Source organism: Bordetella sp. BOR01, assembly GCF_019218885.1.
Classification (GTDB): domain Bacteria; phylum Pseudomonadota; class Gammaproteobacteria; order Burkholderiales; family Burkholderiaceae_B; genus Bordetella_A.
Genome location: NZ_JAHUWT010000003.1, coordinates 1,074,912 through 1,187,035, shown reverse-complemented (window position 1 = coordinate 1,187,035; position 112,124 = coordinate 1,074,912). Strand labels below are relative to the sequence as shown.

The window sequence follows — 112,124 nt, the reverse complement described above, 5'->3', positions numbered from 1 at the left end:
AAGCCGGGAAGGCTGATTGTGCCGAAAAACTATGCCATTCATCAGGGCAGATGACAAGCAATATGCGAGTAATTGTCGCGAACTTTGAATCGGTCCACAATGAGTGCGCCATCGATCATGCCGATGGATGGCCGGCCCGCGAATGAATAATCGCAAGGTGCTGATCTATCTTGCGCGGACCGCATATAGGGACACGTTCATGAAAGCGATCAACGATTGTTGCATGGCAAGTCACCCTCAGCATCAAAGCCGGCGAACCTGGTTGAAAGCAGGTGCAATAGCGGGTACGGCCGCCATGCTGGCGACCATGGCGGTCGTGCCGGGCGAGGCCGAAGCGGCGTCGCTCACGCAGGCCCAGCGAGACGCGATGACACCGGATCAAGTCATCGACATGATGAAACAGGGCAATGCGCGGTTCCGTGCCGGCAAACCCCAACAACACGATTACCTGGCCCAGAAGCGTTCCAGCGCGGCAGGGCAGTTTCCCGCCGCGGTTATCCTGAGCTGCATCGATTCCCGGGCGCCCGCCGAGATCATCCTGGATACCGGGATAGGTGAAACCTTCAATGGGCGTATCGCCGGCAATATCGCGAACAACGACCTACTGGGCAGCATGGAATTCGCCTGCGCGGCAGCCGGGGCCAAAGTCGTGCTCGTCATGGGGCACACCGCCTGCGGCGCGGTAGCGGGCGCAATCGACAATGTCGAACTGGGCAACCTGACCGGCCTGCTCAAGGTCATCAAGCCCGCGGTAGACGCCACGCAGTTCTCAGGAGAGCGCAGCGCGAAAAACCCGCAGTTCGTCGATGCGGTCGCCAAGACGAATGTGCAGCACACGATCGACGCCATACGCAAGAACAGCCCGATCCTGGCAGACCTGGAAAAGCAGGGAAAGATCAAGATCGTCGGATCCATGTACGACCTGAGCAACGGCATGCTCACCTTCCTGGGCTAGCCGCCGCCCGCTTGAACGCCAGGGAAACAGGCCCGGCAGGTCAGACACCTGCCGGGCCTTGTCGTCTGGATCGGCGATTGGTGCCCAACAGGCAACACCATGATCCCCTGCCCGCGTCTACCGCCGCATTTCCTCCAAGCCTACGATGGGTGTGTTGCATGAACGCACGCAGCTTACGCACCACATCAACCCACCGAGGAAATCATCATGAGTCAACGCGTCAACGCCTACTCGCAATCCCCCGAGCTGTTCAAGAAGTTCGTTGAGTTCGGCGCGCTCGTAAAGTCGGGCGCCATCGAATCGTCGATCCTGCATCTGGTCGAGATCCGGGCATCGCAGATGAATGGTTGCGCCTTCTGCCTGGACATGCATGTCAAGCAGGCCAAGATTCACGGCGAGCGCGAGCTGCGCCTGCATCACGTCGCCATCTGGCGCGAATCCACGCTGTTCTCGCCGCGCGAGCGCGCGGCCCTGGCCTGGACCGAAGCGCTGACCCAGCTGCCGGCGCACGGTGTGCCGGACGAAGTCTATGAGCGCGTGCGCACGCAACTGTCCGAGAAAGAAATCTCGGATCTCAGCTTCGCGATCATGTCGATCAATGCCTGGAACCGCATCAATGTGGGCTTCCAGACCGTACCGGGCTCGGCCGACAAGGCTTTCGGCCTGGACAAAGCCAAACTGGACTGAGGACATTGCCATGAAAATCCTGGTCATCGGCGGAACCGGCCTGATCGGCTCCAAGCTCGTCAACATTCTTGCCCAGCGCGGCCATGACGCCATAGCCGCATCCCCGGCAACGGGAGTGAACACCATCACTGGCGAGGGCCTGGCTGAAGCGCTGGCCGGTGTCCAGGTCGTGGTGGATGTCGCCAACTCGCCCTCGTTCGAGGACCAGGCCGTACTGGAATTCTTCGAGACTTCGGGCCGCAACCTGCTGGCGGCCGAGGCCGCCGCCGGCGTCAGCCACCACGTGGCGCTTTCGGTGGTGGGCACCCATCGCCTGGCGGAAAGCGGGTATTTCCGCGGCAAGATCGCCCAGGAAAAGCTGATCAAGGCCAGCCGCATCCCTTACACCATCGTCCACAGCACGCAGTTCTTCGAATTCCTGGGCGGCATCGTGCAGTCGGGCGCGGATGGCGACGTTGTGCGCCTGTCGCCGGCCTACGTGCAACCCATCGCCTCCGATGACGTGGCCCTGGCCATGGCGGACGCCACGCTGGCCTCGCCTGCCAATGGAACCGTCGAGATCGCGGGCCCCGAACGGGTACGGCTGGCGGCCCTGGTCCAACGCTACCTGAACGAAATCGGCGACGCACGCAAGGTCGTCGCCGATGAGCAGGCGCGGTATTTCGGTGCCCTGCTCAAGGACGACACGCTCGTGCCGGGTGCGGACCCACGCCTGGGTAAAATCGACTTCACCACCTGGTTCAGACATTCGAACGCCAGAAAATAAGCCGAGTTCATTGGCGACATATCCATGACCAAACTGCAACCACCTTCTCTGGCCCTGTTGGACAAATACCGGGGAGGAGACTTCCAGCCCCTGTACACCACCAGTGTCACGGTGCGGGGCGGCGAAGCCGCCCACGGCCGGGCGTCGGGCATCGCACAGTCCGACGACAATCAGCTGCAAGTCGCATTGCGGCTGCCGGCCGAGCTGGGTGGTCCCGGCGGAGGCACCAACCCCGAACAACTGTTCGCGGCTGGCTATGCCGCCTGCTTCCATGGCGCGCTCAGCCTGCTGGCCGCCAATGCCGGCCTGCCCATTCCCCAGGACACCGTGGTCAAGGCATCGGTTGCCTTTGGGCGCGATCCCGTCGACGGACTTTACGCCCTGACGGCGCACGTCGACATCCATTTACCCGGCATGGATGAGGCCGTGGCCCAGGAACTGGTGCGCAACGCCGAACGCTTGTGCCCGTATTCCAAGATGGCGCGACAGGGCATTCAAAGCGTGGTGGCGGTGACGCAATAGCGTTTGTTCAGGCTTGCTTCAATAAGAAGCTCTCCAGGCTTTGCAGGTCCAGCGCGCGGATGTGCTCGGTCATGTAGTCGATGAACACGCGTATGCGTCCCGGCAGGTGTTGGCGGCTAAGGTAGCAGATGTAATGGCCGCGATCGTCGGGCGCGTATTGCGGCAGGCATGCCACCAGCGTGCCGGCACGCAGGTGATCGCAGATCTGGTAGCCGGCCATTTGCGCGATCCCCTGGCCATCGAGCACGGCCTGCAAGACCAGGTCGGCGTCGTTGAAAGCCAGCATGGCCTCGGGCGCCTGCGGCACAAACTTGCGCATATGGCCGCCAATCTTGAATTCCCATTCGTACGTCCGTCCCGAGGCCAACAGAAAATTCACGCAGCGGTGGTTGGCCAGGTCGTCGATGTCGCGCGGCAATCGATGCGCGGCAATATAGCCTGGCGATGCACACAAGAACATCTGCATTGGAATCAACTGCTTGGCGATCACCTGGCTGTCTTCCATGCGGCCGTTGCGAAACGAAACGTCGATCCGGTCGGTCGTGAAGTCGGTCGGGCCGTCGTCCAGCAATAGTTCAACCAGGACATCCGGATAAGCGGCGCGAAAGCCCTTCAGCAGCGGCCCGACGACCTTGCGGCCGAAGCCCGCCGTGGCGCAAATGCGCAGCCGGCCCGAAGGCGGCCCCTCGCGTAGTTCGCGCATTTCGTCCATGGCCCGCACGATGCGCTCGACGCCGGGATGGCAGTTTTCGTAGAACCTCTCGCCCTCGCGGGTCAGCGTCGTGCTGCGCGTCGTGCGCACGAATAGCCGGGTGCCCAATTGGTCTTCCAGCTTCTGCACACTGCGGCTGACTGCCGAGCGGCCGATGCCCAGGCGGTCGCCAGCCTTGGCGAAATTGCCTTCAGACGCAACCGCGATAAAGGCGACGACCCCCGCGTAGCTGGCGGCGAAACTGTGCGCCAGCGAGTCCGGGCCGGCGCATGAAGGGGCCGGTCCGGAAAAGGTATTGGATGGCTGGACCGCGGTCGCGGCAGCGGGGGTATCGTCTTTGGTGTCCATTCCCCTAAGACGGGCGGGCCGGCGGTTTTGTGACGTCGCCCACGAAAAAAGCATGCGGCATTCCCATGATGCGAAATCCCATGGCGAAATGGCATGCTTTCCCCGGTTTCAGGCGGGCACTTACTTCACCGGCAGCACGACCGGAGCGCCCTTGTTCTTGATCAGCAGCACCAGGAACTTGGCCGGCCGGGTCTGGCTGGCATTGCGGCCAACCGTATGAATATCGTCCGGGCCTTCGTAGAAGGTCTGCCCCGGGGTCAGCGTCACTTCCTTGCCGCCCTGCAATTGCATCACGATGCTGCCTTCCAGCACATAGACGAAGGCGTGCGCGTCATGGCGGTGAATGGGGTCGGCCGCACCCGGCGGGTAGTCCACCGTGATCATCAGCACGTCCTTGCCGGCGATATCCGGCAGGTCCTTGGTCATCAGCTCGGTCACGATGGGGTCGGCCGGCTTGGCGGAATGGGCCGCGTGATGGGCGGGCGGCGCTGCCTGGGCCAGCTGGCCCACCAGCAAGCCGGCGGCAAGAAGGGGTAATCCGGTTTTGACGATCTTGAACATGGCCTTTTCCTGGGTGGTGGAGGGAACGGTTCTATCGTAGAAAGCCTGGCAACGCGGCGGTAGATCCGCGCAAGGGATCGCCATGTTGCCCAGGCGGCACCAATCCCGCGGCCCGGTTCAGCCTTGCTCGAACGCGGCCGCCACCCGTGCCAGCTTGTCCGGATTGCGCTGCACGAGCACGCGGACGATGCGCTGGCCGTCGGTTTCGTAAGACTGCACCGACTCGAGGGCGCCGTGGATGAAGCGCAGCAGTGCCCATTGCCCATTCACCTGCACCACTTCTACCCGCAGATCGTCGCCATAGCGGCGCTTGCCGGCATAGAACAACTGGGCCAGGCGCTTGCCACCCACCAGGCTGGAGAAGCTGGGCACCTTGCCGCCGCCATCGCCCACCAGTTCGGCCTCATCGTTGAGCAAGGCATGCAGGCCATGGAAGTCGCCACGCCGCATGGCGTCGGCAAAGCCTTCCATCAGGCGGTGGTGGGTTTCGCGCGACACGGCGCGGCGGGGGCTATCCTGGCGCAACTGCTGCTTGGCGCGCCGGACCAACTGGCGGCAGGCAGGCTCGGTCTTGCCCAGGATCTGCGCGATATCGTCGTAATCGGCGTCGAACACTTCGCGCATCAGGAATGCCGCGCGGGCTTCGGGCGACAGCCGCTCCAGCACGAACAGGAACGCTATCGAGACTTCGTCGGCAAACTCGCGGATTTCCTCGGGTGTGGCCGGCGATGGCATCAGCACGGGTTCGGGTAGCCAGACGCCCGTATAACTTTCCCGTTGCATCTTGGCCGCGCGCAGGCGATCGATGGACAGCCGCGTGGTGACGGTGACCAGCCAAGCTTCCGGGTTGTCCAGGCCAGCGTGGTCGGCTTCATGCCAACGCAGCCACGTGTCTTGCACCACGTCTTCGGCTTCGGCCACGGTACCCAGCATGCGATAGGCGATCGCGTGCAAACGAGGGCGGTGGCGCTTGAACAAGCTGGTGGAGTCGATCATGGAAGGCAGCCACCGCCAGGGGGTGCACTAGGCTGGAAAGTGCCATATTTTGCTGTCCCTTCCCGAAAACAGCAAGGCCGGCCTGCTTACCTGCCCCTCGGTCTCTCATTGAGCCGGCAGGCAGTTGTTCCTTATTGCATGAACCAGCCATGGCTGACCACGATGGATTGCCCGGTCAGCGCGTTCGACTCGAAGCCTGCCAGGAAGGCAACGGTATTGGCGACATCAGCCACCGATGTGAACTCGCCATCGACCGTCTCTTTCAACATCACGTCTTTCACGACCTGTTGTTCAGAGATACCCAGTGCCTTGGCCTGCTCGGGAATCTGCTTTTCGACCAGCGGCGTCCTGACGAAGCCCGGGCACACGACGTTCGCGCGCACGCCACGCGGGCCGCCTTCCTTGGCCACTACCCGGGCCAGGCCCAGCAACCCGTGCTTGGCGGTCACGTAAGCCGACTTGAGCTGCGAGGCCTCGTGCGAATGCACCGAGCCCATGTAGATGACCGCGCCGCCTTTGCCAGAGGCGTACATATGCTTGAGCGCCGCCTTGGTGGTCAGAAATGCGCCGTCCAGGTGTATGGCCAGCATCTTCTTCCAGTCGGAAAACGCGTAGTCCTCGATGCGGTTCACAATCTGGATGCCCGCGTTCGACACCAGGACGTCAAGACCGCCCAGCCGGTCGACCGCATCGGCAACGCCCGCGTTGACGGCTTCTTCGCTGGTCACGTCCATCGCGACAGCGATGGCCTTCCCGCCGCCCGCAACGATATCGTCGGCTACCGCCTGTGCTTTCTCGATATTCAAGTCCGCAATCACGACCGCTGCCCCATCTACCGCAAACTTGCGGGCACACTGCTCGCCTATGCCGCTTGCTGCGCCCGTAACGAGCGCGACTTTGTCTTTCAATGCCATACGTCCTCCGTGAGGCCTACTGGTTAACCGCGAGCTTCATCGGCTCGTCCGGTGCGAGATAGTCGTAGGCCACCTCGCCCACATCGAGCGTGAGATTTGCAATGACGTGACGGGCGCCGATCACTTTGCGCACCGGCAGGTCGGCAACCGACGCAAGCGCGTGCGGACGCAGTTCCAGCGCAGCGGGCCCTTCCCACGCCCCGATTACGTCGACATCGCGCAGGAAAAAGCGCACCAGCTCGCAAATGCGAGGCGAGCCGTCGACGTGCGGAATGACCTTGAGCAAGTAGTTGGGCGTATCGGCAAGCTTGCGGCATTCCGCAGCCGTATCGAGCGCGCGATACTTGTAGCCCATGGTGCCGGTGGCAACACGCTGCGTTCCGTAGTCAAGCGTGCCCAGCAGCGTGTCCTTGCCATCGACGCACAACCCGGGCGTCGCAAGCTTTTTCGGGAAGCCCCAGATTTCCCGGCCGCCCGCGATGGCGCTTTCATCGTCCAGGTACATGGCGTGCGTGAAGCCGGCGCTCTTGCCATCTTCATCGGTAACCGAGATCACCTGGCCACTTTCCGTATAAGCACCCAGGCCCGATGAATCGGGCATGCGTATGAATTCGTAATGGACAATGGGGCTGTCGACCCTTAAGGGTTCGGGAACGACGGCCCTGACCGCGTCCATGTCCGTCTCGTACGAGACGATGAAGTATTCGCGGTTGATGAAGCGAAAGGGCGGGCGCGGGTAAGCCGGGTTGTGTATCGGCATCGCAAAAGCGTTCTTGCGAATGTATTCTTTTTTCATGGTCGGTGCTCGGTTGGATGCGGCGTGTCGCGCATCGGTTCGTATCAGGCCGCTTGCGCGGCCGCCGCCAAGGCTGTGCTATGTAAAACTTGGTTTCCAGCATTAATAGAAGATGCACACCGGCCGGTCGGCGGATCCTGTCTTCGCAGGGAAACGCCGTCGGTCATGACAAACTCAAGACACCACCCATCGCGATTGACGGCGCACCCGTGCATGGCGGCCTATCGCTGTCAAGAAAGTGAACTTTTTCACGCCTAGGATTGCGCACCTGACAACCGCAGTCTGCCCCTATTTTTTGACCGTTTCGGGACCATCTCTGGATAAGCACACCGCGGCCCGGCTATTTCCGGACGGCAGGGGGTTTTCTTGCGTAAGTCGCTGGACCATTTTCCATGGTTTATCAACGTGCGCGCACGCTGCCCATCGGGCGCGGGCACGTGCATTTTCCAGGCGATATAAGACGATGATGCGAAGTAGCTTAGAGGGTTGGCCCGCCATGCGCAAGCTGGCATGGGCGCTGGGCCTGTCGTTGGCCGTGTTGGTGGCGGGCTGCGGCAGCGGCGATTCCGACGACGACGATCCGGGCACCCCGCCGCCCGGCGGCGGCACCGAATGCGCCGCCGATGCCCATTGCGCACCCGCGCCCTGATCCCGCCCGCCAACCCACGACTTCATCGAACCGACATGTCCTTTGATCCTTCCAAGCGCGGATTCCTGCGCGCCTCGCTGGGCACCACCGCCGCGCTGGCCGCGCTTTCCACGTTGCCGCTGTCGATCCGCCGCGCCCTTGCCATCGAAGCCAATAACGCCACCGGCACCCTGCAGGACGTCAAGCACGTGGTGCTGCTGATGCTGGAAAACCGCTCGTTCGACAGCTACCTCGGCACCTTGCCCGGCGTGCGCGGCTTTGGCGACCGCCACCCGATCCCGCTGGCCAACGGCAACAATGTGTTCTACCAAACCGATGCCAACGGCAATATTGAAACGCCCTATCACCTGGACAGCAGCAAGGGCAACGCCCAGCGCGCCGGCGGCACGCCCCACGTCTGGGCCGACGCGCAGGCCGCCTGGGACCATGGCCGCCTGAACCGCTGGCCCGTGGCCAAGCAGCCGCTGTCGATGGGCTACCTGGAAGAAGCGGAAGTGCCGTTCCATCGCGCGCTGGCCGAAGCCTTCACCGTGTGCGACGCCTACCACTGTTCCATGCACACTGGCACCATCCCGAACCGCCTGTTCTACTGGACCGGCACGAACGGCCCGTCGGGCGACAACTACGCGGCCATCGTGAATGAGTACAACGGCGGCAACGATGTGGGCCCCTCGACCGAAGGCTGGACCTGGACCACGTATGTCGATCGCCTGCAGCAGGCCGGCGTGAACTGGAAGGTTTACCAGAGCCTGGCGGACAACTTCGGCTGCAATGAGCTGATGTCGTTTCGCCACTGGCGCGCGGCCATGGAATCAATGCCGGCCGATCGCCGCCCGCTTGCGCTGCCGGCCGTGTCGCCTGCTTACGACCCGGCCATCGACGACCCGCTCAGCCCGCTGGCCAAGGGGTTCGGCAACACCATGCCCGACGGCTTTCTGCAAAGCCTGCGCGACGACGTGAAGAACGGCACGCTGCCGTCCGTGTCGTGGATCATCCCGCCTTCCACCTACAGCGAGCACCCCGGCCCATCCAGCCCGGCCCAGGGGGGCTGGTACGTGCAAGAAGTACTGGACGCCCTGACCTCGAACCCGGAAGTCTGGGCAAGCACGGTGCTGCTGATCAACTACGACGAGAACGACGGCTTCTTCGATCATGTGCCCCCGCCGTCGGCACCGTCGCGGCGCGACGACGGCACCCTGGCCGGCAAGACGACGCTGGGCGAGGCCGAGATGGCTTTCGAATACCACGACTATGCACCCGCCTCGCCGAAGCACACGCCGCCGGATGGCAAGCCATACGGCCCCGGCCCGCGCGTGCCGCTGTGGGTGGTGTCGCCGTGGAGCCGGGGCGGCTGGGTCAATTCGCAAGTGTTCGATCACACCTCGACCCTGCTGTTCCTGGAAAAGCGCTTCGGCGTGAAAGAGCCCAATATCAGCGCGTACCGCCGCGCCATTTGCGGCGACCTGACCACCGCCCTCAATTTCACCAACCCGAACGGCGAAGTGCTGCCCACGCTTGCGGGACGCACCACCAAGGACGCCGCCGATCAACTGGTTGTCCAGCAGGAAGCCGCGGCGCCCATCCCAGTGCCCACCGATCCCGCGCTGCCGCGCCAGGAAGCCGGTACGCGCCCTTCGCGCGCGCTGCCATACGAGCTGCACACGACCGCGCGGGCCGATGCCGCCGCCAGCACCGTCACACTGGCCTTTGCCAACAGCGGCCAGGCGGGCGCGGTCTTCCATGTGTACGACAAGCTGCACCTGGACCAGATTCCGCGCCGCTACATGGTCGAGGCGGGCAAGACGCTGGACGACACGATCGACGCAAGCATGGACCAAGGCCGCTACCATTTCTGGGTGATCGGCCCCAATGGCTACCATCGCGAGTTCGTCGGCGACTTGCGCGACGCCGCCACGACAGGGCTGGAAGTACAGGTGTGCTACCAGTCGTGCGAACCGCCGCAGGTCCAGGTCAAGCTGTACAACCGCAGCGCCAGCACGATTGCCTTCTCGGTGACCGCGCTGGCATACCGCGGCGACGGCCCCTGGACCCGGCAAGTCGAAGCAGGCCAGAGCGGCGAACTGACCTGGGAACTGGGCGACAGCGGCAACTGGTACGACTTCGCGGTAGCGGCGGGCGACGTGAAAACCTGGTCGCGCCGCTTTGCCGGCCGTGTCGAAAACGGCCAGGACTCGGTCTCCGATCCCGCAATGGGGCAAGGCTGACGCAGGGCGGGCGGGGCTCGACTGCGTTCAACGCCCGCGTGTCATCGACTGCAGTACGCCGTCGCGCCGTATCCAGCCATGGAACAGCGCGGCGGCAAGATGCAGCAGCACGGTGGCAAACAGCAGGAAGGCAAGATACCGGTGCGCGCCGCGCAGCCATGCGAACAGCGCGGCGTCGGCAGGCGCGATAGGCGGCAATAGCCAGTTTCCCACCACCACCGGATAGCCCCCGGCCGACACCATCGCCCACCCGATCAGCGGCATGGCGAACATCAGCGCATACAGCAGCACATGCGAGGCATGGGCCGCCTGGCGTTGCCACGCCGGCATGGCGGACGGCAAGGCCGGCGTTCCCTTGTACAGGCGCGTGGCCAGGCGTATACAGACCAGCGCCAGCAATGCCACGCCCAGGGGCTTGTGGATCTGCATCAACCACTGATGCCGCTCGGAAACCGACGCGACCATGCCCACGCCGATGAACAGCATGGCAAGAATGCCGGCCGCCATCAGCCAATGCAGCAGGCGCGCAAGCAGGCTGAATCCCGCCGGATACCGTTGGGGTGCTGGGCTCATTGTGCGTGCTCCTGGCGGGTCGGATGGGATGGCGCCGGGGCAGCCGGCGGCGGCCCTTCGCTGGTGCGGCGCTCGTAAGATGCGGCATAGGCGGCCGAACGGGCCGCCAGTATCGGGTCGTCAGAGATGGCGATGCCGCGGGGCAGCACGGTCGGGTCGTAATTCACGTCGCGGCAGGGGCCTTCATCTTGCGAGGCGCTGCGCGTGATGACGACGGTGCCCGCATCGACGGTGGGCCGGTCCGCCGGCCACTGCTGGGTCGCGTCGCTGGTGGAGTCGCCCGGCGCGCCCAGGGTGACCAGCAGGCGCCAGCGCAGAGGCCCTTGGGCAAGGCGTTGCTGCAGGTCGGCTTGCAAGTAATCGGCATCGTGCTGCGGCAGGGCAGCAGGTGCCGGTGTTGCGTCCAAGGGCGCCAAGTGCCAGCGTACAGGCTGCCGCTTGCCTTGCGCATCGATGAAATAAAAGGCATTCAGGCCGTGATAGCTCTCGGTGGCGTAGCTGGCCGATGGCTTGGCCGTCTTGGCCCATGCCCGGAAGGCCGCGGTTTCCGGATGCGCGGCAAAAAAGGCCTGCATGCGCTGCGGATCGGGCTTGCCTGTCTTGGGATCGGGATGCGCGGCCAGTTGCTGCTCGTAGAACGCCTGTGGCGTCGCCACGACGAATACCGGCATGCTGTTCATGCCGGTACGCCATTGTTCGCCGTTGGCAGAAGTAAAGCGCAATGCAAAGCTGCGGATGGGCGCGCTGGAGTCCGATGCGTACGGATTGCCGCCCGGCACGGCCAGCCGCCCCACGACCGGGGTGTTGCCCGGCGCAAAGACCGCTGCCGTGGACAGGGCTTGCGCCGCGCCGTTGCTTTCGAAATGGCCCGCGACACAGACGCCTTTTGCATGGTTGCGGCGGTAGCCTTCATGGCGGCCGCTATTTGCTTCCAGGGCATCGACCACCCGGTCGGGAGTCAGCCGCTGCGGGTCCAGCCAACCGCCCACGAACGCGAATGCGGTACCCGACACAAGCACGACGGCACCGATCGCGCCCAGGCGCAGGCAGATTTGCCGGGCATCGAGCGGCCGGGCTTCGCGTTGGGGTTCTTGCTGCATCAGGTAAAGCTCCTTGGCCCTGAGGGCGACGAATACCCTGTAAGACGCATCGTCCAAGGAAATTATTCCCCGATGGAATAAACCGATTCGAGCGGCGTCTTACTATATTGGCCTGTAAGTCTGTAGCGCCGCGGGCGCTGGTCTGAACAGGAACCCCCCACATGATCCGGCCGGCACGCTCTTCTTTACCCCACCCCGTATCTGACGATGCCATCCAGGGCGATGAGCTGTCCGATGCCGTGCTGCGCCTGCTCTTGCCGCGGCTGCGACGGTTTGCCTTGCGGCTGACGCACGACCCGGCGTCGGCCGACGACCTGGTCCAGTCAACCCTGGAAAGAGCCTTGACGCGATGGCCCGGCCGGCGCCCGGAAGGAAACATCCGGGCCTGGTTATTCATGATTCTGTACCGCCAGTTTCTCGATTCCCAACGCCGGGCGCGCCGTTATGGCCGGCTGCTCGATTGGTTCGCCGGTACCGATGCGACAGCACCGTCGGCCGAACGCCAGGCGCTGGCCCGATCTTCGCTGGACGCCTTCGAGCGCCTGCCCGAAGCCCAGCGCACATTGCTGTGGCTGATCAGTGTGGAAGGCCTGAGCTATAAGGTGGTGGCCGATCTGTTCGACATTCCGCTGGGCACCGTGATGTCGCGCCTGTCGCGCGCGCGGCGCGCATTGCGGGACTTGAGCGAGGGGCAGCCCCCCCATTTGAGGATACTGAAATGAACGAGCGCTCGATGGACGATCTCACGCGCAACGCGTTTGTGGATGGGAAGCTCGATGCCGCGCAGCGGCAAGACATCGAAGCCTATCTGCAGGCACATCCCGATCAGGCGAAAGAGCTCGGTGCCTGGTCGCGCGATGCGCAGCGGCTGCGCTTCATCGCAAGCCAGGATACCCTGCCGCCCAACCCCGCCCTGGATCCCGCCGCCGTGCGGGCGCGGTTGCGCGCCCGCACCCGGCGCCGGCTGGCAACGGCGGCCAGCCTGGTCGCGGCGCTGGCCATCGGCGGCATCACGGGTTGGGGTGTGCGCGATACGGCCATGGCACACCGCGTGCTGCCCATGCAAGACGCGGTTCAGGCCTATCGCCTGTTTGCCTCGGCGCAAGCGCCGCGGCCCGATGTGCGCGCCGACGCGGGCGACCTGCAGGGCTGGCTGGACGATTATTTCGCCGATGCGCAGCGCTTGCCCGACCTGAGCGCCAGCGGCTTCAAGCCGGTTGCCGCACGCTTGCTGGCCACTGACCAAGGGCCGGCCGCCATCGTGATCTACGAAAACGCCGGGCAGCGAGCCACCTTCTACATTCGTCCGCCCGGGCCCGGCAAGCTGATGCTGCCGCAAGGCAGCCGGCGCGATGGCGACCTGCTGGCTCGCTACTGGTCGGGGCAGGGGTACAACTATGCGCTGGTCAGTTCGGGCGACGGCATGGCCGATCAGCCCCTGCCCATGTCCACCCAGGTGCGCAGCTAGCCCTGGCTGGCAGTTTGCCGGATGGGAATAAAGCGCTTGGTGGCGAATGTCCGGATCTGTTAAGTTGATGGCACGTCCTGATTCGGGAGGTTTCCATGATTGCAAGCATCCGGGTCCGTCCATGGCATTGCGCCGTGGCTCTTCTCATATCCGCGGCCGCCGTGCCGGCGTGGGCGCAATTCACCGGCCAGGGCGCCCAGGTGGCCACGCCCACCGTGGCGGACATTCTTTCCAAGCCCGTCGATGGGCAGATGGTACGTGTGCAGGGCCATTTGCTGCGCAAGCTCAAATCGGAAACTTATATTTTTTCCGACGGCACGGGCGAGATCGTCATGGAAATCGATGACGACGACTTCCCCCAGCAGCCGGTCTCGGAGACGACCAAGATCGAAGTCGTAGGCGAGGTCGACACCGGCTTGCGCCGCCCGCCCGAGATCGAGGCCGAATCGGTGCGCGTGCTTCCTTGAAAGGTGCCGGCGGCGCACCTGCGCCGCCGGTTCTGCCGCATCTCAAGCCAAATCCAGCCGAAGTGAATATGCGGGGCCTAGCCGCGAATGGCACTGGCCGCCTGCAGTAATCCGGCCGCGCATTCGTGTTCGAAGCGGCGCCGCTCACGCAGGTCGGCGGACAACTGCACACCAACGATCACCACGCCGCTTCTGTCGAGCATGACGACCGGCGCGGCGACAAAGCCCATGCCGGGCCGCCATCCGCCAAACGAGGTGCACGTGCCGCCCTGGGCAATGTCGTGGAATGCCTGGTAGATGGCCGCTGCGCGCGCATTGTCGCTGGGGGTCGTCGATGCGCGCATCCGGGCCAGCCATTCGCCCTGCACCGCGGCGGGCTGAGTCCACAGCCAGGCATGGCCCGGTGCGGTGCAGGCAATCGGCAGCCGCGTGCCGGCACCCAGCGCGCAATTGGCGGCGCCAGCGCCGGCCTGATGGACAAGCACCAGCATATCCTCGCGGTCGCGCACGCACAGCAGGCAATGCATATCGTGCTGGTTCGCCAACAGCTGCAGCACCGGCGTCGATTTTCGCACCAGCGCCGAACCGGCCAGCACCGCCTGGCCCAGCACGAAGCAGGCAACGTGCAGGCGAAACGCATCGCGGTCCGGCACGCGAAACACGAAACCCTGCATGGCCAGCGTATCCAGAAGCCGTCGCGTGGTGGTGCGCGGCAGCGCCAGCCTGCGGGCGATTTCGGTCACGGTCAACGCGTTCTCGCCTGGCTGGAAGCAGCGAAGAATCTCCAGCCCCCGCTGCAGGGAATCGACGCCGTGGCCGTCGCTCGCGCCGATAGGGGTGTCCGTGGATTGGCTGCGCTTGCGCATCAGGAACGACCTTCTTCGCCGGCCGGCGCCAGGTCGGCCTCGATCCGGCTGCGCAACGCCAGCAGCAGCGGGCCGATCTCGGCTTCGCAGCGTTCGCGTGGATACCGGAACGCGGGCACGGAACAGCCGAGTATGTACTCGCCCGGCGACTGCGCGAAATCGACGGGTGTCGCAACGCTGTTGACGTCCGGCTCCAGCGAACTGACGGTGACACAGAACCGGGACCTGGCAATTTCCGCCGCCGCCTCGTCCAGCGCCGGACGCAGCGCGCTTGACGGAAATTCGACTTCCAGCTCGCGCAGCACGGCAGCGTGGCAGGCCGGCGACAGCGTAGCCATCCACGCGCGGCCCATGGCCGAATGCGGCAGCTTCAGCCGCGAGCCGGTGGCAACGCGAATCGTCAGCGCGCCCCGGCCGCGGCAGACTTCGTGGCAGACCATCGCCATGCCTTCGCGCACCGCCAGCACGACCACCAGATCGTTGTCATCCGCGAAACGCTGCATGTGCACCCGGGCCCGCACCCGGATGTCCAGGGTCGACAAGGCGCCAAAGCCCAGCGCCACGGCGGCGTGGCCCAGCCGGTATTGGGCCGTCTCGCTCAGGTAGTCGAGATAGCCCAGACGGGTCAGGGTGGCGGTAAGGCGCGACACCGTGGCCTTGGGCAGGCCGGTCTCTTGCGCCAGTTCGCCATTCGAGCGCGCGGTGTTGCGCGGGAAAAACGCTTTCATCAGCGCCAGCCCGCGAGCCAGGACACGGACCTCGCCGCCGGGTGCCGCTGCGGCCGCCGGATCGTCCGCGGCCCTAGGGAAAATCCCTAAAGGTTCGCTCATAAAATGGAATTTGAGGCTATAGAAAGGAATATTCTTACAGGATTCGCACGCAATATCAATGACTTCGTGAAATTCACGATCTCCCAAGAATGTGAAATTTGCCGGTTCGGCAGATATGCATCGGCAAGATCATCGCAATCAAAACGGAATTAGTACGCATAAAACGAAATCTCGAACCTAAAATCAAGTCCATGGAACCCACCCATCCCATCGACTTCGAGACCAATACCCCCGAACACGTGCTGCTGCGGCGCGAAGGCGCGATCGCAACGATCACGCTGAACCGCCCCGAGCGGCGCAACGCGCTGTCTTACGCGGCGAACCGACGCCTGCATGCGCTGTGGGAGGAAATCGACGCCGATCCCACCATCCGCGCCGTGATCCTGACCAGCGCCGACTGCGGCACTTTCTGCGCCGGCATGGACCTGAAAGAGGCTGCCGAGCTGCGTGCCCGCACGGGCCAGGACATCCTGCAATTGCTGCAAGACCCCTTCTACGAGCGCATGCGCACGGTACGCGTGCCGATCATCGCCGCGATGACAGGGCATTTCACTGCCGCGGGCATGGTGCTGGCCGCCAATGCCGACCTGCGCGTGGCGCTGGCCGGCACGTCGGGCGGCATCACCGAGGCCCGCGTCGGCCGCGGAACGCCCTGGGCCGCGCCCATGGTTGCGATGCTGCCGCTCGCCGTCCTGATGGAGCTGGCCACCACGGCACACCCCCTGCCAGTGGAACGACTGCACGCCCTGGGCTTCATCAATGTGCTAGCGGCAACACCCGCGGCCGTGCGCGAGAAAGCAGCCGACTATGCCCGGGCCATCGCCGCCAATGCCCCGCTTTCCGTCGCGGCGGCCAAGGCCGGCTTGCTGGCCAGCGTGGACCTGGGCGCGCATGCCGGCTACGCGCTGTCCAAGGCCCAGCACCGTGAGGTCTATGCCAGCGAAGACGCCGTCGAAGGCCCGCGCGCGTTCGCCGAGAAGCGGGCGCCCCGCTGGCAGGCGCGCTGATTCCCTTTTTTTCCAACCTTGTGGAGCCCTGGATTCGATGATCGACATGCCTTTTGATGAACTCTCGCTCGGCCAGCGCCGCCAGTCAGGCGGCCGCACCATGACCGAGACAGACGTCGTCAACTTCTGCGGCCTGACCGGAAACTGGCTGGCCATCCATTCGGACGCAGAATTCTCCAAGCGTTCGCTGTATGGCCAGCGAGTCGTACAGGGCGGCCTGGTATTCGTGGTCGTCAACGCGCTGCTCGGTTTCGATGCCAGCGTGGTCGAAGCCTTCTATGGCGTGGACAAGCTGCGCTTTCTCAAGCCCACGTTCATCGGCGACACCTTGCATGCCGAGAGCGAGATCATCGATCTGCGCGACAAGGGCGAACGGCACGGGGTGGCCACCACGCGGCTCATCGCCGTCAACCAGCGCGGCGACACCGTGCTGAGCTGCGAGTTCAGCCTGCTTATACGCCGCCGGCGCCTGCTGCCCCAATGACCACCAATCCCACACTGGAATCGTGAGCACGAAATGGACTTTCTGAACGAAGAGCAAATGCTGTGGCGCGACACCGTCGCGCGCGTGATGGAACAGGAGATCGGCCGCGAGTACGTGCGCCAGTGCGACATCGAGCGCGCCTATCCCTACGACGCCTACGACAAGGTGGCCAAGCTGGGCTGGCTGCGCCTGTTGATCCCGGAAGAACAGGGCGGCGACGGCGGCACGATCTTCGACTATGCGCTCATGTGCGAGGGCCTGGCGCGCTACGGCTTCGATTTCGCGACCGCGTTCATGGTGTCGACGTTCACCGGCATGAACATCGTCAAGTTCGGTACGCCGGAACAACAGCAGCGCTATCTGCCGGCCTTCATGCGGGGCGAGCTGCGCTTCTCGATTTCCATATCCGAGCCCCAGGCCGGTTCCGACGCCGCCTCGACGCGCACGCGGGCCGAACCCCGCGACAATGGCTGGGCAATCAGGGGGCAAAAACTGTGGTGCTCCGGCGCAGCGGCCCGGGACGTGGTGATCGCCATGCTGGTGCGCACCGACAAAGAAGCCAAGAAGCACGCGGGCCTGTCGGTGCTGTTGGTGCCCAACGACACGCCGGGGCTGGACATCCGGCGCCTGCCCACGATGGCACGCCGCGCCACCGGCACCACCGAGATCTTTGCCGACGATGCCTGGGTTTCTGACGCCAACCTGCTGGGCGAGGCCGGCAAGGGTTGGCGCATCATCACCGACCATCTGGAACTCGAACGGATCGCGGTGTCCGCCGCCTACGTCGGTAACGCCCAGCAGGCGGTCACCGACGCGTTGCGCTACGCGCACGAACGCATACAGTTCGACCAGGCCATCTACGACTTCCAGGTGATACGGCACATGCTGGCCGACATGCAGACCGCGGTGGACGCCTCGCGCCTGCTGGTCTACCGCGCCGCCGACCTGGCCTCGCGCGGGGTGCCTTGCTCGCGCGAAGTCAGCATGGCCAAGCTGATGGCGTCCGAAACCCTGCAAACCGTGTCGCGCCAGGGCATGCAGATACTGGGCGGGCACAGCATGCTGCCAGAGTCCGACATGGAACGCTATTTCCGCGAAGGCATGCAGTCGACCATAGGCGGGGGCACCTCGCAGATCCAGCGAACCATCATCTCGAAGGCGATGCGCGTGTGATGCAGAACAACCACGACAACGCCGCGCTGCCGCTGCAGGGTGTACGCGTGCTCGACATGACGCGCATTCTGGCCGGGCCCTGGGCCACGCAGAACCTGGCCGACCTGGGCGCCGAGGTAATCAAGATCGAGAACCCCGAAGGGGGCGACGACACGCGCAAGATGGGGCCGCCGTTCGTGCGAAATACCAGCACGGGCGAAGAAACCGATGCGGCGTACTTCCTGTGCTGCAACCGGGCCAAGCAGTCGGTGGCCGTCGACATCACCAGCCCGCGCGGCCGCGCACTGGTGCGCCAGCTGGCGGCCCAATGCGATGTGCTGGTCGAGAACTACAAGGTTGGAAGCCTGGTGAAGTACGGACTGGATTACGAAACACTGCATGCCGAACTTCCGGAACTCGTCTACTGCTCGATCACCGGCTTCGGGCAGACCGGGCCCTATGCCCAGCGCGCGGGCTACGACTACCTGATCCAGGGCATGGGCGGGCTGATGAGCGTGACCGGCGAACGAGACGGCACGCCTGGCGGCGGGCCGCAGCGCGCAGGCGTGGCCCTGGCCGATATCCTGTCCGGCATGTATGCGGCGCTTGCCATCGTTGCCGCGCTGCGGCACCGCGATGGCGGGGGCGGTGGGCAGCATATCGATATCGGCATGCTGGACGTGCAGGTCGCGGTGCTGGCAAACCAGGCGATGAACTACCTGACCACCGGTATCGCACCCGGCAGGCTGGGCAACGGGCATCCCAACATCGTGCCGTACCAGGCGTTTCGCGCTTCCGACGGGCACTTGATCCTGGCAGTCGGCAACGACGCGCAATTCCGCAAGATGGCACAGGCAATGGGGCGGCCCGACATCGGCGAGGACGCGCGCTTTCGCACCATCGCGCTGCGGGTCGCGCACCGGGATGAACTGGTTCCCATGCTGGCTGAAATCATTGCCTCGCGCACCATCGACGAATGGGTGGCGGCCATGGCGTCGGTGGACGTGCCCTGCGGGCCGATCAACACGGTAGACCGCGTATTCGCCGATCCGCAAGTAGCCTCGCGCGGCGCCAGGCTGACGCTGGCGCATGCGCATGCCGGCACCGTGCCGTCGGTAGCCAACCCGATACGGATGTCCGCCACGCCGATGCGGTACGAGGCGGGGCCGCCGGTACTGGGCCAGCACACGGCCGGCGTACTGCGGCGCCTGCTGGGCACATCGGAAGAAGAACTCGCGGCCCTGGCCGAAGAACGCGTGATCAAGGATACCTTCATATGAACCCCGAAGAAGACCGCGGCGCGGAAATGGCCTGGCCCGAGGCACCCGTGATGGGCATGGGGCTGTACTGGGACGACGTGCGGGTCGGCCAGCGTTTCCAGACGCTGGGCCGAACCGTGACCGAGGCCGATATATCGATGTTCGTCGCTGCCACCGGCATGGTCGAAGAGATGTTCACCAACCTCGAATACATCAAGAGCGCGTCCCGGATGGGTGCGCGCCCCGTTCCCGGCGCACTGGTCTACTGCATCGCCGAAGGCCTGCTCATGCAATCGACCATGCAGCGCACGGGAATCGCCTTCCTCGAATGCGACCTGAAGATCCTGAAACCCACGCTGGCGGGCGACACGCTGCACGTGCGCGCCGAAGTGGTGCAAGCCCGCGCCACCAGCAAGCCTGGGTGCGGACTCATGCGCACGATGAACCACGTGGTCAACCAGCGGGGCGAGGTGGTGGCCACGTACAACCCGTTGCGCATGGTCAAGGGCCGGCCCTCCTGACCCACCGCGCAAACCACCAAAGGAGACAGACATGAAAATAGCCCGAAGACTACAAACCCTGCTGCTGGCAGGATCGCTGGCGCTGATCGCGGCGCCCCAGGCCCAGGCCCAGGTGGGAAATTTTCCCAGCAAGCCCATCACCATCGTCGTGCCGTTCGGCGCCGGAACCACCACGGATCTGGCCGCCCGGTTCATCGGCAAGCATATTACCGACGCCACCAAGCAGCCCGTCATCGTCGACAACAAGCCCGGCGCCAATGGCACCATCGCCTTGCAACACGTACTGCGCCAGCCCGCAGACGGATACACCATCGTCGTGGGCACGAACACCACGCATGCCGCGAACCTCAGCCTCTTCAAGAAGCTTCCCTATGACCCCGTTGCCGACTTCGTACCGATCACGGCGATGATCGTCGGCGGCGTGGTGCTGACGGTCGCGCCTGGCGCCCCCTACAACAACGTGCAGGAACTCATCGCCGTTGCCAAGAAACATCCCGGCAAGCTGACGTTCGGCGCCGGCAACTCCTCGTCGCGGGCTGGCGGCGAAGTGCTCAAGGAATTGGCCGGCATCGACATCCTTCATGTCCCGTACAAGACGTTGACGCTGGCCGTTACCGACCTGATGGGCGGGCAGATCGACATGGTGTTCGGCGACGCGCCGGCGGTGATGCCGCATGTGCGCGCCGGCAAGCTCAAGGCGCTGGGCGTGTCCACCCCCACCCGCATGCCGGGCTACGAAGACATCCCCACGATAGCGGAACAAGGCGTGCCGGGCTACGAGGCAAGCGGCTGGCTGGCGGTGTTCGCGCCCAAAGGCATCCCGGACGATGTTGCCGACCAGCTCAACGCGCTCATCGTGCCCATCATGAAGTCGCCGGAAGCCGCCAAATATTTTGGCGACAACGCATGGAAGCCTATCGCGGGCACCCGCCAGGAACTTGCCCAGTTCCAGAAAAGCGAGATCGCCCGCTGGGCACAACTGACCAAGGCGGCCGGTATCGAGCCGCAATGAAGGAGCATTCATGAAGCCTTACAGCGATACGGGTGCGGTCCGCCTGGGCGCGGGCGGCGGGTTCTGGGGCGATGCACTGGACCCCGCGGTGGAAGTGCTGGAAAAAGGGCAGGTCGACTATCTCTGCTTCGATTTCCTGGCCGAACTGACGATGGCGCTGCTTCAACGCCAGCGGCAGAAGAACCCCGCACTGGGGTATATCCCCGACGCGGTGGCCGCGATGAAGGCGCTCATGCCCGGCGCACGCGAGCGCGGCACGCGCCTCGTGTCCAATGGCGGCGGCGTCAATCCCAAGAGCGGCGCGCAGCGCATCGTGGAAGAGGCGCGCGTGCTCGGCCTGAAGGGCACGCGCGTGGCGCTGGTCGAAGGCGACGACCTGCTTGCACGGCTGGACGAACTGATGGCCGCCGGCATCCCGCTCGTGAACATGGAAACCGGCGACAGCGATTTTGCACGGGTGCGCGATCGCGTGGTGGCCGCCAATGTCTACACCGATGCCAGCGGCATCGTGGAAAGCCTGTCCGCCGGCGCCGATGTGGTGCTGACCGGACGGGTGTCCGACAATGCCCTCTATGTAGGGCCCATCATGCACCACTTCGGCTGGCGGCACGATGCGGCGCATGCGGACCGTATCGCCGCCGCCATTACGCTGGGGCATATTGCGGAATGCGCATCGGCCTGCACCGGGGGCATGTCCTCGCGCTTTGCCGAGATGCCGCATATGGGCCGCGTGGGTTTCCCCATTGTCGATTTCCACGCGGACGGCACCGCCGATTTGTCCAAAGTGGCGGGCTCGGGCGGACGCCTGGACGCGCACACGGTCAAAGAGCACCTGGTCTACGAGATCGCCGATCCACGCCGCTACATCATGCCCGACGGCATTGCCGATTTCACTACCCTGGCGCTGACCGAGACAGGTCCCGATCGCGTGCGCGTATCGGGCGTGCGCGGCTTGCCGCAACCCGACACCTTGAAGCTGGTGATCGGCTACCAGGACGGCTGGATCGGCGAAAGCATGGCGTTCTTCCCATGGCCGCACGCCTACCAGCGCGCGCTGAAGGCGCAGCAGACCATGCTGGAACGCTTCGAACGCATGGGCCTGGCGGCCGACCAGATCCATTTCGATTTCGTCGGGCTGAACGTGCTGCACGGCCCGGCGGCCCCGCTACCCGATGACGAGCGGCTGGCCGAATGCAACGAGATCGGCCTGCGCTGCGCCGTCCGTACCCGCAGCGCGGAAGAGGCCGAAAAGGTGCGCCGTGCCGGCTCTCACCTCTGGATCATGGGCCCGGGCGGCACCTCGTTCGGCACTCCCATGAAACCCCGGCCGGTGGTATCGCTATGGCCCACCCTGATTCCGCGGGACCTGGTACGACAAACCATAGAGATTATGGAGGCATGAAGATGGCCAGGCTGCTCAGCGATATCTGCCATGTGCGTTCCGGCGACAAGGGTAATACCTGCACCGCTGGGCTGATCGCCAAGGCGCCGTCGGACTACCGCGCGCTGCTGGCGAGCGTTACGCCCGAGAAGGTCCGGGCGCTGTACGGGGACTGGGTACAGGGACAGGTATGTTGCTATCCCATGGACAACATCCACGCGCTGGTCGTCGTGATGCATGCGGCGCTGGACGGCGGCGCAACCAGCACGCTGCGACTGGACCAGACAGGGAAGTCGCTCGGGCACGCGCTCTTGCGGCTGCCTGTGGCGGATGATTGATACACGCCTGCCGCCAACTCCAGGGCGCCGTGCCTATCGAATGGCCGGCCGGCGCAGCAGTACACGGCGTACGCATTCGATGGTCCAGATCCAGAGAGCCGTACCCACGAGCTCTGAAATGACGCCGGCCGTGCCAATGTCCCAGGGACGCGGCGCGACTCCCAACAACGGAAGCACGATGCAATGGGCCCCCACCGAGGCGATAAGCCATCCGAATGGCACCCCCCACCAGGCGCCTGCCTTGGGGCACCGTTCGACCAACCAGACATAGACCACGGCGATGACCATGGAGAACAGGATATGGAACCCGTTGCCGCCCCAATTCACCGCAGTCTGGTTAAAGACATAGTTCATCGTTGCCCCGTCAAAACCCATCATGTCGAGCAGGCCAATCGGCGGGGGCACTGCGGTGGGCGGCCGGGGAGGAAGAATGGTTTCAACTCCGGACTTGACCATGGCAGAAATGAAGCCGGCTACGATGCCCACGCTGACCAGGGTGCCCAGCGCGCTCTTGTGGGGGTGAAACGTGTCAGATGCCTGCACGATAAATTCCTTTGAGAAAGAATCCGGCTACTGGCCAATAGTAGCCGTATCGCCCGCATCCGCCCCGTACGAATTTTTCTTCAGGCAACGCCAACAACCGGCTGGGCGTGGTCAGACTCTTTGAATCACGGTCGCGGTGGACATGCCGTGGCCCGCGCAGAACACGATAAGCCCTATCTCTCCATTCGTTGCCTGCAGGCCGGCAAGGGCTTTGGCGATCAGCCCCGCACCGGTTGCGCCCAGCGGGTGGCCGTGGGCAATCGCACCTCCCCACAGGTTGAAATCGTCCTGGCTGGTATTGAATTCACGCGACCAGGCCAGCGGTACGCTGGCGAAAGCCTCGTTGATTTCGATCCAGTCGATATCTTTCATTGTTAACCTCGCGCGGCGCAAGGCTTCCCGAGTGGATGCGTAAACGCCATCCAGTTGCATTTTCGGGTCTGAACCGATGGCGACTCTTGCCAGGAAACGCGCCTTGGGCTGCAATCCATCCGATCGTGCACGCTCGGCATTGCCTATCAATACAGCCGCCGCGCCATCTGTCATCTGGCTGGAATTGGCTGCAGTGATCACGCCTTTCTCGGGATCGAAAAGCGGGCTCAGCGCCGCGATCCGTTCAGGGTCCAGCTTATGGCGAATGCCCTCGTCGTGCATGACCTGGGACCCCGCTCCTTCTCCCGCTGGCAACAAGACAGGTACGATTTCCGTGTTCTTGCCGGCCGCCATGGCTACACTGGCGCGTTGGTGGCTTTGCATGGCGTACGCGTCCAGTTCCGACCTGTTGATATTCCAGTGCCGGGCCAAGAACTCTGCGCTAATGCCTTGATGGGGCATTTCATACTGCTCGAGCAGGTCGGGATTCAGGTTGCTCCAGTCTACGAACGCAGGCCCCAGCGTGACATCGATAAACATGGGGACGCGGCTCATATGCTCTACCCCTGCGCCAATGGCGTAACTCGCATCCCCCGCGGCAATGGATTGGGCCGCGAAATGCACGGCGGTCTGGCCCGAGCTGCACATGCGATTCAAGGTGACGCCAGGCGTACGAATCGGCAATCCGGCCAGCAATGAGGCCTGGCGTGCGACATTCCCGCCTTGTTCTGCCGCCTGGCTGACACAGCCCACGATGACATCGTCGACCGCCTCGGTAGTGACGCCGCTTCTGGCAACAAGTGCCGCCAATACTTGCGCCAGCAAGGCGTCCGGCCGAAGGCCGGCAAATACTCCGCCGCGCTTTCCAAACGGGCTTCGCACTGCATCGATAATGACGGGGGTGTTCATTTCCATGGCTCCACGTATCCAGGCAGGGGGCGTCAGGCCGGCTACTTTTGCAGGTTGAGTTCGCGCACCAGATCGCCCCATTTCTTGTCCTCTGCTGCGATGAATGCCGTGAATTCGGCCGTATCCATGGGCGAAACTTCAGATCCCGAACCCACGATCTTCTGCCGGGTTTCCGGCATGGACAGCACGGTGGCGGTGGCCTCAGCCAATGCCTTGATGATGGACGACGGGGTTCCCGCCGGTGCCAGCAGGCCGTACCACACCGTGGCTTCGTAATCGGGCTTTCCCAACAGCTCTGCAAGGGTGGGCACATTCGGCAGTACGCTGGACCGTTCCCGGGTTCCAACGGCCAGCGCATTGAGCCGTCCCTTTTGAACCTGCTGGGCCGCGGCCGGAAGAACGGGAAAATAGAACGATACCTCGCCGCTGATGACGTCGGTCAGCGCTTGGGAACCGGTGCGATAAGGCACGTCTCGAATCTGTATGCCCTTGAGTTTCGCCAGCATGGCTGCTTCAAGGTGGCTGGGCGAGCCTTTGCCTGACGTCGCATAGTTCAAAGCATCGGGGTGCTGCTCGGCTTCTTTCAATAGCCCTTCCCAGGTCGAGAACGGCGCCTTGGTACCGGACACCAGCAGCATCGGCAAGGTCGCAACCCGCATTATCGGAGCGAAATCCTTTGTTGCGTCGTATTTGGGTTTCACGTCCATATGGGGGCTGACCGTCAGGGTCGTCGGGGCAAACAGCAAGGTATAGCCATCCGGCGCGGCAGACGCTGCGGCCACGGTTCCAAGCTCGCCTCCGGCGCCAGGCATGTTGTCGATGACGATCGATTGCTTGAGTTTCACGGCAAGCTGGTCGCCCAGGATTCGAGCGACCGTATCGGCTCCACTACCGGCCCCATACGCCACGATGATTTTCACCGGGCGGTCCGGGTATGCGGCCGCTGCAGAGTGTGTTCCGGCCAGGATGGTCAGTCCTATCAAGGCACTATTCGCCAACCCTTTTGCGTATTTCATGGTTGTCTCCTTTTCTCCAGCGTCTGCATCAGCAGTGGTGTCGTGTTGTCCGCTAAGTTGCTCTAGGTTCGTTGCGTCGTTCAAGCTCCTGCACAGGTGATGACTCCCTTGTCATGCAGTCTCTGCATGGTCTGCTGCGATACGCCCCAGCCGGTGCAAAGCACCTGCTCTGTGTGCTCTCCCAATTGCGGCGCTGCATGGGGCTCGTGCAGCGGGTCTGCCGTTTTCAGAGGGTTGGCGATATTCGGCATTCCATCGCCCGAAGCTGCCGGCAGTGTGTGGATCAGCTTGTTATGAACAACTTGTGGGTCGTTGATCAGGTCCGGATAGCTGTTCACGGGTGCGCACAGGATATCCATGGCCCTGAGCCTTTCTATCCACTGCGCCGACGTCTTCGCTTTGAAGACCGGCGCCAGAATCGCATTCAATGCGTCGCGATGTTTCTGCCGCGCCTGCGACGAGACGTAATCAGGATCGTGTTTCAGTTCTGGCAAGCCCAACCCATCGCAGAACGTCTGCCATTGGTGGTCGAATACGGTGAAGGTGATACTGCCGTCCTGGGTGGCGATGGCTCCCGACGGGGCAATCAAAGGATGGTCGTTTCCCATTCTTTCCGGGGCAACGCCGGTCTTCAGGAACTCCATCAAAGGTGGCGCTTGAAAGGCGACCAGAGAATCGAGCAGGGATGTCTGCACATGCTGTCCGGCACCGCTGCTGGCCCTGGCCATCAGGGCCAGCAACACACCGGAAAAGGCATTCATGCCTGCCAACATGTCGGAAATGACGTTGCCCAGTCGCAATGGAACGCCACCACGCTCGCCGTTTATGCTCATCAGGCCGGCATAGGCCTGCATGATCGAGTCTCCGGCGGGCAGATGAGCGTTGGGGCCGGAAGCCCCGAACCCTGTCACCGAGCAGTACACGAGCTTGGGGTTGTGCTTGCGCAGGGTCGCGTAATCCAGCCCGAACTTGCGCATCACGCCCGGCCTGAAACTTTCGACGATCACATCCGCCTTCAGTGCCGCGGCGCGTACCAGGCCTTGAATTTCATCGTCCCGCAGATCCAGGCATACGCCGCGCTTGTTGCGGTTGACACTGAGAAAAACCCCTGCCCCCGTCCCCATGGTGCGCGACCAGTCGCCCCGGGGGGGTTCGATCTTGATGACATCCGCCCCATGATCGGCGAGAAACTGTCCGCAATAAGGCCCCGCTACCCCTTGCCCAAAATCCAGCACTCGAATTGCGGTCAGGACAGGCATGGTCAGAGATTTCCCTTGCGCATCATGAATGCACCGTGAAAAACGCACGGCACGGCGCCTTCCTGATTGACCACCTCGATCTTCACGTTGATGACGCCGCGATCCGCGGTAGAGGTGTCTTTCAGCCCTTCTACCGTGATGCGGGTATGCAAGGTATCGCCTGCCTTGACCGGAGCCGAGAACTTGAAACGATCCAGGCCCAGGGCAGCCAGCGTGTACTTGCCCAGAATGTCTTCCAGCATGCCCGCTGCGATGGAAGCGGTCATCAGCCCAGGGGCGACGCGCGTCTTGAATAGGCTGTGCTTTTGGGAAAACTCTTCATCGATGAACATCGGCAATTTCAGGCCGGCAAAGCATGTGTAATTGACGATGTCTGCCTCGGTGATCGTGCGCCCGTAGCTTTCAAACACTTCACCGACTGAATATTCGTCATAGGTTTTCTGGGCCATTGCTCCACTCCGTTGTCGTGACTGTTATACGAATATACGTACTAGATATGTATATAAGTACAAAGAGTAGGTGCACAACCCTCGGCTGTCAATAAGCCCTGGCGCGCTTGATGGCGTGTGGAAAAGGGAAAACCCGGGTTCGGGAACGGCTTTGCCCGCCAGGCGGCGGGCAACCAGAGGGCAGGAACTTCAGATGATGGAGCTGAGCATCTTCCGCGGCACATTGCCGGTCAGGCGCTTGATGGCTGTCGCCTCGTGCTTCAGGGCTTCAATATGGCTGGCACTCGCAGCAACCATGCGTTCCGTGGGGCCTGCCAGGCCAAGCCCGAAGAGCAGCGAGCCGTCTTTACCGGTCACCGCGACGGCAATGCCGCTCGAGCCGACGACGCGCTCGTCTATGGATTGGGAAATGCCGGTTTCCCGGATCATCTGCAGTTGGCGCAGCAGGTCGGCTTTATTCAATATCGTGCGGGGCGTGTAGGCATGCAAGGTCTTGCTTTTGAGGTAGAGCTTTTGCTTGCCAGGCTCCATATGGGCAAGCAGCAATTTCCCCATGGCCGTGCTGTATAGCTCTTCCCGCTTGCCGACGGGCGCCGTGTAGCGGACGGGATGCGTGCTTTCTTCTTTGGCGAAATAGATAAGGGTCTGGTCATCGCGCGCCACTTGGCCCGCAAGCGCCGTTTCGCCGGTGGCTTCCATCAGTCGGCGCAGCGATGGCGCAACCAGCGCTGGCAACTGCATATTCGCCACGATTTGCGTGGCAAGCACGAACATCTCTTGGCCGATATGGTAGGTGCCTTCCTCTCGATCTAGATGCCCTCTATCCACCAGGCCGTTCAACAGGCCGACCAGACTGGTTTTCGGGGCGCCCAGCTCTTGAGCGATAGCCGTTAGCGTCATCCCCTTGTCGCGCGTAGCCAAGGCGTGAAAGATATCGAGAATACGGTGTACTGATTGTGGGCCTGAGGTTGGCATTTTCTATTGCTGGCACATCAAGCAGGAAAACGGGCCGATTGTACTGTGTAGGGGGAACACAAAAAGCGGAGCCAAATCCATGGCTCCGCTTCGTTTGTGGACACCGCTATGAAACGTGCGCGTCAAAACGGTTAGAACGGAATATCGTCGTCCATATCCGCCAGATTGGCTGCGCCACCTGCGGCCGGCGCGGCCGCAGCCGGTGCCGGGCGCTGCGCCGGCGGACGCTGGGCCGGGGCGCGCTGCTGGCGCGGCGCGTCGTCGTAGCTGCCGCCGCCACCGCCGCCGTAGCTGCCTTCACCGCCGCCTTCGCGGCCACCCAGCATCTGCATCTGGTCAGCCACGATTTCGGTGCTGTAGCGGTCGGCGCCGGTGTCCTTGTCTTGCCACTTGCGCGTCTTCAGGCGGCCTTCGATGTAGATCGAACGGCCCTTTTTCAGGTATTCGCCCGCGATCTCGGCCAGGCGGTTGTACATGACGACCCGGTGCCATTCGGTTTCTTCGCGGCGTTCGCCGCTGGCCTTGTCCTTCCATTGCGAGGTAGTGGCGATGGAAACGTTGCAGATCGCCGCACCATCGGGGCTATAGCGCACTTCGGGGTCGCGCCCCAGGTTGCCGACGAGTATGACTTTATTGACCGATGCCATGGCGATTTTCCTCTGGTGGCGGGCCCGCCCGTCCGCGCAAAGACGGCCGCGCAGGCAAGCACCCTAAAAACGATGATTCAAGACCGGTTTGAACAAACACGCCGGTCAGCGTGGGCATGGACCGGCGGGCGGTAAAAACCGAGTGGATTGGGGTCTATTATCCGCGAAAATCGCCTGCCGCCCAAGCCGGCAGCGCGACAGAAACAGCTCGTCGCACGCGCGATGGCAGGCCGGCTCATGGCCGGGCCAGCTCGTCGCGCAACCGTTGCTCGATGTTGCGGGCTTCGGCCTGCATCAGGGCCAGCACCTCTTCGCGCCGGGGCGGTTGCATCCGGCTGCGTATGGCGGCGATCGAGAGTGCGCCACAGACCTGGCTACCCGGTTCCCGGATGACGACGGCCAATCCCGCCATTTCCGGCAGCATCAGCCCGTCATTGAGGGCGTATCCCTGATGCCGGGTTTGCAGTACCTGCTGCCACAGGGCGTCCGGGCAATAGTTGGGATTGGCCTCCAGGTCGCCCCGGTTGCGCGCGATGCTCGCCTTGCATTCCTCGTCGTCCAGGGCCGCCAGCAGCGCCAGGCTGCCCGCCCCCAGGCCCAACGGGCGGAAATCGCCCACCTTCAGCGTCAGGGTGCGGATGGGAAAGTCGCCAATGCGGCGCGCGACGCAAATACTGTGGTCGCCGTTGCGCGTCGAGAGATGCACCGTGTCGCTGGTTTCCTGCGCCAGCCTTTCCAGGCTGGGCAGCGCGATGCGCAGGATGTCGAAGCGAGCGCCCGCCGCCAGCCCCATCTGGTAGAAGCGGAAAGAAGGCGAGAACAGCCGGGCCTTGACGTCATAATCGATCACGCCGGCATTGCGCAGGCCGGTAAGCAACCGGTGGGCGGTGGGCCGTTTCAGGCCGGCATGCTGGGCGGCCTCGCCCAGGGCGATGCCCGCGCGCGCATGCTTGACCACGATGTCCAGCAAGACCAGGGCGCGATCCAGGCTCTGGGTGACCGACCCCCCGCCACGTGCATCGGCGCCGTCGGCAAACGCGGCAGCCAGGTTGTCTTGCGTGGGCGTGGTGTGGGTTGGCATGGGTTTCCTTTTCCGAAGAGCTTGCATCTCATTAGATGATATATCCGATCTCATTTCATGGGTATTTTCCCTGAAATTGGCATCTATTCCGTTTCTTTGTCTCGATAACAGAGATAGCATGCGGGTCGAGTGGCAAAGTGACGGCTTTGCGCCACCAGAAATCAGATACAGGATCCGCACCATGCATAGCAGCCAGACAACTTCTGACCATCCGCCCACCCTTTCCATGTCGGGAGGCGAAGCCATTGTGCGCATCATCCAGGCATTCAATGGCGGCCCGATGTTCGGCATGGGCGGATTCCAGTTGCTGCCGCTGTACGATGCGGCGCGCCGCCTGGGTATGCAGCATCACCTCATCCACGACGAACGAAACGCCGTGTTCCTTGCCGACGCCTACGCCAAGGCCACAGGCCGCGTCGGCCTGGCCGACGCCACTGTCGGGCCCGGCGCGACCAATATGGTGACGGCGCTGACCGAAGCCTTGAACGCCGGCAGCCCGGTGGTCTGCGTCGTGGGCGATACCCATCGCGACCATGCCTGGAAAAACATGACGCAGGAAAGCCGCCAGGTTGAAATCCTGCGACCGGCTTGCAAGGAAATCATCCGAGTGGAAATGGTGTCGCGCATCCCCGAGTTGATGCGCCGCGCATTCGCGGTCGCCACCACCGGCCGTCCCGGCCCCGTCGTGGTGGATGTCCCCGAAGACATCATGCACGATACGTACGAATACCTGGCGTCCGAATTCGTCGTCGATGCCCGGTATGAGGCCGCCCCGGCATTGCGCACGCGCCCCGCTGCGGAAGAACTCGCGCAGGCAGCGGCATTGCTGGCGCAGGCCCGGCGCCCGCTCGTGCTGGCAGGCGGTGGCGTGCACCTGTCGGGCGCCGCCGAGGCGCTGACCGCATTATCGAACGCGCTGAACCTGCCCGTGGCGCACACCCTGACCGGCAAGGGCGCCATTGCGTGCGACACCCCCCTTAACGCGGGGCTGTTCGGCCGCTACGACCGTATCGCCAACAAGCTGATCGAAGAAGCCGACGTGCTGCTGGTGGTCGGCTGCAAGCTGGGGGAAATCGCCACCAAGCGCTACACCGTGCCGGGCCCCGGCAAGCGCATCATCCATCTGGATATCGTGGCCGAGGAATTCGGCAGGACCCTGGCGCCGGAAATCCTGTTGTGGGGCGATGCCAGGCTGGGCATCCAGGACCTGCACGACGCCCTGCGCGGGCAGGCCGAGACCATCCACGCGCGGCAGCAGGCCTATGCCGATGATGTGTCGGTGCGCATGCATGCCTGGCGCGAATCAGTGGCCGACAGGCTGTTGTCCGGAGAAAAACCGATCAACGTGGCCCGCCTGCTGACGGAAATCCAGAAAGTGCTGCCCGCCGACGGCTACCTGGTGGCCGATGGCGGCTTTGCGGCCCACTGGGGCGGCCTGCTGTTCGACACCAAGGCGGCCGGCCGTCATTTCATTCCGGACCGCGGCTTTGCGTCCATCGGCTACGGCCTGCCGGGAGCCATGGGCGTGGCGCTTGGCCAGCCGGGCAAGCCGGTGCTCAGCCTGACCGGCGACAGCGGCTTCTGCATGGTGCTGGGCGACCTGGAAACGGCCAGGCGCCTGGCGCTGGACATCGTCATCGTGGTGGTCAACAACGCCGCGTCAGGCTACGTGAAGGCATTGCAGCACCTGATGTATGGGGCAGACAGCTACCTGTCGTCGGACCTGGAAGAAGTGGACTTCGCCCGCGTCGCCCAGGCGATGGGCTGCACCGGTATCCGCGTCGAAGATCCCGAACAGCTCGAGTCCTCGCTGCGCCAGGCGCTGGCAACCCGTGGGCCGGTGGTGGTGGATGTGGTGGTGACGCGCGATCCGTCCCGCATGCTGCCCGGCGTGGACAATCGCGCCGCCGTGATCCGCAAGGGGGATCGAATTGCGTAGTGCGGCAGTGAGCGGCGCGGCGCCAGCCGCCTGCGGCGACCGTGTGGCGTGCATCGGCCTGGGCATGATGGGCGGGCCGATGGCTGCCCGCATGGCGGCCAACGGCTATGCCGTGCATGGCGTGGACCTGCGGCCCGACGCCCTGGACCGACTCGTTGCAAGCGGCGGGCACGCGGCCGGCACGCCGGCACAGGCAGCGCGCGGCGCCCGTTTCGCGGTCATCGTCGTGCATAACGCCGAGCAGGCGGACGCGGTCCTGTCGGGGCCCGAGGGCTTGCTGGCCACCCTGCAGCCCGGCGCGGCGGTCTGGCTGGCGTGCACTGTCGGGCCGGATTATGCGCGTGCGCTGGCCCGGACCCTGGACCAGCGCGGCATATTGATGCTGGACGGCCCGGTCAGCGGCGGGGTCGCCGGCGCCCGCACCGGCACGCTGTCGGTGCTTGCCGGTGGCAGCAACGAGGCAGCGGCCGCGCTCGGCCCGCTGATGAGCACGTGCGCGATGCGCGTGCACCACGTCGGCGAGGCGGGCACCGGTTCCGCCGTGAAGATGATCAACCAGGTGCTGGTCGCCTCGCATATCGCGCTTGCCGCCGAAGCGCTGGCGCTGGGACAGCGCACAGGCGTGGACCTGCAACAACTGGTCCGGGCAGTGCGGGATAGCTCCGGCAATTCCGTCATGTTCGACAAGCGTGCATTGCGCATGGTGAACGGGGATCACGAGCCCCAGGCAACGGTAGGAATATTTCTCAAGGATCTCGACATCGCCTTGCACGAAGCCGGGGCAGTCGCGCAGGCAATGCCCATGGCCCGGGCCGCTCGCCACGTATTCGCGTCGGCGCAGGCACAGGGGCTGGCAGCGGCCAGCGATACGCGATTGTTCGATATTTATCGGCAGTTGAAGGCCGTGCAGCCTTCCGAAGGAGCATCGTCATGACGGACTTCAAGCAACGCTTGCGCAGCGGCCAGACCGTGGGCCTGGTCAATGCGGACCACGCGTGCGCCGGCTTGGCGGCTTTCGTCTGCCGGCTCGGCATCGACGCCATCATGCTCGACGCCGAGCAAGGCAACCCCAGTTTCGAAGACATCGAGGACATGGCCCGCGCGGCGCGCCTGCATGGCGTCAGCGCCCTGGTGCGCATCCCCTCGGTCGAGCCATGGACCATCGAGCGCTACCTGATGCGCGACATCGACGGCCTGGTCATTCCCCGATTGAACAGCGCGCAGCAGGTGAAAACCGCGCTGGCCGACATCCGCTATGTGGTGCCGCGCGAGATCGAGGCCAAGACCATCATCGTGCAGATCGAATCCGCCCAGGCAGTGGCCGAACTCGACGAGTTCCTGGCCCTGCCCGAAGTGGACTGCTTCTTCATCGGCGCGGTCGACCTGGCGAAAAGCATGGGGTTTGCCGGCGACTACCGCCAGCCGGCGGTCATGGACACCATGACGCAGGTGCTGCAGCGTATTCGCGCGCAGGGACGCGCCGCCGGGTTCCTGGTCAAGGACCACGACCTGCAGTACTGGCAGGCGCGCGGCGCCACCATGCTCTATACCCACGTCAATGACTTCATCCAGATGGGCCTGCGGCAATGGAATACGTTGGCGGGCCTGCCTGCGGAACTTCGCGCCCGTCCGCCAGGGAACCGTGCGCGGTAATAAATCCAGGCCTGTCCGATCAGGCCGTTGCATTCCGTTCTATCGAGAAAGAGGAGAGTCCGAGTGAATCGCTATGCCATTGCCACCCTGAAAGTCGCCTGCGCGGCGATCCTGGGCCTGGGCGCCTGCCAGGCCGGCGCGCAGACGCCGAAGCCCCAGAAACTGACCTACGCCACATTCTACGGATCCAACGACTTCTACGAGACGTCGGCGAAGTACTTCATGGACGAGGTAACTAAGCGCACCAACGGCCGCATCACGTTCGAGCCCTATTACGGCGGCAGCCTGCTGAAGACGGCCGAGATGAGTTCCGGCCTGGCTTCGGGCGCCGCCGATATCGCCTCGGCCGTTCCCGCCGCATTCAACCCGCGCGAGTTCCCGCTGACCGGCGTGGTGCTGCCTTTCATCTCGGAGAACCCGCCCGCCGTCACGCAGGCATTCTCCGACCTGTACCAGCGTACGCCGGCACTGCAGCAAGAGTACCTGGACAACAACCAGCGGCTGCTGTGGGCATTGGGCTCGGGCGAGAACACGCTATGGACCAACAAGCCCATCCACACCGCCGAAGATCTCAAGGGCGCGCGCGTGCGCGCCATCACCGGCGTGGCCGACGCCATCCGCGCGCTCGGCGGCACGCCCATCAGTATTCCCTGGGTCGAGGCGCTGGAGCTGGTGCAGCGTGGCGGGGCCGAAGGCGTCAGCGGCACGCCGTTCAACCAGGCGATCATCACCAAGGTTTATGACATGGCGCCCCATGCCTCGAATGCGGGCCGCATGGGGGTCTACACGCTGGTGACCTGGGCCATCAACCAGGACACGTGGAAGTCGCTGGACCCCGAGGCGCAGAAGGTGATCACGGAAGTGGCCGCCGAAACGCCCAAGGTGTACTTCGACGGATATCGCAAAGAAGTGGCCCGGGCGGTCGAGTTGGCGCGCGCGACGCCGCGCATGGACTACGTGCGCATGGACGAGGAAGAAGCCGCGCGCTGGAAGGCGACGGCGCAACCGGCCGTGAACCAGAAATGGATGGACACCGTGCGAGGCCGGGTCGATGACCCGCAGAAGTTCCTGGACGATTTCATCGCCCTGACGCGCGAGCACGAGGCCCAAACCCCCTATACGACCGGCTTCGATCAGTTGGCCGCCGGCAAGTAACGTTCCACATCGCGGGCGGCGGCAGCCGCCTGCTTCTTTCCTGTTTTCAGGCATGCCATGTATATCCGATTGAATCATTGCATCCGCCGCTTCTGCGTCAGGCTGGGAATGCTCTCCGGCATTGCGACCGTGCTGCTGATGCTGTCCGTGGTGCCAGATATCCTGGCGCGCAGCCTGTTCGGCGAGGCCGTCTACGGCATGGCTGAAGCGGGCATCATGCTGTTGGTCCTGATCGTCTTCCTGGCCATGCCCGTGGCGCAGGTCAAGCGCGAGCATTTCCAGGTCACGGTGCTCGATGCCTTGCTGCCGGCGCCCGCCATACGCTGGGTGCAGGCAATCCGCTACCTGGCCTGCACGCTCATCAGCGGCGGCTTCGCCTGGTACGCCATCCGTGGGGCGATTGCTTCCACGCAGCGCCTCGAGCAGTCGTATGCCGTCGTGGCCTTCCCGGTGTGGCCGGCGAAGATCCTGGCGGCGCTGGGGCTGGCGCTGTTGGCCGTCGTGTTCCTGCTGGACACGCTGGATGCGTGCCGCGGCGACGGCGATGCCGCCGCGCCTGTCAACCCTGTGGCCGGAGAAAAAGAATGAGCCCGACCGAGATCGGATATTTGATGATAGGCGGCGTCATCGTGCTGCTGCTGGCGGGAATCCCGGTAGCGCTCACTTTGATGGCCGTCGGCGCGGCGGGGCTGTTTGCCATCCGCGGCGTACGAGGCACGGCGTTCCTGATGGAAAGCCTGCCATACACCAGCGTGGCGAACCTGGCGCTGATTGTCATACCCCTGTTCCTGTTGATGGGCCACCTGGCGTTTTCAGCCGGCCTGTCGGAAAAGGCCTATCGCAGCGCGAAGAGCTGGGTGGGGCATATCGCCGGCGGCCTGCCGATCGCCACAGTGTTCGCCTGCGCCGGGTTTTCCACGGTTTGCGGCTCCAGCGTGGCAACGGCGGCAACCATCTCGAAGGTGACCGTGCCGGAAATGCTGCGCATGGGCTACCCACAGCGCCTGGCGGCCGGGCCGGTGGCGATTGCCGGTGCGCTGGGCATCCTGATTCCGCCCAGCGGCATCCTGATCATCTATTCCATCGCCACCAACGTGTCGATCGCCGACCTGTTCATCGGCGCCCTGATCCCCGGTTTCCTGACCGCGCTGGTCTATGCCCTGGGCCTTTACTTCATGGTGCGCAGGGACCCGGACCTGGTGCGGCGCACGCGCTTGCCCAAAGCATCCTGGAAAGAACGCGCCAACGCGACCCTGGCTGCCTGGGAAGTCGTGGTGCTGTTCATTGTGGTGATCGGCTCCATTTATTCCGGGCTGGCAACCGCCACTGAAGCGGCTGGTATCGGCGCCTGCCTGGCGCTGGCCTTCGCCCTGTTCCGCAAGGACAGGGAAAAGGGCGCCATCTGGCGCGGCCTGCTGGAGACGGGTTCGAGCTCGGCATCCATCTTCATGTTGATGATAGGCTCGGCGGTGTTCAGCGTGGCCCTGGGCACGACGCAATTGCCCGCCTTGCTGGCAAGCACTGTCGCAGGGCTGAACCTGTCGCCGGTCACGCTGTTGCTGCTGCTGATCGTGCCGTACATCCTGCTGGGTTGCTTCATCGACGGTATCTCGATGATCTTCATCACGATGCCGGTAGTATTTCCCATCATCGAGCAAGCCGGCATCAACCCCGTGCTATTCGGCATCATCGTGACCAAGCTCATCGAAATCGGTGCCGTCACACCGCCCGTGGGAATCAATGCCTTCGTTGTCCAGGGTTCCGTGCCGGGACTGAAACTGGGCGAAATCTACCGCGGGGTGGTGCCGTTCATCTTCATGGAACTGCTATTGATCGTCTTGATGATTTTCTTCCCCTCCATCGTCACGGTGGTCTTGCGTTAAGCGGCCCCGTGCCTTTGGGAGAACAACAATGAAGCCACACGATACCGCCAGCCAGCCGCCCTGGAACCAGCCGCTGGGCGACCTTGCACGCGCGTTGCGGGCGCGCACGCTGAGCTCGGAAGCGCTGACCGCCGCCTATCTCGAGCGCATCGCCGCGCGCGGGAATGAATTCCACGCCTACGCCGAAGTATTCGCCAGCCAGGCGCTGGCAGCGGCACGGGCCAGCGACCTGCGCCTGGCCTCGGGCCTGCCGGTGGGCATACTCGAGGGTGTGCCGATCGCGGTCAAAGACCTGGCGGCTGTCGAGGGCTATCGGACCATGGCAGGTTCCAGCGTGTACCGTCAGCGCCAGCCGGCCACGCAGACCGCAACGGTCGTGCAGCGGCTGCTGGCGGCCGGCGCGGTCTTGCTGGGCAAGACCCATCTGGTGGAGTTCGCCTTCGGCGGCTGGGGCACCAACCAGGCTCTGGGCACCCCGCGCAATCCCTGGGACCTGGCGACGCATCGTTCACCCGGCGGTTCCAGCAGCGGATCGGCGGTCGCGGTAGCGGCGGGGCTGGCGGCCGGTGCGATCGGCACCGATACCGGGGGCTCGGTCCGGATCCCGTCCGCCTTCTGCGGGCTGACCGGGCTCAAGACGACCCAGGGCCGCATCAGCAATCATGGCTTCGACCTGGTCAGCCACACGCTGGATACGGTGGGGCCAATGGCATGGACAGCCGAGGACGCCGCCCTGCTGCTGCAGGCAATCCATGGTCCGGACGCCCACGATCCGGCCACCTGGCAGGCGCCGCCCGAGGACTTCATCGGCCAATTGGCCAGGCCCGTGCAGGGGCTGCGCTACACCGTGATCGGCCAAGATGCGCTGGGCGATGTGCAGCCGGCCATCCAGGAAGGGGTACGGCAGGCAGCCGAGATCCTGTCCGGCCTGGGCTGCCTGAAACACGACGCGGCATGCCAGAGGGTCGATTTCGCGGCAGACCAGCAGGAAACCGGCGGCATCATTGCCGCAGAAGCGTACGCCGGGCATGGCGAGCATATTCTCGCCGCGCTAGATACGGGCGATGCGGCCTCGCGGGCACGCGTGCTGCGAGGCCGCGACTGGGACGCGCCGCGCTATGCGGCGGCGCTGGAACAGCGCAGTCAGCGCAAGCGCGAATTCCGCGAGCTCTTCGAGGCCACCGATGTGCTGGTGCTGCCCACCTTGCCAGTCCAGGCCCAGCCGGTGGCAACGCTCGATGAAAATGATCTTGCGCCCAGCAGGTTGACCCGCTTCGTCGGCTACTACGGGCTTTGCGCAATTGCCTTGCCCTGCGGGCTGACCCCGGACGGCCTGCCGATGTCCGTGCAACTGGTGGCTGCGCCCTGGCGCGAAGGCATTCTGCTGCGGCTGGGAACGGCATTCCAGCGAGCGACTGCGTTTCATCGCTTGCGCCCGGCCCTGTAGGCCGGTGCCGGGCCGGCCGCATGCAACGGCCCATTGGCCCCTACGACAGCGGCTTCAACGCCCAGGTCACCGCCAGCCAGACCACGGCCAGGCCGGCCGCCCCCAGGAACACCGCGTTGGCACCGGCATAGGCGGCCAGCCAGCCGCCCAGCGCGCCCCCGCAGAACAGGCCGGCGGCCTGGGCGGTGTTGTAGAAGCCCAGGGCCAACCCCTTGTACTGGGCCGGCGCCACGCGCGACACCAGCGAGGGCTGCAGGGCTTCCAGGATATTGAACACCACGAAAAAGGCCGTCATGGCGATGGCCAGGGTGGTGAAACCGTGGCTGGCAGCCGGCAGCAGCGCACACACCACGGCCAGGCCGGCCACCGAGGCGCGCAGGGCGCCGCGATGGGCGCGATGCCGCTCGGCCACGAAGATCACCGGCACCATCAGCACGAACGACACAACGATGATCGGCAGGTAGACCTTCCACAGGTCTTTCGCAGCCAGGTCGCCCGCGTGCGCCAGCAGGGCCGGCACCACCACGAACAGCGCCACCTGCGTGCAGTGCAGGACGAACACGCCGAAATTCAGGCGCAGCAGGTCGGCGTGCGCCAACACCTGCCGGGGCCTTACATTCATGCTGCGCGCGTCGCTACGGGGCACCACGGGTACCACCCAGCGGGCCACCGCCAGGCTGGCCACGCCCAGGCAGGCAATGGTCCAGAACAGGCCCGACAACCCCCACCAGCCCACCAATACGGGCGCCAGCACCAGCGACACGGCGAACGACAGCCCGATCGAGGCCCCCACCATGGCCATGGCACGGGTGCGCACGGCGTCGCGGGTGGCGTCGGCCAGCCAGGCCGTCACGGCCGCCGAAATCGCGCCCGCCCCCTGGATGGCGCGACCAATGGTGATCCAGAAGACGTCTTGCGCCAGGGCGCACACCACGCTGCCAACAATGAACAGCAGCAGGCCGGCGATCACTACGGGGCGGCGCCCCCAGCGGTCGGACGCCAGGCCGAAGGGGATCTGCATGAAAGCCTGGGTCAACCCGTACATGCCCAGGGCCAGGCCGACCCGCACCGGGTCGTTGCCCCCGGGCAGCCCGCTTGCTGCCACGGCAAACACCGGCAACAGCAGGAACAGGCCCAGCATCCGGCAGGCAAACAGGCCGGCCAGCGCGACGCTGGCACGCCGTTCGGACGGAGTCAATTTCAGTTTTGTATCAGCCGGCATGCAGAAGAGGTCAGGTCAGAGGCCTTATACGGGAAAGGACTCGGCGCGCTATAGTACCAAGTTGGCCTTTGAAATCGCTTAAAGGCCTGTTCACACTGAAGCCCGATGGACGCGATACGCATTCGGGGTGCGCGCACCCACAATCTCAAGAACGTCTCGCTCGACCTGCCCCGCCACAAGCTGGTGGTGGTAACGGGCCTGTCCGGCTCGGGCAAATCGTCGCTGGCGTTCGACACCCTGTACGCCGAGGGGCAGCGCCGCTACGTGGAAAGCTTGTCGGCCTACGCCCGGCAGTTCCTGCAGTTGATGGACAAACCCGATGTAGACCTGATCGAGGGCCTGTCGCCGGCGATTTCCATCGAGCAGAAGGCCGCCGGGCATAACCCGCGGTCTACCGTGGGTACCATCACCGAAATCCATGATTACCTGCGGCTGCTGTACGCCCGGGTGGGTACCCCTTATTGCCCCGACCATGGCCTGCCCCTGCAGGCACAAAGCGTCAGCCAGATGGTCGATGCCGTGCTGGCCTGGCCGGCCGACACCCGGCTGGCGGTGCTGGCGCCCATCGCACGCGCCCGCAAGGGCAGTTTCGAAGACGAATGCGCCAGCCTGCAGGCCCAGGGCTACGTGCGGCTGCGGGTCGACGGCCAGATGCTGGAAATCAGCGAAATGGCCCCGCTGAAAAAAAGCGAGAAACACGACATCGACGTCGTGGTCGACCGCCTGCGCATCAAGCCCGAAAGCAAGCAGCGCCTGGCCGAAAGCTTCGAAACCGCCATGCAGCTGGCCGATGGCCGCACCGTGGCGCTAGAGATGGACAGCGGCCGCGAACAGGTGTTTTCCAGCCGCTACGCCTGCCCCGTGTGTAGCCACAGCCTGCCCGAACTCGAGCCCAGGCTGTTCAGCTTCAACAACCCCATGGGCGCCTGCCCCACGTGCGACGGCATCGGGCAAGTCGGATTCTTCGACCCGAAGCGCGTGGTGGCCTTCCCCGAGCTCAGCCTGGCCGCCGGCGCCATCCGCGGCTGGGACCGCCGCAACGCCTTCACGCATTCGCTGCTGACCAGCCTGGCGGCGCACTATGAATTCGACATCGAAACGCCGTTCGAAGACCTGCCCGAAGAGGTGCGCAACACAGTGCTGTACGGGTCGGGCGACGAAGAAATCGCATTCCTGTACTTGAACGAAAAAGGCCGCAGTACGGTAAAGCGGCACACCTTCGAGGGCGTCATCCCCAACCTGGAACGCCGCTGGCGCGAAACCGACTCGGCCACCGTGCGCGAAGAGCTGGGCAAGTACCGCAACATCAAGACCTGCCCCGATTGCGGCGGCTCGCGGCTGCGGGCCGAAGCCCGCCATGTGCTTATCGGCGACGACGCACGCGAAGGCGAACGGCGCGGCCAGGCCATCTACGAAGTCGAGGCCATGCCGCTGTCGGACTGCCTGGCGTGGTTCCGCGCGCTGACACTGACCGGCTCCAAGCAGGAAATCGCCCAGCGCATCGTGCGCGAAATCGAAGCGCGCCTGACCTTCCTGAACAATGTCGGCCTGAATTACCTGTCGCTGGACCGCAGCGCCGACACCATCTCGGGCGGCGAGGCGCAGCGCATCCGGCTGGCCAGCCAGATCGGCTCGGGCCTGACCGGGGTGATGTACGTACTGGACGAGCCTTCCATCGGCCTGCACCAGCGCGACAACGACCGCCTGATCGGCACGCTGCAACACCTGCGCGATCTCGGCAACAGCGTCATCGTGGTCGAACACGACGAAGACATGATCCGGCTGGCCGACTGGGTCGTCGACATGGGCCCGGGCGCGGGCGAGCACGGCGGCCAGGTCGTGGCGCAGGGCACGCCCGAAACCGTGCAGGACGACCCCGCCTCGCTGACCGGGCAGTACCTGAGCGGCCGGCGCGCCATCGCGGTGCCCAAGCGGCGCGCGGTAACCGACGAGCAGCCGTGGCTGTTGCTGGAAGGCGCCAGCGGCAACAACCTGAAAACCGTGGACCTGCGCATCCCGGCCGGGCGCCTGGTGTGCGTGACCGGCGTGTCCGGCTCGGGCAAATCCACGCTGGTCAACGACACGCTGGCCGTGGCGGTATCTCGCCAGCTGCACCATGCCCAGAGCGAACCCGCCCCGTATGCGTCGATCAGCGGGCTGGAACACTTCGACAAGATCATCAGCGTCGACCAAAGCCCCATCGGCCGCACGCCGCGCAGCAATCCGGCCACCTATACCGGCCTGTTCACGCCCATACGCGAGCTGTTCGCCGGGGTACCCGAATCGCGCACGCGCGGCTACGACCCGGGACGCTTCAGCTTCAACGTCAAGGGCGGGCGCTGCGAAGCTTGCCAGGGCGACGGCGTGGTCAAGGTCGAAATGCACTTCCTGCCCGACATGTACGTGCCGTGCGACGTATGCCACGGCAAGCGCTACAACCGTGAAACCCTGGAAATCCGCTACCGGGGCCGCAATATCAGCGAAGTGCTCGACCTTACCGTCGAACAGGCGCTGGAGTACTTCGAATCGGTGCCCGCCATCGCGCGCAAGCTGCATACCCTGATCGATGTCGGCCTGTCGTACATCCGCCTGGGGCAAAGCGCCACCACGCTGTCCGGTGGCGAGGCGCAGCGGGTGAAGCTGTCGCAGGAACTATCGCGACGCAGCACGGGGCGCACGCTGTACATCCTGGACGAGCCCACCACCGGGCTGCACTTCCGCGACATCGAAATGCTGCTGCAGGTACTGAACCAACTGGTCGACAGCGGCAACACGGTGCTGGTCATCGAGCACAACCTCGACGTCATCAAGACCGCCGACTGGCTGGTCGACATGGGGCCGGAAGGCGGCGATGGCGGCGGGTACGTGGTGGCCACCGGGACTCCCGAAGAGGTGGCCGCCAATCCGCAAAGCCATACCGGGCATTACCTGGGGCGGGTGTTGCGGCGCAACAATTAGCGGTAGACTGGAACCGCCGCCGGAACCGGGGCCACCCCGTGTTCCCGCCCCGGCCGCCTTTCCACCCCCTGACGCCGCCCGCTACCGCCATGTACACCCTCATCATCGGCAACAAGAACTACTCGTCCTGGTCCCTGCGCCCCTGGCTGGCCCTGCGCGCCTGCGGCATCGCATTCCAGGAACAGAAGCTGGCCCTGTTCACCCCCGAGTTCGCCCAGCGCCTGGGAACCCTGACGCCGGCAGGCCTGGTACCGGTGCTGCTGGACGGCGAATTCGCCATCTGGGATTCGCTGGCCATCTGCGAGTACGCCGCCGAACGCCATCCCCAGGCCGGCCTGTGGCCGGCCGACCCGCAGGCCCGCGCGCGGGCACGATCATTGGCCGCGCAAATGCACAGCGGCTTCGGCCAACTACGCCAGGCCATGCCCATGAACATCGAGGCGCACCTGCCGGGCATCGATATTTCAGCGGCGCAAGGCGATATATCGCGCGTACAGGCCATCTGGCACGATACGCGCGCCGAATTCGGCCAGGGCGGCCCGTTCCTGTTCGGCCAGTTCTCGATCGCGGACGCGTTCTACGCGCCGGTGGTGTCGCGCTTCACCACCTACGGGGTGGCGGCAGCCGGCACGGTGCGCGCATACATGGATGCCGTGCTGGCCCTGCCCGCCATGCAAGAATGGACACGCGACGCGCGCGCGGAAGGCACGTTCGTGCCAGATGACGAGCCGTATCGCACGCATCGCTAGCGCACTACAGGCGCAGGAACGCTTCTGCGTTGCGCAGCATCCAGGCTTCGCGCACGGCGTCGCTCAAGGGCAGCGCCTGCAGCTCGGCAACCGTGCGCTCGACCGGCATCATGGGAAACGCCGAGCCCCAGATCATCCTGTGCTTGAGCACGCTCTTGCCATACTGCAACAATGGCTCGTAGCCCGAGTTCGCCTTGCCCAGCAGCTTCGGCCGCACGGCCAGCACGCCGATCCAGACATTCGGGTGCCGCCACGCAACGCCGATCAGCTCCTGGATCCAGGGCCAGCCCGGCGGCGATGCACACACCCGCAACTCGGGGAACTGGCACATGACGCGGTCCAGGCCGCGCGGATGACCGTACTCCATAAGGCAGTGCGTGGAAAAATTGGCGCCGCAATGTATGTTCACCGGGATATCCAGCTCGATGCATTTCGCGTAAAGGGGATATAGCAGCGGATCGTCGATGGCCAGCTTGTGCTCGAAACCCTGCACGTTCAGGCCTTTCAGGCCCAGTTCGCGTACGGCGAACTCCAGTTCTCGCACGGCCGCCATGCCTTTATGCGGATCGACTCCGGCAAACCCCAGGTAGCGCGGCCCATGTTGCTGGCAGAATCGCGCAACATCCTCGTTGGCGATCTTCGCGCCAAAGGTCGATTCCAGGTCGCGCGCCTTGAGCACGACGGCGCGCGCATTCAGGCGCTCGTAGGTCGCCAGGTACTCCGCCAGCGTATCCTCGCCGCCGGACTGTTGCACCTGGGCCTCGCTGGCCTGGTAGACACGCCGGTAGTTGGATAAATGGGAAGCCTGCAGCGTCAGCTCGGGAACCGGCGGGCGGCTCGAGAAATCGATAAGCATCCTGGCCTCTGTTGTTCGGGTGAAAAATCAACGCCAGCGCGCTTCCTGCCGGTCATACACACCGGCAAGGGGATCCTGCACCTGGGCGATCAAGGTTTTCTTGGCGATCTTGCGCGATGGTGTACGCGGGAAATCGTCCACCATGTACTGCAGGTAGCGCGGCACCTTGAAAGCCGCCAGATGCCGCGTGCAATGTTCGAACACCCGCTCCGGCGGCAGGTCATCCCGAGTCAGCCCCTGGCGCAGCTTCAGGTATGCCTTGACCTCTTCGCGTCGCAACGGATCGGGAACCGGCACGACGGCGGCCTCCTCGATGCCATCCAGCGAGCGCAGCACCGCCTCGACCTCGTTGGCGGCGATATTCTCGCCAGCGCGCTTGATCATTTCCTTGATGCGGCCAACCAGGTAATAGAACCCGTCGTCATCGCGGCGAAAAATGTCGCCCGTGCGGAACCACCTGCCGCGAAAGCTCTCGGCATTGGCTTGCGGACGCTTGTAGTAGCCCCAGAATATTCCCCGGCCCGCCACGCATAATTCCCCCGCTTCGCCGTCGGAAACCGGTTGGCCCGCCTCGTCGCAGATCTGGAACTCGCGAAAGACCATCGGCAGGCCGCAAGTCCGCAGTATGGCTTTGTCGTCGGCCCAGGCGGGCACCAGCGACCCGGTACCGATTTCAGTCATGCCGTAGCCTTCGCGAGCCACGACGTTGAAGCGGCGTCGCACTTCCCTGCGCGCGCTCTCGGTCCAGCCATAGATGCTGACGTACCTCAGTTGCACCTGCGCATCGCGTTCCGAGGCGGGATGCTGCGACAAGGCAGGCTCGGGGAAGATGCAGTAATGGATACGGTAGGAAACCAGCCAGTCCATGAAGCGCGTCAAGCTCATGCGATCGGCGATGTAGGCCGTGCCGCCCAGCTTGAGCGTCATGAGAAACTGCCACATCGGATCCATATAGAAAAATGGCGCCCAGATCAGCACATTCTCGATACCGCCTTCGGCAGAGCGCCGATGCCGCGCGGAATTGTTGGCGTGGATCATCCAGTAGTCATGGCTAAGCATGCACCCCTTGGGAAATCCGGTGGTCCCCGAGGTGTATTGCAGGTTCAGCAAGTCGGTGCGGGCGACCGGCGTCGTGGATACGAAATCGGCGCGCCCCTGTTCCACCAGGTCCTCCCAGCGCGGGCCGTCGTGGGCGGCGCCATGCACGATGATGCGGCCGGCATCGAGCAGCGGCGGCAATTCGCGCATGGCCTGGATGCGTGGCAGGAAGGCCGCATCCACGATGAGATACTGGGCATCGGAATCGCTCAGTACGAATTGGATCTCTTCTTCGGTATAGGCCGTATTGACCGGCACCATCACCGCGCCCAGGCGCCCAAGCGCCACCCAGCTCAACGGAAACGCCGGCGAATTGCCCAGCATCAGCGCCACATGCGAACCCTTGCGCACGCCCAATGCCATCAGGCTGTCGGCCAGGCGGTTGGCCTGGACATCCAGTTCGCGATAGGTCAGGCTGCGCTGCTGATCGAACCACACTGCCGCCACGCGCTCGCCCATCAACGCGGCGCGCTCGCGCACGAATTCCCCGAGCGTCTCTGGCAACTCCAGGCTTTCCTCGCGCCGCCTGCGCGCCATTTCCGCTTCCGCTTGCACGGTCCCTGCCGAACTATTCACGTATGCCTCCAACGGGCCTGCCGGCCCACGTTCCCATTTCCATCATGAAGCCGGGGCTTACCGGCCCTACCCGCCCAGCGGACAGGCCCTAGGCCAGCAACTGTCCATCCTCGGCCGCCCAAATCAGGCGCACAGGCATGCCGCGCTGCATGTCCGCGTGCCGGCGATGATTCTGCTGTTGCGCCACGAAGTCCTGGCCACCCGCTGTGCGCACGTGGTAGCGCAACACGCTGCCCAGCACGATCAGGTCCCGCAACGTGCCCTCCACCGCCACCTGGTCGGCCAGCGGCAGCGTATCGCCCCTTACGACGTCGATCGCCTCGGGCCGCACCACCAGCGTGGCGCGCGTGCCGGGCGAAGCGCCCGCAGCAGGCACGCGGGCACGCAACGGGCCCACCTGGGTGGCCAATGTCACCCACCCGTCCGACTGCTCGGACACTTCACCGGCAATCAGATTGGCCGTGCCCAGGAAGTCGGCGGCGAACACGCTCACCGGCGCCGAGTAAAGTTGCGCCGGTGTCGCTTGTTGCTCAATGCGCCCTTCGTTCATCAGCACGATCCGATCAGACATCGTCAAGGCCTCGTCCTGGTCGTGCGTCACGTTGAGCATGGTCACGCCGAGTTCGGCGTGCAGGCTGCGTATCTCCAGCTGCATGTGCTCGCGCAGTTTTTTGTCCAGGGCGCCCAGTGGTTCATCCAGCAGGATCAGCGCGGGGTTGTAGACGATGCAGCGCGCCAACGACACGCGCTGCTGCTGGCCGCCGGACAGTTCGCGCGGCCGGCGCTGGGCGACGTCGGGCAAGCGGATCAGTTCCAGGACCTCGCGCACCTTGCGCTCGATTTCCGGTTTGGGTAGCCGCCGCACGCGCAGTGGGAAAGCAATGTTTTCGAAGACCGTCATGTGCGGCATCAGGGCATAGTTCTGGAACACCATGCCCAGTTCCCGCCGGCTGGGCGGACTGTGCGTGACGTCCTCGCCGCGTATCAGGACGCGTCCTGTCGACGGCGCCACCGTGCCGGCGATCAGGTTGAGCAGCGTGGTCTTGCCCGATCCGCTGGGGCCCAGCAGGGTCACGAACTCGCCCTTCCTGACCTGCAGGTCGATTGGCGCCAGCGCCTGCACCGCGCCGTAGCGCCGCGACACCTGCTGCAATTCCACCATGATCATTTGCTTATTTCCCCAACAATATGACTCGGGCCGCGTTGTAACCGGGCACGCCTGTCACGCCGCCCCCGGGATGCACCGAGGCGCCACACTGATAAAGTCCCGCCACGGGGGTGCGATAGTCGGCTGCGCCAGGAACTGGGCGGCGAAAGAATATCTGGTCGGCACTGAGCTCTCCATGATGGACATGCCCTCCGGGCAAGCTGAATCGCGCCTCGATGTCGGCCGGGCCAAGCACCTGGATGTGCTCTATGCAGTCGCGGATATCCGGGGCGTGGCGTTCCAGTGTGCGCAGCACTGCCTCGCGCAGTTCGTTGCGCGCGTGCTCGTCCCAGTTCCGCCCCCGCAGGCGATATGGAGCATGCTGGCCGAAAATCGTCATCAGGTGCCGCCCCTCGGGCGCCACGGTGGCATCGACGACGCTGGGCGTCAGCACCACCAGGGCGGGTTGTGCCGCGATGCGCCCGTACTTGGCGTCGTCATAGGCCTGCTCCAGCACATCCGTACTGGCTGCCAGCCGAGCCTGCACCGGGTAGCCGCCAGCCACGTCGCCAGCATTCAGCCCGGCAAAGCGTGGCAAGCGCGAAAGTGCGATATGAACCTTGAACGCGTGCGAATGGTCGCGGATCGCATCGACGCGCGCCAGAAAAGCAGCCGGCAGGGCATCCTGCGGCACCAGCTTGCGAAACAGCAGCTTGGCCGGTGCGTTGGATATGACGGCACCGGCCTGGATCTGCTCGCCGTTTTCGAGTTCCACGCCGCATGCCCTTCCTTTGCTCAGCACCACCCGGCGCACCGGCGCCTGGGTGCGGATCACCATGCCGTGTTCCTGGCCCGCGCGCGCAATCGCTTCCGAGATGCTGCCCATCCCGCCGCGGATGAACCCCGCCGGGCCCGCCTCGGTCGTGTGGTCGCGAATGTAGCCACGCAACAGCACATAGGCCGACCCTGGCGCCGACAGGGTGGTAGTGGCGCCGCCACAACCCACGTAGAAACCCAGTGCACACAAGGCTTCGTCAGACCGGAACCAACGGCGCAGGAAGTCGGCCGCGCTCAGTGTCAGCACCTCGTAGATGTCGTGAAGGCGGTCGCCCAGGCCGCGATAACGCCAGGCAAAGCGCAGCAGCGCCAGGCGCGCGGACAGCGATGTCGCTGCCGGATCGGGTGGGATCTCCCAAAGCAGCCGCGACACGATGGCCCCCAGCGCCGCCATGTGCGCCCGGTAGGCGGGGTACGCGCGTGCATCTTCCTCGCTATAGCGGGCCAGTTGCCTCGCCACGGAATCGTCGCCGTCCAGCACCAGGTACTTGCCGGGCTCGAACAGGTGGATCATGGGCGGTGGCGGGACGACCTCCAACCCATGGCGGGCCAACTCCAGATCCAGCATGATGCGAGGCTGCAGAAGCGCCATCGTGTAGGATGCGGTGGAGACTCGGTAGCCCGGCCATACGGCTTCACTGACCGCGGCGCCGCCGATCAGGTCGCGCCGTTCCAGCACGCACACGCGCCGGCCGGCACGGGCCAGATACGCGCCGCACACCAGGCCATTGTGGCCGCCGCCGATGATCACGGCGTCATATTTTTCGGCGTTCAAACAAGCGTCTCCCAGATCGTCAATCGGCGCGCGGCGTCGGCGGCTGCAAGCGGATGATCATCAGGCACACCGCCAGGCTAAGCCCTGTCAGCAGCGTCGAGACAGCCGCAAGTACGGGCGATACTTCCCAGCGGATGGCGCTGTACATCTTGACCGGCAGCGTGGTGGATGCGGGTCCCGTGATGAAGTACGACAAGACGACCTCGTCGAACGAAATCAGGAACGCGAACAACACCCCCACCAGTACAGAGGGCCGGATTTGCGGCAATACCACCTCTACAAAAATGCGCAGCGGACCCGCTCCCATCAAGGTGGCCACCGTCTCCAGCGCGGGATCGGCCTGGCGCAATCCAGAGCCCACCGCCACCATCATGAAGGGCAGCACTACCACGGTGTGCGCCAGGGCCACGCCAGCCAGGGTGTCCACCAATGCCAACGCGGACAAGTGCATGTACATGCCCAGTCCCAGTACGACCACCGGCACCAGCATGGGCGCGATGGCCAGCACCTCGAGCAGGCGCCGTCCCCGAAAACGCGTGCGCGCCAAGGCATAGGCGCCCGGTAGCGCCACGGCCAGCGCCATGACGGTGGTGGCGCTGGCCACGATCAGGCTCTTGACGGCCGCCTGCCACCAGGCGGGCTCGGCGAAAAACCGGCGGAACAAGTCCAGCGAGAAAGAATCGGGCGGAAACCTCAGTTCCTGTCCGCCCCCGAATGAAATGGGCACGATCACCAGGCTGGGCAGCAGCAGGAAGAAATAGCCGATCCAGGCCAGCACGGTGATACAGCGGTTCCAGGTGCGGCGCATGCCGCGGGCCGGATAGGGCGAGCTGGGCGTCATGCCGCCTCCCGGTCGTCGCGCTGCACACGGCCCAGCACCCATAACAGCAGCCCCGACAGCAACAGCAGCAGCATGGCAATAGCCGAGGCCAGATTCCAATCCAGTGTCTGGCGCGTGTAGAAATCGATCAGGTTGGCCAGCATCATGTCGCGCCGTCCGCCCAGCAGGGCCGGCGTGATGTACATGCCCATGGAAAGCGTCATGCACATCAGCACGCCGGCATATACGCCAGGCAAACTCAACGGCAACGTGATGCGCCAGAACACGCGCAGCGGCCCTGCACCCATGATCTCGGCGGCAAGATACAGGCTGCGGTTCTGGTTGAGCAGGCTGGCCATGATGGGCAGCACCATGAAGGGCAGCAGGTAGTTGGTCATGCCGACAATTACCCCCACGCGATTGAACATCATCTCCACATGCCAGGTACCGCCGCTCAGCCATCCCAGCAGTTGGTTCACGATGCCGGCATCGCCCAGCACCACCGTGAACGCGAAGCTCTTGACCAGGATGCTGGTCCAGAACGGCAGCATGACCATGATCAGATAGGGCGCACGCCGCGCGGGCGACATGGACGCCAGGTGCAGCGCGATCGCATAGCCCAGCAACAGACTGGTCAGTGTGGCCAGCACACTGATCTGCAAGGTATTCCACAGCACCCGGTGAATCAGGGTACCGGTCAACACCTGCGCATAGCCCTTGAGCGTGAACTGCTGGTCATGGATGCTGGACCAGCCCACCATTGCCAGCGGCCAAAGAAAGAACACGGCCAGTAATGCACCCAACGGCACCAGAAGCGTGATAACCGTGCGCGGACTGAGCGAGTGCGTCATCCCGGCGGGCCTACATCAGCATCCATTCGGTGAAGCGCCGCTGTAGCGCCTCGTAGTGCTCGCCCCACCAGGCATCATCGACGATGATGCTGTTGGGATCTTTCATATCGGGAATCCGGGCCCGCGCGGCGGGGCTCAGGCTGTCCAGTGCGGCCAGGGCATTGGGCGAGAACTCGACCATTTCGCAGAACGCGGCCTGGCGGTCCGGGCGCAGGCAGAAGGCAATGTAGTCCATCGCCAATTGCGTATTGCGCCCATGCTTGGGAACGGCCAGGTATTCGAAGCTGTTGAGGGTCTGGGCAAGCGACATCTGCACCGACTGCCCATTGCGCTGCGCGGGCAGCACCCGGCTCAGATAGGTATAAGAGAAATCCACTTCGTTATTGGCCAGCAGCGTGACCGTCTCTGGCGTGGTCTCTATCCACTTGCGCACGGCATCCTTGATGCGGTCCATCGACTTGAAGGCACGCTCGATATCCAGGGGATAAAGCGCGTCGGGCGCGACCCCGTCGGCCAGCAGGGCCATTTCCAGGTTTTCGCTAACGCGCGACCGCAGCCCGCGCCGCCCCGGAAACTTCTGGACGTCCCACAGTTCCTTGAACGTTGTGGGGTGCTTTCCGTCCGGGAATCGCTTCGGATCGAAACCGATGCCGCCGGCATAGAAATAGGTCGAGACATGGTCCTTGCCTGGTTTTTGCACCAGGCCACCGCCGTCGATGCGCGAGGTATCGACGGCTTCCCACAGGCCTTCCCGCGATCCCGCCATAATCTGCGGCCCGATGCTGTCGAAGACATCCCAACTGACGTTCTTGCTTTGCACCTGCACCTTCATGCGAGTCAGGTCGGCGCTGTTGACCAGGGTAACCGTCACGCCCTTCTCTTTGGCGAAAGGCTCCACGAATGCGCTGCGCACCGCGGCCTCGTAGCTTCCTCCCCAACACGTCACGGTCAATGTCCTGGACTGGGCGCGAACGAATGGCGCCCAGCCAGCCAGCCCTGCCGCGGCGACGGCCTTCAGCACCGTGCGTCGCGGCACGCCTGCCTGCTGGTCGCTGCCAGCGGTCCTGGAATGATGCTGCGCGTCATGCTTTTTCATGCCTGTCCCCTTGCTGTGTAATCGACCCGTCGTCGACGGATCAGGTTGCCACCCAGATGGCCTTCCAATCCATGTACTTGTCAAAGGCGTGCATGGATTTATCGCGGCCAAAGCCCGACTGCTTGAAGCCGCCAAACGGCGCCGACATGCTGCCGCGGTCGAAACAATTGATCCAGACCACACCGGCCTTCAACCCTTGGGCGGCTCGATGCGCCTTGCCGATATCGCGCGTCCATACTGCCGCCGCCAACCCGTAGATCGTATCGTTGGCCACCTGCAGTGCCTGCTCCACGCTTTCCACAGTGATGGCCGCCAGCACGGGCCCGAATATCTCCTCTTGGGCAATGCGCATGCCGTTCGATACCTTGCCGAACACGGTAGGCTCGATGTAGAAGCCGCCGCTGTCCGGCAGGGCGGGCCCCCCGCCCGCCAGCACTTGCGCGCCGTCGGCGCGTCCGGCGTCGATGTAGGACAGTACGCGGTCGTACTGGGACTGGCTGACCACCGGCCCCAACCGGGTGGCCGGGTCGAGGGGATCGCCCGGACGCATTTCAGCGGCAATCTGCAGGACTTTGTCCAGCAGCGCATCCCGCACCGGCGCCTCGACGATCAGTCGCGAACCGGCATTGCAGACCTGACCCGAGTTGGCAAAGATGCCCATTGCCACGGCTCGTGCCGCCGCGTCCAGGTCGGGGCAATCGGCCAGCACGATATGCGGGCTCTTGCCGCCGCATTCCAGCCCCACCCGCTTGATGTTCGAACGGCCCGAATACTGCATGAACAGCTTGCCCACCTCGGTCGAACCCGTGAAACCCACGCCGTCGACATCCATGTGCAGGCCCAGGGCCTGCCCGGCTGTTTCGCCGTAACCCGGCAAGACGTTGAGCACGCCGGGCGGCAAGCCGGCATCCACGGCCAATTGCGCGATGCGGATGGCCGTCAGCGGCGACTGTTCAGCGGGCTTCAGAATGACGGAGTTGCCGGCTGCCAACGCGGGGCCCAGCTTCCAGGCAGCCATGGACAGCGGGTAGTTCCAGGGCACCACGGCCGCCACCACGCCGATCGGTTCACGCACGACCATGGTCGTCATGCCCGCCGGTGCCGGCGCCATTTCCCCGTACAACTTGTCGATGGCCTCGGCGTACCACTGGATGCAAGTGGCCGCGCTCACAATATCGCCGTTATAGGCATTGGTGATGGGTTTGCCGACATCCAGGGACTCCAGCAACGCCAGTTCCTCGCGATGCGTCATCAATGCCTGGGCAAATGCCAGCAGCACCTGCTTGCGCTCTGTGGGCGCGCGGCGCGACCACACCCCGGATTCGAAGGCCTTGCGCGCGGATGCCACGGCAGCGTCCACATCCTCGGCGCCGCAGGCCGCCACCTCGGCGATCACCTGGCCGGTAGCCGGGTTGATCGTGGCCAGCGTCTTGCCCGACAGCGCCGGCCGATACTGCCCGTCAATGAAGGCACGCCATTCAGGGCGCAGCGTCGCCGCCATCGAGGCCCATTCTTCCTTTGCCGGAATGCTCACCGCTTTCCTCCTTGAAGATTGCCAGGCCGGGGTAGCTCCGGGTCCTGATGCCTGGCAGTGTAGGAAGTGCATCCTATAAAATCCAATAGAATTTTGGCAGCTTCTTCCTGCCAAAAAGTTATGGGTTTCATTATCCACGAGGCCGCCATGATCAACGTCCGACATCTCGAAGTGTTTCGCACCGTGGTCAAGACCGGCTCGGTCTCGGCCGCGGGACGCATGCTCTATGTCTCGCAGCCCGCAGTCACCAAAACGCTGCGCCTGCTCGAGGCAGAACTGGGCCTGACCCTGTTCCTGCGGGTACGCGGGCGCCTGGTTTGCACCCCCGAGGCCGACGCGCTGATGCCCGAGGTAGAACGCCTGTTCGGCAGCGTGGCGTCGGTGCAGCACGCCGCCTCGGAAATTCGCCAGGGGATCCGCGGACGCATTACCGTGGCCGCGGTCTCCACGCTGGCGATGTCAATGGTGGCGCGCGCGGTGGGTCGCTATGCGCAGGCCCACCCGGAAGTCTCGTTTGATGTGCGCGCGCTGCCCACGCGCCATGTGGTGGAATATGTCAACAACAGCCAGGTCGACATGGGCATCCTGGACGTCTCCGCCCCCACCGGTACGCTCGAGATCGAAGAATTCTGCAGCAGCGAATTGGCGGCAATATTGCACCGCTCGCATCCCCTGGCCCGGCATGCGACCCTGACCCCGAAGCTGCTGCGCGGCCAGCCGCTGATTTCATTTGCAGACGACACCCTGACGGGCTGGCGGCTACGCGAGGCCTTCCGGCAGACTAGTGTCGACTACGCAACGCGCCTGGTGTCCAACAGCACGGTCACCACGTATGCCATGGTTGAACCGCTGCGGGCGGTCGCGCTGGTGGACCCATTCACATTGATGTCCAATGCCTGGCCCGACCTGGTGCAGCGCCGCTTTGCCCCCACCATCGATATCCGCCCGCGCTTCCTCTTTCAACGCGAGCGCCCGCGCCCCTTGGTGGTGCGCATGTTTACGCAAACGCTGCGAGAAGTCGCCCACGAAATGACGGCGGGCAAGCTGCAGCCGCTGGCATGACGGGCAATGCCCTTACATGTCGAACAACCGCCGATGCTCGCGAATCGCGTAGCGGTCAGTCATGCCGGCGATGTAATCGGCGATGGCGCGCGCCTGCTCGGGTTCCGGCCGCTGGTGATCCGGCGGCAGCAGCCGGGGATCGGCCAGGAATGCCTGGAACAATTCGCGCACGATGCGGCGCGCCTTGCTGGTCATGCGCACCACACGATAGTGCCGATACAGGTTGTCGAACAGGAAACGCTTGAGTTCATCGGCTTCGCGGCGCACGCTGTCCGAAAAGCCCGCCAGCGGCGGTGCGCGGCGCACCGCATTGGCATCGGCCGGGGCCGTATCGGCAATGCGCGCCAATGAGGTCGCGGTCAGGTCCGTGATCAGCGTGTTGATCATGCGCCGCACGGTTTCGGCGATGGCGCGGCGCGCCGCCAGTTGCGGATAGCGTTCGGCCACGTCGGCGTAATGGCGCGCGAAGATGGCCACATCCTGCATCTGTTCCAGCGTGATCAGGCCCGAACGCAGGCCGTCGTCGATATCGTGGTTGTTGTAGGCGATCTCGTCGGCCAGGTTGGCCAGCTGGGCCTCCAGCGACGGCTGGGTACGGTTCAGGAAGCGTTCGCCCACATCGCCCAACTGGCGTGCATGCGCGACCGAGCAGTGCTTCAAGATGCCTTCGCGCGTCTCGAAGCACAGATTCAGGCCGCTGAACTCGGCGTAGCGCTCTTCCAGCTCGTCGACCACGCGCAGGCTTTGCAGGTTGTGCTCGAAGCCGCCTGCCTGCGGCGCCAGTTCGCGCATGCAGGCGTTCAGTTCGTCTTGTCCGGCATGGCCAAAAGGCGTGTGGCCCAGGTCGTGCGCCAGGGCAATGGCTTCGGTCAGGTCTTCCGACAGGTGCAGGCTGCGGGCCAGCGTGCGGGCAATCTGTGCAACTTCCAGGCTGTGCGTCAGGCGCGTGCGAAACAGGTCGCCTTCGTGGTTGACGAACACCTGCGTCTTGTATTCCAGCCGCCGGAAGGCCGTGCAATGGATGATGCGGTCGCGATCGCGCTGGAATTCGGTGCGGTTCTGCGGAGCGGGTTCGGCATGCCGGCGTCCGCGTGTGACAGAGGGATCGGATGCGTAGCAGGCCAGTTCGGTCATTGGCATCGTCCCTCTTGGGTCATTGCACCGTGCGGGCCAGGACGTCGCGCACGGCGTCCAGCGGCGCGGCCCGCGTCACCGCCTGGCCGATACGCGGCATCAACACAAAGCGGATCTCACCACCCTCGGTTTTCTTGTCTACCTGCATCAGTGCCAGCCAGCGGTCGGCCCCCAGGTCGGGGGCCACCGTGGGGCAGCCGATGGCATGCACCAGGTCACGCACGCGCGCCACGTCGGCACGCGGAAAACCCGCCACCTGGGCCGACAATTCAGCCGCCTGCACCATGCCGCAACCCACGGCCTCGCCGTGCAGCCATTCGCCGTAGCCCAGGCCCGATTCGATGGCATGGCCGAAGGTGTGGCCCAGGTTCAGGATGGCGCGCAGGCCGGATTCGCGTTCGTCCTTGCCCACCACTTGCGCCTTCAGTTCGCACGAACGGCGAATGGCATGGGCCAGCGCGGCGGGATCCAGGGCGCGCAGGGCGGCGGCATTGGTTTCGCACCACCCCCAGAACTCGGCATCCAGGATCAGGCCATATTTGATCACCTCGGCCAGGCCAGCCGACACTTCGCGCGCCGGCAGGGTGCCCAGCACATCGGTGTCGATCTCGACGGCCACCGGCTGGTAGAAGGCGCCGACCATGTTCTTGCCCAGCGGGTGATTCACCGCCGTCTTGCCGCCCACTGAAGAATCCACCTGCGCCAGCAGCGTGGTGGGCACCTGCACGAAACGGATGCCGCGCATGTAGACCGCCGCGGCGAAGCCGGTCATGTCGCCGATCACGCCGCCGCCCAGCGCCACCAGCACGGCGCGGCGGTCCAGGCGGTGGGTAAGCAATGCGTCGAAGATCAGGTTCAGGGTCTGCCAGTCTTTATGAGACTCGCCGTCGGGCAGTTCGATGCGCAGCACGCGGCGGCCGGTGCGCGCCAGGGCCGCCTCGACGCGCTCGCCGTACAGGGCCGCCACGGTGGGATTGGTGACCACCGCAATGGCCGTGGCATCGGCCGGAATGGATTGGTCCAGCGCATCCAGGCGGCCTGGGCCGATATGGATGGGATAGCGGCCGCCGGGGGTGTCGACTTCAACAACGGTCATGGATTCTTCTCGTAGGCTTGCAACAGCGGCAGCAGCGATTTCACCAGGTGCGAGACCGGCATGGTGCCGGTTTCCACCACCAAATCGGCGACTTCTTCATACAGGGGTTCGCGCTTGCTCATCAAGTCGCACAGCGTGCCGCGCGGATCGGGGTTGGCCAGCAGCGGACGATTGCGGTCGCGGCTGGTGCGCCGGACCAGTTCATCGAGGCTGGCGCGCAGGTACACCACCACGCCGCGTTCGCGTAACAGCCGGCGGTTCTCGGGCGCCAGCACGGCCCCGCCGCCCGTAGCCAGCACGATGCCGCACCGCTGGGTGCAGTGGTCCAGCGCGGCGGCCTCGCGTTTGCGAAAGCCGCCTTCGCCTTCGATTTCAAAGATGACCGGCACCCGCACGCCGCAGCGCGCTTCCAGTTCGTGGTCCAGGTCGATGAATTCGCGCCCCAGCGCGCGTGCCAGCCCGCGCCCGATGGTGGTTTTGCCCGCCCCCATCATGCCCACCAGGAAAATGGGCAGGTCGTGCGGCAAGTGCGCGCGCGGACTCGCTTCGGCCGCCGTGCCGGGGCTCTCGCAAGGACCCGCGTTGGCGGCAGGATCTGTATTGGCCAATACATTCATGCCCGCATTATCCCATCGCCAGCCAGTTGCCCGCTTACCACACTGAACGAATTTGTTACAGAAACCCGGTAGCGGCGGCCAAGCGTGCCTGCAGATGCCCGTAAAATCGCCGCGATGAGCAAGTCGCAGAATTCTTCCAAAAAAGCCCCATCTCCCAAGAACGGATCGCCCATTTTGCGGTTTTTCGTGAAGATGGGCATTTTCTTTGGCGGCCTGGCGCTGTGTGGCATCTTGCTGGGCGGCATGGCACTGGCGTTGGCCTGGCCCAACCTGCCAGACCTGCACGCCATGACCGACTACCGGCCGCGGGTGCCGCTGCGCGTCTATACCAGCGATCACGTCCTGATCGGCGAGTTCGGCGAAGAACGACGCAACGTGCTGCGCTTCAATGAATTTCCCGACGTCATGAAATCGGCCGTGCTGGCCGCCGAAGACGACCGCTTCTACCAGCACGGCGGCATCGACTGGGCAGGCGTGGTGCGCGCCGGCCTGGCCAACCTGCTCAGCATGTCGAAGTCGCAGGGCGCCAGCACCATCACCATGCAGGTGGCGCGCAATTTCTATCTGTCGTCCGAGAAGACCTATTCGCGCAAGTTCTACGAACTGCTGCTGACCTTCAAGATCGAATCCGAGCTCACCAAGGACCAGATCCTTGAGCTCTACATGAACCAGATCTACCTGGGGCACCGCGCCTATGGCTTCGCGGCGGCGTCGCGCACCTATTTCGGCAAACCCGTATCGGAAGTCACGGCGGCCGAGGCCGCCATGCTGGCGGGCATTCCCAAGGCGCCCTCGCGCTTTAACCCCATTGCCAACCGCCCGCGCGCCGAACTGCGTCAGAACTACGTGCTGGGCCGCATGCATTCGCTGGGTTACCTGACCGACACCGAATACCAGCAAGCCAAGGCGCAGCCCATCGTGATGAAGGCCGCCCAGGGCACGCCGGCCGGAGGCTATGCCATCCATGGCGAATACGTGGCCGAACTGGCGCGCCAGTTGCTCTACGGCATCTACCAAGACGATCTGTATTCGCGCGGCATCAATATCTACACCACGGTGCACTCGAAAGACCAGGAATCTGCCTACCACGCGGTGCGCGATGGCGTGCTGCAGTACACGCGCCGCTCCATCTACCCCGGCCCGGAAGAACAGCTCGACATGCCCGAGGGCATCGAGAACAACCCCCAGGCACTGGACGACTACCTGGACGGCGTATTCGAAAAATACCCCGACAGCGACGACCTGCTGACCGGTGTGGTGCTGTCGGCGTCCCCCACTGAAATCAAGGTGGCGCGCAGCGCCAATGAAATCATCGTCATCAACGACAAGAAGGTCTTGGCGGTGGTGGCGCGCTCGCTGGGCAGCAAGGCCTCGGCCGAACGACGCCTGCAGCGCGGCTCGGTGGTGTACATCCATAAGTACGGCGACGGCTGGGAAGTCATCAACATGCCGGCGGTGCAAGCCGCGTTCGTATCGCTGTCGCCGCAAGATGGCGCAATTCGCGCCATGGTGGGCGGCTTCGACTTCTACCGCGGCAAGTTCAACCGCGTCACACAGGCCTGGCGCCAGCCCGGCTCGAACATCAAGCCGTTCATCTACGCCGCCTCGCTCGAACGCGGCCTGACGCCGGCCACGCAGATATCCGACCAGCCGTTCGAGCTTACCGCCGGGCAGACCGGTTCCAAGGCCTGGCATCCCAAGAACTACGGCAACGTCTACGAGCCCATGCTGACAATGCGCCAGGGCCTGTACAAATCCAAGAACATGGTGTCGATCCGCATCCTGCAGGCCATCGGCCCGCAGTACGCGCAAGACTACCTGACGCGTTTCGGCTTCGACAAGGCACGCCAGCCCGCGGTACTGCCGCTGGCATTGGGGGCAGGCTCGGTCACCCCGTTGCAGCTGGCAGGTGCTTTCTCGGTGTTTGCCAACGGTGGCTACCGCATCGCGCCCTTCCTCATCGAACGCGTCACCGACAGCAGCGGCAAAGTGCTGATGCAGTCCAAGCCCATCGTGGCGGGCGATGCCACGGCCCGCGCCATCGACCCGCGCACGGCCTACGTCATGGACGACATGCTGCGCGGCGTAGCCACCAGCGGTACCGCGGCGCGCGCACGCGCCACGCTCAAGCGTTCGGACATCGCCGGCAAGACGGGCACCACCAACGAATCGGTCGACGCCTGGTTCTCGGGCTATACGCCCAGCCTGGTGGCTACCGCCTGGATGGGATTCGACCAGCCCAAGTCGCTGGGTTCGCGCGAAACAGGCGGCGGCGTGGCCATGCCGATCTGGCTGGACTACATGGCGGATATGCTCAAGGGCGTGCCCGAGCAAAAAGAACGGCCGCGTCCCGACGGCCTGCTGGTCGAGCGCGGCGAGTTCTATTTCTCGGAATTCCCGCCTGGGCAGGCGGTGGCACGGTTGGGGCTGTCTGAACCCACCGCCCCCGAAACCGACCAGTTGGGCGAGTTCCTGAACGGCCTGACGGGTGGCGGCGACAACAGCATCCGTGTGTCGCCCGACCTGAACCCCCAGAAACAGACGCCCTGGTCGCAGAAAATACCGTTCTGACCGTGCGGCTGTAACGCCGGTCGGTAGCGCAGTAGCGGCCGGCGTTACAGCCGCACGGTCACCGGCACGCCGGCGGCTTCGGAGCAGATCTGCGACAGCGCGTCGTGCAGCGGCGGGCCGCCCCGGGTATCGTTCCAGTGCTGGCCGTCGTAGCGGTAGTGGAAACCGCCGCTGCGGGCGGCGACCCAGATCTCCTGCATGGCGGCCTGGCTGTTCACGACCACGTGGGTGCCGTCTTCGAACACCAGCGTCAGCACGTTGCCGCTGCGGCTGGCCTCGACATCGACATCCAGCGAGGCCGCCCAATCGTCGGCCTGGCTCTCGATGCTGTCCAGTATTTGGTCGACCAACGCAAGGAATTCGGTTTCAGTCATAATCGAGCCTGCAAGAATTACGGAGTTTCGAGTGTTCCATTTGGCACGCAGCCGCATGGTTTTACGCATTGTAGCCACGCTTGCCGCGACCGGCCTGGTCGCCGCCTGCGGCTTCAAGGGCCCGCTGTACCTGCCGCCGCAGCCCGGCCAGCCCGAACCCGAGCAATCCGAGCCGCCCCACATCCCCGCCCCCGACTCGCTTCCATGACATCCCCGAATTCCATGCGGCCCGGCCTGGTCGGCCATCCGCATTTCCATTACCAGAACGGTGTCCTGCACGCCGAAGGCGTGGCGCTCGACGCCCTGGCCAGCCAACTTGGCACCCCGCTGTACGTATATTCGCGCGCGGCGCTGGCCCAGGCCTGGCACTCGTATAGCAGCGCCATCGGCGAACGCCCCGTGCTGGTTTGCTATGGCATGAAGGCCAATTCCAACTTGGCCGTGCTGAAAGAATTCGCCCGCCTGGGTGCCGGTTTCGACATTGTTTCGGGCGGTGAGCTCAAGCGTGTGCTGGCTGCCGGCGGCGATCCGGCCAAGATCGTATTTTCGGGCGTGGGCAAGCAAGTCTGGGAAATGCGCGCCGCCTTGCAAGCCGATGTGAAATGCTTCAACGTCGAATCCCAGGCCGAACTGCAATGCCTGTCCGACGTGGCGCAGTCCGTGGGACGGCGCGCGCGCGTGTCGCTGCGCGTCAACCCCGATGTCGATGCGCAAACCCACCCGTATATTTCCACCGGCCTCAAGGAAAACAAGTTCGGCATCGCCATCGAATCGGCGCTCGAGGCCTATCGTACGGCCGCCTCGTTGCCGGGGCTGGAAGTCGTGGGCGTCGACTGCCATATCGGCTCGCAGCTTACCGATATCAGCCCTTACTTCGACGCACTGGAAAAGCTGCTGGACCTGATCCAGCAACTCGACGCCGCAGGTATTGCCATCCAGCACCTGGACCTGGGCGGCGGCCTGGGCATCCGCTATACCGACGAAGTGCCGCCTTCGCCCAAGGCGCTGCTTGACCAGGTATTCGAACGCCTGCAGGCACGCGGCCTGGCGCGGCTGCACCTGGTGCTGGAACCGGGCCGATCGCTGGTGGGCAATGCCGGCGTGCTGCTGACCACGGTGCAGTACCTGAAGCACGCGCAAGCCCGCAATTTCGCCATTGTCGATGCCGCCATGAACGATCTGCTGCGCCCGGCGCTGTATGACGCCTACCATGGGGTGCAGCCGGTGGCGCCACGCGATGGCACGGCCACTGAGTACGATATCGTCGGTCCGGTGTGCGAAAGCGCCGATTGGCTGGCCCGCCAGCGCAAACTGTCGCTGCAGGCCGGCGACGTGCTGGCGCTGGAATCGGCCGGCGCCTACGCCATGGTCATGGCCAGCAACTACAACACCCGGGCGCGCGCGGCCGAAGTCATGGTCGATGGCAGCCGCCACTATATCGTGCGCCAGCGCGAAACCCTCGACGACCTGCTGCGCGGCGAAGCCACGCTACCCTGAAGCCGCGCGGGGGCACCCGCGCCTACAGTTCCCCGTACGAGTGCAGCCCCGACAGGAACATGTTCACGCCCAGGAAGGCGAAGCCGGTGATCAGCAGCCCCACCAGGGCCCAGTAGGCTGCCAGGTGGCCGCGCAGGCCCTTCATCAAGCGCATGTGCAGCCATGCGGCGTAGTTCAGCCACACGATCAGGGCCCAGGTTTCCTTGGGGTCCCACTGCCAATAGGCACCCCAGGCATCGGCGGCCCACAGCGCGCCCAGGATGGTTGCCACCGTGAAAAACGCGAAGCCGACGGCGATGGCCCGGTACATGATGTCGTCCAGCACTTCCAGCGACGGCAGTGCCTGGGCGATACGGCGCCGGCCCAGCAGGATGGCGCCCACGATGACCACGCCCACGCCGAAGTAGATCATCCAGGTGGCCGACAAGCCATCGGTGCGGAACACCATGGGTTCCACGCACAGCAGCACGCCCAGCACGAACAGCGGCGCCAGCTTGGCCCATGAAGTCGTCGTACCATGCTGCTTGACCAGGTAGGCAAAGCCCACCATGGCCGCCAGCGAGAATGTGCCGTAGCCAATGAAATTGGCCGGTACGTGCAGCTTCATCCACCAGCTTTTCAGGGCCGGTACCAGCGGCTGGATCTGGGCCGCATCGCGCGTGAATGCGTACCACAGCAGGAACACCGTGGCCGACGAGATCACCAGCAGCACGAACCCCCCCAGCGCGCGGGTGGCGTATTTGCGTTCGTAGTACAGGTAGAACAGCGCCGTAATCAGCGAAAACAGCACGAACACTTCATACAGGTTGCTGACCGGGATATGGCCCAGGTCGGGCCCCATCAGGTGCCCTTCGCGCCAACGCACCAGCATGCCCGTCACGCCGGCGAACACCGCGCCCCAGGTCAGGGCCGTGCCCAGCCAGGCGGCGGTCGGGCTGAAAATGCCGATCCAGTAGCAGGCCGTGGCCAGGATGAACAGCGCGCACATCCACAAAATGGCCGACTGCGACGAAAACAGGTACTTCAGGAAGAACACCTGCTCGGCACGCCCCAGGTCGCTCTGGTACAGCACCAGCGCCAGGCCGGCGGCCAGGGCGCAGGCGATCATCAGGCGCCGCAGCGGGCGCCACAGCCAGCCCATCCAGGTCAGCGCGAACACCGTGCCGCACAGGATGATTTTTTCGTAGTAGTCCATGGCGCTGCCGTAGCCGGTCAGCGCATAGCCGGCGCCCACGGCCAGCAGCAGGAAGAAAACCAGGTCGGTCCAGTCGGGCCTGCCGCGCTGCGCGCGCGCGTCGCCGGTAGGCGACAGATCCGGACGCCACAGGACGTCGGAAGAATGGGAGGAAGTGCTCACAGACATGGAAAACCTCAGGACCTGTTTCGGCGCAGCAACGCCTGTTTGAAGCGGTCGAACTCGTGGTTGAAGTCCAGTGTACGCTTCTGCGAAGTCATTGCGGCCTGGATGTCGCTGCCCGCGCCATCGGCGGCCGGCTTGATCCAGACCCAGACACGCCGGTCACGGATATAGAACATCGAGAACACGCCCAGCACCAGCAGCAGGCAGCCGATGTATACCGCCGTCTTGCCGGGCGTGCGGCTGACCTGGAATACGCTGGCCTGCACGTGGTTGAAATTGGAGAGCGCCAGGAAGACCGGAGCCGGATAGACATTCAGGTCGGACAGCGCCGCCACCGCCAGGCGCGACCACTGCGCCGCGCGCTCGGCCTCGGGGCCGTCGTCGGGCAGGCGCGGCATGCCGGCGCGTTCCCGCGCCACTTCGCGCAGTTCGGTCATCGAAACGCCGATCAGGCGGATGACCACATCGGCCGCGCGCTCCAGGTCGGCGGGCGGAGTATTGGCCTGCAGGAAATTGGCAATGGCCTGCAGCCCGCCCGTGGCGAAGGTGTCCAAGGCCCGCTCGGCCGCCGTCTGCAGTGACTGGCGTTCGGCCTGCGCCGAGCTGTTGCGCTCGGCAAAACGTCGCGCGGCTTCGCGGCGCGCGGCCGGGTCGGCCAGCGCGGCGCGCAATTGCATGAATTCCCCCAGCGAGCTGTCGGCATCGGCGGGAATGCGCAGATAACGGAAGTTCTCGGAAGCATTGTCGCGCACGCCGGCCAGGAACACCGCGGCGCCATCCAGTTCGACGGGCAGCATATAGTTCATGAACTCGTGCGCCTGGCCGGCCTGGTCGACCAGCCGGTATTCGACACTGGGGCCCACATTGCGCAAGTTCTCGTTCTTTTTGCCGGCAGCGCTACCGGATACCGAGGCCACGTGCTCGCCCAGGGTCAATTGATTGCCGCGCGGCGTACCGCCGGTCAGGTCTTCGACGTTGATGGGCCGCAGCGCCGTGATCTCGACCTGCATGCTGCGGGCGCCGCCGTCGGCCCCGCGCGCGGTGATTTCCGCGGGCTTGCCCACCGTGCCGTCGACGTCGAAGGCAGCGGCGGTAGCGCCCACCAGCGGATAACCCTTCAGGCTGACGCTGCTGCCGCCATCGTCGAAGCTGGACTGATAGACCGTTACGCCCTTGTAGCGCAGCGGTTCGTTGACCTCGATGGTCGACTCGAAGGTCTTGCCGGTATCGGGGTCGGTGACTTCTACTTCGCTGGCAAATCGGCTGGGCATGCCCGTAGAGTAGTAGTCGATCAGGAATTTCTTCAGTTTCAGGGTGAACGGCAAAGGCTGCACCAGGGCGCCATCGCCCACCATGACCACCGCCGTACTGGCCTGCCCGCCCTCGGGAACCAGCACGCTGGCACGGAAGCTGGGGTTCGCCATCGACAAGCGGCCGCTGGTCGGTACCTGCGAAATCAGCATGTTTTCCACGATGGGCTGCTTGCCGGCCAGCAGCACCTGCAGGCGCACCGCCAGTTCGCTGTCGAGCAGGCCGCCCAGGCAGATGATCACCATGGCCGAATGGGCGCAGATGTAACCCAGGCGGTTGGCGCTGCCTTTCTTGGCGGCCAGCATCACGCCATCGCCATCGCGGCGCTCGCGCACCGCATAGCCCAGCTTGGTCAGCAGCCCCCTGACGCCGCTCACCGCCTCATCGACAGGCGCCGCTTCGGTGAGTTCGACCCGATGCGGGAAAGCGCGCAGGCTGCTGGCGCGTACATGTTCGCGAAACGACCGGGCCTCGTGCAGCATCTTCGGGGTATTGCGGATCAGGCACAGAGAGGTGGACACCACCAGGAAGCCCATGATCGCCAGGAACCACCAACTGTTGTAGACGTGCCAGATCGAGAACTTGTCGAACACTTCGAACCAGAACGGCCCGAACTGATCGATATAGGTGTTGGACGACCGATTCTGCACCAGCACCGTGCCCAGCACGCTGGCCACGCAGATGAACATCAGCAGGCTCACGGCAAACCGCATCGAGCCAAGCAACTCGAAAAGGTCGCTGGGCAGGCTGCGCAGGGGGCGGGAGGGCTGGGAGGTCGTATTCATGAAAAAAAAGGGGGGCCGCACTACCGGCTTCCCCCCTTATTGACAGCGCCCACCGGAATCCGGTTCCGGGTGGACGCGAGTATTGCTGCGCGGGCCGGCCGCGCGTGGATCAGGCCGGCGTCTAGCGCAGGCCGGCCGCGAAATCGGACACCGCCCTGATGTGCGTGTCCGACATACGGTCGGCAATGGTGTGCATGGGTTCGTTGTTGGCACGATCGCCGCTGCGGAACAGCTTCAGTTGCTCTTCGATGTACGAAGGGAACTGGCCCGCCAGGCGCGGATATTGGCTGGGCACCCCGGCACCGTTGGCCGAGTGGCACGATGCGCAGGCCGGCACGCCGCGATCGGGCAAGCCGCCGCGCCAGATGCTGCGGCCCAGCTCGACCAGGTCTTCGTGGCCGGCGGTGGCTGGTTCTTTCAGCGGCTGCTCCGCCAGGTACAGCGCCACATTGCGCATGTCTTCGGGCGTCAGGTTCTGGGCCATGGCAGTCATGGGCGTGGGATTGCCGCCCGCGCCATTGCGCGCCGGCTTGTCGGCGCCTTGCTTGGTCTGGAAGTCGGCCAATTGCTTGGCCAGGTATTCGTGCGACTGCGCGGCCAGGTTGGGGTTGGCGGGGATGCTGCTGTTGCCCGCCGCGCCGTGACAGGACGCACAGGCCACGATGCCGCGCGACGCATCGCCCTGGTCATACAATTGCGCACCTTTGGTGGCATCCGGCTTGGCCGGGGTCGCAGCGCCTTCGGCGGCGAAACTGGAAGAAATTACGGACGCACCGAGCATCAGCCCGCTTGCTACCAACATCCGGGACAGCACACGCTTCATTGAAAACCTCGACGATCGGATCTCGATCAAGGCGCCAAGGCGCCCCATGCCTGCCCCATGCTGTGCCAGATCGAACATACATTCGCCCTGGGCCGTTTACGCTGTCAACAGGCGGAAAAAGCCGGCGCAATGCAGGGGGACCACTGTTGCAAACGCACGATTATACAATAGGGTTCGCAACCAACCGTATCGGCCCCTCCTGTGTCCCTTCTGCACCGCGCCTCTTTCTTTATCTCGGCAGCCCGCCTGGATCAGCTGCCCGCCCCTGGTGCGCCCGAAGTCTGTTTCGTGGGCCGCTCCAATGCAGGCAAGTCGTCGGCCATCAATGTGCTGTGCAATCAGCGCCGCCTGGCCTTCTCCAGCAAGACGCCCGGGCGCACGCGCCTGATCAATCTGTTCGGCCTGCCCGACCCGCTGGAGCCCGAACAACCGCTGGGTTTCCTGGTCGACTTGCCCGGCTACGGCTATGCCTCGGTGGCCCACAAAGAAAAAGAAAAATGGGCCGACATCCTGGGCGGCTATCTGCGCGACCGGCCTTCACTGGCGGGCATCGTGCTGATCATCGACATCCGCCGCGGCGTCACCGAACTCGACCGCCGCCTGGCCGACTTCATCGCCCCCACCGGCCGTCCGGTGCTGGCCCTGCTGACCAAGGCCGACAAGCTTCCGTTCGGGCAACGTCAGCGCACCGTATTCGCCGTGCGCAAAGACCTGGCCGATATCGGCGCCCTGCATACGGTGCCCTTCTCGGCCACCGAACGCATCGGGCTGCCCGAAGCGACCCAATACATCGAGAACTGGATTTCTCCCAAGGTAGTGCCATGAATCCGCATATCATCTCTCCCGCCTTTCCCGTATCGCGTCCACGCCGGCTGCGCCGTGACGACTTCACCCGCCGCCTGGTGCGCGAGCATGCACTTACCGCCAACGACCTGATCTACCCGGTGTTCGTGGCCGAAGGCAACGGCCTGCGGCAAGCCGTGCCTTCGCTGCCCGGGGTGGTGCGCTACTCGCCCGACACCCTGCTGGCGGCCGCCGAAGAATGCGTGGGGCTGGGTATTCCGGTAATGGCGCTGTTTCCGGTGATCGACCCATCGCTCAAGACGCCCGACGGCGCCGAGGCCGCCAACCCCGACGGCCTGATCCCGCGCGTCGTCGCAGCCCTGAAACAGCGCTTTCCCGAACTCGGGGTGCTGACCGACGTAGCGCTCGACCCGTACACCAGCCACGGCCAGGACGGCGTCATCGACGAAGACGGCTACGTGCTGAACGAGCCCACGGTGCAGATCCTGATTCGCCAGGCCCTGGTGCAGGCCGGCGCCGGCGTCGACATCGTGGCACCCAGCGACATGATGGACGGCCGCATCGGCGCCATCCGCCAGGCACTCGAAGCCGACCAGCACATCCACACTCGCATCATGGCCTACTCGGCTAAATACGCCAGCGCCTTCTACGGCCCGTTCCGCGACGCCGTGGGCTCGGCTTCCAACCTGGGCAAGTCCAATAAAATGGCCTACCAGATGGATCCGGGCAACCTGGACGAAGCCCTGCGCGAAGTGGCAGCCGACCTGCAAGAAGGGGCCGACATGGTCATGGTCAAGCCCGGCATGCCTTACCTGGACGTGCTGCGCCGGGTCAAGGACACCTTCCGGGTGCCGACCTTCGCCTACCAGGTCAGCGGCGAATACGCCATGATCAAGGCCGCTGCCGCCAATGGCTGGCTGGACCACGACAAGGTCATGATGGAAGCGCTGCTGGGCTTCAAGCGCGCGGGCGCCGATGGCATCCTGACCTACTTCGCGGTGGAAGCGGCCAAGCTGCTGAAGCAGCAGTAAGGCGTCCTAATGCGACCTAACGCGCCAGTACGCGATCGAGTACCGCGGCAAAGCGCGGTGCATCCTGGAAGCCGATGACGCGCGCATCGGCGATGGCCGCCCCGCCCGGCGCGAAGAACAGAATGCCCGGGGGGCCGAACAGCCGGAAGCGCTTGAGCAGCGCGCGATCAGCGGCGTTGTTTTCGGTAACGTCGGCTTGCACCAGCAGCATGCGCGACATGCGGCTGGCCACGGCCGGATCGGAAAACGTGAAGCGCTCCATTTCGCGGCACGACACACACCAATCGGCATAAAAATCCAGCATGACGGGCTGGTTGCTCTGTGCCAGCAGGGCATCCAGCTCGGCATTGTTGCGTACCCGCACGAACTCGACCGGCCCCCCGGCCACCACCGCAGGCGCCGGCCCGTCGGCGCGTTGCGCCAGATGCGACAGGGGCTGCAGCACATCGCGCCCACCGCTGGCCGCTCCCACCAGCCAGGCCACGCCAGCCAGCGCCAGCAGCAAGCCCAGGCCCTTGGCGAACATGCGCGGCGCGCCGGCTCCGGCGGGCAGGGCATCGAAGGCACGCAACATTACCGCGGCCACGATGGCCAGGAATGCCCAACCCATCATTTGCAGCCAGGTCGGCAGGATGGGAATCAGCATCCACCAGGCGGTCGCCAGCAGCAACATGCCGAACACGCGCTTGACGCCATCCATCCAGGCCCCGGCCTTGGGCAGCAAGGCACCCGACGAGGCCCCCACGATCAGCAGCGGCACGCCCATGCCCCACGCCATGGCGAACAGCGCGGCGCCGCCCAGCACCACGTCGCCGGTCTGCGATATATACAGCAAGGCGCCAGCCAGCGGCGCCGCCACGCAAGGCCCCACGATCAGCGCCGAAATCGCGCCCATGGCCAAGGCCCCGGCGGCCCGCCCGCCGGGTATGCGCGCCGAGCGGGCTGACAGCCAGCTTTGCACCGAGCCCGGCATCTGGAAATCGAAAGCACCGAACGTGGCCAGCGCCAGCACCACCAGGATGGCCGCAAAAATCGCCAGCACCCACGGCGTCTGCAACCAGGCGGCCAGCCCGGCGCCGCTCAGGCCGGCAGCCACGCCCAGCGCGGTGTACACCACCGACATGCCCAGCACATAGGCCGCCGCCAGGCCCAGGCCGCGCCAGCGGCCGGGACGCGCGTCACCGGTACCGCCCACCACGATGGACGACAGAATGGGAATCATGGGTAGCACACAAGGCGTGAATGCCAGCAACAGCCCCAGCACCCAGAACACGCCCGCGGTCTTGAGCCAGCCCAGGCCTCCGATTGCGTCGGCCAGGCTCAAATCGCCCGCGGCCAGCAGCGAACCCAGCCCGCCCGAGGCACCCGGCGCGGCGCCGCCATCGGCCTGCGCGGCACCCGCGCCGTCCACCGCATAGCCGCCCGCCACGGGCACCAGCTTCACGGTATGGTCGGCGGGCGGGTAGCACAAGCCCGCATCGGCGCAGCCCTGGCTGGTAACGGTCAGGGTGAAAGCCTGTTCACCGGCCACCGGCACGGCAATCGACACCTGCTGGTGGTAGACCTCCATGTTCTTCTCGAAGGTCGGGTCATACTTGACATCGCCCGGCGGATACGTGGGCGTGCCCAAAGTGGCCGCCCCCTGCGGGCTGATCGACAGCCCGAAGCGCTCGCGATACATGTAATAGCCGGGCGCGATGCGATAGCGCAATTCCAGGGTATCGGGGCCGGCCATGGCGGCGCTGAATACGAAGGCTTGCTCGGGCGGCAAGAAATCGGCTTCGGTCAGAGCGGCAGCCGGGCGCCAGGCAAGCAGGGCCCATGCCGCCAGCAGGGCCAGGCAGCCCACCAACCACCCGCGCCAGGCGGGCCGCGCACGAACCATGTACTGATGCATCGAATTCTCTTTGTTGCTTGCGGCCCCGCCGCCTGAACGCGAACCGGCCGCGAAGTCTGTGGACACTACTGTGCGCCGTTTACCTGCGCCCGCACCCAATCCAGGTACGGCGCGCTGCCGCCTATGACCGGCACGACGATGATCTCGGGCACGTCGTAGGGGTGCAGCTTGGCCAGCGTCTGTATCACGGCCTGCTGGCGGCCTGCGGTGGTCTTGATCCACATGGGAATCTCGTCCGCCCCTTCGATTTCGCCCTCCCAGCGATAGATGGACAAAATGGGCGCGCCAAGGTTCACACAAGCCGCCAGGCCGTCCTCGACCAGCACATGGGCCATGCGTTTGGCCAACAGAAGATCGGGCGCGTTGCTGATCACCAATACGATATCGTCGTCGCGCAACATGGTTGCTCCTTGGAAACGGCCTATACCGCCCGGTCAATGAGGTATTTTATCGGGACTGCCCGAGGCGCCGCGCGCCCACCCTAGCCGAGACCCTGTTGCCATGTCAGACAACTGCCTGTTCTGCCGCATTGCCCAGCACCAGATTCCCGCCCACATCATCCACGAAGACGACCAGATCCTGGCATTCCTGGACATCCAGCCGGTACGCCCCGGCCACGTGCTGGTCATACCCAAGCAGCATTACGCGTACTTCGAAGACATGCCTGCCGCGGTGGGCAACCGCATCCTGGCGCTCGGCCAGCAACTGGCGCGCGCCATGAAGGCGTTGTACCAGGTCGAACGCGTGGGATTCGTATTCACGGGCATCCATGTGGCCCATGCCCATGCGCACCTGATCCCCATGCATCACCCGCAAGACGTCACATCCACACAGTACATCGCCCAGCAGGACCTGCAGTTCGTGATGCCGCCGCAATGCCCCCCCGACCAGTTGGCGGACACGGCAGCGCAGTTGCGTCAGGCGCTGGCGCCCTGATTTGCTTTCGCCCTGGGGCGGGGCCCCGGCCGCCAAAAAACAAGGGCGGACCCGTGGGTCCGCCCTTGCGCTTATCCACTGGCCGGATTATTCGGCAGCGTTGTCGGCCTCGGTTTCCTCGACTTCAGGACGATCAACCAGCTCCATGTAGGCCATGGGAGCATTGTCGCCCTGACGGAAACCCATCTTCAGCACGCGGGTGTAGCCGCCGTTGCGGGCCGCGTAGCGCGGGCCGATTTCGGCAAACAGCTTTACCACGGCATCGCGATCGCGCAGGCGGGCAAACGCCAGGCGCTTGTTCGCCAGGGTGGGTTCCTTGCCCAGGGTAATAAGGGGTTCAACGACGCGGCGCAGTTCTTTCGCCTTGGGCAGCGTGGTCTTGATCGCTTCGTGGGTAATCAACGAAACGGCCATGTTGCGAAACATGGCAAGACGGTGGCTGCTAGTACGATTGAGCTTACGCAAACCATTACCGTGACGCATGATAAGTTCCTTACGAATCTAAAGACGGCGCGTGCGCCGCCAGGTTATCCGGATCTTCTATCGGCCTGCTGCCAGGCCGCGGTCCGGTGGAAGACGGGGTAAATAATTAAGGACGTTCCAGGCCCAGGGGCGGCCAATTCTCGAGCTTCATGCCCAGGGTCAGGCCACGTGCAGCCAGCACTTCCTTGATCTCGTTGAGCGACTTGCGACCCAGGTTCGGGGTCTTGAGCAGTTCGTTCTCGGTACGTTGGATCAGGTCGCCGATGTAGTAGATGTTCTCGGCCTTCAGGCAGTTGGCCGAACGCACGGTCAGCTCCAGGTCGTCGACCGGGCGCAGCAGCACGGGGTCGATCTGCGGCGTACCGCGAACCGGGGCTTCGTACGAATCGCCAGCGCCTTCCAGGGCGGCAAACACCGAGATCTGGTCCATCAGGATGCGGGCTGATTGGCGTACCGCTTCTTCGGGCGAGATCACGCCGTTGGTTTCAATGTCCAGCACCAGCTTGTCCAGGTCGGTGCGCTGTTCGACACGAGCGCTCTCGACGGCGTAGCTGACACGGCGCACCGGGCTGAACGAGGCGTCCAGCACGATACGGCCGATGGTATGGGTGCGGTCTTCAGACAGCGCACGCACGTTGCCCGGCACGTAGCCACGGCCCTTCTCGACCTTGATCTGCATTTCCACCTTGCCGGCTTCGGTCAGGTTGCAGATGACATGGTCGGGATTGATGATCTCGACGTCGTGCGGCAGTTCGATGTCGCTGGCCAGCACCGTGCCCGCGCCGTTCTTGCGCAGCACCAGGGTGACTTCGTCGCGGTTGTGCAGCTTGAAGACCACGCCCTTCAGGTTCAGCAGGATGTCGACGACATCTTCGCGAACGCCGGGAATGGTCGAGTATTCGTGCACCACGCCCGTCATCTGCACTTCGGTGGGCGCGTAGCCCGTCATCGACGACAGCAAAATGCGGCGCAGAGCGTTGCCCAGCGTATGGCCGTAGCCGCGCTCGAACGGCTCCATCACGATCTTGGCGTGGTGGGTGCCGACCGGTTCGACTTCAATGGAACGCGGCTTCAGAAAACCTTGAGTGGACATGTACAGAATTCCTTTTCAATACCCTCGGCTCGTTACACCGATAAGGCTGATGGAAACAAGAAAAAAGCACGGCAGGAATGCCGCTTGTTACTTACCGCAAAGCCCGCCCCGCAAAAATTTGCGGAAGCGGGCTGTTGCGGAGCCTGCAATCAGGTATTCGGCGCAAATTGCACGGCCGCCGGGCCGTGCCTGCATCGATTAACGCGAGTACAGTTCGACGACCATCGATTCGTTGATGTCGCGGGCGACATCAGCGCGATCGGGCATCGACTTGAACGTACCGGCCATCTTGCTGGCGTCGACTTCCACCCATTGGGGGATGCCGATGCTGGAAGCCAGGTCGAGCGATTCGCGGATACGGCCTTGCTTCTGGGACTTTTCACGCACGGTGATCACGTCGCCGGCCTTCACGATCAGCGACGCGATGTCGGCGGTATGGCCATTGAGCTCGATAGCGCGGTGGCTGACCAGCTGGCGAGCCTCGGCACGCGTCGAGCCGAAGCCCATACGGTACACCACGTTGTCCAGGCGCGATTCCAGCAGTTGGATCAGCGTTTCGCCGGTGTTGCCACGACGGCGCTCGGCTTCGGCGAAGTACTTGCGGAACTGCTTTTCCAGCACGCCGTACATGCGCTTGAGCTTTTGCTTTTCACGCAGTTGCAGACCGTAGTCGGAAGTGCGGGCACCCGAAGTGCGGCCATGCTGACCGGGCTTGGAATCCAGCTTGCACTTGGAATCCAGCGAGCGGCGGGCGCTCTTCAGGAACAGATCGGTACCCTCGCGGCGCGAGAGCTTGCATTTGGGTCCAGTATAACGAGCCATGTGGATTCCCTTTAGATACGACGACGCTTCGGCGGACGGCAGCCGTTGTGCGGCACGGGCGTGATGTCGGCAATGCTCGAGATCTTGATGCCCAGGGCATTCAGAGCACGCACGGACGACTCACGACCGGGACCAGGACCCTTGATGCGAACTTCGAGGGTCTTGATGCCGTACTCCAGTGCAACGCGGCCAGCGGTCTCGGCGGCCACCTGAGCAGCGAACGGCGTCGACTTGCGCGAACCCTTGAAGCCCGCGCCACCCGAAGTCGCCCACGACAAGGCGTTGCCCTGACGGTCGGTGATGGTGATGATGGTGTTGTTGAACGACGCGTGAACGTGCGCAATGCCGTCCGAGACGTTCTTCTTGACCTTTTTGCGTACGCGCGAAGCGCCGCTGGTGGAAGCTTTCGCCATAATCCAGTTCCTCGATTATTTCTTCAGGGACGCAGCAGCACGACGCGGTCCCTTGCGGGTGCGGGCGTTGGTGCGAGTGCGCTGGCCGCGCACGGGCAAACCGCGCTTGTGACGCATGCCGCGGTACGTGCCCAGGTCGATCAAGCGCTTGATCGACAGTTGCACTTCGCGGCGCAGGTCACCCTCGACCGAGAACACGCCCACATGTTCGCGGATGCGTTCCAGTTCAGCGTCGGTCAGGTCCTTGACCTTTTTGGAAAGGGGTACATTTGCTGCTTCGCAAATTTTGCGAGCGCGCGTACGACCGATGCCAAAAATGGCGGTCAGGCCGATTTCGGCGTGCTGTTGCGGCGGAATGTTAATGCCAGCAATACGGGCCATGACTGTTCCTTGAATAAATCCGTTGCGTGTCGCTAACCAGGGTTAGCCTTGACGCTGCTTGTGACGCGGGTCGGTGCAGATAACGCGCACCACGCCGTGACGTTTAATAACTTTGCAGTTGCGGCAAATCCGCTTAACCGATGCCATTACTTTCATGGTTGACTCCTAATTTTCCGTAATCCGGTCTGCTCATTTAGAGCGGAAAACAATTCTTGCCCGCGTCAGGTCATAGGGCGTGAGCTCCACAGTGACCTTGTCGCCCGGCAAGATCCGGATGTAATGCATACGCATCTTGCCGGAAATATGGCCTAGCACCACGTGGCCGTTTTCGAGCTTGACGCGAAAAGTCGCGTTGGGAAGGTTCTCGAGAACCTCACCTTGCATCTGAATGACGTCGTCCTTAGACATTCTCTTTGCTATCGCATCGGCAAACCCGAGGAACCCTTGAAGTTCGCTTTCTTGAGCAGCGAGTCGTACTGGTGCGACATCATGTAGGCCTGAACCTGCGCCATGAAGTCCATCGTCACCACCACGATAATCAACAAGGACGTGCCACCAAAATAAAACGGTACGTTCCAGCGCATCACCAGGAATTCGGGCAGCAGGCACACCAACGTGATGTACAGCGCACCTACCAGCGTCAAGCGCATCAGGATCTTGTCGATGTAACGCGCCGTTTGCTCACCCGGACGAATACCAGGAACGAAAGCACCGCTCTTCTTCAGGTTATCTGCGGTTTCGCGGCTATTGAACACCAATGCCGTATAGAAAAAGCAGAAGAAAATGATAGCGGCCGAGTACAACGTAATGTAAAGCGGTTGGCGGGGCTCGAGAGCCGCAGCCAGGTCACGCAACCACAGCATGCGATCACCGGTCGAGAACCAGCTTGTGATCGTGGCCGGGAACAGAATGATCGACGATGCGAAGATCGGCGGAATCACCCCAGCCATGTTCACTTTCAGCGGCAAATGCGAGCTCTGGCCACCATAAATCTTGTTGCCCACCTGGCGCTTGGCGTAGTTGACCGTGATCTTGCGCTGTCCGCGTTCCACGAACACCACGAAGGCGGTCACCAGCACCACCAGCGCCACGACGAACAGCGCCGACGGCACCGACATCGCATTGGTACGGACCAGATCCAGCAACCCAGCCAGTGCCGAAGGCAAGCCGGCCACGATACCTGCGAAAATCAGGATCGAAATACCGTTGCCCAGGCCCCGCTCGGTGATCTGCTCGCCCAGCCACATCATGAACATGGTGCCGGTCAGCAGGGTTACGACGGTTGTGAAGCGGAACAACATGCCCGGATCGATCACCAGGCCCGGCTGGGATTCCAGCGCCACCGAAATGCCCACCGCCTGCACCAGCGCCAGCACGACCGTGCCGTAGCGAGTGTATTGGGTGATCTTGCGGCGGCCGGCCTCGCCCTCTTTCTTGAGGGCTTCCAGCGAGGGCACCACCACGGACATCAGCTGCATGATGATCGATGCAGAGATGTACGGCATGATGCCCAGGGCGAAGATCGAAAAGCGCGACAACGCGCCGCCCGAGAACATGTTGAACAGGCCCAGGATCCCGCCCTGGTTCTGGCGGAACAGGTCCGCCAGCGCGTCCGGGTTGATGCCCGGAACAGGGATGTGCGTACCCAGCCGGTAAACCACCAGGGCGAGCACCAAGAACACGAGCCGACGCTTCAAGTCGCCGTATCGTGCTCCAGTTTTGCCCAGTGCCTGTGCGTTAGCCACGTGTTACCCCGCAATCAAGCAAGCGAGCCGCCCGCGGCTTCGATGGCGGCGCGCGCGCCAGCCGTCGCGGTGATGCCCTTGAGCGTCACTTTGCGCGAGAGTTCACCCGACTTGATGACCTTGGCGTAGCGAACCGCCTGGCCAACGACACCAGCGGCCTTCAGCACTTGCACGTCGACTTCGTCGGCGGTCAGGGCTTGCAGCTCCGACAGGCGAACCTCGGCGTACAGATGCTGACCCAGCGGCGTAAAGCCACGCTTGGGCAGGCGACGCTGCAGCGGCATCTGGCCGCCTTCGAAACCGACCTTGTGGAAGCCGCCCGAACGCGACTTCTGGCCCTTGTGGCCACGGCCGGCGGTTTTACCCAGACCCGAACCGATGCCACGGCCGACGCGGCGCTTGGCGTGCTTGGAGCCCTCGGCGGGCTTCAGCGAATTGAGTTGAATATCCGACATCGTGATTCCTTAGGCTTCCGAGACGGAGATGAGATAATCCACCTTGCGGATCATCCCGCGCACCTCGGGCGTGTCGACCAGAACGCGGCTGCTGTTGATACGGCGCAGACCCAGGCCGCGCACGGTGTCGCGATGGGACTGCTTGGTGCCGATCACCGAGCGCACGAGGGTAACTTTGATCTGCTTCTGAGCCATGATTTACCCCAGGATCTCTTCGACAGTCTTGCCGCGCTTGGCAGCGACTTCCGACGGAGTCAGGGAAGCGCGCAGGCCATTCAGCGTGGCACGGACCATGTTGTAGGGATTGCTCGAGCCGAGGCTCTTGGCAACCACGTTGCGCACACCCATCACTTCGAAGATGGCGCGCATCGGGCCGCCGGCAATCACGCCGGTACCTTCGGCCGCGGGCGAGATCAGCACGGTGGAAGCGCCATGCTTGCCCACCACGGTGTGGTGCAGCGTGCCGTTCTTCAGCGCAACCTTGAACATGCCGCGACGGGCCTGTTCCATTGCCTTCTGGACGGACACCGGCACTTCACGCGCCTTGCCCTTGCCCATGCCGATGCGGCCGTCGCCGTCGCCCACCACGCTCAGCGCGGCGAAGCTCATGGTGCGACCACCCTTGACCACCTTGCTGACGCGGTTGACCGCGATCATCTTTTCGCGCAGGCCGTCGTCGTTCTCTTTTTCCGCGGCGCCTTTGCCTTGTACTTTAGCCATTTGACAGATCCTCGCTTAGAACTTCAGGCCGGCTTCACGCGCGGCATCGGCCAGCGCTTTCACGCGGCCATGGTAACGAAAGCCCGAGCGATCGAAAGCCACCAGTTCGATACCGGCTGCCTTGGCCTTTTCGGCAACGCGCTTGCCCACCAGCGTGGCAGCGGCGGTGTTGCCACCCTGGCCGCTTTGGCCAGCCAGTTGCGCACGCACTTCGGGCTCCAGCGTCGAAGCGCTGACCAGCACGCGATCGCCCTCCGGCGAAATGATGTTGGCGTAAATGTGCAGGTTCGAGCGGAAAATCGAGAGGCGGTGAACGCGCAGCTCGAAGATCTTCCGGCGGGTCGGAACCGCACGACGCAAACGGGAAACTTTTTTGTCCATGATTCGTCCTTGCGTGCGCCGTTATTTCTTCTTGGTTTCTTTGATGACGACGCGTTCGTCCGCATAGCGCACGCCCTTGCCCTTGTAGGGTTCGGGTTCGCGATAGGCGCGGAGTTCAGCGGCCACCTGACCAACGACTTGCTTGTTGGAGCCCTTGATGACGATTTCCGTCTGGGTGGGGCACTCGGCCTTTACGCCAGCAGGCAGCTTGTGCACGATGTCGTGCGAAAAGCCCAGCTGCAGCTTGACAGCATCGCCTTGGACCTGGGCGCGATAGCCCACGCCGACCAGGTTCAGCTTGCGTTCGAAGCCCTTGCTCACGCCGGTAACCATATTGGCCACCAGTGCGCGCACGGTACCTGACATGGCGCCAGCATGGCGCGAGTCGTTGGCAGCCACAAACGTCAGCTTGCCATTGTCCAGCGCAACGGTAACGTCGCCGGTCAGTGTCTGGCTCAGGGTGCCCAAGGGGCCCTTGACGGTGATCTGGTCCTGTTGGAGGTTGGCTTCAACCCCCTTGGGCAGCTCGACCGGATATTTAGCGATACGTGACATTCGAGTATCTCCTTAGGCCACGTAGCACAGCACTTCGCCGCCGACGCCATTGGCACGGGCCTTGCGGTCGGTCATGACGCCGCGCGAAGTCGAAACGATAGCCACGCCCAGGCCATTCATGACCTGAGGAATGTTGCTGCGGCCCTTGTAGATACGCAGACCGGGGCGCGAAACGCGTTCGATGCGCTCGATAACCGGACGGCCAGCGTAGTACTTCAGGGTGATTTCCAGCTCAGGCTTAGCCTGCGTACCCTTGACGGCAAAGCCATCGATATAGCCTTCATCCTGCAGCACAGCGGCAATAGCCGCCTTCAGCTTCGAGGAGGGCATGTTCACCGTGACTTTGTCAACTTGCTGCGCATTGCGAATGCGAGTCAGCATATCGGCGATGGGATCGCTCATGCTCATGTTTTTTCTCCTACCAGCTGGCCTTGGTGATGCCGGGGATTTCCCCCTTCATCGCCATTTCACGCAGTTTGTGGCGGGTCAGCCCAAACTTGCGGAAGACGCCGCGCGAGCGACCCGTGACGACGCAGCGGTTACGCTGACGCGTGGGGTTGGCATTGCGCGGCAGTTGTTGCAGCTTCAGCCGAGCTTGGTAACGGTCTTCGTCGCTCTTCGACTGGTCGTCGATAATCGCTTTCAGTTCGACACGCTTGGCGGCGTACTTGTCAGCCAGCTTGGCGCGCTTGATGTCGCGATTGATGAGGGAAAGTTTAGCCACGTCATCAGCCTCTTAGTTACGGAACGGGAAGCTGAAGGCGGTCAACAGCGCCTTGGCTTCGTCGTCGGTCTTGGCGGTGGTGGTGATGCTGATGTTCAGCCCACGCAACGCGTCGATCTTGTCGTACTCGATTTCGGGGAAAATGATCTGCTCTTTCACACCGATGTTGTAGTTGCCACGGCCGTCGAACGCACGACCCGAGATACCGCGGAAGTCGCGCACACGAGGCAGCGCAACCGCCACCAGGCGATCCAGGAATTCGTACATGCGTTGGCCACGCAGCGTAACCATGCAACCGATCGGGTAGTTTTCGCGGATCTTGAAACCGGCGATAGCCTTGCGGGTCTTGGTCACGACAGGCTTCTGGCCGGCAATCTTGGTCAGGTCGGACACGGCGTGTTCGATGACCTTCTTGTCGGCAACCGCTTCCGAGACACCCATGTTCAGGGTGATCTTGGTGATACGCGGCACTTCCATCTGGCTCTTGTAGCCAAACTTGGCCTGCAGGTCGGGAGCGACCTTGCTCTTGTAGAAATCTTGCAAACGAGACATGTCTGTCGCCCCTTACGCCTTGGCGCCGACAACGGCACCATTGGAACGGAACACACGGACCTTGCGGCCGTCGACTTCTTGCACGCCGACGCGATCGCCCTTGCCCGTGGCCGGGTTGAACAGCGCCACGTTGGAGATATGGATCGGCAGGGTCTTTTCGACGATACCGCCCGGGTTGTTGGCCATGGGATTGGCCTTCACGTGCTTCTTGACGACGTTGACGCCCTCGACCAGGACATGGTCGGCATCGACGCGAGCCAGCACGGTACCGCGACGCTTCTTGTCGCGGCCGGTCAGGACGATGACTTCGTCGCCTTTACGGATGTTGTTCATCGAGGGCTCCTTACAGCACTTCGGGGGCCAGCGACACAATCTTCATGAAACGCTCGGTACGCAGTTCACGCGTAACGGGTCCGAAGATGCGGGTGCCGATGGGCTCCAGCTTGGCGTTGAGCAACACGGCGGCATTGCCGCCGAAGCGGATCAGCGAACCGTCTTTGCGGCGCACGCCCTTGGCGGTGCGAACCACCACGGCGTTGTAGATTTCGCCTTTCTTGACGCGCCCGCGCGGGGCCGCATCCTTGACGCTCACCTTGATGATGTCGCCGATACCGGCATAACGGCGCTTAGAGCCACCGAGCACCTTGATGCACATGACAGCGCGCGCACCGGTGTTGTCGGCCACGTCCAGCGTGGTCTGCATTTGGATCATGATTTTTCCTGTTCCAACTTAACCGGAACTACGGCTTCCACCTGGAAACACCGCACTTCCTGCCAGTTTTGGTCCCGTCAGGTCCGCCGCCCGCTTCGAAGACAATCTTCAAAGGCAATGCCGCGACCCTGGGTTGAAATCCTGCGAATACTTCCCCCGGCACCCTTGCTGGCCTGCCGCAGCCTATGGGCTGCTGCACGAATCCGGTAATGGCAACTCGGGAAAGCTGGTAATTCTACCCCGCAGAGAGAAAAAGCGCAAGCCTCATCTGGAAAACCTTGCCTGGGTGCGCTACGCATGTGGCCAAATGGCCATTTGATACGTCACTATTTATACTTGTAATAGCGGGCTTCCCAGGCGTCGTGGTTGGCCTTGCCCCGCCGGATCTCGTCGGTCAGAGGCGCCACTTTCAGTACCAGCCGGTTCAGCCAGCGCACCGGCGCCCGGCAGGGGCGCTCGAAATCGACGAACAACACCGCCCGCAGCCCTGGCGTGTCATTGTGGACCTGGTGCGGATACAGGTCATCGAAGACCACCGCGCGCCCTTCTTCCCAGGCATATCGCTGGCCGCCAACCTCGATCCAGCAGCGTTCGCGCGGTTCGGGCACCACCAGGCCCAGGTGCAACCGCAGCACGCCGTTGTAGGGGCCGCGATGCAGGGGAATCCGCTTGCCGGGTTCAAGGATGGAAAAGAAGGCCGTGCGCAGGCCGGGGATGCTGGCCAACGCCCGGGCAGTGGCTGGGCACCGGGCCAGGTTGCGCTCGGACCGCAGGCCGTAGGCCAGAAACAGGAAGGTCTTCCATTGGTCGTCCGCCGTGATCATGCCCACGTCTGGAGAGATTTCGTGAAAGGCCGGCAGGCGTTCGCGCTCTTGCAGCAAGACTTGCAGCTCGTCGCGGATGGCGGGCGTGTGCGCTTCGAGGGCGCCTATCCAGGCAAACGCGGCATTGTCGAAGATGGGGCTGTCGCCCACCAGTGATGCCCGGGCGATGCGGCGCTGCAGCCAGTCGAGGAACCGGAAGAAAACGCGAGAGAAAAGACTGCGCGGGGCGGCGATATCCTGGCTGGGCAATTGCATAGCATGGCGGATCGAATGTGCGCGAGTATACGGCAGTCCCGGGCCCCGTTGCCTGGCCGGCGCCTCTCGGCCGGCCCGGTGCCCGCAGGCAATTGGCCCCCGCCGCGCGCGGCGCAGTGGCCCATGCGCGGGCGCCCAAGCTGGTTTAGACTGAGAGGTACTCACAGCTATTCCCACCCTTTTCGCAAGGAACTCTGGCATGTATGAACAGTTGGCGCTGTATATCGACGGTGAATTCCTGACCGGCGACGGTCGCCGCACCCAGGACGTCATCAATCCGGCCTCCCTGGAAGTATTGGGCCAGCTGCCGCACGCCACCGAGGCCGACCTGGACCGCGCCCTGGCCGCCGCGCAGCGGGCCTTCGAATCCTGGAAGCACAGCTCGCCCATGGAGCGCTCGACCATTCTGCGCAAGGTGGCCTCGCTGTCGCGCGAGCGCGCCAAGGAAATCGGCCGCAACATGACCCTGGACCAGGGCAAGCCGCTGGCCGAGTCCGTGGGCGAGATCACCGCCTGCGCCGAACATGCCGATTGGCACGCCGAAGAATGCCGCCGCATTTATGGCCGCGTCATTCCGCCGCGCAACCCCGACGTGCGCCAGTTCGTTGTACGCGAACCCATTGGTGTATGCGCTGCCTTCACGCCCTGGAACTTCCCGTACAACCAGGCCATCCGCAAGATCGCCGCGGCGCTGGGCGCCGGCTGCACCGTCATCCTGAAAGGGCCCGAGGATTCACCCAGCGCAGTGATGGCGATCGCGCGCATGTTCCACGACGCCGGGCTACCCAAGGGCTGCCTGAATATCGTCTGGGGTGAACCTGCCAAGATTTCCGACTACCTGATCCGCTCGCCCATCGTGCGCAAGGTGTCGTTCACGGGTTCGGTGCCGGTGGGCAAGCAACTGGCCGCGCTGGCCGGCGCGCACATGAAACGGGTCACAATGGAACTGGGCGGCCATTCGCCCGTGCTGGTGTTCGACGATGCCGACGTGGGCCGTGCCGCCGAGATGCTGGCCAAGTTCAAGATCCGCAATGCCGGCCAGGTGTGCGTGTCGCCCACCCGGTTCTACGTGCAAGAAGGCGCCTACGAACAGTTCCTGGCGCGCTTTACCGAAGTGCTCAAGGGCATCAAGGTTGGCGACGGCCTGGAAGAGGGCACTCAAATGGGCCCGCTGGCGCACGAGCGTCGCGTTCCGGCCATGAGCAAGTTCGTGGAAGATGCCAAGAAGCATGGCGGCAAGATCGCGCTGGGTGGCGAACCACTAGACCGCAAGGGCTTTTTCTTCTCGCCTACGGTGGTCACCGAGCTGCCCGACGATTCGATGCTGATGACCGAAGAACCGTTCGGCCCCGTGGCACCGGTGGTGCGTTTCAAAGACACCGATGAAGTGCTGCGCCGTGCCAACAGCCTGCCGTTCGGCCTGTCGTCGTATGTATTCACCAACTCGCTGCAGACCGCGACCAAGGTCAGCAACGGCCTCGAAGCAGGTATGGTCAACATCAACCACTTTGGCAGCGCCCTGGCTGAGACCCCGTTCGGCGGCATCAAGGACAGCGGCATCGGCAGTGAAGGCGGCCTGGAAACCTTCGATGGCTACCTGGTCACCAAGTTCATCACGCATATCTGAGCCCACCTCCGAAGCGCTACGCGCTTCCCCCTCAAGGGGGCGACGCAGGCGGACCGGCAAAGCCGGCTCCGCTGCGTCCCCGGCCTAGTCGCCGCGTGCGGTGAATTACCGACACCTGGAAGGACGGTAATAAAAAAACGGCAAGGAAATGATCCTTGCCGTTTTTCATGGCGGAGCGGCAAGCCGCTCCGTTTGCATCAATTAGATGATGCGTACCGCTTCGACCAGGCGCACCACGTTCCAGGACTTGGAACGCGAGATGGGACGGCCTTCCGCGATTTCGACAGTGTCGCCTTCGTTGTATTGGTTCGATTCATCGTGCGCCTTGTACTTCGCCGAACGCATGACGATCTTGCCGTAGATGGGGTGCTTGACGCGGCGTTCGACCAGAACGACGACCGTCTTGTCCATCTTGTTGCTGACGACCTTGCCAACCAGCGTACGCTGGCGCTTGGTTTGAGTGTTTTGAGTTTCGCTCATGATTATTTCCCTGCCTGCTCGGTCAGCAAGGTACGCACGCGCGCGATATCGCGACGCACGTTGCGCAGCTGGCTGGTATTGGCAAGCTGCTGCGTGGCCTTCTGCATACGCAGACCGAATTGAGCCTTCAGCAGGCTCTCGAGCTCTTTGCCGAGCTCGGCGGCGTCTTTCGAACGGAGTTCGCTGGCTTTCATTGTGTACTCCTTAAGCACCGATATGACGCGCGACGAACGTGGTCGAGATCGGCAGCTTGGCGGCAGCCAGGCGGAACGCCTCGCGCGCGAGCTCTTCGCTGACACCTTCCATTTCGTAGAGCACCTTGCCGGGTTGGATTTCGGCGACCCAGTACTCGGGGTTACCTTTACCGTTACCCATCCGGACTTCGGCAGGCTTCTGCGAGATCGGCTTATCCGGGAAAATGCGAATCCAGATACGGCCGCCACGCTTGATGTGACGGTTGATGGCACGACGCGCCGCTTCGATTTGGCGTGCGGTCAGGCGGCCACGACCAGTGGCCTTCAGACCGAACTCGCCGAACGACACATGCGTGCCGCGGGTCGCCAGACCGGTGTTGCGGCCCTTTTGCTCTTTGCGATATTTTCTGCGAGAGGGTTGCAGCATGGTTATTCTCCTTCAGGCGCCGGAGCTGCGTCCGCCTTGCGGGGACCACGGCCACGACCACCTGGACGACCGGGACGACCGCCATCGGGACGATCGCCACGCGGTGCGCGACGCGGACGGCGTTCTTCTTCACGCGGGGTAGCGGCTTCCGGCGGCAATTCGCCGTTGGCCAGCATGTCGCCTTTGTAGACCCAGACCTTGATGCCGATCACACCATAGGTGGTGTGGGCTTCCGAGGTGCCGTAGTCGATATTGGCTTTCAGCGTGTGAAGCGGCACACGGCCTTCGCGATACCACTCGGTGCGTGCGATTTCGATACCGTTCAGACGACCCGAGCTCATGATCTTGATGCCCTGGGCGCCCAGGCGCATTGCGTTCTGCATGGCGCGCTTCATGGCGCGGCGGAACATGATGCGCTTTTCGAGCTGCTGCGAGATCGAATCGGCGATCAGTTGAGCGTCGGTTTCCGGCTTGCGGATTTCCTCGATGTTGACGTGCACAGGCACGCCCATCAGGCGCTGCAGATCGGCCTTCAGGTTTTCGATGTCTTCGCCGCGCTTGCCGATCACCACGCCCGGACGAGCCGAGTAGACGGTGATGCGGGCGTTCTTGGCGGGACGCTCGATGATGACTCGGCCAACCGAGGCGCTCTTGAGCTTCTTCTTCAGGTATTCGCGAACGCGGATGTCTTCGGCCAGCATGGTGCCGAAAGCTTTGTCATCGGCGAACCAACGCGAGGACCAATTACGGGTGACCGCGAGACGGAACCCTGTGGGGTGAATTTTCTGACCCATCGTGACTCCTTAGGCTCCGACCTTGACCGTGATATGGCAGGTCTGCTTCTCGATGCGGTTGCCGCGGCCCTTTGCACGAGCCGAGAAACGCTTCATCGATTGCGCCTTGTCGACGAAAATCGTGGTGACTTTCAATTCGTCGATATCGGCGCCGTCGTTGTGTTCGGCATTGGCGATAGCGGACTCGACAGCCTTCTTCAGGATGCCGGCGGCCTTCTTCGGGGAAAAGGTGAGGATGTTCAGCGCCTGGGCAACCGACTTGCCGCGGATCAGGTCCGCAACCAGACGGGTCTTCTGCGCCGAGATGTGAACCCCACGGATAATGGCAGTAGTTTCCATCGCTTACCTCTTCGCCTTCTTGTCCGCAGCGTGGCCCTTGAACGTACGGGTCAGCGCGAACTCGCCGAGCTTGTGACCGACCATGTTCTCGTTGATGTACACGGGAACGTGCTGGCGGCCGTTGTGCACAGCGATCGTCAGACCGATGAACTCGGGCAGGATCGTGGAACGACGCGACCAGGTCTTGATCGGCTTCTTGTCTTTGCCCGCAACAGCCGTGTCTACCTTCTTGATGAGGTAGGCATCGACAAACGGGCCTTTCTTGATCGAACGTGACATAGTGTTCGCCTCTTACTTGCGCTTGCGCCGTTGGACGATCATGTTGTTCGTCCGCTTGTTGCGACGGGTCTTGAAACCCTTCGAGGGCGTGCCCCACGGGCTGACCGGTTCGCGTGCTTCGCCGGTACGGCCTTCGCCGCCGCCGTGCGGGTGATCGACCGGGTTCATGGCCACGCCACGAACCGTCGGACGCACACCGCGCCAACGCATTGCACCGGCCTTGCCGATCTGGCGCAGGCTGTGTTCTTCGTTACCGACTTCACCGATGGTGGCACGGCACTCGATATGCACGCGACGGACTTCGCCCGAACGCAGACGCACTTGAGCATAGGTGCCTTCACGGGCCAGCAGCACCGCCGACGCGCCAGCCGAACGCGCCATCTGGGCGCCCTTGCCGGGAATCATTTCGATGCAGTGGATCGTGGTACCCACCGGAATGTTGCGAATCGGCAGCGTGTTGCCGGCGCGGATCGGGGCTTCAATGCCCGAGATCAGCGTGGCACCCACTTCCAGGCCGCGCGGCGCGATGATGTAGCGACGTTCGCCGTCGGCGTAGCACAGCAGAGCGATGTGCGCCGTACGGTTGGGGTCGTACTCGAGGCGTTCCACCTTGGCCGGAATGCCGTCCTTGTTGCGACGGAAGTCGACGACGCGGTAGTGCTGCTTATGACCGCCGCCACGATGACGGATCGTGATGTGGCCGTTGTTGTTACGGCCCGAGCCACGAGTCTTCTTTTCGAGCAGGGCGGCATGCGGCGCGCCTTTGTGCAGATTCGGGCTAACTACCTTCACCATGCCACGGCGGCCAGCCGAAGTCGGTTTTACTTTGACGAGGGCCATTTACTTCACCTCCGCAAAGTCGATTTCCTGGCCATCCTTGAGCGCAACATAGGCCTTGCGCTCACTGCGGCGGCGACCCACGAAGCGGCCAAAGCGCTTGACTTTGCCCTTACGGTTGAGGACCTGCACGGACTCGACCTGCACTTTGAACAGCAGTTCGACGGCAGCCTTGATTTCCGGCTTGGTAGCGTCAGCCACGACACGGAAAGCGACTTGCTGATTCTTCTCGGCGATGAAGGTGGCCTTTTCGGTCACGATCGGGGCCAGAATGACTTGCATCAAGCGTTCGGCGTTCATCCCAGCATCTCCTCGAGTTGAGCGATGGCCGGCTTGGTGATCAGCACTTTCTTGTAGTGGATCAGCGACAACGGATCGGCATAACGGGGCTCGACCACGGCAACGTGCGGCAGGTTGCGGGTAGCGAGGTAAACATTTTCATCGACGGCGTCGGTGATGATCAGCACCGAATCCAGGCCCAGGCTCTTCAGCTTGGCAGCAGCCAGCTTGGTCTTGGGCGATTCGAGGTCGAACGTGTCAACGACGGCGATGCGGTCTTCGCGGGCCAGCTGCGACAGAATCGAGCGGATACCAGCGCGGTACATCTTCTTGTTGACCTTCTGGCTGAAGTTTTCTTCAGGCGAGTTCGGGAAAGTGCGACCACCCCCACGCCACAACGGCGACGAGGTCATACCGGCGCGAGCGCGGCCGGTACCCTTTTGGCGCCAGGGCTTCTTGGTGGAGTGCTTGACTTCGGCGCGGTCTTTCTGGGCACGGTTACCACTGCGCGCGTTGGCCTGGTAGGCCACCACGACTTGGTGAACCAGCGCTTCGTTGAAATCGCGACCGAAGATGGTGTCGGGCGCGCTGAACGTAGCGGCCTGACCTTGGTCGTTCAGGAGCTTGAGATCCATGTTGCTTACGCCCCCTTCTTGGCCGGCGCCTTGATGGCCGGACGCACGACGACATCGCCGCCCGCATGGCCGGGGACAGCGCCCTTGACCAGCAGCAGGCCACGCTCGGCGTCAACACGCACGACGTCGAGGTTTTGAACGGTACGGGTCACATCGCCCAGATGGCCAGCCATGCGCTTGCCGGGAAAGATGCGGCCCGGATCTTGCGCCTGGCCGATCGAGCCGGGCACGCGGTGCGACCGCGAGTTACCGTGCGAAGCACGCTGCGAACCGAAGTGGTGGCGCTTGATCGTGCCGGCGAAACCCTTGCCGATGGTGGTGCCCGTGACGTCGACCTGTTGGCCGGCTTCGAAGACGGATTCCACGGCAATGACGGCGCCAGGCGTGAATTCGGCCAGACGGGCCGGATCCAGGCGGAATTCCTTCAGGATGCTGCCGGCTTCAGTGCCAGCTTTGGCGTAGTGGCCGGTTTGCGGCTGAGCCACACGCGAGGCACGACGAGTGCCATAAGCCACTTGGACCGCGGCATAGCCATCGGCTTCCAGAGACTTGATCTGGGTCACGCGATTGTTCGACACGTCCAGCACGGTTACCGGGATGGATTCACCTTCCTCGGTAAAAATGCGGGTCATGCCGACCTTGCGACCCACCAGACCCAACCGATGCGCGGCGGGCGTGGACGTCGAATTCGACATTGTTTTCTCCATTCCCGACTACGATTGGTCGGGGCTAATCGGGCCGGGAACGGCTCCAGCCCTACAAATTCAGGTAACCATTGGCCAAACTACCGGCCACGGCATCTGTTGCCAAAACGGCAAGCTTGGCATAATAGCACGCTAAATCAAAGGACTGCAAGCCGTGCGTCAAGAAAGCGCGTCCAGCAGGCGGTACCAGGTGACGCCGGCGGCCAGGTAGGCCCGTTGCAGGCCATGGCCGGGAATGCGGCGGATGGCGGTTACCGGGTAAGGCAGCCCGCCGCGGGATCCGGCGGCGATATACGAGGCGATCACCTTGCCCAGCGTCGTGGCCAGCGCGACGCCGCGGCCATTGTAGCCAAGCACCACGTTCAACCCGGGTGCCGGTTCATGCACATGCGGAAGCCCATCGGCCGTGATCGCCAGGCGCCCAGCCCAGCGATAGTCGAAACCCACGCCAGCCAATTGGGGAAAAAGCAACTGCAGCGCACGTTCGACGTGGCGCCACTGCGCCGGCGAATGCGGATCGGAAAATGGCCCGCGCCCACCCAGCACCAGGCGGCCGCTCGCGTCGCGGCGGAAGTAAACCAGCAACCGCTTGGAATCGGACGATACTTCGCCTCCCTCGAGGATGGACCGTCCCTGTTCAGCCGACAGAGGCTTGGTGGCCACGAGGTAGCTGGTGGCGGCCAGTATCGAACGGCGCAGCCCCGGCCACAACGTGTCGGTGTACGCATTCGTGGCAAGTAGCACCCGTTCGGCGTTTACCGTTCGCCCCGCCTGGGTGGTGACCGTCCAGCCCCGGCCGCCGCGCTCTAGCGCGGCGACTCGCGTCTGCCCGTATATCGACGCACCCAGGCCGCGGGCCGCGGCGGCCAGCCCGCGCGCATAGCTCAAGGGCTGTACGCTACCGGCCCGGTAATCCACCCAGCCGCCCACGAAACTGCGCGTACCGGTGCGCTGCGCAACGGCGTCGCGGTCGAGCAGTTCGACGTGGGCGCCTCGGCGCTCCCACTGGCGCGCGCGCTTCTCGACAAGCCGCATCATCGCAGGCGAATGCGCCGTCTGTATCCATCCCTTGCGTACGGCATCGCAAGGAATATTGAATTGCTCGATCAAGCCGAACACGGTGTCGGCCGCAGTCCCGGCCAATTCGATCAGCGAGTCCGCATCCGGCCCAAACCGCCGCGCAATGCCATCCGGGTCGTATTTCAGCCCGGGGATGACTTGCCCGCCATTGCGGCCGGAGGCCCCCCACCCGACTTGCTCGGCCTCGAGCACGCACACCTTCGCGCCGTTCTGAGCCAGGTGCAGCGCGGCCGAGAGGCCGGTAAAGCCGGCACCGACGATGGCAACATCGACGCTGCAATCATCCTGCAATGGTTCGTCCGGGCCGGCCGGCGTGGCAGTTGCATGCCACAGCGACGGCGGAAAGGGCCGTTCGGTATAAGAAGCGGTATGGGTCATAGGAGCGCTTCCGCGTAACCCCGGCTGAACGGGTCGATCGCCGCACGTGCATGAGCACCGTCATGCAGGGCGACCAGGGGACGAGCCAGCTCGTAGCCATACCCCTGGTGCTGCTCATCGACCTGGAGAGCGGGATCGAAATATTGCGGCAGGGCTGCCACCAGATCGCGCAGGCGTTCGGAATACAGCAGCCCCGTGCCGCTGGCGTCGATGCGCGGCGCGGAAATCGCCGCCTCGGCATCCATGGTGCGATCGACCAGGTTGATGACGACCTGCACGACGGCATCAATGATGCGACGCCCGCCGGGGGCGCCGATCGCCGCATACCTGCCGCCGCGCTCTAGCAGGACCGGCCCCATATTGGCCAAGGGCCGCTTGCCGCCGGCGATACTGTTGGCGGCGTCCGGGCAGGCGTTGAACCAGCCCATCGCCGCATCGAGCAGCAGGCCGGTCCGCTCGCAGACGACCTTGGCTCCGCAGTGATTGGCGGCCGTGTGAGTGATGGCTACCGACATCCCCTCGTTATCGGTGACAGAGACGTGCGTGGTGCCTGCGGTGGGCGAGCTTGCCCCTTGTGGGGCCCACTGAATGGGAGCGGCACCCGTGGCGTCGAAGGCCCAGGGATCATGCGCGGCATGCCGGGCGAAGTAGTTCCAGGGTGTCTCCGCAATGCCACCTTCCGGGGCCGATGCCCGCGGTGGGGGGTCGCCGCGCAGAATGCACTGCGCAATGCTGTCGGCATAACGTTGCGAAAGCAGACCGGCTTCCGGAACCGGCACCAAGGCGGAATCCCCCAGCCAGTGATAGCGGTCGGCGAACGCGTGCCAGCTTGCCTCGGCCAGCCGCCGCAAGGCCTCGGCATCGAAGCGCATCGAGGCGGGATCGGGATACAAGGCCTGCCAAATGTTCAGTATCTGCAATTCCGTGACCGCCCCGCACGGCGCGCAAGGCGCCAGGATGCGTGCATCGCGGTATGCCAGGGTGCGGGGCTTGATGAAGGCCGGTGCCACAGCCAGCAGGTCTTCGCGCTCGAGCAAGCCACCGCGATCGCGGTGTGTGCGAAGAAACGCTACGCCCAATTCGCCCTCATAAAAAGCGCGGATACCGTGGGCGGCGATGCTCTCCAGGGTTCGCCCCAGCGCGGGCTGGCGAATGCGCTCTGGCCGTGCCAACGTCGTTTTGCCCAGATGTGCGGGAACCGGCGGCACGCCATCGCGCAGGAATAGCGCCGCGGCGCCCGGGTCCGCACGCAGTGCCGCCAGGTTGTCGAGCGCCTCGAGAGCAAAATACGAGTCGCACTCGAACCCGTCATAGGCAGCCCGGATGGCGGGCGCCATCACCGTGGCCAGCGCAAGGCGCCCGAAGCGCCCTTGCGCACGAGCCAGGCCCGCCAGGGTAGCCGGCACGCCCGCGGCCTTGGCGCCCTGTACGTTCTCGTCGTCCACGACGACCGACACGCCCAAGCCGCGATCAATCTGGCGGCTGGTGTCGATGCGATACATGCCGGCATGGGCGCGCTTGGGCGCGCGGGGGCCGAACTCGACGCTATGGGCTTGCCCACCGGGTAAACCCACCAGCATGAAACCCGAGCCGGCCAGCGTAGTTTCCATGGGTTCCACGACACCTGCCACAAAAGCCGCGGCCACGGCGGCGTCGATGGCGTTGCCGCCGGCTTCGAGCATGCCGATGGCAGCCTGTACAGAGGGATACCGGGCCGCGGCCACGGCCCCCCTGCCACCGCACGCGCCGCTGCGAGTGATCCTTTGGTACGATTTCATGGCTATCTCCTTCGCGGCCGCCGCACTGGCACGAGCCGGCTAATACAATGCCGGCGTGACGGCCCAGATCACCTCACAGTCCGTATCGCCGACCGCCCAGAATCTGTACTGCGCATTCGCCTTGAATGCGAAGGAATCGTCCTGGTTGAGGATATGTTCCTGGCCGTTGATCTCCAGCCCCAGGCTGCCCGACAGTACGGTTCCACACTTGGCGCCCGTCGGGTGCTGTGCCGGGCTGTCGCCGGAGCGGCCGCCGGGATGAATGACGAACCGCATCAGCTGGATCTCGGAAATGGAGTCGGGCGACAGGATATCCTTGATCATGCTTCCCGAACCCAGGTTCATGCGCCGCCGCTGCGCCTGACGCACGACCCAGGGTTCAGGTTCCAACTCACGGTAAGCCTCTTTGTCGAACAGCCACGACATGGGCATTTCCAGTGCTTCGCATATTTGCTTGAGCGAGCGCAGCGACGGCGATGAAATACCCCTTTCGATCTGGCTAAGCAGCCCGATGGAAAGGCTGGACCGGGTCGCCACTTCTTTCAAGGACTTGCGCCGGACCTTGCGCCGCTGGCGCAGTTTCTGGCCGATGCCTTCGGTCCATGTGGCAACGTCGCCATCCAGGCGTGGGTCGGCACCATTTTCCGGCAGTTCGCTCGCGATCGAGCGAGCTTTACTGTATGTCATTGGGTTTTCTCGCTTACGACATCATGTTGGGCAGTACCAGCGAGATCCACGGAAAGGCCACGAGCAACGCCAACGTGATCAGATCGGTAACCACGAACCAGCCTACCCCGCGGAATATAGTAGTCAGGTCGACCAGGCTGCCCAAAGCGCTTTTTGTGACATAGACGTTCAGGCCAACGGGCGGCGTGACCAGGCCGAGCTCCAGCAGTTTGACCAGAATGATTCCGAACCAGATCAGGTCCATGCCGGAGTCGCGCGCCATGGGCAGCACGATGGGCAGCGTCAGCAGCAACAGGCCGATCGAGTCCAGGAAGCACCCCAATATCAGATAGAGCACCGACACGGCGACGATAACGGCCAGTTGCGAGGCGCCCAGGCCCATGAACCATTGAGTGATGACTGCCGGCACGGTGCTCAGCGCCATGAACTTGCCCAGCAGCACAGTGCCGATGACAACCATGAAGATGCTGGCCGTGCCTGCCAGGGTCAGCAGCAACGAGCGTTTCAGAATGGGCCACGTCAGCGAACGTCGCGTGGCAGCCAGCAACAGCGACAGCAGGGCGCCCACGGCGCCGGCTTCGGTGGGCGTGAAGAACCCGGCGAAAATACCGACCAGCACGCCGATGATCAAGACCGGCAGCGGCCAGATTTCCCGCAGTGCGGCGAGCTTCTCGGCGCTGCTGACCGTGTCGTCGACGGGTGGCGCCAGCTTGGGGTTGAGCTTGACGCGGATGATGATCATCGCGGCAAACATCAAGGCCGACAGCAAGCCCGGCAGGAAGCCGGCCATGAACACCTTCGCGATCGACACCTCGGCGACATAGCCATAAAGAATCATCAGAATGCTGGGGGGAATCAGCGAGCCGAGTGTGCCAGCCGCAGCGACCACGCCACTGGCCAGGCCGGGGTGGTAGCGATAGCGCAGCATTTCCGGCGTTGCAATACGGGCAAAGGCCGCCGAGACCGCGACGCTGGATCCAGAGGCGGCCGAGAGCAAGCCGCACGCCCCTACGCTGGCAACCGCCAGGCCACCGGGCAGGCGGGAAAGAAAGATCCGGGCGGCGCTGAACAGGCCTTTGGACAGACCGGTCGCCCCTGCCACGTAGCCCATCAGCAGGAACATCGGTATGGCCGTCAGGTTCCAATCGCCGACAAAATTGAACGGCACGGCCGTCAACATGCCCCAGGCAGCGCGCGCATTGAGGATCGTGGCTATTCCCAGGAACGAGACTGAGCCAAGGGCCACACCGATGGGAACCCGCAGTGCGATAAGAAGCAGGCCCGCGCCCAGACCGATGAAGCCAATGGTGACGTTATCCATATTGCGTTCTTCTCCTGCTTCATCCGTCGCAGATCACTGCGGTTCGACATCGGGGCCGGCGGGTGCCGGATTGAAACCCGGATCGGTGATCGCCTTCAGGATGTGAAACACCAGCACCAGGAAAATGGCGGCGAACCCTATGGGCAACGAGAACTTCGACGGCCAGATCTCGACATACACCGAGCCCATGATCACTTCCCTGATTTCGTAAGAGTTCAAGGCATCAAGCCAGGTTTGCCAGGCGAGCACGGCAAAGAACAGGCACGATATCAGCGCACCGAATACGTACATCGCACGCCGCCAGCGCGGGGGCATCAGGCCGACCACAATGTCGGAACTGATATGTTCATGCTTGAGCTCGACGTAGGCCAGCGGCAGAAAGACCACCAGGACCATGTGATAGGCGGAAATAACTTCCAGATTCCCCTCGATGGGTGCGCCTACCAGATTGTTCAGCAGGACGTCGACGACCGTCTGCAGCATCATCATGAGCAGGCTGGCGGCGGCCACGACGGTCAATGCATAGGCCAGTGCCTTGATAATCTTTTCGAATGTGCGCATGGCGATCCTTGGAATAACGTTCCGTGCCCGCCACGGACACGGGTATCGTCTGCAAGTGTCGTTCAGGAACCGTCGGCGACCATGCCATAGACAGCATCCGCTGCCTTGCGGCTGACGTAGCCATGCTGGACGTCGTACTCGATGTCTTCGCGCTTGCGCTCGGAAATGGAGCCATACCCGCCGCCACCCGCCGTGCGGATCGTGACGATATCGCCCTTGCGCAAGACCTGGGCGTCTTTGCTCTTCAGTGAAATTCTCTGGCCGTCGCGCAGAATGTCCGCTTCTCCGGGGCATCCATCGGTGCCCCCGAACAAGCCATAGGGCGCGATCCGGAACCGGTCGGCGTACATGGCAAAGTTCACGCCATCCTTCAGAATCTCGAAACGGCGATAGAACCCGAGCCCGCCGCGATTTCGCCCATGGCCGCAAGAATCGGGCAGCAACCCATAGCCAATGATGCGGAAGTGATCGAAGTCCATGTCCGTCGCTTCTATCGGCGTGTTGGTGCAATTCGACAGTGGCGAGTCGACAGCATCGCATCCATTGCGACGGGGCGAGGCCCCGAATCCCCCGCCGTACACCTCCAGGTAAACCTTGTATTTTCCGTCGTGCTGATGCGACAGCGATGTGACCAGCGTGGCATCGTTGCCGCCTGCGATGACCTGGTCCGGGGCAACCTGCGCCAGCGCTTTGAGCACGGCATTGAAACACCGGTATCCGGCTTCCATGCGGGCGCGAACCGGGGCGGGGTAGTTGGGATTGACCAGGCTTCCCTTGGGCGCCCGGATACGCACCGGCTTTTTCAAGCCCTCGTTGAACGGGATATCGGGGCTGGTAAGCGAAGCCTTCACCGCCGACAGCGCGGCGGATATGGTCGACGAGAAGGGGCAATTCAGGTTGCGGGATACCTGCGGGCAGGTTCCATCGAAATCGATCTCGATCGAATCGCCGGACACCTTTACCGCGACCTTTACCGTCAGCGGCGCCTCGGACACTCCGTCGTCATCGACAGAATCTTCACCGTAATAAACACCGTCGCCCAGTTGCGACAGTGCCATGCGAAAGCGTCGCTCCGAGTATTCGATGAGCTCGCTCATGGCGGTACGAAGCGTCTGCGTCCCGTACTTGCGGCACAACTGCCGCACGCGCTCGGCGCCCACCGAATTGGCCGCAAACTGCGCGTCGAAATCGCCGATGGTCTGTCCTGGCACTCGGATATTGGCGGCCACCAATCGCTTCAGCGGGCCGTTGCCGGCCCAGTCACGGGCATGGTTGTAGCGCGTCGGCGGAAAGATCAGGCCTTCGGCATGAACATCGACTGCCTCGGTAGTCAGGCCGGGGTTGCCGCCGCCCAGGTCCAAGTGATGCGCGACCGTGCCGGCAAAGCCCACCAGCTCGCCTTCGAAGAAAATGGGGGAATAAATGAACACGTCCTGCAGGTGCTGCCCGCCCGAGTACGGATCGTTGGTGATGTAGAAATCCCCTTCCTGCATGGTATGGACCGGATCCGCCGCCGCGCAGGCGCGAAAGATCTCCGACATCGGCCCCAGCTGCATGGGAATGAGCTCGGCCTGTGCGACCACGTTCCCGTCACGGTCGAACAAGGCGGCAGAAGCGTCGGCGGCTTCGCGGATAATCGTCGAGTAGGCCGACCTGATCAACTTCACGCCCATTTCCCGCGCAGCGGCAATCAGCCCCTGGCTGATGACCGCGTAATCCACCGGATTGAGTTCCCCCTTCGATGCCTGCGGGGAAGGCTGGACCGAATCAGGCATTTTGTTCACCTTTGAGCGTCAGAATAACGTTGTCGTTGGCGTCGCGGCGGGCCACCCACCCCGAGGGAACCAGCAACGTCGAAGTCGAGTCTTCCAGTATGGCCGGCCCGGCCAGGGCCTGATCCACCTTCATGGCGGCCCGGCTGATCATCGTGGCCTTGCGCCAGGCCCCCTGGTCGAACAAGTCGATTTCCTGCGCATGGCTGAACTGGGCTTGCGGCTCGCGCAGTTGAGGCACGGATTTCAGTGGCACAGTCAAGCCCAGGCGGAACGAGACATACTCGATGGGCTTGTCCCCTTCTGCGCCGAAGAAAAACAGCTTGTGGTGCATCGCCCCGAACAGCTCGCGCAGTCTTGCACTGGTGAGCCGCTCGAGGTCGGCCGATGCCAACTCTACCGGCACTTCGAATGCCTGCCCGACGAAACGCATATCGACGACGAAACTCAGGATGGGTTCGCCGTCTAGCCCCATCTCATGGGCGCGCGCTATCGCGCGCTGGCTCATTTCCTGGTAGACGGCGCGAATCCCGGCTGGCGTGTCTTCGCCCAGCACGCCTCGCTGCGTCAGGCTCTCGAATTGAATGAAGTCGCTGGCCAACAAGCCATAAGCCGATATGACGCCCGAATTGGGCGGCACCACAATGGTACCTACGCCGAGATCGCGCGCGACCTCGGCGGCGTGCAGCGGCCCGGCCCCGCCAAAGGGCACCAGCACGTTGTCGCGAGGATCATGACCGCGCTCGGTCGAGATAACCTGGATGGCGCGCACGATATTGGCATTGGATAGGCGAATCGCGGCATCGGCGGCTTCTTCGAGCGTCATCCCGAAATGCGTGGCGATGGGCTGCAGGGCGTCACGGGCTGCCGCGATGTCGATGGGCATCTTGCCGCCCAGGAATGTCTCGGGCATGATGGCCCGCCTGACGACATGCGCATCCGTGATGGTGGCAAGGGTGCCGCCCTTGCCATAGCAGGCCGGGCCTGGCTCGGCGCCAGCCGAACGGGGCCCGACACGCAACATGCCTCCCTCGTCTATCCATATGATGCTGCCCCCGCCCGCGCCCACCGTGTTGATATCGAGCACAGGGATGCGCACCGGCAGACCATCGATCGAGAATTCATTGGTCAGCTGCGGCTTGCCATCCACCACCACGCAAACATCGGTCGAAGTGCCGCCCATATCCAGGGTAATGAGGTTGCGGTAGCCAGACCTCGATACCTGGCGCGCCGCACCCATGACGCCGGCGGCCGGCCCCGACAACAATGCCGTAACCGCATTGGCACGCATGGCCTGGGCCGGCAATTTGCCTCCGTTCGATTGCATTACGCTGAATCGCCCGCGGAATTCGGACTCTTGCAGCCGCTGGGTAAAGCGCGAGATGTACCGATCCATCACCGGCTGCACATACGCAGACAAGGCGGTTGTCGATGCGCGTTCGTATTCGCGGAACTCTCTGGTTATGTCAGATGAAATCGTTACGTGAATATCCGGCTGGCTGGCCTGTATCAGTTCACGCAATTTGTGTTCGTGTGCCGGGTTGACATACGCATTCAGCAGGCAGATGGCCACTGCCTGATAATCGCCGCCCTTGAGCTGGGGCACAAGGACGTTGCGCACCGCTTGCTCGTCCAATGCGACAAGGATCGATCCGTCGGCCAGAATGCGTTCTTCGACTTCCAGGGTATTTGCGCGCTCGACAACGGGCTCGGGCTTGCGATATTCCAGGTCATAAATATTGCTGCGGCCATGGCGCTGCAATGACAGGATGTCGCGAAATCCCGCTGTAGTGATGAATGCGGTCAGAAACCCCTTGCGTTCAAGCACCGCGTTAGTCGCCACCGTGGATCCGTGCGAAAGATCGCTTACGGAACTCAGCGGGATCCCACTTTCGATAAGCGCATTGAATGCGCCCTCGTCCGGATGGCTGGGCGTGCTGGGCACTTTGAGTACCCGCACACCGGTTTCATCTATCGCAACCAGATCCGTGAATGTACCGCCTACTTCAACCCCGATACGCATACTTGTACACCTCGAAGAATCATGTGGCCCGGCAAATGGCACGCCCTATCGATTGTGGTCAGCCCCCATAGGTTTTCTCATCGACCTTGTCGTATAGATTTTCCTTGAGTACCTTGGTCAAGGCCGCAGCGTCAGTCTTGTCGACACCCGCAAGCAGGCCTTCCCATTTCTTCAATGTGGCGTCGAACCGCGAGACCAGCCCCTCGGTGTCTTTCAGCTTGAAGCGCTCCGCCCCTTCTTTCAGTGCCATGGCGTGCGCGTGCTCATGGAAATTGGCGATCGATTGCACGATATCGGCAGCAGGCTGATACACCGTGACGCCGTGCTGTGAAGATTCCTGGACAGCCTCGTCGCCAGCCTTGACGTACGCGATTTCGGTCTCTACGGTGGATTCGGCAATCGTGTCCAACAGGATGCGGCGCTGTTTGTCGTCCAGCGATTTCCAGGTATTGCCGTTCATGGCCCATAACCAGCCCGCAAAGTAGGGCCCCAGGTTGGCCATGTTGATATGCTTGGCCACATCCCACAACGAGCGTGTCTTCAACTCATTGGCGCCCATGACCGCACAGTCGATTTGCCCTTTGTCCAGGCCTGTGAACATTTCGCTGGAAGGCACATTCACCGGTGTAGCGCCCACGGACTTCGCCCATTCGGCGTGTACCGGGCCGGGCGTGCGCAGCTTCAGGCCTTTCAAGTCGGACAACTGCGCCACTTTCTTGCGGCAGATAAGGTTGTACGGAACGCTGGCGTAAGCGCCCAGGAAGACGATTTTCTGGCGCTTCCACCGGGCCTGCATGGCCGGGTCGTTGATGTAGAAGTCCGCTACGGCGAAGGTCGTCAGTATCGGATCGTCCAACGAGATTCCCAATACCGCCAGGACATTGTCCTCGGGCAGATCCGCGGGAGTGTAAGTGCCGGCGTGGTAGGTGATGTCGGCTATACCGTCGCGCAGGCCGCTCAGGTGCGCCACGACGGGAAGCAGGGTCGTGTCAGTAAAGACCTTGATCTTCAGGTCGCCACCAGACGCCTGCTCGACTTTCTTGGCCCATTCCTGATAACCGTACCGGGTCAGCGGTTGCGTCTCAGGAAACCAGATGCTGGCATTGAGGGTGGTTTCGGCCATTGCGGCCGACGTCGCGCCGATAGCGGCGCACAGCGCCAGTCCTGCGCAGAATCTGTGAATCTGCATGGCTTGCTCCGGTGAGCGTGCAGGCCGCTGGGAACCACGTAGGCGGCGTATTCACGCATTGAAGATAGAGTGAACTATTTCGGCCAAAATTTCATTTTTATTTTAATTTGATGGTTTTTTTTCCATATAAGTGAAATCCCTATGGGTGGATTCCACTAGATGCCTGGCGCGGCGAACAAAGACGTCGACCCAAAAACAAAGGCCGCACCCTTGCGGGTACGGCCTTGTTCTGCATACCGCTTACCGAAGCAAGCGGTTCCGGCAAACTTACTGCAGCGCGATTTCCACGTCGACACCGGCCGGCAGGTCCAGGCGCATCAAAGCGTCCACGGTCTTGTCGGTGGGGTCCACGATGTCCATCAGGCGCTGATGGGTGCGGATTTCGAACTGGTCGCGCGACGACTTGTTCACGTGAGGCGAACGCAGCACGTCATAGCGGCGGATACGCGTAGGCAGCGGAACCGGGCCGCGCACCACAGCGCCAGTGCGCTTGGCGGTGTCGACGATCTCGGCCGCGGACTGATCGATCAGCTTGTAATCAAAGGCTTTCAAGCGGATACGGATCTTCTGGTTTTTCATGGTGTTTCCCAAAGAACGAAAAGCGAAGGCGGTAGAAGAGGACCCGCCGCCTTCGCTGGTTTGTGTGCGCCTTAGGCGATGATTTTGGCGACGACGCCGGCGCCGACGGTACGGCCGCCTTCACGGATGGCGAAACGCAGACCTTCTTCCATGGCGATCGGGGCCAGCAACTTGACCGTCATCGACACGTTGTCGCCCGGCAGCACCATTTCCTTGTCCTTGGGCAGGTCGATCGAGCCGGTCACGTCCGTCGTGCGGAAGTAGAACTGCGGACGATAACCGTTGAAGAACGGCGTGTGACGCCCGCCTTCTTCCTTGGACAGAATGTACACCTCGGCGGTGAATTCCGTGTGCGGCGTGATCGAACCCGGCTTGGCCAGCACTTGGCCACGCTCGACGTCTTCGCGCTTGGTGCCGCGCAGCAAAATACCCACGTTGTCGCCCGCCTGGCCCTGGTCGAGCAGCTTGCGGAACATCTCCACGCCCGTGCACGTCGTCTTGACCGTCGGCTTGATGCCCACGATCTCGATTTCCTCGCCCACCTTGACCACGCCACGCTCGATACGGCCCGTCACCACCGTGCCACGACCCGAGATCGAGAACACGTCTTCGACCGGCATCAGGAACGCACCGTCGACCGCACGCTCGGGCGTCGGGATGTACGTGTCCAGCGCCTCGGCCAGCTTCAGGATCGCCTGCTCGCCCAGCTCGCCCTTGTCGCCCTCGAGCGCCAGCTTGGCCGAACCCTTCACGATCGGCGTGTCGTCGCCCGGAAAGTCGTACTTCGACAGCAGTTCGCGGACTTCCATCTCCACCAGCTCGAGCAACTCGGCATCATCGACCATGTCGGCCTTGTTCAGGAACACGATGATGTACGGCACGCCAACCTGGCGCGACAGCAAAATGTGCTCGCGCGTCTGCGGCATCGGGCCGTCTGCGGCCGAACACACCAGGATCGCGCCGTCCATCTGCGCCGCACCCGTGATCATGTTCTTGACGTAGTCCGCGTGACCCGGGCAATCAACGTGCGCGTAGTGACGGTTCGCCGTCTCGTATTCCACGTGCGCCGTGTTGATCGTGATGCCACGTGCCTTCTCTTCGGGCGCCGCGTCGATCTGGTCGTAGCCGCGGGCTTCCCCGCCGAACTTGTTCGACAGCACGGTCGTGATGGCCGCCGTCAACGTCGTTTTGCCGTGGTCAACGTGACCAATCGTACCCACGTTCACGTGCGGCTTGGTACGTTCAAACTTGCCTTTTGCCATGATCTCTATCCTTTGACTTTCAAGGAAACTGGGATGATTTGCCGCGCCCCCGGATCACGGAGACGCGGCGACGGTTATTTACTTGGCCCGAGCGGCGATGACTTCGTCAGCGACGTTCTTGGGGGCCTCGGAGTAATGCTTGAATTCCATCGTGTACGTGGCACGACCTTGCGTCAGCGAGCGCAGGTTGGTGGCGTAACCGAACATCTCGGCCAAGGGAACCTCGGCCTTGATGGTCTTGCCGCCGCCGACCATGTCTTCCATGCCCTGCACCATGCCGCGCCGCGAGGACAAATCGCCCATCACGGTACCAGCGTAGTCTTCAGGCGTTTCGACTTCAACAGCCATCATGGGCTCGAGCAGCACCGGGCTGGCCTTGCGCATGCCGTCCTTGAAGGCCATCGAAGCGGCCATCTTGAACGCGTTTTCGTTCGAGTCCACGTCGTGGTACGAACCGAAGAACAGCGTCGCCTTGATGTCCACCACCGGATAGCCGGCCAGGATACCTGCGGGCAGGGTTTCCTGGATGCCCTTGTCGACCGCGGGAATGTACTCGCGCGGCACCACGCCGCCCTTGATGGCATCCACGAACTCGTAGCCGCCGCCCGGGGGGAGCGGCTCGAGCTTGAGCACCACGTGACCGTACTGGCCACGACCGCCCGACTGCTTGACGAACTTGCCTTCGATTTCGTCGCAGATCTTGCGGATGGTTTCGCGGTAGGCCACTTGGGGCTTGCCGACGTTGGCTTCCACGCCGAATTCGCGCCTCATGCGATCGACCAGGATTTCCAGGTGCAGCTCGCCCATGCCCGAGATGATGGTCTGGCCGGATTCTTCGTCGCTGCGCACGCGGAACGACGGGTCTTCCTGGGCCAGGCGCGACAGGGCCAGGCCCATCTTTTCCTGGTCGGCCTTGGACTTGGGTTCGACGGCCTGGGAAATCACGGGTTCGGGGAACTCCATGCGCTCGAGCAGGATGTGCGAATCGATATCGCACAGCGTTTCGCCGGTGGTGACGTCTTTCAGGCCAACCACGGCGGCGATGTCGCCTGCCAGAACTTCCTTGATTTCTTCGCGGTTGTTGGCATGCATCTGCAGCAGACGGCCAACGCGCTCTTTCTTGCCCTTGATCGGGTTGTAGACGGTGTCGCCGGACTTCAGCACGCCCGAATACACGCGCACGAACGTGAGTTGGCCCACGAAGGGGTCGCTCATCAGCTTGAACGCCAGCGCCGACAGTTTTTCGCCGTCGTCAGCCTTGCGCGAAACAGGATTGCCATCGTCGTCCTGGCCATCGACCGGCGGGATGTCGATCGGGGAAGGCAGGTAGTCGATGACGGCGTCGAGCATGCGCTGCACGCCCTTGTTCTTGAAGGCGGTGCCGCACAGCATCGGCTGGATCTCGCCGGCGATGGTGCGCTGGCGGATCGCGACGTTGATTTCGGCCTCATCCAGCGAGCCTGTCTCGAGGTACTTGTTCATCAGTTCCTCGGTGGACTCGGCAGCCGCTTCGACCAGCTTTTCACGCCATTCGTTGGCGGGGCCTTCGAGTTCGGCCGGAATGTCGGTGTAGTCGAACTTGGTGCCTTGGCTGGCTTCGTCCCAGACGATGGCCTTCATCTTGACCAGGTCGATGACACCCTTGAAGGTGTCTTCGGCGCCGATCGGGATCACGATGGGCACGGGGTTGGCGCGCAGGCGCGTCTTCAACTGTTCGTAGACCTTGAAGAAATTGGCACCGGTGCGGTCCATCTTGTTGACGAACGCCAGGCGGGGCACGCCGTACTTGTTGGCCTGGCGCCACACGGTTTCGGACTGCGGCTGCACACCACCCACCGCGCAGTACACCATGCAAGCGCCGTCGAGCACGCGCATGGAGCGTTCCACCTCGATGGTGAAGTCCACGTGGCCCGGGGTGTCGATGATGTTGATGCGGTGTTCGGGATAGTTGCCAGCCATGCCGCGCCAAAACGCCGTCGTAGCGGCCGACGTGATGGTAATGCCACGCTCTTGCTCTTGCTCCATCCAGTCCATGGTGGCTGCGCCATCATGCACTTCGCCAATCTTGTGGTTGACGCCGGTATAGAACAGGATGCGTTCGGTCGTGGTGGTTTTCCCTGCATCGATGTGCGCAGAGATACCAATGTTGCGATAGCGCTCGATCGGGGTTTTGCGGGCCATGGTAGGTTGATCCTTAAATTACCAGCGGAAATGGCTGAAGGCCTTGTTGGCCTCGGCCATCTTGTGCGTGTCTTCGCGTTTCTTCATCGCGGCGCCGCGCCCTTCCGAGGCGTCGATCAGTTCGCCGGCCAGGCGCAGATCCATCGACTTTTCACCGCGCTTCTTTGCGGCTTCGCGCAGCCAACGCATGGCCAAGGCCAGGCGGCGCACGGGGCGCACTTCAACCGGCACTTGGTAGTTGGCACCGCCCACGCGGCGGCTTTTCACTTCGACGATCGGCTTGATGTTGTTGATCGCCAGGCTGAAAACCTCGATCGGCTCTTTGCCGGTCTTGGCTTGCACTTGCTCGAGCGCGCCATAGATGATGCGCTCGGCGACGGCCTTCTTGCCGTCCAGCATGACGACGTTCATGAATTTGGCGAGCTCGACGCTGCCGAACTTGGGATCGGGCAGGATCTCGCGCTTGGGTACTTCGCGACGACGGGGCATGTTGCTTCCTTGTGTCTGTTCAGTTGAACCATGTCTGGTGACACGGCCATGGCCGCCCAATGGGACGACCCCTTACGTGCCGCGCACCGTCCCGACGGGGGGGTGGCGCGGTTGCACTGTCCTGGTGGCGCTTGCGCGCAACCGGGGGTACTGCCAAAAATACGGTATCAGGCCTTCTTCGGACGCTTGGCGCCGTACTTCGAACGTGCCTGCTTGCGATCCTTGACGCCTTGCAGGTCGAGCGAGCCACGCACGATGTGGTAGCGCACACCCGGAAGGTCTTTCACACGGCCGCCGCGCACCAGAACCACCGAGTGCTCTTGCAGGTTGTGGCCTTCACCGCCGATGTACGAAATCACTTCGTAGCCGTTGGTGAGACGCACCTTCGCAACCTTACGCAGGGCGGAGTTCGGCTTCTTGGGGGTGGTGGTGTACACGCGGGTGCACACGCCGCGGCGTTGCGGGCAGTTTTCGAGCGCGGGGCTCTTGCTCTTGATGATGCTGACTTCGCGCGGCTTGCGCACGAGTTGGCTAATGGTAGGCATGACCTTTGAAATCCCTTTTACGTACCACTGGTAAGTACTTTATGTACTCGTGTCCCTGGTGAATTGCCTGACCTGAAGTGAAGGACAAGGCCGCTGCACCAGCGAGAGGCAGTTCACGCAAAACCGCCTCAAACGTTCCGTACGTAAAAGAGCGGGTCTTGCAGACAAAAACGCACAAAGACCGGCAGCCATGAAAGTGACTAGCCTTCTTTATGCGCAAATAAAGCAGTAAGCCCGTCAGCATAACCTAGAACAATAGGTATGTCAAAGCCCGGGGCAGGGCCCCCTATTCGGCCCGGCTGGGCGTCATGTGCCGAGGCAGGAACGGCGAAGGCGGCAAACCAGGAGCTATCGATCGGCGAACAGGTAGCCGCTGCCGTAGACCGTGCGGATGGGCAGGATGACGCCGGCCAGCTCGGCCTTGCGGCGCAGGCGGCTGACGATGACATCGATGCTGCGCGCCCCGCCGGTACGGCCAGTATTGCTGTCGGTCTCGAGCTGCTGGTTGAGTTCGGCACGGCCGACCGCGCGTCCCGTAACATCTAGCAAAGTCCGAACCACGAGCCGCTCGTTGGCCGACAGCGAAATCGCTATGCCGGCGGGCGACACCAAGGTCCAGCTCTGGTCGCGCAATTCCCAGCGGCCGGCACCCTCGGGGGCGATTTCGGGCTCTTCAGCGACCCGCGCCGCGCGGCCCGGCAGCCGCCGTGCCAATGCCAGCAACACGCAGGCCAATTCGCGGCAGTCCAGCGGATCAGGCAGGCAGATATCGGCACCGCTTTGCAGACAGCGAAGGCGGCTTTCCACGCCCAGCGTGGCGCCGATCACGACGATGCCCAGCGCCGGGGAAGCGCGCAGGCGCGACAGCAGTGCGTAGCCGATCTCGCCCAGCTCGCAGATGTCGAGCACGACGGCATCGAATCGGTCGGCGCTCAGCTGATTGAACAGTTCGAGTGGCGTGCCGCATCCTTCCGCGGCGATGCCGGCCTGCAACATCGTTGTTACCGAGTGCCCACGGATTGTTGCATCGGACACCATGATGAGTACTTTCAATTGCTTCATAACATTGTCCCTGAAGCCCGCTTTTTCCGCGTAGTTCCTGGTTTACGGGCCTTTGCGCAACGCGGTATATCTGAGACAGTGTGGCTTCATCTTGCGCGAATTCGTAGTCAATGTTTGTCAACTTGACATTGCTTGACATTCACAATGTTGCAGAATCGGAGAATGCGCAACAGCGAGTTATCATCGCAGTGCAGTATGGCCTCGCTAATACATCGCGCGAGCCTGGCTACTGGGCGAAGAAGCGCTCTTCTAAACAAAGAATTTGACTATGCAGATAGCCTCGCTGGAAGACGACCTGGACCAGGCACGGCATATTCAGCAGGTTCTGGATTCAGCCGGCTACACCTGCCATAGCTATCAGTGCAGCCGTGACCTGCTGGCGGCCCTGCGCGACCAATCGTTCGACTTGATTCTGCTGGATTGGCATGTGCCGGATATGGACGGCGATGAAGTGCTGCGACGGCTGCGCGCCACACTGGGCATGCAGATTCCCATCATTTTCGTCACGAGCCGCAGCCAGGAGGCCGACTTGGTACAAGGCCTGCAGGCGGGTGCCGACGACTATGTCGTCAAGCCCCTGCGGCCGGCCGAGCTGCTGGCGCGCATCGCGGCATTGCTGCGGCGAAGCCAGGCGGCACAAGCTGATCACAACCCATTCTCGGTTGCCGCATATCGCATCGACCCCACTGGCCGAACTATCACGTTGAGCGGCGAAGCCGTCATGTTAGCGCCTAAAGAGTTCGAGTTAGCGCATTTGTTCTTTCGCAATGTGGGCCGCCTGCTGTCGCGCGATGTGCTGGCCGAGAGTGTCTGGAATCGTGAAATTCCCGCAACGTCACGCACGCTGGACACGCACTTGTCCAATATCCGCCAGAAGCTTCGGTTGCGTCCGGAAAATGGCGTGCGGCTGGCTTCGTCATATGCACTGGGATATCGGCTTGAAGTCCTCAATGATGGCGCTAACGCGACGAAGCCGCCATACAAGACATAGAACCTGGCATCGGAGACTTTGATACATGCTCTCGCGTTTCATACGCATATTCATCACCTTGAGTGCGGCCGCGTCCGGCACGCTTGCATCGGCGCAGCCCGCCGGGGCGCTGGGTGATGATTTCATTTACCGTATCCGCCAAGGAGACACGCTGATCCGCCTGGCTGGTACCTATACGCGTAACGAATCGAACTGGGCGACCTTGCAGCGCCTGAATTCCGTCGACGACCCCTATCGCCTGGTGATCGGGTCCGAACTGCGCATCCCGCTTGCCCTGATTCCGGAAATTCCGGCCCAGGCGCGCGCCGTGCACGTGAGCGGAAGCGCCAGTATGGATGGCACGCCGCTGCGCGTGGGCATGCCAGTGGCCGAAGGCTCGACCATCACGACATCGGCCAATGGCTTTGTTACCCTGCAACTGGCCGATGGCAGCAAAGTCACGCTGCCCCAGGAAGGCGCTACCCACCTGGAGCGCTTGCGTCAGTTCGAAGGCGAGGCACTGACCGATTCGGTCCTGAGGGTGGAGCGCGGTGTCGTGGATTCGCATGTCGCGCCGTCCGGGCAAGGCGTGGGCCGCTTCGAGGTGCGCACACCCGTGGCCGTTACAGGCGTGCGCGGCACGCGCTTTCGCGTCCAGGCCCATGTGCAAGGCGCACGCAGCGAGGTTATCGACGGCAGCGTAAGGCTGCAGCCGCACGCACCCGACAACGCGCCGGGCCGGGCCGTTGCGGTCGCAACTGGCTTTGGCGCCGCCGTCGGCGCCGACGGCGTGCTCTCCGGCATCCGGCCCCTGCTGCCCGCGCCGCAACTCGGCGCCCCGCAACGCGCCGGTTCGGGCCAATGGACGGCGGCCGTCTCGTCCGTGCCAGGCGCGGTGGCATATCAAGTGCAAGTATCGCGCGATGCCGAAGGCCTGGAACTGACTTCGTCCAGCCGCTTCAACAGCACAGACATCCGCTTTTCGGCGCCGGGCAGCGGCACCTACCATGTCGCCGTGCGTGCCATCGATGAAGCCGGGCTGCAGGGCCGCGATGCGCGCCTGACATTCGAGGGAACCAATATTCTGATGACTGTGTCGGGCTTGCCCGTATCGTTGTCCGATGGCGGCGCCGTCACGTTGGCCGACTATTGAGACGCTCATGCCGACCATGGCTGACAGCCGCCGCACCAGTCCGCACGCGCGGCGACTGCTGACTGTCATCCTGGTAGCCCTGGCCGCCCTGCTGGGTGCGGTCAACGGATTGGGCCGCATCGACCAGATGATCTATGACCGCGCCATCTCGCTGACGAGCCGGACGGCGCCGGACGATGTGCTGATTGTCATGATCGACGACCTGACCGTGGCGGCTTTGGGGCGCTGGCCTTGGCCGCGCGCGATACATGCGGCGTTGCTGGATCGTTTGCACGGCGCGCGCGCAGTGGGGCTGGACATCGTGTTTGCCGAGGCCGACGAACACAACCTTGACAGCGACCGAATGCTGGCCGACGCGATCCGCCGGCACGGACGCGTCGTGCTGCCGGTGGTACTGGACAATCTCGGGCAGCCCGCGCATGTCGACCTGCCCCTGAAGCCGCTGGCTCAGGCCGCTGCGGGATTGGGTTATATCAATATTGGCCTGGACGACGATGGCGTCGTGCGACGCACCACCTGGACTCGCCGCGTAGGCGGCGAGCAATGGAACCATTTTGCCTTGGCCATGCTGCAGGCCGGCGGCCACGCCTCGACGGCACGCGACTTTCTTGGACAGTTGGCACCGGCCGACACCTCGCTCATCCCCTATGCAGGCCCGCCCGGCCACTTCCAGGCGGTGTCTTACCTGGCCGTGCTGCGCGGCGAAGCACCGCCCGAGCTCTTCCAGGACAAGTACGTGCTGGTGGGAGCCTGGGCCACAGGCATGGGCGACATATTCCCCGCCCCGGTATCGCATCGTGCGAGCGGGATTTCGGGCGTCGAGATCATGGCCAACTTGCTGCACTCGGCCCGCCAGGGCCTGGTGGTACAGCCGGCACAAGCCTGGCAGACCGCGCTGGCCAGTGCCATTCCCGTATTGTTGCTGTGCCTGGCATTGCCCCGTCTGTCGCCGCGCCATGCGGTGTTCTGCAGCGCGGCGCTGCTGGCGGCCGTTCTGGCTGTCGCGCTGGCGGCATTGTGGTGGGGCAATACATGGATTCCGCCAACCGCGGCGCTGCTGGGCGTTGCAACGTGCTACCCGCTATGGAGTTGGCGCAGCCAAGAGGCCGCTTTGCGCTATATGGACGGTGAAATGAAGCGGCTACGCCTCGAGTATCCGCCTGTCCTGGATGAGGCAGGACCCCAGGTCGGGCGCATCGGGCGATCGCTGGACCAGCATGTGGATGAACTCGACCGCACACTGAGCCGGGTGCGCAACCTGCGGCGCTTCCTGATCGATGGCCTGGACGGCATGCCCGATGCCACGCTGGTCATCGACCAAGCCGGCCGGCTGCAGTTTCGCAATCGCCCCGCCATCATGTATTTCCTGAACCTGAGCATCCGGCCGCCCCGCATCGGGCGGGCGCTGGCTCCAGCCCTGGTGCAGGCCTTCGACGAGTCCGCCATCCAACAATTGGTGCGCGAGGCCTTGCGCGTGCATGGCCATGAGACCGGCCTGCACGGTGCAGCCCCGTCGCGCACCAACGTTGAAGTACGCGACCGTGCAGGACAGGATTTATTGCTGCGATGTGCGCCTATCCGTACGGCGCAAGGCGCCCACGCCGGATTGGTGGTGACGCTGAGCGACGTTACCAACGTACGCCAGGCCGAGCGGCAACGCGAAGAGACCCTGCGATTCATCTCGCATGACATGCGGGCGCCGCAGAATTCGATATTGGCCCTGGTTGCGTTGAACCAGGCGGGCCACGCCGATGCCCATCCGGTCGACGCGCTGACACGTATCGCGCATCTGGCCAACCGCACGCTGCGGCTGGTCGACGATTTCATCCAGCTTACCCGCGCCGAATCGATGGACATTGCGCATGCAAAGCTGGACCTTGCCGATCTGGTGCGCGAGGCTACCGACGAATTCTGGGCGTCGGCCCAGGCACGCGGCATTGCGCTGGATGTGCAGGCCCCAAAGTCCGCGGCACTGGCCTACGGCGATCAGATGCTGATCATGCGAGCCCTCTACAACCTGCTGGATAACGCCATCAAGTACAGCCCCGACGGCAGCCGGATACTGTTGCGCGTTCGTGCCGCCTCGGACAGCTGGGATATCGAGGTCGAAGATGCCGGCCCAGGCATTGCGCCAGAAGACCAGGCACGCTTGTTCGAGCCGTTCTTTCGTACGGGAGAGGCGCATCGTTCCAGCACCAGCGGCGCTGGGCTGGGCCTGCCGTTCGTGCGCACGGTGGCGCTACGCCATGGTGGCCGCATTTCCGTACATAGTGAGCGCGGCGCCGGTGCGCGGTTTACCTTGAGCCTGCCCATGGCCCTGGACGACGAGGCCTACCAAGCCTGACCATGGACGGCCCGGCTGGGTGCGCTCATCGAAATATGTGAGTGATCATGGCGGGCTTGCCCGCCTTCACTTCCAGTGTCGTGCGATAAGGCGGCTGCGCAGTATTGCGTATGGTCACGGAATACTTGCCAGGCGCCAGGCGCAGAGTCTTTAGCGGCGGCGTCACGCCGCGCGACACGCCATTGACCAGAATTTCGCCCCATGGCCGCACATTGATGCTGACCCGGACCGGGGACGGTGGCGGTGGTGGTGGCGGTGGCGCCGCTTCGGCGGGTTTATCATCAGGCGCCGACTCGGCCAGCAGCGCTGACGCGGCGGCGGCCTCTTCGGCGGTGGGGTAGCTCGTTTGCCATTGCGCCAATGGGGCAACCGCGGCCGGTGCAGGCGCGGCCGATGGCGGCGACGACAAAGCTGGCGAGACCGCCGTGTCGGGTACCCGGACCTGGGTCAGGGCAGATTCAGAATGGGTAATTACGCCTTCCGGCGCCTTTGTCAGGCGGCCCCACCAATAAGCGGATACACCCAGGGTTGCGATACCCAGCAGCGCTGCATGCATGAACGAACGGAAGTTGCCGCGCCGTGGCGTATAGGGAGTTTCGGCGGCCACCGCAGGCGCGACCGTTTCCGCAGCCGCGGGAACCGCCTGGGATGCCTGCGGTGCGGACGGCAACGCCAGCGAATCCGCGAATGCCTGCATGGTTTGCGGACGGTCTGCCGGAATGATCGCCAGCCCTGCATCGATCGACGCCAGGAAACTGGCGTCGTACTTGGCCAGGCCCAATGCCGCCAGGGGACGATAGGTTTCCGATACGCGCCGTTCGGACGCCGCTGGCGGCCGCCGGCCGGTAACCAGGGAATAGGCCATCGCGCTCAAGGCGTAGATGTCTGTCCACGGGCCGCGCGGCCATTCCGGTGCTTCGGTATACAGTTCGAACGGCGCGTAGCCGGGCGTCAATGCAGGCTCGCCAAGACGAGAGTAGCCGGACAGCGCCATCAGGTGCGCCCGTCCGGCTTCATCCATGCCTACCGAATGGACCGAGATATCGCCACAGATGCGGCCATCCCGGTGCAGATCGTCGAGCACCGGAATGAGTTCGGCGATGATGCGCTGGATGCGGGCCTGCGGTACACCGCCGGCAGTGGTTGCCGCAATGGCACTAAGCGGGCGATGAGCTAGGGGCGCGGCACCGGCGAACGGACCACGCGGCGAGGTAAAGCCGGCGGAGGAAAACATGACCGATAAACTGGAATGGACGGTAAACCATGCGCCATGTGACAGGCGTTCGATTCTCGCGTAAGCGTGGCGCTGAGTTTACCGAAGTTACTTTTTATAACCTAACCTAGCAGTAGGACGCATATTTAGTGCGCTGCAGCATGTGCCATTGATTCATACAACGGATATTATCCGAGCATCCTGCCGGGCTTCATTTCATAATGACTACGCCAGGAACAGGATGTGACTCTTTCCTCCCACAGGCACAGGCTCAACCGCTCATGAAGACTCGCGCTTTCTTGCCCTCTTTGTTTTGCCTTTTAGTGCTTCTTGGTGGCTGCACCAGTATGGGCACCGGCTTTGAAGCACCGCCCTCGCAAGCCGCCGAGGATACGATGACCCAGGTCCGGCAGCAATATGCGAGTGGCCAGTACGGTACTGTCATCCGCACCGTTGCCACGTCTGGCGATATCGCAACCGCACCCAAATCCATGCGGGTCGAAGCGTACAAATTGCAGGCTTTCAGCTATTGCGTGCGCAACTACGCGCAACTGTGCGAAGACACCTTTGTACGTATTTTGCAATTGGATTCAGCGTTCACGCTGGCGCCCAACGAAGCAGGTCATCCGCAGTGGGGGCCGGTATTCAAGGCTGCACAAGCACGCGCGGGTAGCTGACCCACAAAAGTACGGCCGCGGCGGGGGCGAAGCCCCCTGGCTGCGCCCTTCGGCTTGCTGCCGCCCCCCAAAGGGGCGCTTTCTTTGTCTTGTGGCCGGGCGAAAAAAGACCGCTGATTGCTCAGCGGTCTTTTGCATGGTGCCGGCGGCATGGCCGCCGGCACCCGCCGGAACAGAAAGGCGCCTTTATTCGGCAGGGCCTTCCTGGCCAGCGCCAGACTGCGGCGCATCGGCATCGACGGTAACCGGCGCATCCTCGAACGGATTGGCCAGTTGCCGCGCGGCTTCGCGCTCGGCGGCTTCCAGGGCTTCCTTGTCCTTGCGGGCAATGTGATAAGCCAGGCCGGTACCCGCCGGGATCAGGCGGCCGACGATGACGTTTTCCTTCAAGCCACGCAGGTCGTCGCGCTTGCCCATGATGGCGGCTTCGGTCAGGACACGAGTGGTTTCCTGGAACGAAGCGGCCGAGATGAACGAGTCAGTCGACAGCGAAGCCTTCGTGATGCCCAGCAGCACGTTATCGTACACAGCCGGACGCTTGTCTTCAGCCGTGACGCGATCGTTTTGGTTCAACAGCTCGGAACGCTCGACCTGTTCGCCCGGGATGAACTCGGTGTCGCCAGCATCGACGATGTTCACTCGGCGCAGCATCTGACGAACAATCACTTCGATGTGCTTGTCGTTGATCTTCACGCCTTGCAGACGATAGACGTCCTGGACCTCGTCGACGATGTAGGTCGCCAGCTTCTCGATACCCTGCAGACGCAGGATGTCGTGCGGATCGGCGGGGCCGTCGACGATCATTTCGCCCTTGTTCACCACTTGGCCATCGTGCACCAGCACCTGCTTTTCCTTGGGGATCAGGAACTCGTGGCTGACGCCTTCCAGGTCGGTGATCACCAGGCGCTGCTTGCCCTTGGTGTCCTTGCCGAACGATACGGTACCCGTCACGTCGGCCAGCATGCCGGCGTCCTTGGGTGAACGTGCTTCGAACAGCTCGGCCACGCGCGGCAGACCGCCGGTGATGTCGCGGGTCTTTTGCGATTCTTGCGGAATACGCGCCAGCACCTCGCCCACCGACACTTGTTGGCCGTCGCGCACGGTGATCAGCGCGCCCACCGGGAACGAGATGTTCACGGAGTGATCGGTACCGGCGATCTTGACGTCTTCGCCGCTATCGTTGACCAGCTTGATTTGCGGACGGGTAACGATCTTGCCGCCGCGCGTCTTGGGCGTGATCACCACCAAGGTCGACAGGCCGGTGATCTCGTCGAGCTGCTTGGCAACGGTAACGCCTTCTTCGATGTTCTCGAAGCGCACCGCGCCGCCGTACTCGGACACGATCGGCCGGGTCAGCGGATCCCAGGCCGCCAGGCGGGTGCCGGCCTTGACGGCTTCGCCGTCGCCGACCAGCACCGTAGCGCCATAGGGGATCTTGTGACGTTCGCGTTCGCGGCTGTTGTCGTCGTAGATCGCCAATTCGCCCGAACGCGAGATGGCCACGCGCTCGCCCTTGGCGTTGGTGACGTAACGCATCGTGCTGGCAAAACCGACCTTGCCGGTGGACTTGGTTTCCACCGCGCTGGCCAGGGCCGAACGCGACGCCGCACCACCGATGTGGAAGGTCCGCATGGTGAGCTGCGTACCCGGTTCGCCGATGGACTGGGCAGCGATGACGCCCACCGCTTCGCCCACGTTCACGTGCGAGCCGCGGCCGAGGTCGCGGCCATAGCAGTGCGCGCACAGGCCATGACGGGTTTCGCAGGTGAGCGGCGTGCGCACCTTCACTTCGTCGACGCCGATGCGATCGATCAGATCGACCAGGTCTTCGTCGAGCAGCGTGCCGGCGACGATCGCGGTTTCCTGCGTGTCGGGGTTGACCACGTCGATGGCAGCCACGCGGCCCAGGATGCGGTCGCGCAACGGCTCGATGACTTCGCCGCCTTCGACCAGCGCCTTCATGGCATAACCGTGGGTGGTGCCGCAATCGTCTTCGATAATGACCAGGTCTTGCGTCACGTCGACCAGACGGCGGGTCAGGTAGCCCGAGTTTGCCGTCTTCAGTGCGGTATCGGCCAGGCCTTTACGCGCGCCGTGAGTCGAGATGAAGTACTGCAGTACGTTCAGCCCTTCACGGAAGTTCGCGGTGATGGGCGTCTCGATGATGGAACCGTCGGGCTTGGCCATCAGACCGCGCATACCCGCCAGCTGGCGGATCTGGGCGGCCGAACCGCGGGCGCCCGAGTCGGCCATCATGTAGATCGAGTTGAACGATTCCTGGCGCACTTCTTCGCCGTGACGGTTGGTCACGGGCTCGGTGGCCAGTTGTTCCATCATCGCCTTGCCGACCTTGTCGCTGGCCTTGCCCCAGATGTCGACCACATTGTTGTAGCGTTCCTGGGACGTGACCAGACCC

Annotated in this window: 119 protein-coding genes (1 of these 119 only partly in view); 38 read left to right on the top strand and 81 right to left on the bottom strand. The window is 63.6% G+C overall.

The features are described from left to right. The first annotated feature begins 223 nt into the window (after positions 1-223). The 4 genes from KW845_RS20495 (at position 224) to KW845_RS20480 (ending at position 2,930) form a co-directional block, all read left to right on the top strand. Positions 224-955: a carbonic anhydrase gene (locus KW845_RS20495; RefSeq protein WP_255592769.1), complete on the top strand. Its 732-nt coding sequence runs from the start codon at positions 224-226 to the stop codon at positions 953-955. 207 nt (positions 956-1,162) lie between these two features. Continuing rightward, on the top strand, positions 1,163-1,642 hold the full coding sequence (locus tag KW845_RS20490) for a carboxymuconolactone decarboxylase family protein (RefSeq protein ID WP_218371154.1): 480 nt from the start codon (positions 1,163-1,165) through the stop codon (positions 1,640-1,642). A 10-nt stretch (positions 1,643-1,652) separates the two neighbouring features. Continuing rightward, complete coding sequence (locus KW845_RS20485; protein WP_218371153.1) at positions 1,653-2,408, top strand: SDR family oxidoreductase; 756 nt, start codon at positions 1,653-1,655, stop codon at positions 2,406-2,408. A gap of 24 nt (positions 2,409-2,432) precedes the next feature. Continuing rightward, on the top strand, positions 2,433-2,930 hold the full coding sequence (locus tag KW845_RS20480; RefSeq protein ID WP_218371152.1) for an Ohr family peroxiredoxin: 498 nt from the start codon (positions 2,433-2,435) through the stop codon (positions 2,928-2,930). 7 nt (positions 2,931-2,937) lie between these two features. Here the strand turns inward: KW845_RS20480 and KW845_RS20475 are convergent, their stop codons facing one another. The 5 genes from KW845_RS20475 to KW845_RS20455 form a co-directional block, all read right to left on the bottom strand. Further along, positions 2,938-3,990 carry a LysR family transcriptional regulator gene (locus KW845_RS20475; protein ID WP_218371151.1) on the bottom strand — a complete coding sequence of 351 codons (1,053 nt, stop codon included), beginning with the start codon at positions 3,988-3,990 and terminating at the stop codon, positions 2,938-2,940. Between the two features lie 120 nt (positions 3,991-4,110). Then, positions 4,111-4,551, bottom strand: a complete 441-nt coding sequence (locus KW845_RS20470; RefSeq protein WP_218371150.1) for a cupin domain-containing protein — start codon at positions 4,549-4,551, stop codon at positions 4,111-4,113. A 117-nt stretch (positions 4,552-4,668) separates the two neighbouring features. Next, complete coding sequence (locus KW845_RS20465; RefSeq protein ID WP_218371149.1) at positions 4,669-5,547, bottom strand: RNA polymerase sigma-70 factor; 879 nt, start codon at positions 5,545-5,547, stop codon at positions 4,669-4,671. 131 nt (positions 5,548-5,678) lie between these two features. Continuing rightward, entirely contained in the window at positions 5,679-6,461 is a 783-nt protein-coding gene (locus KW845_RS20460) for a 3-hydroxybutyrate dehydrogenase (RefSeq protein ID WP_218371148.1), read from the bottom strand. Positions 6,462-6,477: 16 nt separating this feature from the next. Next, positions 6,478-7,257 carry an acetoacetate decarboxylase gene (locus KW845_RS20455; RefSeq protein ID WP_218371147.1) on the bottom strand — a complete coding sequence of 260 codons (780 nt, stop codon included), beginning with the start codon at positions 7,255-7,257 and terminating at the stop codon, positions 6,478-6,480. A 496-nt stretch (positions 7,258-7,753) separates the two neighbouring features. Here KW845_RS20455 and KW845_RS20450 point away from each other — a divergent pair, with 496 nt between their 5' ends. Further along, a complete protein-coding gene (locus KW845_RS20450) occupies positions 7,754-7,906 on the top strand; it encodes a hypothetical protein (protein WP_218371146.1) in 153 nt (50 codons plus the stop codon). Positions 7,907-7,941: 35 nt separating this feature from the next. After that, on the top strand, positions 7,942-10,131 hold the full coding sequence (locus tag KW845_RS20445; RefSeq protein ID WP_218371145.1) for a phosphocholine-specific phospholipase C: 2,190 nt from the start codon (positions 7,942-7,944) through the stop codon (positions 10,129-10,131). A gap of 27 nt (positions 10,132-10,158) precedes the next feature. On the opposite strand, the gene KW845_RS20440 is transcribed toward KW845_RS20445, so the two are convergent. Together KW845_RS20440 and KW845_RS20435 are read right to left on the bottom strand one after the other, a co-directional pair. Then, on the bottom strand, positions 10,159-10,704 hold the full coding sequence (locus KW845_RS20440; RefSeq protein ID WP_218371144.1) for a cytochrome b: 546 nt from the start codon (positions 10,702-10,704) through the stop codon (positions 10,159-10,161). After that, positions 10,701-11,804: a catalase family peroxidase gene (locus KW845_RS20435; protein WP_218371143.1), complete on the bottom strand. Its 1,104-nt coding sequence runs from the start codon at positions 11,802-11,804 to the stop codon at positions 10,701-10,703. The genes KW845_RS20440 and KW845_RS20435 overlap by 4 nt, the downstream gene beginning before the upstream one ends. A gap of 212 nt (positions 11,805-12,016) precedes the next feature. On the opposite strand from KW845_RS20435, the gene KW845_RS20430 reads away from it, so the two are divergent. From KW845_RS20430 to KW845_RS20420, 3 genes are all read left to right on the top strand, one after another. Beyond that, positions 12,017-12,526 (top strand): sigma-70 family RNA polymerase sigma factor, encoded by a 510-nt coding sequence (locus KW845_RS20430; protein ID WP_218371444.1) that lies wholly within the window; start codon positions 12,017-12,019, stop codon positions 12,524-12,526. Then, positions 12,523-13,272, top strand: a complete 750-nt coding sequence (locus KW845_RS20425; RefSeq protein ID WP_218371142.1) for an anti-sigma factor — start codon at positions 12,523-12,525, stop codon at positions 13,270-13,272. The genes KW845_RS20430 and KW845_RS20425 overlap by 4 nt, the downstream gene beginning before the upstream one ends. 95 nt (positions 13,273-13,367) lie before the next feature. Beyond that, positions 13,368-13,739, top strand: coding sequence for a NirD/YgiW/YdeI family stress tolerance protein (locus KW845_RS20420; RefSeq protein WP_218371141.1), 372 nt, complete (start codon positions 13,368-13,370; stop codon positions 13,737-13,739). 77 nt (positions 13,740-13,816) lie between these two features. Here KW845_RS20420 and KW845_RS20415 read toward each other — a convergent pair whose 3' ends face one another. Both KW845_RS20415 and KW845_RS20410 read right to left on the bottom strand, forming a co-directional pair. Further along, on the bottom strand, positions 13,817-14,605 hold the full coding sequence (locus KW845_RS20415) for an IclR family transcriptional regulator (protein WP_218371140.1): 789 nt from the start codon (positions 14,603-14,605) through the stop codon (positions 13,817-13,819). Beyond that, positions 14,605-15,435 (bottom strand): IclR family transcriptional regulator, encoded by an 831-nt coding sequence (locus tag KW845_RS20410; RefSeq protein WP_218371139.1) that lies wholly within the window; start codon positions 15,433-15,435, stop codon positions 14,605-14,607. Before KW845_RS20410 ends, KW845_RS20415 begins: the two co-directional genes overlap by 1 nt. Positions 15,436-15,626: 191 nt before the next feature. On the opposite strand from KW845_RS20410, the gene KW845_RS20405 reads away from it, so the two are divergent. From KW845_RS20405 to KW845_RS20370, 8 genes are read left to right on the top strand one after another with little or no spacing between them, the layout of a single operon-like run. After that, entirely contained in the window at positions 15,627-16,442 is an 816-nt protein-coding gene (locus KW845_RS20405; protein WP_218371138.1) for an enoyl-CoA hydratase/isomerase family protein, read from the top strand. 37 nt (positions 16,443-16,479) lie between these two features. Further along, complete coding sequence (locus KW845_RS20400) at positions 16,480-16,926, top strand: MaoC/PaaZ C-terminal domain-containing protein (RefSeq protein ID WP_218371137.1); 447 nt, start codon at positions 16,480-16,482, stop codon at positions 16,924-16,926. A 33-nt stretch (positions 16,927-16,959) separates the two neighbouring features. After that, positions 16,960-18,099 carry an acyl-CoA dehydrogenase family protein gene (locus tag KW845_RS20395; RefSeq protein WP_218371136.1) on the top strand — a complete coding sequence of 380 codons (1,140 nt, stop codon included), beginning with the start codon at positions 16,960-16,962 and terminating at the stop codon, positions 18,097-18,099. Then, positions 18,099-19,358 (top strand): CaiB/BaiF CoA-transferase family protein, encoded by a 1,260-nt coding sequence (locus KW845_RS20390; RefSeq protein ID WP_218371443.1) that lies wholly within the window; start codon positions 18,099-18,101, stop codon positions 19,356-19,358. Before KW845_RS20395 ends, KW845_RS20390 begins: the two co-directional genes overlap by 1 nt. Next, the gene (locus tag KW845_RS20385) at positions 19,355-19,858 is read left to right on the top strand and encodes a MaoC family dehydratase N-terminal domain-containing protein (protein ID WP_255592767.1); all 504 of its coding nucleotides are present in this window, start codon (positions 19,355-19,357) and stop codon (positions 19,856-19,858) included. Before KW845_RS20390 ends, KW845_RS20385 begins: the two co-directional genes overlap by 4 nt. 31 nt (positions 19,859-19,889) lie before the next feature. Then, entirely contained in the window at positions 19,890-20,870 is a 981-nt protein-coding gene (locus KW845_RS20380; protein ID WP_218371135.1) for a tripartite tricarboxylate transporter substrate binding protein, read from the top strand. Positions 20,871-20,880: 10 nt separating this feature from the next. Continuing rightward, entirely contained in the window at positions 20,881-22,272 is a 1,392-nt protein-coding gene (locus KW845_RS20375; RefSeq protein WP_218371134.1) for an acyclic terpene utilization AtuA family protein, read from the top strand. Between the two features lie 2 nt (positions 22,273-22,274). Further along, complete coding sequence (locus KW845_RS20370; RefSeq protein ID WP_218371133.1) at positions 22,275-22,589, top strand: hypothetical protein; 315 nt, start codon at positions 22,275-22,277, stop codon at positions 22,587-22,589. A 33-nt stretch (positions 22,590-22,622) separates the two neighbouring features. Here KW845_RS20370 and KW845_RS20365 read toward each other — a convergent pair whose 3' ends face one another. The 8 genes from KW845_RS20365 to KW845_RS20330 form a co-directional block, all read right to left on the bottom strand. Continuing rightward, a complete protein-coding gene (locus KW845_RS20365) occupies positions 22,623-23,132 on the bottom strand; it encodes a DUF1440 domain-containing protein (RefSeq protein ID WP_218371132.1) in 510 nt (169 codons plus the stop codon). Positions 23,133-23,243: 111 nt separating this feature from the next. Further along, positions 23,244-24,413: a thiolase family protein gene (locus KW845_RS20360; RefSeq protein ID WP_218371131.1), complete on the bottom strand. Its 1,170-nt coding sequence runs from the start codon at positions 24,411-24,413 to the stop codon at positions 23,244-23,246. A 41-nt stretch (positions 24,414-24,454) separates the two neighbouring features. Then, on the bottom strand, positions 24,455-25,513 hold the full coding sequence (locus KW845_RS20355; RefSeq protein WP_218371130.1) for a tripartite tricarboxylate transporter substrate binding protein: 1,059 nt from the start codon (positions 25,511-25,513) through the stop codon (positions 24,455-24,457). Next, positions 25,510-26,688, bottom strand: a complete 1,179-nt coding sequence (locus tag KW845_RS20350; RefSeq protein WP_218371129.1) for a CaiB/BaiF CoA-transferase family protein — start codon at positions 26,686-26,688, stop codon at positions 25,510-25,512. The genes KW845_RS20355 and KW845_RS20350 overlap by 4 nt, the downstream gene beginning before the upstream one ends. 2 nt (positions 26,689-26,690) lie before the next feature. Continuing rightward, positions 26,691-27,137 carry a MaoC/PaaZ C-terminal domain-containing protein gene (locus KW845_RS20345; RefSeq protein ID WP_218371128.1) on the bottom strand — a complete coding sequence of 149 codons (447 nt, stop codon included), beginning with the start codon at positions 27,135-27,137 and terminating at the stop codon, positions 26,691-26,693. A 189-nt stretch (positions 27,138-27,326) separates the two neighbouring features. Next, positions 27,327-28,112, bottom strand: coding sequence for an IclR family transcriptional regulator (locus KW845_RS20340; RefSeq protein WP_218371127.1), 786 nt, complete (start codon positions 28,110-28,112; stop codon positions 27,327-27,329). Between the two features lie 131 nt (positions 28,113-28,243). Continuing rightward, the gene (gene ssb, locus KW845_RS20335) at positions 28,244-28,759 is read right to left on the bottom strand and encodes a single-stranded DNA-binding protein (RefSeq protein WP_218371126.1); all 516 of its coding nucleotides are present in this window, start codon (positions 28,757-28,759) and stop codon (positions 28,244-28,246) included. Positions 28,760-28,994: 235 nt separating this feature from the next. Continuing rightward, a complete protein-coding gene (locus KW845_RS20330) occupies positions 28,995-29,840 on the bottom strand; it encodes an IclR family transcriptional regulator (RefSeq protein WP_218371125.1) in 846 nt (281 codons plus the stop codon). A 181-nt stretch (positions 29,841-30,021) separates the two neighbouring features. On the opposite strand from KW845_RS20330, the gene KW845_RS20325 reads away from it, so the two are divergent. The 7 genes from KW845_RS20325 (at position 30,022) to KW845_RS20295 (ending at position 37,917) form a co-directional block, all read left to right on the top strand. Further along, positions 30,022-31,779 carry a thiamine pyrophosphate-binding protein gene (locus KW845_RS20325; RefSeq protein WP_218371124.1) on the top strand — a complete coding sequence of 586 codons (1,758 nt, stop codon included), beginning with the start codon at positions 30,022-30,024 and terminating at the stop codon, positions 31,777-31,779. 43 nt (positions 31,780-31,822) lie between these two features. Next, a complete protein-coding gene (locus KW845_RS20320; RefSeq protein WP_218371123.1) occupies positions 31,823-32,713 on the top strand; it encodes an NAD(P)-dependent oxidoreductase in 891 nt (296 codons plus the stop codon). After that, on the top strand, positions 32,710-33,432 hold the full coding sequence (locus KW845_RS20315; RefSeq protein WP_218371122.1) for an HpcH/HpaI aldolase/citrate lyase family protein: 723 nt from the start codon (positions 32,710-32,712) through the stop codon (positions 33,430-33,432). The genes KW845_RS20320 and KW845_RS20315 overlap by 4 nt, the downstream gene beginning before the upstream one ends. Positions 33,433-33,495: 63 nt before the next feature. Further along, positions 33,496-34,587 carry a TRAP transporter substrate-binding protein DctP gene (dctP, locus tag KW845_RS20310; RefSeq protein WP_218371121.1) on the top strand — a complete coding sequence of 364 codons (1,092 nt, stop codon included), beginning with the start codon at positions 33,496-33,498 and terminating at the stop codon, positions 34,585-34,587. A 108-nt stretch (positions 34,588-34,695) separates the two neighbouring features. Further along, positions 34,696-35,175, top strand: coding sequence for a TRAP transporter small permease (locus KW845_RS20305; protein ID WP_218371120.1), 480 nt, complete (start codon positions 34,696-34,698; stop codon positions 35,173-35,175). After that, positions 35,172-36,470 (top strand): TRAP transporter large permease, encoded by a 1,299-nt coding sequence (locus tag KW845_RS20300; protein ID WP_218371119.1) that lies wholly within the window; start codon positions 35,172-35,174, stop codon positions 36,468-36,470. Before KW845_RS20305 ends, KW845_RS20300 begins: the two co-directional genes overlap by 4 nt. Before the next feature lie 28 nt (positions 36,471-36,498). Then, positions 36,499-37,917 carry an amidase gene (locus KW845_RS20295; RefSeq protein ID WP_218371118.1) on the top strand — a complete coding sequence of 473 codons (1,419 nt, stop codon included), beginning with the start codon at positions 36,499-36,501 and terminating at the stop codon, positions 37,915-37,917. A gap of 40 nt (positions 37,918-37,957) precedes the next feature. Here the strand turns inward: KW845_RS20295 and KW845_RS20290 are convergent, their stop codons facing one another. Beyond that, positions 37,958-39,139, bottom strand: coding sequence for an MFS transporter (locus tag KW845_RS20290; protein WP_218371117.1), 1,182 nt, complete (start codon positions 39,137-39,139; stop codon positions 37,958-37,960). Between the two features lie 105 nt (positions 39,140-39,244). Between KW845_RS20290 and uvrA the strand changes: the two genes are divergently transcribed. Both uvrA and KW845_RS20280 read left to right on the top strand, forming a co-directional pair. Beyond that, positions 39,245-42,097, top strand: a complete 2,853-nt coding sequence (gene uvrA, locus KW845_RS20285) for an excinuclease ABC subunit UvrA (protein ID WP_218371116.1) — start codon at positions 39,245-39,247, stop codon at positions 42,095-42,097. An 89-nt stretch (positions 42,098-42,186) separates the two neighbouring features. Continuing rightward, positions 42,187-42,846: a glutathione S-transferase family protein gene (locus KW845_RS20280; RefSeq protein ID WP_218371115.1), complete on the top strand. Its 660-nt coding sequence runs from the start codon at positions 42,187-42,189 to the stop codon at positions 42,844-42,846. A gap of 4 nt (positions 42,847-42,850) precedes the next feature. On the opposite strand, the gene KW845_RS20275 is transcribed toward KW845_RS20280, so the two are convergent. The 8 genes from KW845_RS20275 to KW845_RS20240 all read right to left on the bottom strand — a co-directional run bounded on the left by KW845_RS20275 (position 42,851) and on the right by KW845_RS20240 (position 52,403). Further along, entirely contained in the window at positions 42,851-43,702 is an 852-nt protein-coding gene (locus KW845_RS20275; RefSeq protein ID WP_218371114.1) for an amidohydrolase family protein, read from the bottom strand. Between the two features lie 27 nt (positions 43,703-43,729). Continuing rightward, the gene (locus tag KW845_RS20270; protein WP_218371113.1) at positions 43,730-45,376 is read right to left on the bottom strand and encodes a class I adenylate-forming enzyme family protein; all 1,647 of its coding nucleotides are present in this window, start codon (positions 45,374-45,376) and stop codon (positions 43,730-43,732) included. A gap of 88 nt (positions 45,377-45,464) precedes the next feature. Continuing rightward, positions 45,465-46,544, bottom strand: a complete 1,080-nt coding sequence (locus KW845_RS20265) for an ABC transporter ATP-binding protein (RefSeq protein WP_218371112.1) — start codon at positions 46,542-46,544, stop codon at positions 45,465-45,467. Between the two features lie 4 nt (positions 46,545-46,548). After that, the gene (locus KW845_RS20260) at positions 46,549-48,135 is read right to left on the bottom strand and encodes an NAD(P)/FAD-dependent oxidoreductase (protein WP_218371111.1); all 1,587 of its coding nucleotides are present in this window, start codon (positions 48,133-48,135) and stop codon (positions 46,549-46,551) included. 19 nt (positions 48,136-48,154) lie between these two features. Next, positions 48,155-48,976 carry an ABC transporter permease gene (locus KW845_RS20255; protein WP_218371110.1) on the bottom strand — a complete coding sequence of 274 codons (822 nt, stop codon included), beginning with the start codon at positions 48,974-48,976 and terminating at the stop codon, positions 48,155-48,157. Further along, a complete protein-coding gene (locus KW845_RS20250; protein WP_218371109.1) occupies positions 48,973-49,806 on the bottom strand; it encodes an ABC transporter permease in 834 nt (277 codons plus the stop codon). Before KW845_RS20250 ends, KW845_RS20255 begins: the two co-directional genes overlap by 4 nt. Positions 49,807-49,816: 10 nt before the next feature. After that, positions 49,817-50,902, bottom strand: coding sequence for an ABC transporter substrate-binding protein (locus KW845_RS20245; RefSeq protein WP_218371108.1), 1,086 nt, complete (start codon positions 50,900-50,902; stop codon positions 49,817-49,819). Positions 50,903-50,942: 40 nt separating this feature from the next. After that, positions 50,943-52,403, bottom strand: a complete 1,461-nt coding sequence (locus KW845_RS20240; RefSeq protein ID WP_218371441.1) for an aldehyde dehydrogenase — start codon at positions 52,401-52,403, stop codon at positions 50,943-50,945. A gap of 180 nt (positions 52,404-52,583) precedes the next feature. Between KW845_RS20240 and KW845_RS20235 the strand changes: the two genes are divergently transcribed. Further along, positions 52,584-53,498, top strand: coding sequence for a LysR substrate-binding domain-containing protein (locus KW845_RS20235; protein WP_218371107.1), 915 nt, complete (start codon positions 52,584-52,586; stop codon positions 53,496-53,498). A 12-nt stretch (positions 53,499-53,510) separates the two neighbouring features. On the opposite strand, the gene KW845_RS20230 is transcribed toward KW845_RS20235, so the two are convergent. The 4 genes from KW845_RS20230 to KW845_RS20215 are packed head-to-tail and all read right to left on the bottom strand — an operon-like array spanning position 53,511 to position 56,545. Then, positions 53,511-54,632, bottom strand: a complete 1,122-nt coding sequence (locus KW845_RS20230; protein WP_218371440.1) for a deoxyguanosinetriphosphate triphosphohydrolase — start codon at positions 54,630-54,632, stop codon at positions 53,511-53,513. Positions 54,633-54,651: 19 nt separating this feature from the next. Further along, complete coding sequence (aroB, locus tag KW845_RS20225; RefSeq protein WP_218371106.1) at positions 54,652-55,728, bottom strand: 3-dehydroquinate synthase; 1,077 nt, start codon at positions 55,726-55,728, stop codon at positions 54,652-54,654. Continuing rightward, positions 55,725-56,345, bottom strand: a complete 621-nt coding sequence (locus KW845_RS20220; RefSeq protein WP_218371105.1) for a shikimate kinase — start codon at positions 56,343-56,345, stop codon at positions 55,725-55,727. The genes aroB and KW845_RS20220 overlap by 4 nt, the downstream gene beginning before the upstream one ends. After that, positions 56,342-56,545, bottom strand: coding sequence for a hypothetical protein (locus KW845_RS20215; protein WP_218371458.1), 204 nt, complete (start codon positions 56,543-56,545; stop codon positions 56,342-56,344). The genes KW845_RS20220 and KW845_RS20215 overlap by 4 nt, the downstream gene beginning before the upstream one ends. Here KW845_RS20215 and KW845_RS20210 point away from each other — a divergent pair. Next, complete coding sequence (locus KW845_RS20210) at positions 56,460-58,916, top strand: penicillin-binding protein 1A (protein ID WP_218371104.1); 2,457 nt, start codon at positions 56,460-56,462, stop codon at positions 58,914-58,916. The two genes, KW845_RS20215 and KW845_RS20210, sit on opposite strands and share 86 nt — an antisense overlap. Positions 58,917-58,960: 44 nt before the next feature. On the opposite strand, the gene cyaY is transcribed toward KW845_RS20210, so the two are convergent. After that, complete coding sequence (gene cyaY / locus KW845_RS20205; RefSeq protein ID WP_218371103.1) at positions 58,961-59,290, bottom strand: iron donor protein CyaY; 330 nt, start codon at positions 59,288-59,290, stop codon at positions 58,961-58,963. Positions 59,291-59,345: 55 nt separating this feature from the next. On the opposite strand from cyaY, the gene KW845_RS20200 reads away from it, so the two are divergent. Both KW845_RS20200 and lysA read left to right on the top strand, forming a co-directional pair. Next, a complete protein-coding gene (locus KW845_RS20200; protein ID WP_255592763.1) occupies positions 59,346-59,498 on the top strand; it encodes a lipoprotein in 153 nt (50 codons plus the stop codon). Next, positions 59,495-60,787, top strand: coding sequence for a diaminopimelate decarboxylase (gene lysA, locus KW845_RS20195; RefSeq protein WP_218371101.1), 1,293 nt, complete (start codon positions 59,495-59,497; stop codon positions 60,785-60,787). The genes KW845_RS20200 and lysA overlap by 4 nt, the downstream gene beginning before the upstream one ends. Positions 60,788-60,809: 22 nt before the next feature. On the opposite strand, the gene ccsB is transcribed toward lysA, so the two are convergent. The 3 genes from ccsB to KW845_RS20180 form a co-directional block, all read right to left on the bottom strand. Further along, positions 60,810-62,150, bottom strand: a complete 1,341-nt coding sequence (gene ccsB / locus KW845_RS20190; protein WP_255592762.1) for a c-type cytochrome biogenesis protein CcsB — start codon at positions 62,148-62,150, stop codon at positions 60,810-60,812. Positions 62,151-62,158: 8 nt separating this feature from the next. Next, entirely contained in the window at positions 62,159-64,243 is a 2,085-nt protein-coding gene (locus KW845_RS20185) for a cytochrome c biogenesis protein ResB (RefSeq protein WP_218371100.1), read from the bottom strand. A 121-nt stretch (positions 64,244-64,364) separates the two neighbouring features. After that, on the bottom strand, positions 64,365-65,066 hold the full coding sequence (locus tag KW845_RS20180) for a cytochrome c (protein ID WP_218371438.1): 702 nt from the start codon (positions 65,064-65,066) through the stop codon (positions 64,365-64,367). 201 nt (positions 65,067-65,267) lie between these two features. On the opposite strand from KW845_RS20180, the gene yihA reads away from it, so the two are divergent. Beyond that, the gene (gene yihA, locus KW845_RS20175; RefSeq protein ID WP_218371099.1) at positions 65,268-65,891 is read left to right on the top strand and encodes a ribosome biogenesis GTP-binding protein YihA/YsxC; all 624 of its coding nucleotides are present in this window, start codon (positions 65,268-65,270) and stop codon (positions 65,889-65,891) included. After that, positions 65,888-66,901, top strand: coding sequence for a porphobilinogen synthase (gene hemB, locus KW845_RS20170; protein WP_218371098.1), 1,014 nt, complete (start codon positions 65,888-65,890; stop codon positions 66,899-66,901). Before yihA ends, hemB begins: the two co-directional genes overlap by 4 nt. A gap of 16 nt (positions 66,902-66,917) precedes the next feature. On the opposite strand, the gene dsbD is transcribed toward hemB, so the two are convergent. Both dsbD and cutA read right to left on the bottom strand, forming a co-directional pair. Next, on the bottom strand, positions 66,918-68,798 hold the full coding sequence (dsbD, locus tag KW845_RS20165; protein WP_218371097.1) for a protein-disulfide reductase DsbD: 1,881 nt from the start codon (positions 68,796-68,798) through the stop codon (positions 66,918-66,920). A 65-nt stretch (positions 68,799-68,863) separates the two neighbouring features. Next, positions 68,864-69,199 carry a divalent-cation tolerance protein CutA gene (gene cutA, locus KW845_RS20160; protein WP_218371096.1) on the bottom strand — a complete coding sequence of 112 codons (336 nt, stop codon included), beginning with the start codon at positions 69,197-69,199 and terminating at the stop codon, positions 68,864-68,866. Between the two features lie 100 nt (positions 69,200-69,299). Here cutA and KW845_RS20155 point away from each other — a divergent pair, with 100 nt between their 5' ends. After that, positions 69,300-69,734, top strand: coding sequence for an HIT family protein (locus tag KW845_RS20155; protein WP_218371095.1), 435 nt, complete (start codon positions 69,300-69,302; stop codon positions 69,732-69,734). An 87-nt stretch (positions 69,735-69,821) separates the two neighbouring features. Here KW845_RS20155 and rplQ read toward each other — a convergent pair whose 3' ends face one another. The 19 genes from rplQ to KW845_RS20060 form a co-directional block, all read right to left on the bottom strand. Further along, positions 69,822-70,217: a 50S ribosomal protein L17 gene (gene rplQ / locus KW845_RS20150; protein ID WP_218371094.1), complete on the bottom strand. Its 396-nt coding sequence runs from the start codon at positions 70,215-70,217 to the stop codon at positions 69,822-69,824. A gap of 106 nt (positions 70,218-70,323) precedes the next feature. Beyond that, positions 70,324-71,310, bottom strand: a complete 987-nt coding sequence (rpoA, locus tag KW845_RS20145) for a DNA-directed RNA polymerase subunit alpha (protein ID WP_207404982.1) — start codon at positions 71,308-71,310, stop codon at positions 70,324-70,326. Between the two features lie 198 nt (positions 71,311-71,508). After that, entirely contained in the window at positions 71,509-72,132 is a 624-nt protein-coding gene (rpsD, locus tag KW845_RS20140; RefSeq protein WP_218371093.1) for a 30S ribosomal protein S4, read from the bottom strand. 11 nt (positions 72,133-72,143) lie between these two features. Further along, positions 72,144-72,545, bottom strand: a complete 402-nt coding sequence (gene rpsK / locus KW845_RS20135) for a 30S ribosomal protein S11 (protein ID WP_006216516.1) — start codon at positions 72,543-72,545, stop codon at positions 72,144-72,146. A 15-nt stretch (positions 72,546-72,560) separates the two neighbouring features. Then, positions 72,561-72,926, bottom strand: a complete 366-nt coding sequence (gene rpsM, locus KW845_RS20130) for a 30S ribosomal protein S13 (protein ID WP_218371092.1) — start codon at positions 72,924-72,926, stop codon at positions 72,561-72,563. Between the two features lie 42 nt (positions 72,927-72,968). Next, positions 72,969-73,082, bottom strand: a complete 114-nt coding sequence (gene rpmJ, locus KW845_RS20125; protein ID WP_003806928.1) for a 50S ribosomal protein L36 — start codon at positions 73,080-73,082, stop codon at positions 72,969-72,971. A 33-nt stretch (positions 73,083-73,115) separates the two neighbouring features. After that, the gene (infA, locus tag KW845_RS20120) at positions 73,116-73,334 is read right to left on the bottom strand and encodes a translation initiation factor IF-1 (RefSeq protein ID WP_003806927.1); all 219 of its coding nucleotides are present in this window, start codon (positions 73,332-73,334) and stop codon (positions 73,116-73,118) included. 8 nt (positions 73,335-73,342) lie between these two features. Beyond that, on the bottom strand, positions 73,343-74,671 hold the full coding sequence (gene secY, locus KW845_RS20115; protein WP_218371091.1) for a preprotein translocase subunit SecY: 1,329 nt from the start codon (positions 74,669-74,671) through the stop codon (positions 73,343-73,345). 14 nt (positions 74,672-74,685) lie between these two features. After that, positions 74,686-75,126: a 50S ribosomal protein L15 gene (gene rplO / locus KW845_RS20110; RefSeq protein ID WP_218371090.1), complete on the bottom strand. Its 441-nt coding sequence runs from the start codon at positions 75,124-75,126 to the stop codon at positions 74,686-74,688. Positions 75,127-75,135: 9 nt separating this feature from the next. Then, positions 75,136-75,321 (bottom strand): 50S ribosomal protein L30, encoded by a 186-nt coding sequence (rpmD, locus tag KW845_RS20105; RefSeq protein ID WP_218371089.1) that lies wholly within the window; start codon positions 75,319-75,321, stop codon positions 75,136-75,138. Between the two features lie 3 nt (positions 75,322-75,324). Then, the gene (gene rpsE, locus KW845_RS20100) at positions 75,325-75,846 is read right to left on the bottom strand and encodes a 30S ribosomal protein S5 (RefSeq protein WP_218371088.1); all 522 of its coding nucleotides are present in this window, start codon (positions 75,844-75,846) and stop codon (positions 75,325-75,327) included. A 15-nt stretch (positions 75,847-75,861) separates the two neighbouring features. After that, the gene (rplR, locus tag KW845_RS20095; RefSeq protein ID WP_218371087.1) at positions 75,862-76,227 is read right to left on the bottom strand and encodes a 50S ribosomal protein L18; all 366 of its coding nucleotides are present in this window, start codon (positions 76,225-76,227) and stop codon (positions 75,862-75,864) included. A gap of 21 nt (positions 76,228-76,248) precedes the next feature. Next, positions 76,249-76,782 carry a 50S ribosomal protein L6 gene (gene rplF / locus KW845_RS20090; RefSeq protein ID WP_218371086.1) on the bottom strand — a complete coding sequence of 178 codons (534 nt, stop codon included), beginning with the start codon at positions 76,780-76,782 and terminating at the stop codon, positions 76,249-76,251. A gap of 12 nt (positions 76,783-76,794) precedes the next feature. Further along, entirely contained in the window at positions 76,795-77,190 is a 396-nt protein-coding gene (gene rpsH, locus KW845_RS20085) for a 30S ribosomal protein S8 (protein WP_218371085.1), read from the bottom strand. 10 nt (positions 77,191-77,200) lie between these two features. Next, the gene (gene rpsN / locus KW845_RS20080) at positions 77,201-77,506 is read right to left on the bottom strand and encodes a 30S ribosomal protein S14 (RefSeq protein WP_218371084.1); all 306 of its coding nucleotides are present in this window, start codon (positions 77,504-77,506) and stop codon (positions 77,201-77,203) included. Positions 77,507-77,518: 12 nt separating this feature from the next. Continuing rightward, positions 77,519-78,058 (bottom strand): 50S ribosomal protein L5, encoded by a 540-nt coding sequence (rplE, locus tag KW845_RS20075; RefSeq protein ID WP_218371083.1) that lies wholly within the window; start codon positions 78,056-78,058, stop codon positions 77,519-77,521. Between the two features lie 12 nt (positions 78,059-78,070). Then, on the bottom strand, positions 78,071-78,391 hold the full coding sequence (gene rplX / locus KW845_RS20070) for a 50S ribosomal protein L24 (protein ID WP_218371082.1): 321 nt from the start codon (positions 78,389-78,391) through the stop codon (positions 78,071-78,073). A 10-nt stretch (positions 78,392-78,401) separates the two neighbouring features. Then, complete coding sequence (rplN, locus tag KW845_RS20065; RefSeq protein WP_003806916.1) at positions 78,402-78,770, bottom strand: 50S ribosomal protein L14; 369 nt, start codon at positions 78,768-78,770, stop codon at positions 78,402-78,404. Between the two features lie 326 nt (positions 78,771-79,096). Then, positions 79,097-79,849, bottom strand: coding sequence for an aspartyl/asparaginyl beta-hydroxylase domain-containing protein (locus KW845_RS20060; RefSeq protein ID WP_218371081.1), 753 nt, complete (start codon positions 79,847-79,849; stop codon positions 79,097-79,099). A gap of 199 nt (positions 79,850-80,048) precedes the next feature. Between KW845_RS20060 and KW845_RS20055 the strand changes: the two genes are divergently transcribed. Beyond that, entirely contained in the window at positions 80,049-81,476 is a 1,428-nt protein-coding gene (locus tag KW845_RS20055; protein ID WP_218371080.1) for an NAD-dependent succinate-semialdehyde dehydrogenase, read from the top strand. 201 nt (positions 81,477-81,677) lie between these two features. Here KW845_RS20055 and rpsQ read toward each other — a convergent pair whose 3' ends face one another. From rpsQ to KW845_RS19935, 24 genes are all read right to left on the bottom strand, one after another. After that, the gene (rpsQ, locus tag KW845_RS20050; protein WP_012251761.1) at positions 81,678-81,956 is read right to left on the bottom strand and encodes a 30S ribosomal protein S17; all 279 of its coding nucleotides are present in this window, start codon (positions 81,954-81,956) and stop codon (positions 81,678-81,680) included. Positions 81,957-81,958: 2 nt separating this feature from the next. Continuing rightward, positions 81,959-82,150, bottom strand: a complete 192-nt coding sequence (gene rpmC / locus KW845_RS20045; RefSeq protein WP_218371079.1) for a 50S ribosomal protein L29 — start codon at positions 82,148-82,150, stop codon at positions 81,959-81,961. A 10-nt stretch (positions 82,151-82,160) separates the two neighbouring features. Next, complete coding sequence (gene rplP, locus KW845_RS20040) at positions 82,161-82,577, bottom strand: 50S ribosomal protein L16 (RefSeq protein ID WP_006389610.1); 417 nt, start codon at positions 82,575-82,577, stop codon at positions 82,161-82,163. Positions 82,578-82,579: 2 nt separating this feature from the next. Continuing rightward, the gene (gene rpsC, locus KW845_RS20035; protein WP_218371078.1) at positions 82,580-83,371 is read right to left on the bottom strand and encodes a 30S ribosomal protein S3; all 792 of its coding nucleotides are present in this window, start codon (positions 83,369-83,371) and stop codon (positions 82,580-82,582) included. Positions 83,372-83,380: 9 nt separating this feature from the next. Further along, positions 83,381-83,710 (bottom strand): 50S ribosomal protein L22, encoded by a 330-nt coding sequence (rplV, locus tag KW845_RS20030; RefSeq protein ID WP_066124713.1) that lies wholly within the window; start codon positions 83,708-83,710, stop codon positions 83,381-83,383. 3 nt (positions 83,711-83,713) lie between these two features. Further along, positions 83,714-83,989, bottom strand: coding sequence for a 30S ribosomal protein S19 (rpsS, locus tag KW845_RS20025; RefSeq protein WP_094798036.1), 276 nt, complete (start codon positions 83,987-83,989; stop codon positions 83,714-83,716). A 12-nt stretch (positions 83,990-84,001) separates the two neighbouring features. Next, the gene (gene rplB / locus KW845_RS20020) at positions 84,002-84,829 is read right to left on the bottom strand and encodes a 50S ribosomal protein L2 (protein WP_218371077.1); all 828 of its coding nucleotides are present in this window, start codon (positions 84,827-84,829) and stop codon (positions 84,002-84,004) included. After that, complete coding sequence (gene rplW / locus KW845_RS20015) at positions 84,830-85,126, bottom strand: 50S ribosomal protein L23 (RefSeq protein ID WP_218371076.1); 297 nt, start codon at positions 85,124-85,126, stop codon at positions 84,830-84,832. Beyond that, positions 85,123-85,740: a 50S ribosomal protein L4 gene (gene rplD, locus KW845_RS20010; RefSeq protein ID WP_218371075.1), complete on the bottom strand. Its 618-nt coding sequence runs from the start codon at positions 85,738-85,740 to the stop codon at positions 85,123-85,125. The genes rplW and rplD overlap by 4 nt, the downstream gene beginning before the upstream one ends. Before the next feature lie 5 nt (positions 85,741-85,745). Next, entirely contained in the window at positions 85,746-86,435 is a 690-nt protein-coding gene (rplC, locus tag KW845_RS20005; RefSeq protein ID WP_218371074.1) for a 50S ribosomal protein L3, read from the bottom strand. A 168-nt stretch (positions 86,436-86,603) separates the two neighbouring features. Then, entirely contained in the window at positions 86,604-87,902 is a 1,299-nt protein-coding gene (locus tag KW845_RS20000; RefSeq protein ID WP_218371073.1) for an FAD-binding oxidoreductase, read from the bottom strand. Continuing rightward, on the bottom strand, positions 87,899-89,680 hold the full coding sequence (locus KW845_RS19995; RefSeq protein WP_218371072.1) for a gamma-glutamyltransferase: 1,782 nt from the start codon (positions 89,678-89,680) through the stop codon (positions 87,899-87,901). The genes KW845_RS20000 and KW845_RS19995 overlap by 4 nt, the downstream gene beginning before the upstream one ends. A 39-nt stretch (positions 89,681-89,719) precedes the next feature. Next, the gene (locus KW845_RS19990; protein ID WP_218371071.1) at positions 89,720-90,367 is read right to left on the bottom strand and encodes a helix-turn-helix domain-containing protein; all 648 of its coding nucleotides are present in this window, start codon (positions 90,365-90,367) and stop codon (positions 89,720-89,722) included. A gap of 13 nt (positions 90,368-90,380) precedes the next feature. After that, positions 90,381-91,688, bottom strand: coding sequence for a TRAP transporter large permease (locus KW845_RS19985; protein ID WP_218371070.1), 1,308 nt, complete (start codon positions 91,686-91,688; stop codon positions 90,381-90,383). A 33-nt stretch (positions 91,689-91,721) separates the two neighbouring features. Beyond that, entirely contained in the window at positions 91,722-92,249 is a 528-nt protein-coding gene (locus tag KW845_RS19980) for a TRAP transporter small permease (RefSeq protein ID WP_218371069.1), read from the bottom strand. Between the two features lie 62 nt (positions 92,250-92,311). Beyond that, positions 92,312-94,024 carry a hydantoinase B/oxoprolinase family protein gene (locus KW845_RS19975; protein ID WP_218371068.1) on the bottom strand — a complete coding sequence of 571 codons (1,713 nt, stop codon included), beginning with the start codon at positions 94,022-94,024 and terminating at the stop codon, positions 92,312-92,314. Continuing rightward, positions 94,017-96,044, bottom strand: coding sequence for a hydantoinase/oxoprolinase family protein (locus tag KW845_RS19970; protein WP_218371067.1), 2,028 nt, complete (start codon positions 96,042-96,044; stop codon positions 94,017-94,019). The genes KW845_RS19975 and KW845_RS19970 overlap by 8 nt, the downstream gene beginning before the upstream one ends. Positions 96,045-96,102: 58 nt before the next feature. Continuing rightward, positions 96,103-97,233, bottom strand: coding sequence for a C4-dicarboxylate TRAP transporter substrate-binding protein (locus tag KW845_RS19965; RefSeq protein ID WP_218371066.1), 1,131 nt, complete (start codon positions 97,231-97,233; stop codon positions 96,103-96,105). Positions 97,234-97,500: 267 nt separating this feature from the next. Beyond that, the gene (gene rpsJ / locus KW845_RS19960; RefSeq protein ID WP_012251770.1) at positions 97,501-97,812 is read right to left on the bottom strand and encodes a 30S ribosomal protein S10; all 312 of its coding nucleotides are present in this window, start codon (positions 97,810-97,812) and stop codon (positions 97,501-97,503) included. A gap of 71 nt (positions 97,813-97,883) precedes the next feature. Further along, positions 97,884-99,074, bottom strand: a complete 1,191-nt coding sequence (gene tuf / locus KW845_RS19955) for an elongation factor Tu (protein WP_218371052.1) — start codon at positions 99,072-99,074, stop codon at positions 97,884-97,886. A 78-nt stretch (positions 99,075-99,152) separates the two neighbouring features. Then, positions 99,153-101,255 (bottom strand): elongation factor G, encoded by a 2,103-nt coding sequence (fusA, locus tag KW845_RS19950; RefSeq protein ID WP_218371065.1) that lies wholly within the window; start codon positions 101,253-101,255, stop codon positions 99,153-99,155. An 18-nt stretch (positions 101,256-101,273) separates the two neighbouring features. Then, positions 101,274-101,744: a 30S ribosomal protein S7 gene (gene rpsG, locus KW845_RS19945; protein WP_094798042.1), complete on the bottom strand. Its 471-nt coding sequence runs from the start codon at positions 101,742-101,744 to the stop codon at positions 101,274-101,276. A gap of 167 nt (positions 101,745-101,911) precedes the next feature. Then, positions 101,912-102,289: a 30S ribosomal protein S12 gene (gene rpsL, locus KW845_RS19940; protein ID WP_005017264.1), complete on the bottom strand. Its 378-nt coding sequence runs from the start codon at positions 102,287-102,289 to the stop codon at positions 101,912-101,914. A 348-nt stretch (positions 102,290-102,637) separates the two neighbouring features. Further along, complete coding sequence (locus KW845_RS19935; protein WP_218371064.1) at positions 102,638-103,351, bottom strand: response regulator transcription factor; 714 nt, start codon at positions 103,349-103,351, stop codon at positions 102,638-102,640. A gap of 268 nt (positions 103,352-103,619) precedes the next feature. On the opposite strand from KW845_RS19935, the gene KW845_RS19930 reads away from it, so the two are divergent. From KW845_RS19930 to KW845_RS19920, 3 genes are read left to right on the top strand one after another with little or no spacing between them, the layout of a single operon-like run. Continuing rightward, positions 103,620-104,342: a response regulator transcription factor gene (locus tag KW845_RS19930; RefSeq protein WP_218371063.1), complete on the top strand. Its 723-nt coding sequence runs from the start codon at positions 103,620-103,622 to the stop codon at positions 104,340-104,342. 25 nt (positions 104,343-104,367) lie between these two features. Further along, positions 104,368-105,474 carry a FecR domain-containing protein gene (locus KW845_RS19925; RefSeq protein ID WP_218371062.1) on the top strand — a complete coding sequence of 369 codons (1,107 nt, stop codon included), beginning with the start codon at positions 104,368-104,370 and terminating at the stop codon, positions 105,472-105,474. 7 nt (positions 105,475-105,481) lie between these two features. After that, on the top strand, positions 105,482-107,818 hold the full coding sequence (locus KW845_RS19920; RefSeq protein WP_370628258.1) for a CHASE2 domain-containing protein: 2,337 nt from the start codon (positions 105,482-105,484) through the stop codon (positions 107,816-107,818). Between the two features lie 25 nt (positions 107,819-107,843). Here the strand turns inward: KW845_RS19920 and KW845_RS19915 are convergent, their stop codons facing one another. Then, positions 107,844-109,052, bottom strand: coding sequence for a hypothetical protein (locus KW845_RS19915; RefSeq protein WP_218371061.1), 1,209 nt, complete (start codon positions 109,050-109,052; stop codon positions 107,844-107,846). Between the two features lie 260 nt (positions 109,053-109,312). Here KW845_RS19915 and KW845_RS19910 point away from each other — a divergent pair, with 260 nt between their 5' ends. Then, the gene (locus tag KW845_RS19910; protein ID WP_218371060.1) at positions 109,313-109,708 is read left to right on the top strand and encodes a TssQ family T6SS-associated lipoprotein; all 396 of its coding nucleotides are present in this window, start codon (positions 109,313-109,315) and stop codon (positions 109,706-109,708) included. 186 nt (positions 109,709-109,894) lie between these two features. On the opposite strand, the gene rpoC is transcribed toward KW845_RS19910, so the two are convergent. Further along, positions 109,895-112,124, bottom strand: partial view of a DNA-directed RNA polymerase subunit beta' gene (rpoC, locus tag KW845_RS19905; RefSeq protein WP_218371059.1) — the 3' portion only. The gene runs 2,009 nt beyond the window's last position; 2,230 of the gene's 4,239 nt are visible here — the last part of the coding sequence; its start codon lies off the right edge, out of view — the gene reads right to left on this strand; it ends in the stop codon at positions 109,895-109,897.

Coding starts and splice junctions, on each gene's coding strand:
- KW845_RS20425 (WP_218371142.1), top strand. CDS start 12,523: ATGAACGAGCGCTCGATGGACGATCTCACGCGCAACGCGTTTGTGGAT.
- KW845_RS20345 (WP_218371128.1), bottom strand. CDS start 27,137: ATGGCCCAGAAAACCTATGACGAATATTCAGTCGGTGAAGTGTTTGAA.
- KW845_RS20415 (WP_218371140.1), bottom strand. CDS start 14,605: ATGCGCAAGCGCAGCCAATCCACGGACACCCCTATCGGCGCGAGCGAC.
- KW845_RS20315 (WP_218371122.1), top strand. CDS start 32,710: ATGACGGACTTCAAGCAACGCTTGCGCAGCGGCCAGACCGTGGGCCTG.
- rplO (WP_218371090.1), bottom strand. CDS start 75,126: ATGTCGGATATTCAACTCAATTCGCTGAAGCCCGCCGAGGGCTCCAAG.
- KW845_RS20465 (WP_218371149.1), bottom strand. CDS start 5,547: ATGATCGACTCCACCAGCTTGTTCAAGCGCCACCGCCCTCGTTTGCAC.
- KW845_RS20410 (WP_218371139.1), bottom strand. CDS start 15,435: ATGAGCGAACCTTTAGGGATTTTCCCTAGGGCCGCGGACGATCCGGCG.
- KW845_RS20220 (WP_218371105.1), bottom strand. CDS start 56,345: ATGAATGTATTGGCCAATACAGATCCTGCCGCCAACGCGGGTCCTTGC.
- rpmC (WP_218371079.1), bottom strand. CDS start 82,150: ATGAAAGCCAGCGAACTCCGTTCGAAAGACGCCGCCGAGCTCGGCAAA.
- ssb (WP_218371126.1), bottom strand. CDS start 28,759: ATGGCATCGGTCAATAAAGTCATACTCGTCGGCAACCTGGGGCGCGAC.
- KW845_RS20370 (WP_218371133.1), top strand. CDS start 22,275: ATGGCCAGGCTGCTCAGCGATATCTGCCATGTGCGTTCCGGCGACAAG.
- KW845_RS20210 (WP_218371104.1), top strand. CDS start 56,460: ATGAGCAAGTCGCAGAATTCTTCCAAAAAAGCCCCATCTCCCAAGAAC.
- KW845_RS20445 (WP_218371145.1), top strand. CDS start 7,942: ATGTCCTTTGATCCTTCCAAGCGCGGATTCCTGCGCGCCTCGCTGGGC.
- uvrA (WP_218371116.1), top strand. CDS start 39,245: ATGGACGCGATACGCATTCGGGGTGCGCGCACCCACAATCTCAAGAAC.
- rplC (WP_218371074.1), bottom strand. CDS start 86,435: ATGTCGAATTCGACGTCCACGCCCGCCGCGCATCGGTTGGGTCTGGTG.
- rpsG (WP_094798042.1), bottom strand. CDS start 101,744: ATGCCCCGTCGTCGCGAAGTACCCAAGCGCGAGATCCTGCCCGATCCC.
- KW845_RS20290 (WP_218371117.1), bottom strand. CDS start 39,139: ATGCCGGCTGATACAAAACTGAAATTGACTCCGTCCGAACGGCGTGCC.
- KW845_RS20200 (WP_255592763.1), top strand. CDS start 59,346: ATGGTTTTACGCATTGTAGCCACGCTTGCCGCGACCGGCCTGGTCGCC.
- KW845_RS20275 (WP_218371114.1), bottom strand. CDS start 43,702: ATGCTTATCGATTTCTCGAGCCGCCCGCCGGTTCCCGAGCTGACGCTG.
- rpmD (WP_218371089.1), bottom strand. CDS start 75,321: ATGGCTCAGAAGCAGATCAAAGTTACCCTCGTGCGCTCGGTGATCGGC.
- KW845_RS19920 (WP_370628258.1), top strand. CDS start 105,482: ATGCCGACCATGGCTGACAGCCGCCGCACCAGTCCGCACGCGCGGCGA.
- KW845_RS20480 (WP_218371152.1), top strand. CDS start 2,433: ATGACCAAACTGCAACCACCTTCTCTGGCCCTGTTGGACAAATACCGG.
- KW845_RS20470 (WP_218371150.1), bottom strand. CDS start 4,551: ATGTTCAAGATCGTCAAAACCGGATTACCCCTTCTTGCCGCCGGCTTG.
- KW845_RS20460 (WP_218371148.1), bottom strand. CDS start 6,461: ATGGCATTGAAAGACAAAGTCGCGCTCGTTACGGGCGCAGCAAGCGGC.
- rplR (WP_218371087.1), bottom strand. CDS start 76,227: ATGGACAAAAAAGTTTCCCGTTTGCGTCGTGCGGTTCCGACCCGCCGG.
- KW845_RS19935 (WP_218371064.1), bottom strand. CDS start 103,351: ATGAAGCAATTGAAAGTACTCATCATGGTGTCCGATGCAACAATCCGT.
- rpsK (WP_006216516.1), bottom strand. CDS start 72,545: ATGGCGAAAGCTTCCACCAGCGGCGCTTCGCGCGTACGCAAAAAGGTC.
- rpsD (WP_218371093.1), bottom strand. CDS start 72,132: ATGGCTCGTTATACTGGACCCAAATGCAAGCTCTCGCGCCGCGAGGGT.
- KW845_RS19995 (WP_218371072.1), bottom strand. CDS start 89,680: ATGAAATCGTACCAAAGGATCACTCGCAGCGGCGCGTGCGGTGGCAGG.
- KW845_RS20235 (WP_218371107.1), top strand. CDS start 52,584: ATGATCAACGTCCGACATCTCGAAGTGTTTCGCACCGTGGTCAAGACC.
- KW845_RS20390 (WP_218371443.1), top strand. CDS start 18,099: ATGCAGAACAACCACGACAACGCCGCGCTGCCGCTGCAGGGTGTACGC.
- rpsJ (WP_012251770.1), bottom strand. CDS start 97,812: ATGAAAAACCAGAAGATCCGTATCCGCTTGAAAGCCTTTGATTACAAG.
- KW845_RS20255 (WP_218371110.1), bottom strand. CDS start 48,976: ATGACGCCCAGCTCGCCCTATCCGGCCCGCGGCATGCGCCGCACCTGG.
- ccsB (WP_255592762.1), bottom strand. CDS start 62,150: ATGTCTGTGAGCACTTCCTCCCATTCTTCCGACGTCCTGTGGCGTCCG.
- rplF (WP_218371086.1), bottom strand. CDS start 76,782: ATGTCACGTATCGCTAAATATCCGGTCGAGCTGCCCAAGGGGGTTGAA.
- KW845_RS20375 (WP_218371134.1), top strand. CDS start 20,881: ATGAAGCCTTACAGCGATACGGGTGCGGTCCGCCTGGGCGCGGGCGGC.
- KW845_RS20215 (WP_218371458.1), bottom strand. CDS start 56,545: ATGCCCATCTTCACGAAAAACCGCAAAATGGGCGATCCGTTCTTGGGA.
- KW845_RS19980 (WP_218371069.1), bottom strand. CDS start 92,249: ATGCGCACATTCGAAAAGATTATCAAGGCACTGGCCTATGCATTGACC.
- KW845_RS20155 (WP_218371095.1), top strand. CDS start 69,300: ATGTCAGACAACTGCCTGTTCTGCCGCATTGCCCAGCACCAGATTCCC.
- lysA (WP_218371101.1), top strand. CDS start 59,495: ATGACATCCCCGAATTCCATGCGGCCCGGCCTGGTCGGCCATCCGCAT.
- KW845_RS20060 (WP_218371081.1), bottom strand. CDS start 79,849: ATGCAATTGCCCAGCCAGGATATCGCCGCCCCGCGCAGTCTTTTCTCT.
- rplX (WP_218371082.1), bottom strand. CDS start 78,391: ATGAACAACATCCGTAAAGGCGACGAAGTCATCGTCCTGACCGGCCGC.
- rpsE (WP_218371088.1), bottom strand. CDS start 75,846: ATGGCTAAAGTACAAGGCAAAGGCGCCGCGGAAAAAGAGAACGACGAC.
- KW845_RS20435 (WP_218371143.1), bottom strand. CDS start 11,804: ATGCAGCAAGAACCCCAACGCGAAGCCCGGCCGCTCGATGCCCGGCAA.
- rplD (WP_218371075.1), bottom strand. CDS start 85,740: ATGGATCTCAAGCTCCTGAACGACCAAGGTCAGGCCGCTACGTTCAGC.
- KW845_RS19985 (WP_218371070.1), bottom strand. CDS start 91,688: ATGGATAACGTCACCATTGGCTTCATCGGTCTGGGCGCGGGCCTGCTT.
- KW845_RS20300 (WP_218371119.1), top strand. CDS start 35,172: ATGAGCCCGACCGAGATCGGATATTTGATGATAGGCGGCGTCATCGTG.
- rpoA (WP_207404982.1), bottom strand. CDS start 71,310: ATGTCCACTCAAGGTTTTCTGAAGCCGCGTTCCATTGAAGTCGAACCG.
- KW845_RS19925 (WP_218371062.1), top strand. CDS start 104,368: ATGCTCTCGCGTTTCATACGCATATTCATCACCTTGAGTGCGGCCGCG.
- rplV (WP_066124713.1), bottom strand. CDS start 83,710: ATGGAAACTACTGCCATTATCCGTGGGGTTCACATCTCGGCGCAGAAG.
- KW845_RS20305 (WP_218371120.1), top strand. CDS start 34,696: ATGCTCTCCGGCATTGCGACCGTGCTGCTGATGCTGTCCGTGGTGCCA.
- rpsC (WP_218371078.1), bottom strand. CDS start 83,371: ATGGGTCAGAAAATTCACCCCACAGGGTTCCGTCTCGCGGTCACCCGT.
- KW845_RS20385 (WP_255592767.1), top strand. CDS start 19,355: ATGAACCCCGAAGAAGACCGCGGCGCGGAAATGGCCTGGCCCGAGGCA.
- KW845_RS19990 (WP_218371071.1), bottom strand. CDS start 90,367: ATGACATACAGTAAAGCTCGCTCGATCGCGAGCGAACTGCCGGAAAAT.
- cutA (WP_218371096.1), bottom strand. CDS start 69,199: ATGTTGCGCGACGACGATATCGTATTGGTGATCAGCAACGCGCCCGAT.
- KW845_RS20230 (WP_218371440.1), bottom strand. CDS start 54,632: ATGACCGAACTGGCCTGCTACGCATCCGATCCCTCTGTCACACGCGGA.
- KW845_RS19930 (WP_218371063.1), top strand. CDS start 103,620: ATGCAGATAGCCTCGCTGGAAGACGACCTGGACCAGGCACGGCATATT.
- KW845_RS20340 (WP_218371127.1), bottom strand. CDS start 28,112: ATGCCAACCTCAGGCCCACAATCAGTACACCGTATTCTCGATATCTTT.
- dsbD (WP_218371097.1), bottom strand. CDS start 68,798: ATGCATCAGTACATGGTTCGTGCGCGGCCCGCCTGGCGCGGGTGGTTG.
- KW845_RS20280 (WP_218371115.1), top strand. CDS start 42,187: ATGTACACCCTCATCATCGGCAACAAGAACTACTCGTCCTGGTCCCTG.
- rplQ (WP_218371094.1), bottom strand. CDS start 70,217: ATGCGTCACGGTAATGGTTTGCGTAAGCTCAATCGTACTAGCAGCCAC.
- hemB (WP_218371098.1), top strand. CDS start 65,888: ATGAATCCGCATATCATCTCTCCCGCCTTTCCCGTATCGCGTCCACGC.
- fusA (WP_218371065.1), bottom strand. CDS start 101,255: ATGGCCCGCAAAACCCCGATCGAGCGCTATCGCAACATTGGTATCTCT.
- KW845_RS19975 (WP_218371068.1), bottom strand. CDS start 94,024: ATGCCTGATTCGGTCCAGCCTTCCCCGCAGGCATCGAAGGGGGAACTC.
- KW845_RS20450 (WP_218371146.1), top strand. CDS start 7,754: ATGCGCAAGCTGGCATGGGCGCTGGGCCTGTCGTTGGCCGTGTTGGTG.
- rpsL (WP_005017264.1), bottom strand. CDS start 102,289: ATGCCTACCATTAGCCAACTCGTGCGCAAGCCGCGCGAAGTCAGCATC.
- rplN (WP_003806916.1), bottom strand. CDS start 78,770: ATGATCCAAATGCAGACCACGCTGGACGTGGCCGACAACACCGGTGCG.
- KW845_RS19910 (WP_218371060.1), top strand. CDS start 109,313: ATGAAGACTCGCGCTTTCTTGCCCTCTTTGTTTTGCCTTTTAGTGCTT.
- KW845_RS20245 (WP_218371108.1), bottom strand. CDS start 50,902: ATGAAAAAGCATGACGCGCAGCATCATTCCAGGACCGCTGGCAGCGAC.
- rpsM (WP_218371092.1), bottom strand. CDS start 72,926: ATGGCCCGTATTGCTGGCATTAACATTCCGCCGCAACAGCACGCCGAA.
- KW845_RS20325 (WP_218371124.1), top strand. CDS start 30,022: ATGCATAGCAGCCAGACAACTTCTGACCATCCGCCCACCCTTTCCATG.
- KW845_RS20400 (WP_218371137.1), top strand. CDS start 16,480: ATGATCGACATGCCTTTTGATGAACTCTCGCTCGGCCAGCGCCGCCAG.
- rplB (WP_218371077.1), bottom strand. CDS start 84,829: ATGGCCCTCGTCAAAGTAAAACCGACTTCGGCTGGCCGCCGTGGCATG.
- rplE (WP_218371083.1), bottom strand. CDS start 78,058: ATGTCTCGTTTGCAAGATTTCTACAAGAGCAAGGTCGCTCCCGACCTG.
- KW845_RS20250 (WP_218371109.1), bottom strand. CDS start 49,806: ATGACGCACTCGCTCAGTCCGCGCACGGTTATCACGCTTCTGGTGCCG.
- infA (WP_003806927.1), bottom strand. CDS start 73,334: ATGTCTAAGGACGACGTCATTCAGATGCAAGGTGAGGTTCTCGAGAAC.
- tuf (WP_218371052.1), bottom strand. CDS start 99,074: ATGGCAAAAGGCAAGTTTGAACGTACCAAGCCGCACGTGAACGTGGGT.
- rpsS (WP_094798036.1), bottom strand. CDS start 83,989: ATGTCACGTTCGATCAAGAAAGGCCCGTTTGTCGATGCCTACCTCATC.
- KW845_RS20440 (WP_218371144.1), bottom strand. CDS start 10,704: ATGAGCCCAGCACCCCAACGGTATCCGGCGGGATTCAGCCTGCTTGCG.
- KW845_RS19915 (WP_218371061.1), bottom strand. CDS start 109,052: ATGTTTTCCTCCGCCGGCTTTACCTCGCCGCGTGGTCCGTTCGCCGGT.
- KW845_RS19965 (WP_218371066.1), bottom strand. CDS start 97,233: ATGCAGATTCACAGATTCTGCGCAGGACTGGCGCTGTGCGCCGCTATC.
- KW845_RS20350 (WP_218371129.1), bottom strand. CDS start 26,688: ATGCCTGTCCTGACCGCAATTCGAGTGCTGGATTTTGGGCAAGGGGTA.
- KW845_RS20475 (WP_218371151.1), bottom strand. CDS start 3,990: ATGGACACCAAAGACGATACCCCCGCTGCCGCGACCGCGGTCCAGCCA.
- cyaY (WP_218371103.1), bottom strand. CDS start 59,290: ATGACTGAAACCGAATTCCTTGCGTTGGTCGACCAAATACTGGACAGC.
- KW845_RS20495 (WP_255592769.1), top strand. CDS start 224: ATGGCAAGTCACCCTCAGCATCAAAGCCGGCGAACCTGGTTGAAAGCA.
- KW845_RS20180 (WP_218371438.1), bottom strand. CDS start 65,066: ATGAAGCGTGTGCTGTCCCGGATGTTGGTAGCAAGCGGGCTGATGCTC.
- KW845_RS19970 (WP_218371067.1), bottom strand. CDS start 96,044: ATGCGTATCGGGGTTGAAGTAGGCGGTACATTCACGGATCTGGTTGCG.
- KW845_RS20295 (WP_218371118.1), top strand. CDS start 36,499: ATGAAGCCACACGATACCGCCAGCCAGCCGCCCTGGAACCAGCCGCTG.
- KW845_RS20265 (WP_218371112.1), bottom strand. CDS start 46,544: ATGATCATGGTGGAATTGCAGCAGGTGTCGCGGCGCTACGGCGCGGTG.
- KW845_RS20185 (WP_218371100.1), bottom strand. CDS start 64,243: ATGAATACGACCTCCCAGCCCTCCCGCCCCCTGCGCAGCCTGCCCAGC.
- KW845_RS20490 (WP_218371154.1), top strand. CDS start 1,163: ATGAGTCAACGCGTCAACGCCTACTCGCAATCCCCCGAGCTGTTCAAG.
- rpsH (WP_218371085.1), bottom strand. CDS start 77,190: ATGAGCATGAGCGATCCCATCGCCGATATGCTGACTCGCATTCGCAAT.
- KW845_RS20000 (WP_218371073.1), bottom strand. CDS start 87,902: ATGACCCATACCGCTTCTTATACCGAACGGCCCTTTCCGCCGTCGCTG.
- KW845_RS20420 (WP_218371141.1), top strand. CDS start 13,368: ATGATTGCAAGCATCCGGGTCCGTCCATGGCATTGCGCCGTGGCTCTT.
- KW845_RS20485 (WP_218371153.1), top strand. CDS start 1,653: ATGAAAATCCTGGTCATCGGCGGAACCGGCCTGATCGGCTCCAAGCTC.
- rplP (WP_006389610.1), bottom strand. CDS start 82,577: ATGCTGCAACCCTCTCGCAGAAAATATCGCAAAGAGCAAAAGGGCCGC.
- KW845_RS20055 (WP_218371080.1), top strand. CDS start 80,049: ATGTATGAACAGTTGGCGCTGTATATCGACGGTGAATTCCTGACCGGC.
- KW845_RS20380 (WP_218371135.1), top strand. CDS start 19,890: ATGAAAATAGCCCGAAGACTACAAACCCTGCTGCTGGCAGGATCGCTG.
- aroB (WP_218371106.1), bottom strand. CDS start 55,728: ATGACCGTTGTTGAAGTCGACACCCCCGGCGGCCGCTATCCCATCCAT.
- KW845_RS20240 (WP_218371441.1), bottom strand. CDS start 52,403: ATGGCGGCGACGCTGCGCCCTGAATGGCGTGCCTTCATTGACGGGCAG.
- rpmJ (WP_003806928.1), bottom strand. CDS start 73,082: ATGAAAGTAATGGCATCGGTTAAGCGGATTTGCCGCAACTGCAAAGTT.
- KW845_RS20405 (WP_218371138.1), top strand. CDS start 15,627: ATGGAACCCACCCATCCCATCGACTTCGAGACCAATACCCCCGAACAC.
- KW845_RS20330 (WP_218371125.1), bottom strand. CDS start 29,840: ATGCCAACCCACACCACGCCCACGCAAGACAACCTGGCTGCCGCGTTT.
- rpsQ (WP_012251761.1), bottom strand. CDS start 81,956: ATGAGCGAAACTCAAAACACTCAAACCAAGCGCCAGCGTACGCTGGTT.
- KW845_RS20395 (WP_218371136.1), top strand. CDS start 16,960: ATGGACTTTCTGAACGAAGAGCAAATGCTGTGGCGCGACACCGTCGCG.
- KW845_RS20360 (WP_218371131.1), bottom strand. CDS start 24,413: ATGAACACCCCCGTCATTATCGATGCAGTGCGAAGCCCGTTTGGAAAG.
- rplW (WP_218371076.1), bottom strand. CDS start 85,126: ATGAACGCCGAACGCTTGATGCAAGTCATTCTGGCCCCGATCGTGACC.
- KW845_RS20455 (WP_218371147.1), bottom strand. CDS start 7,257: ATGAAAAAAGAATACATTCGCAAGAACGCTTTTGCGATGCCGATACAC.